This is a genomic window from Erythrobacter longus (assembly GCF_000715015.1).
Taxonomy (GTDB): Bacteria; Pseudomonadota; Alphaproteobacteria; order Sphingomonadales; family Sphingomonadaceae; genus Erythrobacter; species Erythrobacter longus.
On the sequence record NZ_JMIW01000006.1, the window covers coordinates 95,001 to 210,343 of the forward strand.

Annotated in this window: 90 protein-coding genes, 1 tRNA gene and 1 pseudogene (1 of these 92 only partly in view); 47 read left to right on the forward strand and 45 right to left on the reverse strand. The window is 57.3% G+C overall.

Translation table 11 applies throughout. From position 1 onward, the window contains the following. From EH31_RS12660 to EH31_RS12670, 3 genes are all read left to right on the forward strand, one after another. On the forward strand, positions 1-1,129 hold the 3' portion of the coding sequence (locus tag EH31_RS12660) for a lipopolysaccharide biosynthesis protein (protein WP_051699241.1). Its footprint begins 413 nt before the window's first position; 1,129 of the gene's 1,542 nt are visible here — the last part of the coding sequence; its start codon lies beyond the left edge, outside the window; its stop codon occupies positions 1,127-1,129. 83 nt (positions 1,130-1,212) lie between these two features. Beyond that, positions 1,213-2,214 carry a retroviral-like aspartic protease family protein gene (locus tag EH31_RS12665; RefSeq protein WP_034961260.1) on the forward strand — a complete coding sequence of 334 codons (1,002 nt, stop codon included), beginning with the start codon at positions 1,213-1,215 and terminating at the stop codon, positions 2,212-2,214. 67 nt (positions 2,215-2,281) lie between these two features. Next, positions 2,282-4,126, forward strand: coding sequence for an ABCB family ABC transporter ATP-binding protein/permease (locus tag EH31_RS12670; RefSeq protein WP_034960851.1), 1,845 nt, complete (start codon positions 2,282-2,284; stop codon positions 4,124-4,126). Position 4,127: 1 nt separating this feature from the next. Here EH31_RS12670 and EH31_RS12675 read toward each other — a convergent pair whose 3' ends face one another. From EH31_RS12675 to EH31_RS12695, 5 genes are all read right to left on the reverse strand, one after another. Further along, entirely contained in the window at positions 4,128-6,983 is a 2,856-nt protein-coding gene (locus tag EH31_RS12675; protein WP_034960853.1) for a M16 family metallopeptidase, read from the reverse strand. Positions 6,984-7,055: 72 nt separating this feature from the next. Further along, positions 7,056-7,448, reverse strand: coding sequence for an ACT domain-containing protein (locus EH31_RS12680; RefSeq protein ID WP_034960856.1), 393 nt, complete (start codon positions 7,446-7,448; stop codon positions 7,056-7,058). Next, on the reverse strand, positions 7,448-8,749 hold the full coding sequence (gene hslU / locus EH31_RS12685) for an ATP-dependent protease ATPase subunit HslU (RefSeq protein ID WP_034960858.1): 1,302 nt from the start codon (positions 8,747-8,749) through the stop codon (positions 7,448-7,450). Before hslU ends, EH31_RS12680 begins: the two co-directional genes overlap by 1 nt. 48 nt (positions 8,750-8,797) lie before the next feature. Next, positions 8,798-9,358 (reverse strand): ATP-dependent protease subunit HslV, encoded by a 561-nt coding sequence (hslV, locus tag EH31_RS12690; protein WP_034960861.1) that lies wholly within the window; start codon positions 9,356-9,358, stop codon positions 8,798-8,800. A 47-nt stretch (positions 9,359-9,405) separates the two neighbouring features. Continuing rightward, positions 9,406-9,855, reverse strand: a complete 450-nt coding sequence (locus EH31_RS12695) for an outer membrane protein assembly factor BamE (protein ID WP_034960864.1) — start codon at positions 9,853-9,855, stop codon at positions 9,406-9,408. A 309-nt stretch (positions 9,856-10,164) separates the two neighbouring features. On the opposite strand from EH31_RS12695, the gene EH31_RS12700 reads away from it, so the two are divergent. Next, positions 10,165-10,692 (forward strand): ubiquinol-cytochrome C chaperone family protein, encoded by a 528-nt coding sequence (locus EH31_RS12700; RefSeq protein WP_034960867.1) that lies wholly within the window; start codon positions 10,165-10,167, stop codon positions 10,690-10,692. Beyond that, entirely contained in the window at positions 10,689-11,276 is a 588-nt protein-coding gene (locus EH31_RS12705; RefSeq protein ID WP_241765922.1) for a YceD family protein, read from the forward strand. Before EH31_RS12700 ends, EH31_RS12705 begins: the two co-directional genes overlap by 4 nt. Positions 11,277-11,292: 16 nt before the next feature. On the opposite strand, the gene EH31_RS12710 is transcribed toward EH31_RS12705, so the two are convergent. The 4 genes from EH31_RS12710 to EH31_RS12725 form a co-directional block, all read right to left on the reverse strand. Beyond that, positions 11,293-11,964, reverse strand: a complete 672-nt coding sequence (locus EH31_RS12710) for an HAD family hydrolase (RefSeq protein WP_034960869.1) — start codon at positions 11,962-11,964, stop codon at positions 11,293-11,295. Then, positions 11,964-12,530, reverse strand: coding sequence for a single-stranded DNA-binding protein (ssb, locus tag EH31_RS12715; RefSeq protein ID WP_034960870.1), 567 nt, complete (start codon positions 12,528-12,530; stop codon positions 11,964-11,966). Before ssb ends, EH31_RS12710 begins: the two co-directional genes overlap by 1 nt. Before the next feature lie 145 nt (positions 12,531-12,675). Next, the gene (locus EH31_RS12720) at positions 12,676-13,365 is read right to left on the reverse strand and encodes a COQ9 family protein (RefSeq protein WP_034960872.1); all 690 of its coding nucleotides are present in this window, start codon (positions 13,363-13,365) and stop codon (positions 12,676-12,678) included. A gap of 36 nt (positions 13,366-13,401) precedes the next feature. Beyond that, a complete protein-coding gene (locus EH31_RS12725; RefSeq protein ID WP_051699242.1) occupies positions 13,402-13,998 on the reverse strand; it encodes an ankyrin repeat domain-containing protein in 597 nt (198 codons plus the stop codon). A 141-nt stretch (positions 13,999-14,139) separates the two neighbouring features. On the opposite strand from EH31_RS12725, the gene EH31_RS12730 reads away from it, so the two are divergent. The 7 genes from EH31_RS12730 (at position 14,140) to EH31_RS12760 (ending at position 18,865) form a co-directional block, all read left to right on the forward strand. Then, positions 14,140-14,763, forward strand: a complete 624-nt coding sequence (locus EH31_RS12730; RefSeq protein WP_034960874.1) for an SCO family protein — start codon at positions 14,140-14,142, stop codon at positions 14,761-14,763. Then, a complete protein-coding gene (locus EH31_RS12735) occupies positions 14,751-15,191 on the forward strand; it encodes a YcgN family cysteine cluster protein (protein WP_034961265.1) in 441 nt (146 codons plus the stop codon). The genes EH31_RS12730 and EH31_RS12735 overlap by 13 nt, the downstream gene beginning before the upstream one ends. A gap of 3 nt (positions 15,192-15,194) precedes the next feature. Continuing rightward, positions 15,195-15,932 (forward strand): M48 family metallopeptidase, encoded by a 738-nt coding sequence (locus EH31_RS12740; protein WP_034960877.1) that lies wholly within the window; start codon positions 15,195-15,197, stop codon positions 15,930-15,932. Between the two features lie 92 nt (positions 15,933-16,024). Beyond that, the gene (locus EH31_RS12745) at positions 16,025-16,645 is read left to right on the forward strand and encodes a DUF4402 domain-containing protein (protein ID WP_034960879.1); all 621 of its coding nucleotides are present in this window, start codon (positions 16,025-16,027) and stop codon (positions 16,643-16,645) included. A gap of 72 nt (positions 16,646-16,717) precedes the next feature. Further along, positions 16,718-17,239: a hypothetical protein gene (locus EH31_RS12750; RefSeq protein ID WP_034960881.1), complete on the forward strand. Its 522-nt coding sequence runs from the start codon at positions 16,718-16,720 to the stop codon at positions 17,237-17,239. A gap of 2 nt (positions 17,240-17,241) precedes the next feature. Continuing rightward, positions 17,242-18,225: a bifunctional diaminohydroxyphosphoribosylaminopyrimidine deaminase/5-amino-6-(5-phosphoribosylamino)uracil reductase RibD gene (ribD, locus tag EH31_RS12755; protein ID WP_034960882.1), complete on the forward strand. Its 984-nt coding sequence runs from the start codon at positions 17,242-17,244 to the stop codon at positions 18,223-18,225. Between the two features lie 16 nt (positions 18,226-18,241). Then, positions 18,242-18,865, forward strand: coding sequence for a riboflavin synthase (locus tag EH31_RS12760; RefSeq protein WP_034961267.1), 624 nt, complete (start codon positions 18,242-18,244; stop codon positions 18,863-18,865). A 98-nt stretch (positions 18,866-18,963) separates the two neighbouring features. Here EH31_RS12760 and EH31_RS12765 read toward each other — a convergent pair whose 3' ends face one another. The 3 genes from EH31_RS12765 to EH31_RS12775 form a co-directional block, all read right to left on the reverse strand. Continuing rightward, a complete protein-coding gene (locus EH31_RS12765; protein WP_161782149.1) occupies positions 18,964-22,098 on the reverse strand; it encodes a beta strand repeat-containing protein in 3,135 nt (1,044 codons plus the stop codon). A 212-nt stretch (positions 22,099-22,310) separates the two neighbouring features. Beyond that, positions 22,311-23,288, reverse strand: a complete 978-nt coding sequence (locus EH31_RS12770; protein WP_034961270.1) for an OmpA family protein — start codon at positions 23,286-23,288, stop codon at positions 22,311-22,313. 399 nt (positions 23,289-23,687) lie between these two features. Beyond that, a complete protein-coding gene (locus EH31_RS12775; protein ID WP_034960887.1) occupies positions 23,688-24,614 on the reverse strand; it encodes a hypothetical protein in 927 nt (308 codons plus the stop codon). 209 nt (positions 24,615-24,823) lie between these two features. Here EH31_RS12775 and EH31_RS12780 point away from each other — a divergent pair, with 209 nt between their 5' ends. Beyond that, positions 24,824-25,498 (forward strand): hypothetical protein, encoded by a 675-nt coding sequence (locus tag EH31_RS12780; protein WP_152553567.1) that lies wholly within the window; start codon positions 24,824-24,826, stop codon positions 25,496-25,498. Here the strand turns inward: EH31_RS12780 and EH31_RS12785 are convergent. Both EH31_RS12785 and EH31_RS12790 read right to left on the reverse strand, forming a co-directional pair. Continuing rightward, positions 25,467-26,654: an amino acid aminotransferase gene (locus EH31_RS12785; protein ID WP_034960891.1), complete on the reverse strand. Its 1,188-nt coding sequence runs from the start codon at positions 26,652-26,654 to the stop codon at positions 25,467-25,469. The genes EH31_RS12780 and EH31_RS12785 overlap by 32 nt on opposite strands. A 69-nt stretch (positions 26,655-26,723) precedes the next feature. Continuing rightward, positions 26,724-27,698, reverse strand: a complete 975-nt coding sequence (locus tag EH31_RS12790; RefSeq protein ID WP_241765923.1) for a DUF1134 domain-containing protein — start codon at positions 27,696-27,698, stop codon at positions 26,724-26,726. 338 nt (positions 27,699-28,036) lie between these two features. On the opposite strand from EH31_RS12790, the gene EH31_RS12795 reads away from it, so the two are divergent. The 4 genes from EH31_RS12795 (at position 28,037) to EH31_RS12810 (ending at position 33,737) form a co-directional block, all read left to right on the forward strand. Next, positions 28,037-28,127 (forward strand) — tRNA-Ser (locus tag EH31_RS12795). A gap of 149 nt (positions 28,128-28,276) precedes the next feature. Continuing rightward, positions 28,277-29,422, forward strand: a complete 1,146-nt coding sequence (locus EH31_RS12800; RefSeq protein ID WP_034960892.1) for a tyrosine-type recombinase/integrase — start codon at positions 28,277-28,279, stop codon at positions 29,420-29,422. Positions 29,423-29,668: 246 nt separating this feature from the next. After that, a complete protein-coding gene (locus tag EH31_RS12805; RefSeq protein ID WP_034960894.1) occupies positions 29,669-30,466 on the forward strand; it encodes a hypothetical protein in 798 nt (265 codons plus the stop codon). Next, entirely contained in the window at positions 30,459-33,737 is a 3,279-nt protein-coding gene (locus EH31_RS12810; RefSeq protein WP_034960896.1) for a DEAD/DEAH box helicase, read from the forward strand. The genes EH31_RS12805 and EH31_RS12810 overlap by 8 nt, the downstream gene beginning before the upstream one ends. A 121-nt stretch (positions 33,738-33,858) precedes the next feature. On the opposite strand, the gene EH31_RS12815 is transcribed toward EH31_RS12810, so the two are convergent. The 14 genes from EH31_RS12815 to EH31_RS12880 all read right to left on the reverse strand — a co-directional run bounded on the left by EH31_RS12815 (position 33,859) and on the right by EH31_RS12880 (position 62,463). Next, a complete protein-coding gene (locus EH31_RS12815) occupies positions 33,859-35,226 on the reverse strand; it encodes a hypothetical protein (RefSeq protein WP_034960898.1) in 1,368 nt (455 codons plus the stop codon). Then, positions 35,226-37,016: a hypothetical protein gene (locus EH31_RS12820; RefSeq protein WP_051699243.1), complete on the reverse strand. Its 1,791-nt coding sequence runs from the start codon at positions 37,014-37,016 to the stop codon at positions 35,226-35,228. Before EH31_RS12820 ends, EH31_RS12815 begins: the two co-directional genes overlap by 1 nt. After that, positions 37,013-38,752 (reverse strand): hypothetical protein, encoded by a 1,740-nt coding sequence (locus tag EH31_RS12825; RefSeq protein WP_034960901.1) that lies wholly within the window; start codon positions 38,750-38,752, stop codon positions 37,013-37,015. Before EH31_RS12825 ends, EH31_RS12820 begins: the two co-directional genes overlap by 4 nt. 281 nt (positions 38,753-39,033) lie before the next feature. After that, positions 39,034-41,973 (reverse strand): MobF family relaxase, encoded by a 2,940-nt coding sequence (gene mobF / locus EH31_RS12830; protein WP_034960902.1) that lies wholly within the window; start codon positions 41,971-41,973, stop codon positions 39,034-39,036. Between the two features lie 3 nt (positions 41,974-41,976). Beyond that, on the reverse strand, positions 41,977-42,282 hold the full coding sequence (locus tag EH31_RS12835) for a hypothetical protein (RefSeq protein WP_034960904.1): 306 nt from the start codon (positions 42,280-42,282) through the stop codon (positions 41,977-41,979). An 879-nt stretch (positions 42,283-43,161) separates the two neighbouring features. Further along, entirely contained in the window at positions 43,162-53,301 is a 10,140-nt protein-coding gene (locus EH31_RS12840; protein WP_034960907.1) for a tandem-95 repeat protein, read from the reverse strand. Then, positions 53,298-54,023: a hypothetical protein gene (locus EH31_RS12845; protein WP_051699244.1), complete on the reverse strand. Its 726-nt coding sequence runs from the start codon at positions 54,021-54,023 to the stop codon at positions 53,298-53,300. The genes EH31_RS12840 and EH31_RS12845 overlap by 4 nt, the downstream gene beginning before the upstream one ends. Then, on the reverse strand, positions 54,020-54,397 hold the full coding sequence (locus EH31_RS12850) for an alpha/beta hydrolase family protein (protein WP_152553568.1): 378 nt from the start codon (positions 54,395-54,397) through the stop codon (positions 54,020-54,022). The genes EH31_RS12845 and EH31_RS12850 overlap by 4 nt, the downstream gene beginning before the upstream one ends. Positions 54,398-54,555: 158 nt before the next feature. Then, positions 54,556-55,269 carry a hypothetical protein gene (locus EH31_RS12855; RefSeq protein ID WP_051699245.1) on the reverse strand — a complete coding sequence of 238 codons (714 nt, stop codon included), beginning with the start codon at positions 55,267-55,269 and terminating at the stop codon, positions 54,556-54,558. 301 nt (positions 55,270-55,570) lie between these two features. After that, complete coding sequence (locus tag EH31_RS12860) at positions 55,571-57,070, reverse strand: HlyD family type I secretion periplasmic adaptor subunit (RefSeq protein ID WP_051699246.1); 1,500 nt, start codon at positions 57,068-57,070, stop codon at positions 55,571-55,573. Beyond that, positions 57,067-59,250, reverse strand: a complete 2,184-nt coding sequence (locus EH31_RS12865; protein ID WP_081853396.1) for a type I secretion system permease/ATPase — start codon at positions 59,248-59,250, stop codon at positions 57,067-57,069. Before EH31_RS12865 ends, EH31_RS12860 begins: the two co-directional genes overlap by 4 nt. Before the next feature lie 122 nt (positions 59,251-59,372). Continuing rightward, positions 59,373-60,569: a tyrosine-type recombinase/integrase gene (locus EH31_RS12870; RefSeq protein WP_034960911.1), complete on the reverse strand. Its 1,197-nt coding sequence runs from the start codon at positions 60,567-60,569 to the stop codon at positions 59,373-59,375. After that, positions 60,566-61,738, reverse strand: a complete 1,173-nt coding sequence (locus EH31_RS12875) for a site-specific integrase (RefSeq protein WP_034960913.1) — start codon at positions 61,736-61,738, stop codon at positions 60,566-60,568. Before EH31_RS12875 ends, EH31_RS12870 begins: the two co-directional genes overlap by 4 nt. A 371-nt stretch (positions 61,739-62,109) precedes the next feature. Next, a complete protein-coding gene (locus tag EH31_RS12880) occupies positions 62,110-62,463 on the reverse strand; it encodes a single-stranded DNA-binding protein (RefSeq protein WP_034960915.1) in 354 nt (117 codons plus the stop codon). 353 nt (positions 62,464-62,816) lie between these two features. Between EH31_RS12880 and EH31_RS12885 the strand changes: the two genes are divergently transcribed. The 10 genes from EH31_RS12885 to EH31_RS12925 all read left to right on the forward strand — a co-directional run bounded on the left by EH31_RS12885 (position 62,817) and on the right by EH31_RS12925 (position 78,095). Next, positions 62,817-65,573, forward strand: coding sequence for a class I SAM-dependent DNA methyltransferase (locus tag EH31_RS12885; RefSeq protein ID WP_034960917.1), 2,757 nt, complete (start codon positions 62,817-62,819; stop codon positions 65,571-65,573). 2 nt (positions 65,574-65,575) lie between these two features. Next, on the forward strand, positions 65,576-66,877 hold the full coding sequence (locus EH31_RS12890; protein ID WP_034960919.1) for a PDDEXK-like family protein: 1,302 nt from the start codon (positions 65,576-65,578) through the stop codon (positions 66,875-66,877). A gap of 106 nt (positions 66,878-66,983) precedes the next feature. Then, positions 66,984-67,295: a type II toxin-antitoxin system RelB/DinJ family antitoxin gene (locus tag EH31_RS12895; protein WP_241765924.1), complete on the forward strand. Its 312-nt coding sequence runs from the start codon at positions 66,984-66,986 to the stop codon at positions 67,293-67,295. Continuing rightward, on the forward strand, positions 67,292-67,618 hold the full coding sequence (locus EH31_RS12900) for a type II toxin-antitoxin system YafQ family toxin (protein WP_034960921.1): 327 nt from the start codon (positions 67,292-67,294) through the stop codon (positions 67,616-67,618). The genes EH31_RS12895 and EH31_RS12900 overlap by 4 nt, the downstream gene beginning before the upstream one ends. After that, positions 67,615-69,678: a DEAD/DEAH box helicase gene (locus tag EH31_RS12905; RefSeq protein WP_034960922.1), complete on the forward strand. Its 2,064-nt coding sequence runs from the start codon at positions 67,615-67,617 to the stop codon at positions 69,676-69,678. Before EH31_RS12900 ends, EH31_RS12905 begins: the two co-directional genes overlap by 4 nt. Then, positions 69,671-70,870, forward strand: coding sequence for a GIY-YIG nuclease family protein (locus EH31_RS12910; RefSeq protein ID WP_034960924.1), 1,200 nt, complete (start codon positions 69,671-69,673; stop codon positions 70,868-70,870). Before EH31_RS12905 ends, EH31_RS12910 begins: the two co-directional genes overlap by 8 nt. A 34-nt stretch (positions 70,871-70,904) precedes the next feature. After that, positions 70,905-72,140, forward strand: coding sequence for a hypothetical protein (locus tag EH31_RS12915; protein WP_034960926.1), 1,236 nt, complete (start codon positions 70,905-70,907; stop codon positions 72,138-72,140). A 322-nt stretch (positions 72,141-72,462) separates the two neighbouring features. Next, on the forward strand, positions 72,463-72,681 hold the full coding sequence (locus tag EH31_RS18165) for a DUF6538 domain-containing protein (RefSeq protein WP_422110928.1): 219 nt from the start codon (positions 72,463-72,465) through the stop codon (positions 72,679-72,681). Between the two features lie 135 nt (positions 72,682-72,816). After that, positions 72,817-74,661, forward strand: coding sequence for a DUF885 domain-containing protein (locus tag EH31_RS12920; RefSeq protein WP_034960928.1), 1,845 nt, complete (start codon positions 72,817-72,819; stop codon positions 74,659-74,661). Between the two features lie 86 nt (positions 74,662-74,747). Beyond that, the gene (locus EH31_RS12925) at positions 74,748-78,095 is read left to right on the forward strand and encodes an amidohydrolase family protein (RefSeq protein WP_034961288.1); all 3,348 of its coding nucleotides are present in this window, start codon (positions 74,748-74,750) and stop codon (positions 78,093-78,095) included. Positions 78,096-78,443: 348 nt separating this feature from the next. Here EH31_RS12925 and EH31_RS12930 read toward each other — a convergent pair whose 3' ends face one another. Genes EH31_RS12930 through EH31_RS12940 form a run of 3 tightly spaced genes read right to left on the reverse strand, consistent with a single transcriptional unit; the run spans position 78,444 to position 83,820 of the window. Then, positions 78,444-79,667: a TolC family protein gene (locus EH31_RS12930; RefSeq protein WP_034960930.1), complete on the reverse strand. Its 1,224-nt coding sequence runs from the start codon at positions 79,665-79,667 to the stop codon at positions 78,444-78,446. 1 nt (position 79,668) lies between these two features. Beyond that, complete coding sequence (locus EH31_RS12935) at positions 79,669-82,773, reverse strand: efflux RND transporter permease subunit (RefSeq protein ID WP_034960932.1); 3,105 nt, start codon at positions 82,771-82,773, stop codon at positions 79,669-79,671. A 6-nt stretch (positions 82,774-82,779) separates the two neighbouring features. Beyond that, complete coding sequence (locus EH31_RS12940) at positions 82,780-83,820, reverse strand: efflux RND transporter periplasmic adaptor subunit (RefSeq protein ID WP_051699248.1); 1,041 nt, start codon at positions 83,818-83,820, stop codon at positions 82,780-82,782. A 156-nt stretch (positions 83,821-83,976) separates the two neighbouring features. Here EH31_RS12940 and EH31_RS12945 point away from each other — a divergent pair, with 156 nt between their 5' ends. Both EH31_RS12945 and EH31_RS12950 read left to right on the forward strand, forming a co-directional pair. Then, positions 83,977-84,633, forward strand: coding sequence for a response regulator (locus tag EH31_RS12945; protein WP_034960935.1), 657 nt, complete (start codon positions 83,977-83,979; stop codon positions 84,631-84,633). Then, positions 84,630-86,000: a sensor histidine kinase gene (locus tag EH31_RS12950; protein ID WP_051699249.1), complete on the forward strand. Its 1,371-nt coding sequence runs from the start codon at positions 84,630-84,632 to the stop codon at positions 85,998-86,000. Before EH31_RS12945 ends, EH31_RS12950 begins: the two co-directional genes overlap by 4 nt. Before the next feature lie 45 nt (positions 86,001-86,045). Here the strand turns inward: EH31_RS12950 and EH31_RS12955 are convergent, their stop codons facing one another. The 4 genes from EH31_RS12955 to EH31_RS12970 all read right to left on the reverse strand — a co-directional run bounded on the left by EH31_RS12955 (position 86,046) and on the right by EH31_RS12970 (position 89,829). Then, on the reverse strand, positions 86,046-88,166 hold the full coding sequence (locus EH31_RS12955) for a TonB-dependent receptor (RefSeq protein ID WP_034960937.1): 2,121 nt from the start codon (positions 88,164-88,166) through the stop codon (positions 86,046-86,048). A gap of 84 nt (positions 88,167-88,250) precedes the next feature. Beyond that, positions 88,251-88,751 carry a hypothetical protein gene (locus EH31_RS12960; protein WP_206742037.1) on the reverse strand — a complete coding sequence of 167 codons (501 nt, stop codon included), beginning with the start codon at positions 88,749-88,751 and terminating at the stop codon, positions 88,251-88,253. Between the two features lie 67 nt (positions 88,752-88,818). Next, a complete protein-coding gene (locus tag EH31_RS12965) occupies positions 88,819-89,157 on the reverse strand; it encodes an ArsR/SmtB family transcription factor (protein WP_034960940.1) in 339 nt (112 codons plus the stop codon). Between the two features lie 6 nt (positions 89,158-89,163). Beyond that, positions 89,164-89,829, reverse strand: coding sequence for a peroxiredoxin (locus EH31_RS12970; protein WP_034960942.1), 666 nt, complete (start codon positions 89,827-89,829; stop codon positions 89,164-89,166). 72 nt (positions 89,830-89,901) lie between these two features. Here EH31_RS12970 and EH31_RS12975 point away from each other — a divergent pair, with 72 nt between their 5' ends. The 18 genes and pseudogenes from EH31_RS12975 to EH31_RS18175 all read left to right on the forward strand — a co-directional run. Further along, entirely contained in the window at positions 89,902-90,834 is a 933-nt protein-coding gene (locus EH31_RS12975; RefSeq protein WP_034960944.1) for an MBL fold metallo-hydrolase, read from the forward strand. Then, on the forward strand, positions 90,831-91,292 hold the full coding sequence (locus tag EH31_RS12980; RefSeq protein ID WP_034960948.1) for a YeeE/YedE family protein: 462 nt from the start codon (positions 90,831-90,833) through the stop codon (positions 91,290-91,292). Before EH31_RS12975 ends, EH31_RS12980 begins: the two co-directional genes overlap by 4 nt. Next, entirely contained in the window at positions 91,289-91,708 is a 420-nt protein-coding gene (locus tag EH31_RS12985; RefSeq protein WP_034960950.1) for a DUF6691 family protein, read from the forward strand. Before EH31_RS12980 ends, EH31_RS12985 begins: the two co-directional genes overlap by 4 nt. Next, positions 91,708-92,118, forward strand: coding sequence for a TIGR01244 family sulfur transferase (locus EH31_RS18100; protein ID WP_034960952.1), 411 nt, complete (start codon positions 91,708-91,710; stop codon positions 92,116-92,118). Before EH31_RS12985 ends, EH31_RS18100 begins: the two co-directional genes overlap by 1 nt. Before the next feature lie 21 nt (positions 92,119-92,139). Then, complete coding sequence (locus EH31_RS12995) at positions 92,140-93,363, forward strand: FAD-dependent oxidoreductase (RefSeq protein WP_034960954.1); 1,224 nt, start codon at positions 92,140-92,142, stop codon at positions 93,361-93,363. A gap of 27 nt (positions 93,364-93,390) precedes the next feature. After that, positions 93,391-95,148: a SulP family inorganic anion transporter gene (locus EH31_RS13000; RefSeq protein ID WP_034960957.1), complete on the forward strand. Its 1,758-nt coding sequence runs from the start codon at positions 93,391-93,393 to the stop codon at positions 95,146-95,148. Continuing rightward, entirely contained in the window at positions 95,148-95,294 is a 147-nt protein-coding gene (locus EH31_RS18170; RefSeq protein ID WP_081853397.1) for a helix-turn-helix domain-containing protein, read from the forward strand. The genes EH31_RS13000 and EH31_RS18170 overlap by 1 nt, the downstream gene beginning before the upstream one ends. Positions 95,295-95,340: 46 nt before the next feature. Next, entirely contained in the window at positions 95,341-95,808 is a 468-nt protein-coding gene (locus EH31_RS13005) for a Dps family protein (protein WP_034960959.1), read from the forward strand. Positions 95,809-96,051: 243 nt separating this feature from the next. Further along, on the forward strand, positions 96,052-96,618 hold the full coding sequence (locus EH31_RS13010; protein WP_199797038.1) for a ferritin-like domain-containing protein: 567 nt from the start codon (positions 96,052-96,054) through the stop codon (positions 96,616-96,618). A 39-nt stretch (positions 96,619-96,657) separates the two neighbouring features. Beyond that, the gene (locus EH31_RS13015) at positions 96,658-97,287 is read left to right on the forward strand and encodes a peroxiredoxin (protein WP_034960962.1); all 630 of its coding nucleotides are present in this window, start codon (positions 96,658-96,660) and stop codon (positions 97,285-97,287) included. An 85-nt stretch (positions 97,288-97,372) separates the two neighbouring features. Beyond that, the gene (locus EH31_RS13020) at positions 97,373-98,827 is read left to right on the forward strand and encodes a cytochrome ubiquinol oxidase subunit I (RefSeq protein WP_034960964.1); all 1,455 of its coding nucleotides are present in this window, start codon (positions 97,373-97,375) and stop codon (positions 98,825-98,827) included. Next, the gene (cydB, locus tag EH31_RS13025) at positions 98,827-99,822 is read left to right on the forward strand and encodes a cytochrome d ubiquinol oxidase subunit II (RefSeq protein ID WP_034960967.1); all 996 of its coding nucleotides are present in this window, start codon (positions 98,827-98,829) and stop codon (positions 99,820-99,822) included. The genes EH31_RS13020 and cydB overlap by 1 nt, the downstream gene beginning before the upstream one ends. Then, positions 99,822-99,953 carry a DUF2474 domain-containing protein gene (locus EH31_RS13030; RefSeq protein ID WP_034961294.1) on the forward strand — a complete coding sequence of 44 codons (132 nt, stop codon included), beginning with the start codon at positions 99,822-99,824 and terminating at the stop codon, positions 99,951-99,953. The genes cydB and EH31_RS13030 overlap by 1 nt, the downstream gene beginning before the upstream one ends. Positions 99,954-99,972: 19 nt before the next feature. After that, positions 99,973-100,569, forward strand: a complete 597-nt coding sequence (locus EH31_RS13035; protein WP_081853398.1) for a c-type heme family protein — start codon at positions 99,973-99,975, stop codon at positions 100,567-100,569. A 59-nt stretch (positions 100,570-100,628) separates the two neighbouring features. Continuing rightward, a complete protein-coding gene (locus tag EH31_RS13040) occupies positions 100,629-101,981 on the forward strand; it encodes an MBL fold metallo-hydrolase (protein WP_034960969.1) in 1,353 nt (450 codons plus the stop codon). 71 nt (positions 101,982-102,052) lie between these two features. Then, entirely contained in the window at positions 102,053-102,505 is a 453-nt protein-coding gene (locus tag EH31_RS13045) for a methyltransferase family protein (protein ID WP_034960970.1), read from the forward strand. A gap of 469 nt (positions 102,506-102,974) precedes the next feature. Continuing rightward, complete coding sequence (locus tag EH31_RS13050) at positions 102,975-104,561, forward strand: amino acid permease (protein WP_034960973.1); 1,587 nt, start codon at positions 102,975-102,977, stop codon at positions 104,559-104,561. A gap of 467 nt (positions 104,562-105,028) precedes the next feature. Further along, positions 105,029-105,562 (forward strand): annotated as a pseudogene (locus EH31_RS18175) (EAL domain-containing protein); the annotation flags it as partial. 189 nt (positions 105,563-105,751) lie between these two features. On the opposite strand, the gene EH31_RS13055 reads toward EH31_RS18175, so the two are convergent. From EH31_RS13055 to ccoN, 10 genes are read right to left on the reverse strand one after another with little or no spacing between them, the layout of a single operon-like run. Continuing rightward, a complete protein-coding gene (locus EH31_RS13055) occupies positions 105,752-107,062 on the reverse strand; it encodes a radical SAM protein (RefSeq protein ID WP_034960976.1) in 1,311 nt (436 codons plus the stop codon). Between the two features lie 40 nt (positions 107,063-107,102). Beyond that, positions 107,103-107,336: a hypothetical protein gene (locus EH31_RS13060; protein WP_152553571.1), complete on the reverse strand. Its 234-nt coding sequence runs from the start codon at positions 107,334-107,336 to the stop codon at positions 107,103-107,105. Next, complete coding sequence (ccoS, locus tag EH31_RS13065) at positions 107,333-107,485, reverse strand: cbb3-type cytochrome oxidase assembly protein CcoS (RefSeq protein ID WP_034960980.1); 153 nt, start codon at positions 107,483-107,485, stop codon at positions 107,333-107,335. Before ccoS ends, EH31_RS13060 begins: the two co-directional genes overlap by 4 nt. Further along, positions 107,482-109,620 carry a heavy metal translocating P-type ATPase gene (locus EH31_RS13070; protein WP_034960982.1) on the reverse strand — a complete coding sequence of 713 codons (2,139 nt, stop codon included), beginning with the start codon at positions 109,618-109,620 and terminating at the stop codon, positions 107,482-107,484. The genes ccoS and EH31_RS13070 overlap by 4 nt, the downstream gene beginning before the upstream one ends. Beyond that, positions 109,621-110,076: a FixH family protein gene (locus EH31_RS13075; protein WP_034960984.1), complete on the reverse strand. Its 456-nt coding sequence runs from the start codon at positions 110,074-110,076 to the stop codon at positions 109,621-109,623. Then, positions 110,076-111,632 (reverse strand): cytochrome c oxidase accessory protein CcoG, encoded by a 1,557-nt coding sequence (gene ccoG, locus EH31_RS13080; RefSeq protein WP_081853400.1) that lies wholly within the window; start codon positions 111,630-111,632, stop codon positions 110,076-110,078. Before ccoG ends, EH31_RS13075 begins: the two co-directional genes overlap by 1 nt. Beyond that, entirely contained in the window at positions 111,619-112,587 is a 969-nt protein-coding gene (gene ccoP / locus EH31_RS13085; RefSeq protein ID WP_034960987.1) for a cytochrome-c oxidase, cbb3-type subunit III, read from the reverse strand. The genes ccoG and ccoP overlap by 14 nt, the downstream gene beginning before the upstream one ends. Beyond that, positions 112,580-112,741, reverse strand: coding sequence for a cbb3-type cytochrome oxidase subunit 3 (locus EH31_RS13090; protein WP_034960989.1), 162 nt, complete (start codon positions 112,739-112,741; stop codon positions 112,580-112,582). The genes ccoP and EH31_RS13090 overlap by 8 nt, the downstream gene beginning before the upstream one ends. Then, entirely contained in the window at positions 112,738-113,517 is a 780-nt protein-coding gene (ccoO, locus tag EH31_RS13095) for a cytochrome-c oxidase, cbb3-type subunit II (protein WP_051699252.1), read from the reverse strand. The genes EH31_RS13090 and ccoO overlap by 4 nt, the downstream gene beginning before the upstream one ends. A gap of 12 nt (positions 113,518-113,529) precedes the next feature. Then, complete coding sequence (gene ccoN / locus EH31_RS13100; RefSeq protein ID WP_034960991.1) at positions 113,530-115,197, reverse strand: cytochrome-c oxidase, cbb3-type subunit I; 1,668 nt, start codon at positions 115,195-115,197, stop codon at positions 113,530-113,532. Positions 115,198-115,343: the final 146 nt, after the last annotated feature.

Here is a 115,343-nt window from a genome sequence, read left to right on the forward strand (position 1 = left end):
CGACCTCTTGCAGGTTCAAGCGGCGATCTTCCTCACTATTCCTTTTATCGCCATGCCGTCCGAGTGGCTCGCGCGGAAGCTTGAATTTCGAAAGCAAGGCCAGGCCAATATGGCAAGCGCGCTTGTCGGGGCGATCACGGCCCTTGCGCTTGCGTGGGAAGGATGGGGCGTGTGGGCACTTATATATGCAGGGCTCGCCATTTTCGTGAGCCGGGCGATTGGCCTTATGATCGTTGCGCGCTTTTGGATCATGCCGGTGTTCAACCCCAAGGGAGCATGGGACCTGTTCACATACGGCGGGACGCTTACCTTGTGTCAGCTGTTCTGGATTATTCAAAGCCAATCAGACGTTGTGATTGCAGGGCGCCTTCTCGATACGCATGATCTTGGGCTTTATACCCAGGCTTTGTTCCTCGCGCTTATTGTAACGGGACGCTTTATCCCACCGATTAACGAAGTCGCACTTGCCGCCTATTCTGAGCTGCACCGGGCGGACAAACCGCTTGGCCCCTACTTCCTTAAAACGGTCCGCCTCGTGATGATGGTCTGCGCGCCTGTATATATAGGCCTCGCGCTCACCGCGCAGCACGTGATCCCGGTTTTGATGGGTGACAAATGGACCGGGCTTATCCCACTTGTTGCGGGGCTGGCGGCTGCAATGCCCGCCTTTGCGTTGCATCTTATATGTTCACCGGTGACCAATGCGATGGGCCGGCCACGCGTCTATCTGTTTACTTCAATCGCCGGCGCGGTGATCTTTCCGGCCATGTTCCTGATGCAAATCGAGAGCGGCGCGATGGGGCTTGTTCATGCGTGGTGGATTTCTGCGCCGCTGCTTTGCGCGCTCACCCTCTCTGTGACCTTGCCGCGCCTTGGGATCACGCCTTTCTCATTGGTGAAGGCCGTTTGGCCGATCGTAATTGCATGCGCCGCATTGATTGTTGCCGTGCTGGCTGTCGAAGCGGCCTTTCCGATCCAAAGCCCATTTTTTGCGCTTCTTTTAAGCGCGGGCGTTGGGGCGAGCGTTTACGGTGCGACCTTCTGGTTCGGATACCGCAAGATCGTGCGCGAGACGTGGGCCCTGCTTCGCAATCCGGATGCGCAAAAGCGGTCAGCCAGCCTCGCTTAAAACCAGACTTAAGCATGTGGGCGCATTTGGGCCTTCCTCGCTTCTCTGATACAACAGATCGCTCACATGCGAAGGATTATGAAATGAGCCTGTCTTGCGCCCTACCCGCACTTGCCGCCAGCCTTTTGGGGGCGAGCGCTTCGGCAGTAGCAGTTGAGCCGCCCGCCACCGGCCAAGGGCTTGACGAACAGGCCGTTGCCCCGGACTTCACCAATCCCGCCACAGAAATCCTTGAGCTTGATGAAGACAGAGCGCGGCGTTTTACGGTTCCCGTGATGATCGAAGGCGCAGGGCCATTCGATTTCATGATCGACACCGGCAGCCAAGCGACCGCCGTCACACACCAGATCAATCGCAGCCTTGCCCTGACACCATCAGGCACAGCGACCCTGGTCGGCATGGCCAGCCGCCGCCCGGTTGATCTTGTCGAGGTTGATACAATGAGCTTTGGTCAACACACGATTTACGATCTTGTCTCACCGGTCCTTGATGCGCGCAATGTGGGCGCGCTTGGCATCCTTGGGCTCGACAGTCTGCAGGATTTCCGGGTGCTCATCGATTTTCGCGAAGAAACGATTGCGGTGCAGGATGTCTCGACCCTCGACAATTATCGCTCAGGCTTTGAAATCATCGTGCGCGCCAATCAGCAGTACGGGCAATTGCTCATCACCGATGCGATTGTCGAAGGGGTGCGCGCGACCGTTATTATTGACACCGGGGCACAGGCGAGCATTGGCAGTCTTGCCTTGCAAGAGAGAATTCGCCGCAAACGCTCAGAGGAGGTCATCACGACCGATGTAAACGGCGTGCAACTGACCGGCGAAATGCAAATGGTGCGTTCGCTGAAAATTGGTGGTCTTGCGCTTAATAATGTCGGTTTGACCTTTGCCGATACACCCGCGTTCGAAGCGCTTGGTCTGGGCGATGAGCCGGTGCTGGCCTTGGGGATGCAGCACCTGCGCATATTTGACCGGGTGGCGATCGATTTTTCCGAAAGCCGGATCCTGTTCGATGTTCCCCGCGATGTGGCGCGCGCGATGCGCCGGGCTCGCACAAGGGGATCGGGCAGCACGCTTCGCCCCTGACCTTATAGACTAAGATAGAGGCGTTAAGCCTTGCGGTTGCGTCGCTCGCTCTCCACATGGACGGGCAATGCCGCCCGATACCGCAACTTCTGATCGACCCACAAAGCCCGTTGATGCTGAAGGTTGGATAACGCTCAAACGTTTCCTTCCCTATCTTTGGCCTGCCGATAATCCCGGTTTGCGGATGCGGATTGTCGTGTCGATGGGTCTGGTGCTGATCGCCAAAGCGGTCATTTTGTCGTTGCCGTTCGCTTACAAAGGCGCGGTCAATGCGATGGAAGCATCGGGTGCAGCACAGGAGATATCGGACGCAGCCCAAGTCGCGATGGCGCTGGTTGCTGCTTACGTTCTTGGCCGGTTCACCTCGCTCCTGTTCGATAATTTGCGCAATGTCGTGTTCGAACGCGTCGGGCAAATGGCAACGCTCAGCCTTGCCGAAGACGTCTTTCACCGCCTGCACCGTCTATCTCTGCGTTTCCACCTGTCGAGGCGGACGGGCGAGGTAACGAAGATCATCGAGCGCGGAACCAAGAGCATCGACATGATGCTCTATTTCCTCTTGTTCAATATCGCGCCCACAGCAATCGAGCTCATCGCGGTTGGCGTCATCTTCTACCTCAATTTCGGTTGGGAGCTGGTGGCAGCGACCGCTCTTACTGTCATCGCATACATCTTAACCACGCGCTGGATCACCGAATGGCGGACCAAATTGCGGCGTGAGATGAATGATCTGGACGGGCAAGCGCTGCACCGCGCGGTGGATTCGCTCCTCAACTTTGAAACCGTTAAATATTTTGGAGCCGAAACCCGCGAAGAACAGCGGTATTCAGGCGCCGCGCGCGCTTATGCCAAAGCGGCGTTGAAATCTGAAAACTCGCTTGCGCTTTTGAACGTCGTCCAATCGGGGATCACCAACGCCCTTATGGCTGGCGCGATGATGTACAGCGTTTGGGGGTGGAGCAAGGGCGAACTTACCGTGGGCGACCTTGTGTTCGTCAACACGTATCTGATGCAGCTTTTCCGCCCGCTTGATCTCTTGGGCTGGGTTTATCGCACCATCCGACAGGGGCTTGTCGATATGGCCCAGATGTTCAGCCTGATCGATACCGAGGTTGAGGTGGAGGACAAACCCGGAGCGCCCGCGCTCAAAGTGGGAGAGCCCAGCATCATCTTCGACAATGTGACGTTTGGCTATGATGATGATCGCACAATCTTGAACGGCCTCAGCTTCGAAGTGCCCGCCGGATCAACGCTTGCCGTGGTGGGGCCATCGGGCGCAGGCAAAAGCACGATTGCAAGGCTGCTTTTTCGTTTTTACGATCCGGGAAGCGGGCGCATTCTGATCGACGGGCAAGACATCGCGCAATGCCAGCAAGACAGCGTCCGCGCGAGCATCGGGATCGTGCCGCAGGACAGCGTTCTGTTCAACGACACGCTTGCCTACAATATCGCGTACGGCGCCGAAGATGCGGATGAAACAACCGTTGAACAAGCCGCGCGCGATGCGGCGCTTATGCCGCTGATCGAACGGCTGGGCGATGGTTTTGAGACGATGGTGGGTGAGCGCGGCCTTAAACTATCGGGCGGTGAGAAACAGCGCGTTGCGATTGCGCGCACCCTTGTGAAAAACCCGCCGATCCTGCTCCTTGATGAAGCGACCAGCGCGCTTGATACCCGCACAGAACAGGAAATCCTCGGCACGCTCAAACGTCTTGCGCGCGGCCGCACCACAATCGCGATTGCCCACCGCCTTTCCACGGTGGCCGATGCCGACCGCATTATTGTGCTCGATCACGGCACTTTGCGCGAAAGCGGCACCCATAGTGAGCTGTTATCGCGAGGCGGGCTTTACGCCGAGATGTGGGCGCAACAAGCCCAGGAAAACCGTGAGGTCGAAGAGATAGGCGAGTAGGCTATTCCTCGACGACTTTGCGCAAATCGGGGTTGGAGAGGTCCAGATCATCGAGCGCAATCACTTCGACATCACCGCGCATCAGTTTCAGATCTTCAAGGAACTTCGCCGCCTCGCCGACAATCACCAGCGTCGCATTATCGGGGTCAACCACGGTGCGTGCAGCGGCGTTGACTGCGTCTTTTTCAACTTCGGCCAGCCGCTGCTCCATCAAGGTTGCATCCGAAGCGGGTAAGCCGTGCAGCAAAAGGCCCGCAACAATGGCGTTAAAACCAGAGCTTGTTTCCATCACCCGGCCGTAACTTCCCTGAAGATACAACTTGCGGCGTGTCAGCAATTCTTCGTCGAAATCCTCTGCATTGAGCTTCGCAATTTCCTCCAGCATGATCGCGGCAACTTCATCGGCGGTTTCATTGCGGGTTTGCGATCTTGCCGTCAGCAGCGAACCATCCTTGCGCCCTTCGATCCGCGAATAGGCGCCGTAGGAAAGCGAGCGTTTGGTGCGAACCTCTTCGAACAATCGCCCGCTCGATCCCCCGCCAAGAACCGCATTGGCAATCTGCAAGGCATCAAAATTTGTCGCGCCGCGTGCCGGTGCACGCATTGCTACAAAAACCGCCGCCTGCCCTGCGCCGGGCATATCAACCACGATTGTGCGAGGCGGCAATGCTTCGCCAGCGGCATCATCGATAATCCGGCCAACGGCATTGGGGCTCACCCAATCACCAAACATCGCTTCGGCAGCGACGATTGCATCATCGGTTGCCATCCCTCCAGAGATCACGATTTTCATCCGGTCCGGGTGGAAGAAATGCTGGCGGTGGTCGAGCAGATCGCTGCGACTGATGTTGGCGAGGCTTGTCGGCGTCCCTTCGGGATGGTTGCCATAAGGGGCGTTGCCGTAAAGCGCACTGCGACCCGCCCTTTGCGAGACGCCGCTTGGGTCTGTCATGGTGACCCGCAAGGTTTCAATCCGGCGGGCGCGTTCACGCAGGAATTCCTCATCAGGATACAGCGCGCCCTTGATGATTTGCGCGGCCAATTCCCCGGCCTCAGCCAGATTGGCAACGGGCGCGGTCAGAGAAAAGGTCGTACCATCGCTGTCCGCTTCGCCTTCGAAACTTGCACCAAGGCTTTCGAACCGCGCGGCAATGGTCTGCGCATCGGTTTCGTAAAACCCGCTCGCTGCAAGGGATGCGGCAAGCTCAGCGATGCCTTGACGCCCCTCGGGATCGGTCTTGCTGCCGCCTGGGAACACCATGGACACGCTTGCGATCGGCACATTGCCGGTTTGGGCGGCGATCACGGGAATGTCATTGGATAGCGCCGCCTCCACCATTTGCGGCGCAGCAAGGGAGGGAACCTTTGCTGGCCCTGGTGGAAGCTCTCTTTCACCCTCAGGCTTGACCGCGCGAATGGGCGCAGAGGCGGCAGGCAAAGTGCCAAAATCGGGCATGGGAAGAGGGTTTGCATAAGCGGCGCGATCTTCGGGACCATTGCGATAGGTGACCGTGACGCGGCGTTCGGGATCAAGGTACCGCTGAGCCACGCGCAGCACATCGCTTGGCGTGACCTGATTGATAAGAACAAGGCCGCGGTCGGCGTAATCAGGGTCGCCGCTCGCCATTAAGGCTTCGCCCAGTTCAAACGCGCGGCCCCTTGCTGTTTCACGGCGGCGAAGCGATGCAGCGATAATCTCGCTCTTGGCTTCGGCGAGCTCTTGCGGGCTCACCAATTCAGAACGAAGCTTAGCAAGCTCTGCATTCAGCGCTTCACCTGCCGCTTCAATCCGATCTGGCCGCGCCAGGGCATAGATGTTCAAATGCCCCACTTCGCGAAACATGGGCGCTCTGCCGGACGCCTCAACCGCCAATCCTTTGCGCACCAGAGCGTTCGCGAGCCGGTTGTTTTCGCCCCCGCTCAAAATGGTCATCAAAACCCGGATCGCGGGCGCATCTGCATGCGTGATCGCCTGGCCTTTCCAAATGCCACCGATAACCGGCAAGGGCACATTGGGCGCGGTCGCATTGATGGTGCGCGGGCCGGTAAGCTCAGGCTCTGTTTGCGCAATCACAGTCGAGATCGGGTTCTTGCGCGCTGGGATGTCTGCAAAATATTCGTCCACCATAGCGCGCAGATTGTTGAGATCGAAATTGCCAGCCACAATCAGGGTCGCGGTATCAGGCCCGTAAAATGCCTCATAAAATGCGCGCGCGTCCTCAAAGCTTGCTGCGTCAAGATCGGCAATCGAGCCAATCCCGGCCCGCCTTTGCGGCATCACGTCATAGGCATTTTCAGGAACAACAAAGCGCTGAAGACGGCCATAAGGCGGGGCGAGCACGCGTTGGCGCAGCTCCTCTTTGACGACGCCGCGTTCGGTTTCGAAGACCTCTTCATCCACTACCAACCGGGCCATCCGCTCGCGGTGGGTCCACAACATCGTTTCAAGATATTGCGCAGGCACTTGTTCGTAATAATTGGTCCGGTCGACCCAATTGGACGCATTGCGCGTGCCCCCCACATCCGCGGTTAGCGAATAGATGAGATTGTAGGGCATGTTCTCGGTCTTGCGGCTGCTGATATGTTCAAACAGATGGGCAAAGCCAGAGCGGCCTTGCGGATCATGCTTCGACCCGATTTCATACCACAGCGAGGTTGTGACCGTGCTCGTGCTGTTATCCTGAACCGCGATAACGCGAAGGCCGTTGTCCAGCGTCCACAAGGTGTAATCAATAGGGGGAGCGACAAGATCAAAATGGGAGTGCTCCCCATCCCCTGCAGGCTCGTGTGGCTGGGCAGGAGCGCTCACCACAAGGCCAAGGGCAGCCGTGCTGGCGAGGAGAATTTTGCGGAGCATCAAGGGGAAGGCCTTTTTGAAAAACGAAAGTCTGGCTGACACTTAAAGCGCCTGCGCGGTGCAGTTTCAACCTTACCCTTGCGCTTTCTCGCTCAAACCTTTGAGAATTGCCATCGCCTCTTCGCGGCAACCCCATGGCACGAACAGGTGGTCGTGGTGGAATGCGGCGATCACATTGCAGGCGATGCCAGCCTCGGCAAGCGCGGTGGACACGGCAGCGCTTAGCCCAACCCCGTCGAGCGCAGAATGAACTTGCAAGGTAATGCGGGCAAAGCTTGCAGCCTCTTTCGCCCGGTCTGCTTTTACAACGAGCGTTGCGCCTTCCGCCTCGCGAATAACCGCAAAAGCTTGCGCCTCAGCGCCCTCACTTGTCCCCTCAACAAACTGCCAGCCGTGATCGTCCAGCATCGCCGGTTCCATGCCAGCCAACATTGCGTGAAGGTCGCTGACGGGACCCGTCGTCATTACAAAATATACTTCGACAGATCGCTGTCCCCGGCAAGCTCACCCAGCCGTTCATGCACGTAAGCAGCATCGATTTTCACCGTCTCGCCTTCGTGCTCTTCAGCCTCAAAGCTCACCTCTTCGAGCAGCTTTTCCATCACCGTTTGCAAGCGCCGCGCACCAATGTTCTCAATGCTTTCATTGACCTGCGCCGCGATGGTCGCAACCGCTTGGATCGCATCTTCGGTGATGTCGAGTTCGACCTTTTCGGTAGCGATCAGCGCGCGGTATTGCTCCACCAGATTGGCTCTGGTTTCGGAAAGAATGCGCACAAAGTCCTCTTGCGTAAGAGCGCGAAGGTTCACTCGGATCGGCAAGCGTCCTTGAAGCTCTGGCAACATATCCGACGGCTTTGCCACATGAAACGCGCCGGATGCGATGAACAGCACGTGGTCGGTTTTCATCGGGCCATATTTGGTCGCCACGGTCGTCCCTTCGATGAGCGGCAGAAGATCACGCTGCACGCCTTCACGGCTGACCGAGCCGCCGCGCACATCAGAGACGGCAATTTTGTCGATTTCATCAAGGAAAACGATGCCATTCGTCTCTGCATTGGCAAGCGCAGTGCGGCTGACGTCCTCGTCATCGAGGCGCTTGTCTGCCTCTTCATCGACAAGCTTGTCCCACGCTTCGGGCACGCGCATTTTCTGGCGCTTGGTTTTGGCCTTGCCGAATGCCTTACCCATCATATCCGACAGGTCGATCATCTGCATATTACCGCCCATATTGCCCATATCGAACGGCATTCCGCCCCCGGTATCAGCAACGTCGATCTCGACCTCAACCTCGTTCATCGCGTTTTGAACGATGCGTTCGCGGAAACTTTCGCGGGTGGCCTCTGATGCATTGTCGCCGACAAGCGCGTTGAGCAAACGCTCCATCGCGGCCTCACTCGCCGCCTCGCGCACGCTTTCGCGGCGGCGCTCTTTTTCAAGACGGATCGCTTCTTCGACAAGGTCACGCGCAATCTGTTCAACGTCGCGGCCAACATAGCCAACCTCGGTGAACTTGGTCGCTTCAACCTTTACGAAAGGTGCCTCGGCCAGTTTCGCCAAACGCCGGCTGATCTCTGTTTTACCACAGCCGGTTGGGCCAATCATCAGGATGTTCTTTGGCGTCACCTCATTTTTAAGCTCAGGGCCAAGTCGTTGGCGCCGCCAACGATTGCGCAGCGCCACGGCAACCGCGCGCTTGGCTTCTTTTTGGCCGATGATGTGTTCGTCCAATGCAGCGACGATCGCCTTTGGGGTGAGGTTGTCCATATCAGTCCTATGATTTCTATTCACGCGCGCCCGTTCGAGCGGCGCGGTTCAGACGGTTTCGACCGTCAGATTTCCATTGGTGAAGACGCAAATGTCGGCGGCCACGGCCATCGCCTTGCGCGCAATCTGTTCCGCATCGTCCTCATAATCAGCCAGCGCGCGCGCCGCAGCCAAGGCATAGTTTCCGCCCGAACCAATCGCCGCAATCCCGCCCTCGGGCTCCAGCACATCGCCATTACCGGTCAGAACCAGAAGGCTCTCGTCATCGGCAACGATCATCAATGCTTCGAGATTGCGCAAGTATTTGTCGGTGCGCCAATCCTTGGCAAGCTCGACGCTGGCGCGCAAAAGCTGACCCGAATATTGCTCGAGCTTTTTCTCAAGCCGTTCAAACAGGGTGAAGGCATCGGCAGTCGCACCGGCAAAGCCAGCAACGACTTTACCGCCCTCGCCGATCCGGCGCACTTTGCGCGCATTGGGCTTCATCACGGTGTTGCCCATGGAAACCTGACCATCGCCAGCGATGACGACTTTGTCGCCGCGTTTGACGCCGATGATGGTGGTGCCGTGCCACTGGATCAGGCCGTGGCTTGCCGCTTTATCGTTCATAGCCCACGATATGGGGATGCGGGATAAACCGTCAAGATTGGCAGGCCTTAAGGGCCACCTGCACCCGGAACACCAGCACCGCCAACCTGTCCGATATTGCCGAACAGATCTTCGAGGAAGCCGCGCTCCCGGCCAAGGGTTGGTGTCTTGTTGCCGTCCGGTTGAAGGAAGACAACTTCGTCGATGCCCTTGGTTTCAACAGAGGCCACATTGCCCGCATCATCGAACCGCACAGTCAAAACCGCGTGTTCTTGAATGCGTGGGCGCACAAAGGGACGCCGGCCAGTGACGCTGGAGATATAGTACCAGGTCTTCTCGCCATATTGGCTTTCATAAGTGGGACGGCCAAGCGCCCCTTCGACCGAGCGGCGGTTGTCGATGCCGGGCTGAACCGTGCTCACCAACACAGGGTCGTTCACAAACCCGCGCGATTCGCGGATGGAAGAACACCCCGCCAAAGCCAGCACAGCCATGCTGACCACGGCCACTTTGGTCATTTTGAAGCTTGGAAATACTGTTCCTCGCATAACGCTCGTTAAATCCCGTCTTGTCCTGCCACTTGCCGCTTTGGGTAAGGGGCCTATATCACCCTGAAGAAGCCTTAAGCCGAACGCCTTAAGCGGTGTATCGGGCGCTGGCAATGTGCGTTCACGCAAAAGTGCTGGAGTTTGCGCGGTGAATTGCGGCTGAATATGCCAGCGCGGCGTAGCTTATATGTTGTCAGGAACCGCATTCTTGCGCCGACCGTTTACAGCGTCATATGAAAACACAAAGCGCGTTTGCCGATGCGCTTTTGAAAGGAAGCCATGTCATTTCTCTCCCGCCTTTTGGGCACTGGCTCTGACCCGCGCGAAGCTGTGCGCCCTTTGTGGCACCGGGTGGTGGAGCTTGCCCGCAAACCGGAATTTTACACCGACTACATGGTCGCAGACACGGTCGCTGGCCGGTTTGATATGATCACGGCGATCCTGTGCGCGGTAATGGTCCGCGTCGAGGCCAGCGAAATGCGAGCGGAAAGCGCGCTTTTGGCAGAGCTTTTCGTTGAGGACATGGACGGGCAACTGCGCCAATTTGGCGTCAACGACGTGGTCATCGGCAAGCGGGTTGGCAAATTGATGAGCGTGCTGGGCGGAAGGCTTGGCGCCTATCGCAGCGCATTCGTCAACAAGGACCACGCCAAATTGACCGATGCAATTTCCCGCAACGTCACCTTTAGCGAGGGCGCGAACGAAGCCGAATGCAGCGCGAAAATCGCCACCGAGCTTCTGGCTCTGTCACAGCGCCTTGCCGAATTTGACGACAAGCAGATCCTTGAGGCAAACCAGATCGCATGAAGCCAGATCGCATGAAGCCAGATAGCGTGAAGCCGGATAGCCTGAAAACCCCGCCCACCAGCGAATTGGAAAGGCTTGTAAGGGTCAAAGGCCTGCCAGCCGAACCGATCGTGATCGAAGCGGATGCTGGCGAGCGTGCGGCATTGGCAAAACGTTTCAGCCTTGCCGGGATCGACCATCTTCACGCCCAGATCGATGTCGAACAGCGCGGATCAGCCATCCGGGCGACCGGTTCGCTAAAAGCGGCCATCCGTCAACTTTGCGCAATTTCGGGCGAGGATTTCCCCGCCCATGTCGATGAGGCATTGGACCTGCGCTTTGTCGAAGAGGGCACTCTTGATCCGGCTTTCGACGAAGACGGCGAGATCGAAGTCGAGCTTGATGCCGAGGATTGCGACGAGATCGAATATTCGGGCGATGCCTTTGATCTGGGCGAAGCGGTCGCGCAAACCCTCGGCCTTGCGATTGACCCCTACGCCGAGGGGCCAAACGCCGACGAAGCGCGCAAGAAAGCTGGGATCGCTAAAGAAGGCGAGGCTGAAGGCCCGCTCGCCGATATGCTGCGGGGGCTGGCGAAGGATTAGGGCAATGCCGCAACTACTAAAACCAGGCTGCGATTTCGGCGTGGCTTGTCACGACCAATTCAGCGCCATTTGCACTTAACCTGCCTGCCAAGCCTGCATCTGCATGCCCACCACCGGTAAATCCAATTGCGAACATACCAGCAGCGCTCGCGGCTCTGATCCCGTTGATACTGTCCTCAATCACAGCGCAGTTCTGCGGCTCTATTCCAAGCTGCTTGGCCGCATGCAGGAAGAGTTCTGGCGAAGGCTTGCCGTTCGTGACGTGGTCCGCCGAGTAGAGATGCGGTTCGAACAGGTCGACCAAACCTGCGATAGCCAGTTTGGCTTTCAGCCTTGCAAATGGAGCAGAGGAAGCAACCGCAACCTCACCGTCAAATGCGCGAATAAGGTCCGCCACGCCGTCAATTGGCTTTAGCTCTGCCTCCATTCGAGGCCATACACGCGCCGTAAGACGCTCGCCAAAATCGTCTGGAAAATGGCCTGCGTATTGCGCGGCATAGTCGGCCCGCAATGCAGCATAAAAGTCGGAATTTGAAAGGCCAACAAAGCGCGACACATAGGTCGCATAGTCATACGTCAGCCCAATTTCCGCAAGTAGCTCACGCTCAGCCGCTATGTGGATGACTTCTGAATCGACCAGAACCCCATCGCTGTCAAAGATCAGAGCCGCACAGTCAGTAAGCTGCATCAAAACGGAATGTCGTCGTCCAGATCATCGTATCCGCCCGAAGCGCCGCCTGAGCCACCAGCAGCGCCGCCGCCTGATCCGCCGCCGGAGCCGCCGCCAGAACCACCGCCGCCTTGGTTCCAGCCGCCGCCGCCTTGACCGCCGCCACCACCGCCTCCAGCACCGCCGCCGTAGCCGCCTCCTTGGCCGCCACCGCCCATTCCGCCGCCGCCGCTAGCGCCGTCGAGCATGGTTAGCGTGCCGCCGAGGCCTTGGATCACGACTTCGGTGGAATAGCGGTCCTGACCGTTTTGGTCCTGCCATTTGCGGGTTTGAAGCTTGCCTTCGACAAAGACCTTCGAGCCTTTCTTAAGGTACCGCTCAACCACATTGACGAGGCCTTCGGAAAAAATCGCGACGGTGTGCCATTCGGTCTTTTCGCGGCGTTCGCCAGTGCTTTTGTCTTTCCAGTTTTCAGATGTCGCAATTCGCAAGTTTGCAACGCGTCCGCCGTTCTGGAACGAGCGGATTTCCGGGTCAGCCCCCAGATTGCCGATCAGCATTACTTTATTAAGCGAGCCCGCCATTTGCGCATTCCTTCCTGTGAAAACTTGGCCCAAAACTGGGCACGGCCTGTAAAGACCGCGAATCTCTTAAGTCTTCATAGGACACAGCGCGAACAGTGGCGAGGCTGCGCGCCACGTTTTCCCAGCCTAGAATTTCAACCGCTAATTAGCGGCTGGGATATCGCAACCGTCCCAGGAAGCGGGTGAGGCTGGGAAGTTCGCGGTCATTGTTCAAAAACTGCGCTTTTGCTTTTTCAAACTTCATCACGCCATCAATCCGGCGGCCCAGAAATTCGTGGGTCTTGGTTTTGCCTTCGCTGTCATCATTGACGAAGACGGCAAGCGTTGCCGAGTAAATCCCGGCGAGGATCGCGCGCTTGGTATAATGGTTGTAATCGGTCGCAGTGTCACCGGCGAGCCGCCACATGATGTCGGCTGAACGCCAGCCCAATTGCAAAGAGCGCGGCGCATTGTGCGGCATTGCCATGACCGAAAGCGCGCGGCGCACGGCCTCATCCACATGCTCCACCGCCTCAAGACGAAACGCGACCAGAGTGCGGATGCGTTCGCGGATTTTAAGCTCAGCCAGCCGGTCTTGCGGCCATGCCTCTTCCATTGCCTGATCGACATGGGTGACCCATGCCTCAATCATATCCATCGATTGCGACATGCCGCTGGGAAAGGCCAGCTTTGCCACATCCACATCCGCGCCTGCCATTTCAGCAGCTGCCACAAGGGCGGTTTCATTCCACCCATCAAACACGGCCGACGCCGCGATCTCCGGAGCAAGCGCCACGCGCAGCTCATCGAGGGTCATGTCGGCAAAATCAGGGGTGGCAGTATCGAGAGAGGTCATGGGAGGATGATCCTAGAAAGACGGCCGAAAAAAGGCCTAGAAAGAGGGGCCGTATTCCTTTGACTTGGCCTTGCCTTCGCGATTTTTGTCCGCTTCTTCAAATTCGCGTGCCAGAAGCGTGTTGGCCGTCAAACGCTCCATATGGTCGCGCGCGGAACGCCCGGTGTTGTCGTTGACGTCAGGATCGGCACCATCTTCCAAAAGCTGGCGCACGAGCGCGACATTGCGCTGATGCACGGCTGTCATCAGCGGCGTTTCGCCCTGGCTGTCAGCGATATCGACCTGCGCGCCGCCTTTGATCAGTTCTTCGACCCCTTCGACATAGTTGAGCCTGACTGCGATCTGGAGCGGGGTGACGCCTTTGTTATCGCGCACATTGGGGTTGCAGCCTTTGCCGATCAGAAAGCGAATCCAAAGGGTATCGCGGCGCTGCGTCACGATATGGAGGCCATTTTCACCGGTCGTGATATCGCGGGCATTCACGATCTGCGTGCCAGGCTCGCTTAACATCTCGGTTGCAACATCCCCGTCGCGGTCCTTGACCGCTTTCAGGAATTTGTACCCGTCCGACTGACCTTGCGCCAAGGCGGGCTGAAGCGCGCTCACAGCCAGAAGGCTGGCCAGCAACACCATAGCAATCCGCAATTTTGAACCTATTTTGCGCAAAACAAAGAAACCCACGCTTTGACCTTTCGTTTTTCCTGTCAGATAAACGGTTGATGGGAGATAGGAAGTACGTTTCTCCCCATGTCACGGATGAGCAATTAGCAGACCATGAACATTCACGCCAATCCCCCCCGTTCTTTTCAAAAACGCGCCCTTCTCGCTCTTGCAGTAGGCGCAGCGCTTGGCGTTTCTGCCTGCAGTAACGCGGTCGATCACGGGGAGCCACCTTTGACCGGCGCAGACATCGGCGGTGATTTTGAGCTTATCAATAAAGACGGCGAAACCGTCCGGTGGAGCGATTTCGACGGCAAATACCGCATCGTCTATTTCGGTTTTGCCTATTGCCCCGACATTTGCCCGACAGATATGCAGCGCACCGCCCAGGCGCTTTCCACCTTCGCAAGCCAAGCGCCTGAACTTGCCGCGAAAATCCAGCCGATTTTCATCACTATCGACCCGGAGCGCGATACGCCCGAAGTCGTTGGCGAGTTTGCGAGCGCTTTTTCCGATGACCTGATGGGGCTTACCGGAACGCCGGAACAGATCGCGGATGCTGCGTCCAAATTTCGGGTCTTTTATGCGCGCGGCGAAGAAAGCGAGGGCGGCGGCTATTTGATGGACCATTCGCGTATCGTCTATCTGTTTGGCCCTTCAGGAGAGCCGCTTGCCACCCTGCCTGCCGACCAGGGAGCCGATGCCGTGGCTCAGGAATTGGCCAAATGGGTGAACTAAGAGACGCCTTTTGGGAGTTGCCTTTGGCGGACCTAACCCGCGCAGAATGGGAAGCGCTGTGTGATGGATGCGGGCGGTGCTGCCTCCACAAGATCGAGGACGCGGACACAGGCGCGATTGAAGACACCAATGTGGCTTGCAAATTGCTTGATTGTTCAACCGCCCAATGCAGCGATTATCGCAACCGCAAGGCGTTTGTGCCCGATTGCCTGCGCCTGACCTTGTCGATTGTTGAAGATGTGCCCTGGCTCCCCTCAACATGTGCATATCGGTTGCGGGCCGAGGGACAGCCTTTGCGCGAATGGCACTATCTGTTGTCGGGTGATCGCGATGATGTGGTGCGGGCCGGTGTCTCGGTCGCTGGCCGCGTCATCAGCGAAACGCAAGCAGGTCCATTGGAGCACCACATTGTCGAGTGGGACGGGTAAGCCATGATCGACTGGCTCAAACGTTCTCATTTAGAGCCCGAGATCGATTTGGGCGGGGTGAGCGTGCCAATCGCGCTTAAACGCCACGCATCGGCCAAGCGGATGACCATGCGCCTTGCCCCTGACGGAAGCGAGGTGCGCATCACCTTGCCGCGCTGGGCGCGCTCTGCCGAAGCGATCGCCTTTGCCCATGCGCGCGCCGATTGGCTGGCGCAGCAGCATGGCAAAATTCCGCGGCGAAAAGCCCCGGTTCCGGGAAGCAGTGTGCAGTACCGTGGGCGCGGTGTTGAAATTGCATGGGACAGCTCTTTGCCAAGGAAGCCTGCGATTTCAGGCGATGCCCTGACCATTGGCGGCCCGAAAGAGGGGCTTGAGACCCGGCTTCAGCGCTGGCTTGAAAAGCAGGCCTTGGCGTTATTCGAAGCGGATATTGCCGACTACACCGCTGCTGCGTCGTTGGACCCGGTGCCGGTCGGATTGTCGCGTGCACAGCGCAGATGGGGCAGTTGTTCGGAAGGCGGGGCGAGTGGGACCAAGCGTATTCGCCTCAACTGGCGTCTTATCCAAGCTCCCGATCACGTGCGCCGTTCGGTCGCCGCGCATGAAGTTGCGCACCTTGTCCACTTTGACCATTCCCCGGCGTTTCACGCGCTTTTGGGGCGGATTTATGAAGCGGATATTGCGCTCGCCGATCAATGGCTCAAAAGTCACGGCCGCAGCCTTTACGCCCAATTTGGCTAAAGCCCGTCCTGCACACAGTTGATGAAAAGTAACCCGCACCATCAGGATGTCGACTTAGGCATTCGTTAACCCTGAAATATTAGAATGTGGTCATGTTTCAGGTGATCGCCTCTTGGTCCTTGCGATTGGGCACCATCGTTGGTGCAGCTATGCTTGCGGTTGCTGGTGTACCTGCGCCATCCTTGGTGTCGGCTGCGTTTGCGCAAGGAAACTGCCCCAATTGTGACCTGCCTCCTGGTTGCCGCGGCAACGGAAACAACAAGGACAAGGGCAATAACGGGAACGGCAATGGCAATGGCCGGCCCAATTGCCAGCGCCTTAACATCACTATCGAAAGCGACATCGATTTTGGCCGCGTCGTTCTTTTGGGAGATGGCGAGAGCCGGGTGATCTTGGACCTTGCAACGGGCGAGAAAACCCTGATCGGCGATGTCGATGATCTGGGCGGGATGCCTTTTACCGGGCGAGCCACGATCACAGGGGCCCCGTTTGAACAAGTGATGATCAGCCTGCCCAGCGAGGTCAGCATGCGCGACAATCAGGGCGGCAATGCAATCATCCGCGACTTTGTAAGCGATGTGGAAAGCTTCGCTGTTCTCGATAGCTTTGGGCAATTGGAATTCAGGTTCTCTGGCACGCTTGTCCTTGGCGCTGACCAACAGGCAGCGGGCATTTTGCGCGGGCGCGTTCCCATCAGCGTCGAGTATCCATAAGCGCCTTTCAGACGCCGCGCCCACAAACCCCACTGGCATTGGCCCGCGACAGAGCCTATATCCATCGGCGTCATGCCTAGCCGTCTTGCCAATTCCCGCTTTAATCCGGCCCCCGGAGTAGCCGACTTCTGGAACGAATTCCGGAAGCCCAACCCCCTTCGCATTCCGTTTCTGCTGGCATCAATGGCGCCGTTTGGGCTCATCTTCTGGTGGTTGTCGGGTGAAACGCTCTACAAAACTCCAGAACGCCCTTCGATCACCTATATCACCACCTTTGACCCCAATCGTTCAGACGAAGAGATCATCGCCTCGAACATTGCAAACCAGGAGGTGAAGGACCTTCGCGAGGCGAGGCAAGAAGCCCTGGCTGAGCGAAAGCGTGAGCTTTACAAGGCTTTGGGTGCTGCGGCCGGTATGGATGTCGAGGAAATCGATCGCCGCGCCCGCGAGGAACGGGCCGCCGAAGAAGCAGCACGCGAAGCAGAGCTTGAGGCAATGTTTGAGCGCGATGGCGAAGATGCAAGTCCGGACGCAGCGGGCGGTGATGGCGCTCAACCCGGTCCTCAATCCAGCACTGAAAGCCCCGCGCCATAGCCATGAGCGCGATCAGCGACGTTGAATGGATGGCAGCAACCGCGCGCCTGGCCGCACGCGCTTACCCTATGTGCCGCCCCAATCCGGGAGTTGCAGCGTTACTCGTCAAAGACGACCGCGTGATCGCTCGCGGGGTAACTCAGGCGGGCGGGAGGCCCCATGCCGAGGCGGAGGCGCTTGCCAGTGTGGGCGGTCTTGGCGAAGGCGGCGCAAAAGGGGCAACGCTTTATGTGACGCTTGAACCATGCGCGCATCAATCCACACGCGGCCCTTCTTGCACCGATTTAGTGATTGCCGCCGCGCCAAAACGCTTGGTGATCGGACAGACGGACCCGGACAAACGTACCAATGGTGAGGGCATAAAGCGCATAAAAGCCGCCGGTATAGCGGTCAGCGTTCTTGACGATGACGCTTCTCGTGTGGCGCTTAAAGGCTTTCTTGCGCGTGAGACTTTGGGCCGCCCTTATGTGACGCTAAAGCTGGCGACCAGTCTGGATGGGTGTATCGCCCTTGCTGATGGGTCGAGCCAGTGGATCACCGGCGACATGGCGCGCGCGCACGTTCATGCCCACAGGGCGCGGTGCGATGCGATCCTTGTGGGCGGGGCGACATGGCGCGATGATAAGCCGCGGCTTGACGTGCGTCTGCCCGGCCTTGAGGAACGCTCGCCCGCCCGCATTCTACTGACCCGCGGCATTGCGCCTGACGGAGTGCGGGTCATCAACAAGCCCCAGCAGATCACCGCGCTAGAAGACGCGCAAACCCTGTACATCGAAGGCGGCGCGCTGGCCGCTGCAAGCTTCCTTGAGCTGGACCTCGTGGATGAACTCCACCTCTACCGCGCACCCATCATCATTGGGGCGGGGAAAGCGGCGCTTGGCGATATTGGGCTGGGCAACCTCGCCGATGCGCATGGCCGATGGAACCTTGCCGAAATGCAGCCGCTTGGCAGCGACACCTTCACCTCTTATGTGCGGGTGCGATAAAGAGGACACAAAGCCCATGTTTACCGGAATAGTCACCGCCATTGGCACCGTTGCCAAGGCCGAGCAGCGCGGCGATCTGCGCCTTCGCATCACCGCACCCTTTGATCCGGCCCGCATAGACATTGGTGCATCCATCGCGTGTTCTGGCGTATGCCTGACTGTGGTCGCACGCGGCGGCAAAGCAGGGGATGCGTGGTTCGATGTCGATGTCTCTGGCGAAACCGTCAGCCGTACGCATTCGGGAATGTGGGAAGAAGGCGCGAAGCTTAATCTGGAGCCTTCCTTGCGCCTTGGCGATGAGCTTGGCGGGCATATCGTCACTGGCCATGTCGATTGCGTTGGCGAGGTTGTCTCTGGCGAAGTTATCGGGGACAGCTGGAAGCTGATGATCCGCGCACCCCAAGAGATGGCGCCCTATATCGCGGGCAAAGGCTCAATCACGGTCAACGGCGTTTCGCTGACGGTCAACGAAGTCCACGATCAACCCGATGGCGCCTGTGATTTCATGCTCAATATCATCCCCCACACCGCCGAGGTGACAACCTTGGGAGCCCTCACTGCGGGCGATACTGTCAATCTCGAGATCGACGTGCTGGCCCGCTATTTGAAGCGCATGCAAGGGCTCGCTGCGCAGGGTTAGGCGACTTGGGGCTAAGTTCACTCAGCAATCCAAATGCAAAAAGGGGCGGGAAAGCGAATGCTTCCCCGCCCCCTTTTTATGGGTCTTTGCTGCCAGAGTTACTGGGTAACTGTGGTCGAGTTGCCCGTACCGTTCTGGTTGACCGAAGAGAAGTTCCCGTCGGAGCCTTGCGTCACGGTGGCGGTGTTGGTCACACCGGCTTGGGTAATCAGGCTGGTGTTGAGATCGCCCGACTGGAACAATTCAGCGAACTGATCTGTGCCTGACTGGGTAAGCTCGGAAATGCCATCATCACCCGTCTGGTTGATGTCGCCTTCGTTGCTGACCCCGCCAGCAAGCTGGTTCACCATCGACATGTTGCCATCGCCAATCTGGTCGATGAAGACGATGTCATCGGTGCCCGACTGGGTCGTGGTCAAGGTGTTGCCGTTACCGATTTGCGCTGACTGCGCCCGGGTCGTGAAGAAACCGGTGACGGTTCCATTCTGCACGACCGTAGCGGAGTTGCCGTCGCCGTTCTGGTTCGGGTCAGCAAATGCGATGCCACCCGGAGGAGCGATGAGCGCCTGAGTGACATTGGCTGTGTTGTTGTTACCGGTCTGACCGAAGCTGGAGTCTGAATCCTGCCCGGTCTGACTAATCGTCGCGCTGTTGTCATCACCATCTTGGAAGAAGCGCCCAATGTTGGTCGTCCCCGATTGCGCCACGGTACCAGTGTTGCCGGAACCATTCTGACTGATCTCGGCGATCTGACCTGAAGAAAGGCCAGTGCCGCTCAGCACATTGAAAAAGACGCCAATGCCGCCAGACTGAGTGATGTTGGCGGTGTTGCCATCGCCTTGCTGGTCGATCAACGCGCCATTGTTGAGATCAACTCCGCCGGTTGGGCCAGTGGTGAGTTGAACAATCGATGCGCTGTGGTTGGCACCCGCCTGATCGACAAGCGCCAGAACATCATCGCCCGCCTGGTTCACATTCGAACTGCTGGTGTCGGACTGCTGGCTCACATCAGCCGAAGCGTTGGAACCGCCCTGCGAGACGATCGATGAGTTGCCATCGCCCTGCTGGTCGACCGTAGCCAAACCGGTGAGGCCGTTCTGAGTCACAAAGCTTGAGTTGCCGATACCAGCGGTCAGGACGCTTGCGGTGTTATCCGCGTTGTTCTGAACCACGGACGAGCTGTTGCCATCACCCACTTGCGTGACTTCAGCATTCTGACCGGTGCCGGTTTGCGCAACGAGGCTGGTGTCGGTTGTGCCAGAGAGATCGAAGTCGATGCCTTCCTGGCTCACAATTGCAAGGTTACCGCTGCCGTCTTGGGTGACCGTTGAGGTCGCGCCTTCACCAATCTGATCGACGTCCGCAATCACGCCAGTGCCAGTTTGCGTTGCGAAAGAGGTGTTATCATCCCCGCTTTGCAGAATGTTGGCGTTGTTGCTGTTGTTGAACTGAATAGCTTCAGACGTGTTGCCATTGCCCGATTGATCGATGGTCGCAAAGTTGAAGCCGGTTGCATCACCTTGCTGATTGACGATGGAGCTGTTGCCGTCGCCGGTTTGATTGACGATGATATCGCCCTCAAATCCAGCCTGGATCGCGTTTGAGAAGTTCTCGTCACCGGTCTGGTCAAGATCGACATTTCCATCAAGGCCGCTCTGCGTGATGAACGAGGTGTTTTCAGCGCCGCGCTGGAACACGTCAGCAAAGTTGCTGTCGCCGCTTTGCGTGACTTCGCTGACCCCGGTTTCACCGGCCTGATCGACGTTGGCTTGCTCATCAATCCCGCTTTGCGCGACAATCGATGTGTCGAAGTCGCCCGTTTGAGAAACGACGGCATCGCTCAGGGAATTGGCCTGTGTCACGGTTGATGAGTTGCCATCGCCTTCCTGGTTCACAGTTGCCGTCACATCGGTGCCGCTTTGTGTGATGCCCGACGAGTTACCAACGCCGCCTTGGACCACAGACGCGGTACTGACCGAACCGCTTTGTGCAACGAACGAGCTCTGGTTGTCGCCAACCTGGCTGACCGTTGCGGTATCGCCTGTGCCAGATTGCAGCACGGTGCTGCTGTTCGCGAGCAGGCTGCCATCAAGATCGAAGCCTTCCTGCGTCACGGTTGCATTGTTGCCAGAGCCGGACTGTTCAACATTAGAGCTGTCGAACTCACCGTTCTGGATCACAGACGCTGTGTCGTTGCTGCCTGATTGGAGGCCGGTGGACGAGCTGTCGAAACCGTTTTGGACGACCGTAAAGGTGCCGTCTTCACCAGGCTGGTTGATAGAGGCAAAGTTGTCGTCACCGAACTGGTCGATGTCGGCAATATTGTCCTCATTGCCACCACCGGAAACACCAGTGCCCTGGTTTACAACCCGCGCTTCGTTGCGGTCACCTTCCTGAAGGATGTCGGCAAGGTTGCGTTCGTTGATCTGACGAACGACTGCGGTGTTGTCATCGCCGTTTTGTGTGACGAACGTGACGTTGTCATCGTCAAGCGGGCCGGAGAGATCAAAGCCCTGCTGCACATCAGAGGAGTTGCGATCACCGGTTTGCAGGATGGTCGCTTCCTGATTGTCGGAAATGTTACCTTGAAGAACGGTCGACGTATTTTCGGCGCCGCTTTGCGTCACGAATACGTCGCTGTTGGAAGCCCTCTGCGTAATGGTCGATGTGTTGTCCGCATTGGTTTGAAGAACCACTGCGTTCTGATTGTTGTCATCTTGCTGCGAAATCGTGCTCGTCAGACGCTCACCCAACTGATCGACATCAACTGTGCCGTCCTCATCCGACTGAGAGACGTTCGAAATGTTGTCATCGCCATCCTGAATGACGTCGGCAAAATTATCTGTGTCCGACTGATTGATCGTCGATGAGTTGCCAGCGCCGCCCTGGACCAGCAGCGCTTCCATATCGACACCGCTCTGGATGACCGAAGAGGTCTGATCATCGCCCACTTGCGTGGACTGAACATCCTGGTTCAATCCGGCTTGCGTGACCGTGCTGGTGTTCGTGACACCGCTAAGATTATCGTCAAAACCTTCCTGGTTGATCGTGACATTGCTGTCGCTGGCGCTTTGATCAACGGTCGATACGTTGCCGCCATCAGGGCCGCCTTGCGTTACATCGACTGTGCTGTTGTTGCCGGTTTGCGTAACCGTGCTCTGGCTCTGCCCAAAGGCAGGCGCAGCAGCCGACAATGCGATAATGCTCACACCGAGCAGTGCTGTTTTCTTCATCAAAATTTCCCCCAGTACACCCGCGCTCGACGAGCGCTTTGTTTGCCGCGCCCAAAGACGCATTGCTTAACAATAGCTAAACGCATGTAAAATCCTACGCAAGTGTACTTAGTCACTATTCGAGAGAATGTCGTTTCTGTCCCAAAATGAAAAAAGGGCAGCCCGCATTCAAGCAGACCACCCTTCCCTCAGAAATTACACGACTTTTTGGGTTAGCGCGCAGCCGTTCGGTCGGGTTCGTCCTCGTATCCATCGACACTTTTCGAAACCAGCACGTTCACCGCGACACGGCGATTTTGTGCTTTTCCTTGCGCTGTTGAGTTATCTGCAACCGGATTCGACTCGGACATGCCCGTCGGCGTCAGCATCCGATAAGGTGCCCAGCCGCACTGCTGTTGGAGGAAGTTCACAACGCTACCGGCGCGCTTTTCTGAAAGGCGCTGGTTCAAGTCCTGACTCCCGGTGGAATCGGTGTAACCCACGACCAACAGAAGCGCATTGTCGATTGCATTGGCCTCAGCCGCGGCATTGCAAAGCTCAGCCCGCGCATCAGGTGAAAGGCTCGCACGGCCCGTGTCGAAATAGACATTGGTGGTCGATTTGACGTTATATTGATCAATATCGCCAAAACGGCCACGCAGCTGTTCTGCGGCCTGAGCGTTGGCTTCGATCTGTGCTTCGTTGCGAACGAAGCGGCCATTGGTGCCTTGCGCAATCATCAACGCGGTTTCGTAGTCACTGCCCGAGAAACGGATGCGTTCAGCGGCAAGACCGCCCGTCCATTCTCGAGTAGCAACCTTCACAGGAAGACCATCAAGCAGCGCATCTGATGCAAGGTCTTTGCTGCCAAGGCCAAGAAAACCGCCACGAGCCAGGATCCGCGTTTCAGGTGTAATCGCCACCACGATGGCAGAACCATCAGGTTGGGTCACTTCCACCCGGTCACCGCGGCGGCCAGAGATAAAGCCTTCGACCTCTGGACCAATGGCAAGCTCGTCTAACGAACCTGGCATTGGCGCAGTTACAGTTGTCAGCACTTCAGCCGGGCCGTTGGTCACAGGGACAGGCTGCACATCTTGCGCAGACGCAGCGCTAGCCATAATGGCGCCGGTTAGTGGCAGGGCAAAAGCAGCGGCCATCAACGCAGCCTTGGGACTGGTCCTGATTGAATTTCTTGGGGTCAATTTCATCACGTGTGCTCCTTCAAGCATGGTTGCCAGCCAAAATACCGATGTCACAGCGAGCGGCAAACCTTACGCTACCCCTCTTGCCTGTTTCATCATTGCGCGGCTGACATGCCTTCCCCCCATTCAAAAAACGGTTAATTCACAATGCTACTTGCACTGCTGACGCACGTTGTAAACGCGCGAAGGCCCCGAATTGGTGGCCCAAACCTTGCAGACAGATGAACAAAGAACGCCGAAACGTCCAATGGGCGGTTGTCCAGTGTCAGCCTTGCGGTGAGCGGATAACCAACGTTGAACAGTGTGCCTCTGGTTCCAGCCTCACTGGACAGAATCGCAAAATGGGGTGCGCAGCTTTCGCCGTGCACCCCATGCGCTCCTATCTTCGTTGAGGAAACGAACCGATTAGATCTGCGTAATCTCGTTGATCATGCCGCTGCCTTCTTGATCGATGGTCAGCTCGAAACCGTCGCCAATCTGGTTGATGACCGCGCGGTTGCCTGAACCCGATGTGGCCGCGTTCTGGTTGATGGTCAGCGTGTTGTTGTTACCCGTCTGCACACCTTCGGCATAATTGCCATCGCCGCCAAGGCCGGTGGCATTGTTGAACCCTTGATCGATGAACAAGGAATTGTTGTTGCCCGTCTGGGTCGCGACCGCTTCATTGCCGGTTCCGTTCTGGCCAATGGCGATCAAATTGCCTGATCCCACCTGTGAGGCGGTTGCGACATTTGTCCCTGAACCCGCCAGGTCGCCTTGCACGATGAACACGATGTTGTTTGAATCTTCCTGATCGACGGTCACTTCGTTGTTGTCGTTGACCTGGAAGATATCGACATCATTGCTGCCGCCGATTGTATCGAAGTTCTGGCGGATGGTCGCAGTGTTGTTGTCACCGTCCATGCGGATCAAGGTGTTGTTGCCAACCCCGTCTGCGCCTGAACCATTGGCGAAACCCTGATTGATGGAAAGGATGTTGCCGCCGCCATCTTGCGTGACCAGAGCGATGTTGGACGTGCTGTTTTGTGTCACATTGACGATATTGTCTGAACCCGTCTGGCGGATTTCGGTTGAGTTATCGCCGATCCCGCCGATTTCGCCCTGACTGACGACCGTATTGTTATTGCCGCCGGGCACAGTCTGGCGAACCTGCGCATTCTGGCGATTGCCTCCTTGCGTGATCGTGATCGAATTGAGGACGTCTTCCACCTGTAGGATGGACACGGTGTGATCAAGCCCGGTCTGATTGATCGTGACATCAGCCTGAGCAAAGGCGGCAGAAGACGTCAGAAGCGCGGCTGCCGAAGCAGAGGCGAGAATAAAGCGGCGCACAGAAGAAACCCTTTTTGTTGAGAAATTGCGTTTCTCCTAAGTCGACCAAAAGGGTTACCAGCTGCCGCCCTGTGCCCCTTGGGACTAAACCCTAGGAAAAGTGCCGAGGGCTGCTAACCATGATTTGGGGGAGGGCAGGCTCGCGCATTCCTGAAAGAGTTCCCACACCCTTTCCTACAGGGTGCGTTTTGTGGCTTGCTGCATCGGCTATGACCCAATGCCCCTCGACCAAACGCCGCGTCCCAAAGTCACGCCGCAAGCCGTGCTCTACCCGTTCGCGTCCGCAAAGCTTCACGCCGGTGAAACTGCGCACGCGCAAGGATGGATGGAGCCTCACGGTGCAATGCGCCTTTCTGGCCCAGCTTTATGTCACCGGCTCGGTCGCAGCAGCGGCAAAGGCCGTCGGGCGCAGCCGGGCGAGCGCATACAAGCTGCGCCAAAGGCCGGGGGCGACAAGCTTTGCCAAAAACTGGGATGCGATATTGGCAGGGCCACAACAAGGGCCACAAGAAGGGCCACTACATCTGCAACAGGGCCAAACCATGGGCCAAGGGCTCAAAAAACGCAGGCGAGTGGTCGATTGGCGAAAGTTGACACAAGAAGAGCTGTTTTGGCGCGTTGAACAAGGTCAGTTGCGCCCGGTGATCTTTCGCGGAAAAATGCGTTCTATTGCGCAAAAACCCGACAATAGCGCGCTTTTGCGGCTGTTATCACGGCTGGACCGGGGGCACAAAAGCCAGCCCTCCAAAGCGGACGACGAAGGGGGTATCAAACTTTTAGAAGAGCCCACTTGGGTGTGCCAAACCAAGAGGAAATCGCAACTATTGCGGCAAAAGCGCAAGGAGCAACCGATCAGCCCGTCACTTCCCCGATCGCACCGATGAATTTGTCGATATTGTCCATCGTCAAACCTGCAATGTTGATGCGGCCAGAGCCTGCCATGTAAATGCCGTGCTCTTCGCGCAGTTGGACGACTTGCTCCTTGCTGACGGGCAAAGTCGAGAACAGACCGTTCTGGATTGCAAGCGGGGACAGATCAACACCGCCCGTTTGGCCCGCCTCACCAAGCCGTTCACGCACTTGCCGCATCCGGGCACGCATTTGGGCAAGCTCATCCAGCCATTCCTGGGTGAGCTCAGGATCGCGCAGGATAACCCGCACGGCCGCCGCGCCATGGTCAGGCGGCATGGACCAGCTTGCGCGGGCCAAGGCGTTGGCGTTGGAAAAGGCTTTACCAAGGGTCGCAGCGCCCTCAGCCCCGGCCTGTGACAGGATGTAGAACGCGCCCACACGGTCGCGGTACATCCCAAAGTTCTTGTCGCAGGAATAACAGATGAAGGCCTCAGGCACCTTGGCAAGAACGCTGCGCATGCCGCTCGCATCCTCTTCCATGCCAAAACCCAGACCCTGGTAAGCGGTGTCGATAATCGGGAATGTGCCAGAGGCCGCAAACGCATCGCCAATCGCGTCCCAATCGTCAGAGGAATAATCAATGCCAGTGGGGTTATGACAGCAACCATGGACCAAGACGGCCTCACCCGGCCCTGCCCCGTTTATCGCGGCAAGCACTGCCTCAACATTGGCTGTGCCGTCGGGATTGGCGTGATCAAACGCCTGCCAATCAAGGGCCACATCGCGAATGATCTGCGCATGGTTGGGCCAGCTTGGCGTGCCCATATGCAGCTTTGTGATGCCCATCTGCTTGGCAAGAGCAATCGCAAGGCGGACCGCACCCGTGCCGCCGGGCGTCTGCATCCCTTCAAGCCGTCCGCCCATCGTTGCATCCGACCCAAAGATGTAGGGCATCAACGCATGGACAAAACCCATATCGCCTTCAGGCCCGAGATACGATTTGCTGTCCTGATTTTCGACCAGCCAACGCTCCGCGCCCTTAATCGCGCCAAAGACAGGCGTATCGCCCTGCCCTGTGCGATAGACGCCGACACCAAGGTCGATTTTGTCAGCCCGCGTGTCGGCTGCGTAGAGTTTGATCAGCGCCAGCAGCGCGTCGGGGGCCTGTTCTTCGAGTCTGTCGAGCATGGCCAAGCGTCATACGCACCAAGCGCGCCACTGCAACCACCTTTGCATGTTCAACCTCAAAAGAGTGGCTTAGAACGGCAACCAGCGCTGTTTTTTGGAAAAGCGCATATAGCCAGCATTAACGCCCAATCTCAGCCCTGCGCCCATGCGGATGGGGATCAGAACCACATCGCCGCGGCGCATATAAGAGGCGTGCAGGCCGCCCACCAGATAGGCCTGCCCTTCACCAGCGGGATAGCGGCGGAAGATATCTTCGCTATCGAACAGGTTGTAGACAAGCACAAAGGTGTTGCCCGCATTCGCGCCTGCATCAAACCCAAGCGATGGGCCGGTCCAATAGACTTGGCGCTCGCCTTCGATCTTGTGATGCAACGTCCCCGAACCATAACGCGCGCCAAAGATGAAAGCGCCGCCGGCCTCGCGCCCGACGATGTAGCCATTGGGCTCACCCTGCTTGCGCAAAAGATCTTCGATAAGTCCAGCAAGGCCTTTGGCACCTTTGCCAAATATGCCTTCGGCTGCGCCAATCAGGTCATCTTCAGCGTAGGTGTCCGCCCCAGCAGCCGCATCAACCACGGCGGGTCGTTGAGCAGGACTGGCCCACTCTGGCACTGGCTGCGCGTCTTGTTCGGCTGCAGCATCGGAGACAATATCAGGCCCCCAGCTTTCCATTTGCGCCGAATTGTCCCAGTCCCTGCCGGAATTCATGTCCCTAGCGGAATTCATGTCGCCGTCGATGCTACCATCGGTAAAGCCCGGCTCAACCGCGGACGCGCCGTCACGATCGAGCGCAGGGGCAGTGCGGTATGCCGACGCATCAATGTCTCCGTCAATTGCACCTGCTGCGGCGCCAACGTCTGCGGCCTCGCGTTCAGCCGTTTCAAAGGCGGCATTGGGGTCAAATGTCTCCATTTCCTGAGCATGAGCAGGAAGGGACACTCCTACGAGCACAGCGGCGCAGGCTCCGACTATGACAGACGCGAAAAGGCCGCCTTTTGTCGCGGAGTTTCGTTTCGTGGCTTTGCGAAGAATGTATCCAAGCATGTTAAAAACCTTATGTCTGACGCGCGCTCTCGACCTTTTGTGTTGAGCCTTGGACTCCGGGCTCGATACGCTGGCCATGTACCCCCACGCATTAACAGAGTCGCATTAGGTCGCGGCAGCAAATGCTCCTCGGCCAAGCGAATCGAAAACGCGATCAACCGAAGATGAAGGAGGCACCTTAAACTCACGCTGAATGCGCGGAAGGTTGGTCGCCTGGGGCGATTACCGACTGAAGTAGGCCAGCAAACTGGCAAATCATGCACATTGGCCCCTTGCCGGGTGTGAAACCCTTGACTATACGCCGCCGCTCACAGCCAAACGCAAGCACATGCGTCAGCGGAGACGTGGGTGAGTGGCTGAAACCAGTTCCCTGCTAAGGAACCATACCTACTACGGGTATCGAGGGTTCGAATCCCTCCGTCTCCGCCACCTCGCTTTTCCCAGACAATCCCTTATAGTCCTCAAAACCGCAGAAATGCGGCGTTTTTTCGCTTTTCGTCGTCCGTATTGTTCTCTATATGTTCCTATGCATCCGGCGACGAGTGTGGGTCTGAGTGTGGGTCTGGAAGGAGCGAGCGATGGGGAAATTAACGGCGATGGGGGTCAAGAACCTGACTGAACCAGGCCGCTATTCCGACGGAGAAGGTCTGATCCTCAAACTTGCCGCAAAAGGCAAAGGTAGTTGGATTGTCCGGATTCAGGCCAATGGAAAGCGCCGAGACATCGGTTTGGGCACCCTCGCTGACTTGCCACTTGGAGAAGCTCGAGAGGCCGCGAGGGCGCTTCGCAAGGAAATGAAGGCGGGCATCGACGTTCTGGCAGAGCGTGAAAAAGAAGCGTTGGTCATCCCTTCGTTTCGCGATGCCGCCAAGCTTGTCCATGAGGAGCACAAGGCAGCCTGGAAGAACGGAAAGCATCAAGCGCAGTGGATCAACACGCTCGAAACCTACGCTTTTCCGACTTTAGGCGACAAACTCGTTTCGGAGATAGAGGGACCTGCAATCCGCGATGCGCTTTCTCCGATCTGGCTGACAAAGCCAGAAACCGCGCGGCGGGTACGGCAACGGATCGGATCGGTGCTGGATTGGGCCTGCGCAAAGGGTTTTCGTGAGACTGAAGCCCCGATTCGCTCTGTTATTCGTGGCCTTCCGCGCCAGCCCAAGAAGCAAGGCCATTTCGCCGCGATGCCCTACCCTGACCTCCCCGCATTCGTGACATGGTTGCGTGGGCGCTCCTCGGTCGGCCGTCTCGCATTGGAATTCCTGATCTTGACTGCCTCTCGCTCCGGCGAAGTTCGCGGCGCGCGCTGGAACGAGATAGACGTCAAGAAGAAGCTTTGGACGATTCCCGCTGAACGCATGAAGGCAGGAACCCTCCACGTTGTCCCGCTGTCGGAAGCGGCGTTGGATGTTCTCAAGCGAGCGAAAGCGTTCCGTTCGCCCGTCAGCGATCTTGTCTTCCCAGGACAGAACCCGCGTCGCCAATTGTCAGATATGACCCTGCTCAAGATCCTGCGCGACAAGGGAGACGATTACACTGTTCATGGCTTCCGCTCGTCGTTTCGCGACTGGGTAGCCGAAAAGACTAGCTATCCGGGTGAGGTGGCAGAAGCCGCGTTGGCTCATACAATCGCGAACAAGGTCGAAGCAGCCTATCGGCGCACCGACTACCTCGACAAACGCAAACCGCTGATGACTGACTGGGCTAAGTTCGCAGCGCGCTGAAGGCACGAATGCCGATGGCATGTTTGCGCCCCAATCTAAGTCATAGCCAACCGCGTTAGGCCTAGCCGGAAGCTGCCGCTTGGTGCACCGTGGGAGCGCCACGCAACGCCCCTAAAGAATGGGCTGGGCTTCTCAATTGGCCTAGTGTCACGGACGCCGCCCGGCAAATGTCGAGATTGGAGTTTTTGCAAATAAAATCGTAGTTTGATTAACGAAAGTACTAGTATATTCTGAACCAAAGGAAATATGACGTTAGTTCTTAAACAAATAGACCATGAAAATCTGTGCCACGGCTGGGAATGGGAAGTCGAGGACATCGACATTTTGGCTGAACGCGTGGCACGAGTGGCGTTGGGGCAGTATCGGCATATTGCGCAAGTCCTCGAAGGCCTAACGGGCACAGCTCCGGTGGGTTCCGCTCAGCACGCGGCAGACGCGCTTAAAAAGCTTAAGGTCGCAAAAAATGGTGATCCTTGGCATCGAGATGGCTGGTTGTTCCAGATGATATCTTGGATTGCTGCCAATCAGGAAAAACAGGGAGCAGTGCTAGCACCGCCTCACATCTTCCATGCGCACAAGGGCTTTGACGGCGTGCAGCTAGAAATTTCGGGTGACGGCAAGTCAGTCAACGCAGTCGTCATTTTCGAGGACAAGGCGACCGAGAATGCACGCAGGACAATTAAGCGGGATGTATGGCCCGATATCGCGGATCTCGAGGCTGGTGGTCGGATCGCTGAGCTTACTCACGAAGCGTCCGCAATTCTCGAACGGCAACAACATCAATATCCAGACTTGGATATCGACGACGCGATCGATCGCATCTTGTGGCAGGAGGCGCGCCGCTATCGCGTGAGCATCAGTATCGACGATAAGCACAAACCCGGCGATCAGCGCAAAAAGCTCTTCAAGCATTACGACGCGTCGGCAGCCGGCGATGTTATCCGTCGCCGTGCCGAAACCATGCACTTTGACGATCTTCGAGAGTGGATGGCCAACTTTTCTCATTTGGTTGCGGAAAAAATCAAGGCGATTGCGAATGTTTGATCCAATAACATCCGCGTTGATCGCCGCTTCGCCGCCGCTAGAAGGACTCGACCTGGAAGCGCTTCCAAAACGCCTTACCGAGGCATTCGCCGACATCGTCGCCGCAAGAATTAGGCTTCGCGGCGAAGAGACTGAGCAAGCTTCCGAAACGCTTAAAGAAACATTGCTTGAGGTCCGCCGGCTGGCCGCCGCGCATGAGGCATTTGTGGCACTCTTGCCCGAGCGTGACAATCGCGCCGCTGCCGCATTCGTGGCTGCTTCCGCCCATCAGGTCTGTCTTATAGGCTCCGTGGCCGATGGGGACGAGCCTTCATATTTAGATGGCGCGAGCGTCGCTCCTGAAATCTGTGCAGCACTTCTGTTCATGGTCGCGGAAGCCCATGCTGATGCCGCCGAATGCGCGAAACGCATTTCAATAAATCTCGAAGACGGGACGGCGGTGGAACGGGCGCTCCTAACTTCAATCAAATTGCTCGCCACTGGACGCCTTCGAGACGTCGGGCTGCAGGATATGCCGGACATCGACACTGACCAGTCAACGCCGGAACAGGCTATCGACGCCCTATATCTGGAGCTGCTCAAGGGGGTCAAAAAGCTAGCGATACGACTGCTGTCGCGGGTAGACTTGGACCCGGCCGCAGGAGGCATCGAACCCGCCTCTAGCTATTTCATGCGGGTTAAAGAGCTAAGCGTCGGTCAGCTTGAGGATGTGTTCGAAACCGGCGATCATATCTTTAATCTATTCCCCGGCCCGCTGCATTTGGCCAACCTCCTTATCGCGGTGGAGCGCGACCTCATCGAGTCCGCTCTGACCCGCCTGCCAGGTCCGCAAGGCGTCGACGACGATGCCTGGTGGCAAATCATTCGACGAATGGCCCGCAAGCGCCCCTTCTTGTGGCGAAATCACCGCGATGCGATCGCCAGCAACTATCTCGAGAAGGGGACATCCTCCGCGATCAGTTTCCCGACTGGTGGCGGTAAATCTACTCTCGCCGAGCTAAAGATAGCAGCATCACTCATTCGGGGCGAAAAGGTGGTCTTTCTGGTGCCCACCCACGCACTCGTCGATCAGACGACGCGCGCGCTCAAAGATTCCTTCAATACCTTCGAAATCGTCGGTGACGTCGAGGACGAAGTGACGTTCTCTGACATCGTTGTTCTGCCCGAGGTTATCGTCACCACACCAGAGCGTTGCTTGATGCTCCTGACAACGCAGCCAGAAGCATTTGCGGACCTCGGCCTCATTGTTTTTGACGAATGCCATTTGCTTCATCCTCGAGATTCTGATCGCAGCCGCCGCAGCATCGATTCAATGCTCGCGATCTTAAACCTCTCTGTAGCTGCGCCAGAGGCAGATTTGCTCATGCTTTCGGCAATGATGAAGAATGCCGATGAAATCGCGCAATGGCTGGAGGAATTGACGGGCCGAGCCTGCCTCTCCCTTAGCCTAGCATGGAAGCCAACAAGGCAAGTTCGAGGTAGCGTCGTTTATCCTGCCGATACCGTTAAAGAGCTTACAACCAACCTTCGGCAGGCGAGGAAAGATTTTCCAACCCACAGGAATCCACCTGCTGCGATCAAACGCGAATTGGTTGCTCAGCCATTCGGTTTTTTCAGTCTTTTGCAAACTTGGGCCAGCAAGGATCGGAGCGATTACACACTACAACCTCTTCTCGATGAGGCGCACCATCTTTCCACTGGCAGATCAAAAGGTGGCGCCTGGTATCTCACGCCAAACGGCAACCACACGAGCGCGCTGATCGCCGCAGCTTCAGCGTCAAGCGGTCTCAAGACGCTCGTGTTCGTTCAGTCCACCGTTTTGTCAGAAGCATCGGTGAGGGAATTCCCGAGTTTGCTGAAGTCGCCTAGGGTCAAGCTCACCGACGAAGAGCTTAGGTGGCATCGCGTGGCCGCTGAAGAAATGGGTGGCGCTGATCACTGCTATTTGCAGCCTACAGCTGATGGGCAGGTCGTCGGCGGCGCAGCCAGCCACCATGGGCTGCTTCTCCGCGAAGAACGACTGCTACACGAATCCCTTTTCAAGCGGAAGGACGGCATTGACGTTCTTTTTGCCACCTCGACACTGGCTCAAGGTATGAACTTGCCGAGCGAGGTTGTGATTATATCGGGTGATAGTCGCTTCGATCCGGAAGTCGACAAGATGGCCCAACTCGAAGCCCACGAGTTGCTGAACGCTGCAGGACGTGCGGGGCGGGCAGGCGAAAACTCGCAAGGATTCGTGCTTGTTGTACCAAGCCGTGTCGTTGAGTTCGATAACAAGTCGAACCTTATCAACTCACACTGGCTTACCTTGCAATCGATTTTTGCTCAGAGCGATCAATGCCTCGTGATTGACGATCCAACGACCATCCTGCTCGATAAGATCCACGCAGGCGCATTCGAACAAGGGATGCCGGCATACTTCTTAAGCCGCCTGCCAGCTTCGGACGAGAATGCAAGCGATGCGCCGATCAGAGATATCATATCTCGGTCGTTTGCCGCCTACCGAGCGCGACAAAGAGGAGATGCCGATTGGGTCGAAAGCCGTATCGCTTCCGCGTTCGCTGCGCGAAAAAGTGCAGAACCAAAAGACGATGCCAAATGGCTCAACCGCGTGTCTGGGTTGACTGGCGTATCGGTTGATATTCTCCACGAACTGTCAAACTTGTACGAAGACACAAAAACTCGCGAGAGTACAGAGGCTGCTCGCGACGCGCTGCTCGAATGGTTCGAGTCCAATCCGGACAGCTTTCTTAAGTTAGTACGTCCGGAAAATATCCAAGGCTTGTTTGGTGGCGAGTATGGCAAATTGACGTCTGAACGCGACAGGGGCGCGTTCGCCCTTCCAGTTGTTTCTGCAATGCTCAGGCTTTGGATGAAGGGCTCTCCGCTGAACGTGATTGAGGCATGTCACCCGAAGGAAGACAAAGCAAAATGCAAGCATGCACGCCACTTCGCGCTTCGTATCGTCCCTGACCTCGCCTTTGTAGCGGGTTTGCCCGCGCGTTTGCTTGCAGCACAGGATGAGGAAGACGAGGCGATACCCTTGGTTATTGCAACGCTCGGGAGCTGCGTTCGCGAGGGTTGTGACAGTCCGGAAAACCTTGCCACCCGCCTGTCGATAGGCCGCTCCATTTCTCGCGTTGCCGCGCGAACAAAGTATACGGAATTGCTACCGTATTTCCAGGATGGAAAGCCAAATGAGCCATTCGAAGATACTATGGATCGATATCGAAAGGCTTCTGCCTTGAGCCAATTTAGTGAATTATAAAAAATTCGCTCCGAGGCTCGGCGCTTTCCTTAATGCGCACCGCATTACCGTTGCCGTAAACCATGCCAACAGAAGCATGCGCCCTGTACGAACAGTTCGGTGAATCGAGATCAATGAGGCGCTAGGCCCAAGCGTAGGTCAGATCCTTCTTCCAACGGAGATTCATGATTCCGAATTTGACGGCATAGGATGCTCCAAGGGTGCACGCATGGAGATGAAAAATTCGCGCATTTGAGACCAGTTTGATCATCCGCGGCTCTGCATCCCCGAACTCTTCAACGATGAAGATGTGCGAGGTATCGTTTGCTTGGTCCTGACCGATCACTTCGGTGACCGCGAGAACGTAGCGCTTCGGCACGATCGTGCATTTGCCCAGATCCTGAGCACCCTCAATCACCTTCACGATCGCGTCTTGATAAAGTTTGTTTGCGTAGTCCTTTACTGATGCAAAGTGGCTCGGGGCATCGGACTCCTCGATTGCCTCGATCCATCCATCGAAAGTTGTCCGCACAGCTAAGAATGGTTTGAGGCTGTGCCCTTGCGAAACCGCATGTTCGCGTTCCTGAAGCCAATCTTCATAGGTCTCACCGAGGTCTGGATCACAAGGCATGTATTCTCGAAATCTGGCCCATTCACGCCGATTGAGTTCAGGGAAAATGAGACCTACCGTCGGGCTGGTATCGATGCCTGTGCTGTTCAGCCTAGGGCGACCGCCGATATAGAAATCAGAAGAGGAACCTAGCGGTGGAGCGGGTTTCACGAATGTCTGCCCGTCGACATCGAACTCGCTGTCTAGGACCGGGCCCTTGGTCATTTGAGCGGCATTCGGGCTCGTGATTATCTCGGTCATTGCGCGCTCCGCATACTCATTGAACGCCGCTCGTAGCGCTGGAAACTCAGCAAATTCTTTGTCGAGTGAGACTGCAACGTACTCAATCGGCCAGATAGCGAGGGAATCAAAGCCATCGCTATGCAAGTAGGCGCCAGCCACGACGACGCCATCAATATCGCCGATGTAAGTGCGCGCGCGGCGACCCGCGAGAGCGACAATCTCGTCGTGATCCAAAGCGGTGTTCATGCTGTTAATCAGCAGAAGCACGGACCGCGTAGTTTCAGGGCATTCCAAGCGCGTTTGCTTCATTTGCCCCTTCGCTTTCCTGACAGCGCTCTTGATGGGGCTTTCCATCGCATTGTCGTATGCTCGCTGCGCTGACGCATCGAGCCGATCGCGATCGAGGACGTGAACCGGTCGTTCCGGATCTAGCTCGGTAAAAAGCGCGGCCAACTTGGCTTGACGGGGTGCTTTGTCCAAGCCCTCATCTTCCATGATCTTCAATTCGATCACGGTTTCACCAAGGATGTAGTCGGCATTCGTTTTTTTCTTTTGCGCCTGATCCGGATGTGCGCGCCGACCTCCAGCATTGTCAATTATCTCATCGACAATCTGCTCTGTGAGCGGCCTGAGGTATGTCGTGGCGGGACCGAGCATCACTTGCCGTCGTCGCCGTTGTAACCATCATCGGCGTCAGGCTTCCCAGTGCCCACCGCCAGAAGTAGTTCTCGCCACAACTGGGGCGGGATAGGCAAGCGTTGGCTGCGACATGCCATTGGGACGAGCACCCAATGACCAAGGCGGACTGCAGAAAGATCATCGAAATGCGTGTTACTTCTGGCTTCCTCGAGTACGTAGTATAGCGTGTCAGATGTGCCAGTCGTCACTGGAATGCCGGTAAGCGCCGCGCCGTGGTTGTGACGCCCCAGATAGAGATTTGCTTCGCTATCTTCGCTCGGCAGCCAAGTTTGGAATGTGCAGTGCTCAAGCGCCTCCGATTTGAATTTGGCAATCTCGTCAAGAAGCTCTCGCTTGCCGCGCGCTGCAGCCCACAGCGCCAGCATCGGAAAGAGAATGCTCCCTTCAGTATTGGCCTTGCGGTATTCCTCGCTAGGCTCCGAAGGGTGCTCGACCAAATCCCAATACGAGTGGCTTGTAATCGGATAACGACCGTGGACGTTAAACGCGAAGATCGAGCGCTTTGCCAATTCTTCTGCCCATTCGTCGATCGCGCCATGCGCATTTGGTCTGGAAGCCAGCAATGTAAATGCGAGCGCAATATCTATAGCCTGCCAATCGGCGACAGGTGATAGCAACGCTCGATTGTTGCTCACGATCTGCATCATATGGTGACAGAGCCGATCGATCAGCTTGATCTTGTCCAAATTGGCTTCCTGAAGCACCTCCGGCAAAGAAGTCAGATAATCGTCATCGAGCAGAACCGGGCCGGTGGCAGGTGAAAGTTCCCAGACGATCCACAGGCCTCGCATCGCCAAGCGTCCGATCAAATCGAAAAGCTTCAAATTGACGTCGACTGAAGCGGGAGAACTGACCGCCGAGGAAAGCGCGTGACGGACCCCCGCATGGGGAAGGATTTTAGCTTCGAATAACTCATCCCAAATCGAGAAATGAAGGTTGGCCAGTTCATTGATTACCGCCCCCGCATTGGCGGCGGTCTTGCCGCCACGCGCGACGTCTTTCTTAAGCAGCTCCCAAGCTTCAAGAAGAGACCGCTCACTCGCGAGAAACGGTGCTTCGACATTGTCAGCCTCTCGCGCCCAGACGAACATGATCCAGACGCAGATGTTGATTAATCTGGCCTGCGACAATCTGTCGGCCGCAGTCTTGCCAGGGGCCCCAACGACGGCTCGAAGTAGACGGCCAAAGTGCTCAAGGGACACATCAGGCTGTTCGACCATTGCGACGCTTTTGCGCAGGTGTCCGCGCATCGCGCCTAGAAAAAGGTCTTCACGCAAAATGCCTTGGAGCACCACTTCCGCAAGACGGTCGCCGTTCCATTCTTCGAATGTGATCCGGTCACTGGAATTACGGGTCATGTAGCCGGTCACCTCGGCGCGGACCTCCTCTTTGATTGCGCCGCCGAAGGTAAGACAGATGGCTACCGGTAGGTCTGAATATTCAGGCGGAATGCGACTGCACACATAGTGATCGAGTATCTCGTCGAGTGAGGGCCTCAAACTCTGCGGCGAGGCTGTATTCCATTCGGTCCTGTCGAGATCACCTGACTTGACCGAGAAAAGATGCACCCGGCGAACGCCGTCTTGGCCTTCTCCAACGGCAGCCACATCGACCCCATACTGACGCGTTCCACGCCCTGGTCGTGAGTATACAGTGAAACCTAGCTCGGTAAGGAGGTCAGGAAGAACCGCGTCGAGCTCGCCACGCTCGCGCAACGATGCGAGATATTCACGGATGACGAGCTTCATAACGTCACCGAGCGCATCGCACGGAAGACCCGCAAGGTGTAGTCGAGATCGAAAGGTTCCAAAATATCGAGCCGCGGCGTCTCGAAGCTGTGATGGAAGCTATGTAGCGGCATTTCATTGCGCTGCTCTTCTCCATCCATGCCGACGAATTTGCTGATGGAACGTGTTCCGTAGAGAAGCACGGAGCGGCTAACTATCGACAACAGGACGGACTTCTTTTCGGCCTCTTTGTGCGATTGGCGCATCGATTCATGTTGCCGATGACCCTCGATCATGCGTTCGCGCTCGGAAGGAATGAGCTCCTCTATCTCGCCGGCTGCTCGAAGCCCCTCAATGTACTCATCTAACCGGGCCAGAAGGTCGATGATCGCCGGCTGGACAGGATCGACTTCATCCTTGGCGCCCTCCTTCAGCCAATCGGCCAATTCTCCTGAAAAGTTTATGAGAAGCGGGTCGAAAAGGATATCTTGCATTGCCTCTGCCGCCTTGTCACCAACTCCGTGCATCAAGCTGAGAACCAGTGATGCAGCCGTGATAGGATGGAGAAATAGATACCCGATTGCTCGATGGGCCAGCAAAAGGAGCTCGTCATCCGGCCTAGCGAGCGTCGCTTCTGCCGCTGTCAGGATCAATGGCGATTTGCCATAGTGTCCTGCTGTTAGAGACATTGTGGCTTGACCAAGGTTCGGATCCAATGACCCAAGCCAATCAAGAATTACGTTGGCTAGTTGCTCGGAATCTAGCTTCCGCAAGGATGAAGCGAACCCATCGAAGGCCTCAAGTGAAGCGAGCTCACGGTGCTTGGCGATCATTTTTGTAACGAGCGTCATTGCTTCGTCGAGACGGCCATGATCAACCAGTTTGCGCGCAGCGCTGCCAATATTGCTGATCGTTGCGCTGTTCTTCAATTCGACCTTTTGGAGAATGGTTGTGGCGTTTGCGACAAGCGAAGGAAGCAATTCTTCCCCGTGGAACATGAGCTCTAGCGAAAGCTGGTGTAGCGCGTGCTCCGAAGCGTTTGGTTCGGAGCTCTTCAGAACCTGGCAAGCCCAGTCTTCCATGTGTGGGTGGGCGCGCGCTATTTCGCACGCTGCGGTCATGACGTGGCCCAGAGTTTTGTCGTCAGACGCAATAGCTGCGGCCATAAGTGCCTTGCCAGCCTCCTCCAAAGATTTAGCCGATGCCAGTTCCATCGTGCCAATGGCCTTTGCAGCCGCCGAACGGGTCGCCGGCTGAACGTCGGCTAGATGAGCGAGCGCGCGAGCCAAGGCCTCACCGGGATCGGACTTGGCGAGCGCCTGCAGTGCCAGATAGATATATGCTGAGTCTTCAGGATCGTCGGTATCGATTGCGGCAAGCACGGCCTTGGCCCGCTCGCCCTGCTCAGCCCACTCCCGGAATGCGCCATTCGGCATCCCTGCTGCACCATCGTTGCCTGCACGCGCTACCAATGCCTTCACGGCGTTAAGCATATCAGAGACTTCAGCATTCAGTGCCGGAATCAAATCGCAGTAGACCATCATGACCGTGAAGAAGTCATGTTGATTGATCGTGGCAGTCACGATGGATCGCGCGGCCACAAGGACATCGATCATGCCATCATTATGAAGCCTGCACACCTTCGCACGAAATTTGGTGCCGACATCTGCGGAACGCCGCTTTCTCACCCGTTCAACAAATAGTTCTGGAAGCGTGCCAGATTTGTAACTTGAAGTTATTTCGTCTTTTAGCGCCAAGTTACCCTCACAATTACAATCTAAGCGTCCTTCATCGAAGTCCTTGAAACAGGCTGTATATCGGCCCTCGCTGGTCAACTAGCCTAAGATGCGTAACGGATTGACAAAGAACCCAGAATCGCTCCCGAGCTGGGACTAGAGCCGAACCCCGTTGTTCCACCCAATTTAGAAGCTGACAACTGTTCCACTCAGCAAAACCTTGAGCGGTGGTGATGACAGCTTCTCTAAAATTTCGCATTGATAGCCGTTCGTCCACACTAGGCCCACTTCATCCCCTTTCGCTACAAGCCAATCTCGAACGGCTTTATCCGCTCTTTGGTCAGCTCTGGTGCCTTTTCTCTTTCAACCGGTAGTTCGTGATTGGTTGCTTGGATCTGACTAGCGCGCTGTCCCTTGGCTGCCGCTAGGCCAAGTCGCTCGGTGATTTCAGTGGCTGATGTCTTCTCGCCCAGATTGGTAGCAATCCCTCGCCCAACCTTGTCCCGGTTGTCGACGATCAGCGTGAGCTCGTCCCGCAATCGCGTGATCGTAACGAGGAAATTGCGCTGCGAGAGCAGTCGCCGCTCGCGGCTGTCGAGCACGGCGATCCCCTTATCTGCCGTGAGGCCCTGCGCCATATGGGCGTTGAGCGCATAGGCGAGGTCGATCCGCTTCAGCATCGGGTCGTTCGGCTTCAGTCTATGCTCCATGCCGCTGGAGCTCATGACCGTAACCCCATCCTGATCGATCGCGGTGACTGTTGCCCGGTCTGCATTTATCATTCCACGTCTATGGTCGCTCGCCGTCCAACGGATGGCGCTCCCGGTATAGAGATCGAGATCCTTCTTCTCGAACAGCTGCAATGTTTGGTCGCTACCCTTCGCCGACAACCTTGCTGGCACGAAGCGGCGCAAATGCCCTCGCTCATCGCGAAGCGTAACAACACCCTTCTCGGTATCGATAGCGGCGACCTCATGGCTTCCGCGTCCGAGCCCATGGCGCGATTGGCGGCTTGCCACTTCAAGCACCATGCCCGGCGCGTAATTGCGCGCGTAGCGCAATTCCTCGCGTGTCGCATTCACACGGGTCAGAACCGCAAGCCTTGCGCTCGCTGGTCCGATTTCGTCGTTGGCGGCAAGCCCTGTCTGGACTGCGGCATTTATCTCAGAGCGCAAACGACGACCTGCCGCAAAGATCGATGTGCGTTCGCGCTCAACAGGCGGAAGGGACAGCCAGCGTTCTGCCGCAACGATTGCACTGTCTTCCTGGACCTCGACGATATGATCCTTGAGATGTTCGAGTGCATCGCTGGTTTTGCCCGACTGGGCCGCCTGCTGCGCCCTCTTCAATGTATCTGAGCGCGCACGAAGATTGTGGTCCATGCGCGCCGTTTCGGTCCCTGCGCGCTGCGCCAAAGCAAAGGGCTTGCCCGCTTCGACAGCACCTAATTGCTTTTCATCACCCATCAGCACAAGGCGATCCACCTTGAGCAGATTGGCAAGCCGGATCAGCCGGTCCTGGTCGCGGGTAGAAACCATAGAGGCTTCATCGAGAACCAGGAAAGCGTCGCGATAGTCGTCGCGCGCAGCGGCGATCTCGGCTTTGCCTGCCGAGCCATCGAGCAGCTTACGATTCTGCCCGAGAAAGCGATGCAGGGTCATCGACGGGATGCCGGTATCCTTCTCCAGCATGCGCACCAGCGTGTTCTGAACACCCAAGCCGATGACTCGCTTGCCGTGCTCTTCCAGTAGCTGATTGAGGGGCCGCAACACGCTCGACTTACCCGCCCCCGCGACACCCTGGACGGCTACGACGCGATTGGTCGAAGAAAGGATCAACCGTCCAGCTGCTTCCTGCCCTGCGTTTAGCTTCATCCCGTAGTTTAGAGCCGCCGATGCTTGCAGATATGGTCCCGCCGTGTCTGCTTCGAGGATTGGACTAACTGCGCCATTTCCCTTTTGGATCTCGGCCAGCATGCGGGTCTCCAGCGTCAAGGCATCTGATGTGGTCAACCACCCTTTTTGCGCGCCTCGCCCGCGCAACAGCGCTCCCTGATAAGCAAGTTGCCCAATGCGCTTCTCGACGGACTTCATCGTGGTCGGCAAACCGAAATCGAGCGATGCCTTGGCAAGATCTGTGGCGGTAAACGCCGCCTCTCGTTCGGACAAATGCCGCACCGCCGATGCGACCGCATGAGCTGTCGCAATCTCTTCGCGGCCCTTCATATAAAGCCGCTTGGGAATGAGCGGATCGCCCTCCATGATACCCATTCGCTCCGCGACGCTGGCGATCATTGCCTTGCCCCGTTCAAGTAGAGTGGGGCGATCATTTGCCCGCTTCGTTGCCGCTACAGTCAGCTCGTGCGAACGCAGCTTGGCGTCGCGCACCATGCCTTCAAGGTCGAGCCCGTGGTCCCAGGCCTTTCCTTCCCATTGGCTCATCAAGGCATCGCGATCGACATCGCTTTGCTTGGCCTGCCGGGTTGCCAGCGTTGCCACTACACCCGCCTCAAGCCCGCCGCCGCGTCGGGCTTCTAGCACCTCCTGCCGCCGCGTCGAGAAGGCCATCACCGCATCCCGGTCGATGCCCTTGGCCTCGAAATTGCCGTGCTTCCCGAATTCACCAATGCGGTAGCCAAGTTTCTCAGCCTCGATCCGGAAGCGCGCCATCGTCATGGCATTAAGCAAGGTATTATGCTGCCACAGCTTGTCGTTGCGCAGCGCCCTCCACTTATCGTCCTTGTCCTGCGTCATGTTGGCGACGACCGCGTGGAAGTGGAGGTTCGGCTCCTGGTTGCGGTTGGTATCGTGCTGGAACAGGGCAACGGTCAGGTTATCGCTCGCATTGAGCCGTTCTTTGCCGCCCTTCTCGGTGCGGTATTGCGCCGCATTTTTCTCCGCCCATTGGAGGGTTTCAACCACCGCTGAACGATACGCGTCGATGATCCGTTGATCCTTGCCGACGAGCGCCAGAAGCGACCAGCTCTTTGGCAACGAAAAGGTCAGATCTGTCCCGGCGCGGTGATACTGGCCCTGATGCCCGATACGTTCGCCATTGGGCAATTCTCCGCGCAAGATTGCCTCAAACGCTTTGGCATCGACCGTACCCGAAAGACCCAGCCGCTCGGCACCTTTGCCGACCCAGATCCCGGATCGATCGGCGTCCGCCTTGGTGTAGTAATTGTCATTGGCGAAGTAGTTCGCAGCACCGCCAGCCGAGCGCACATTGGCAACCGAAAGCATCGCTCAGCGCCCCTCGCGCTTCGCGGCTTTGCGCTCGCGATATTCACGAATGCGTCGTTGGTAAGCGACCAGAACCCGGTCCCGCAGCTCCTTATCCTTGTGGGTTCGGAGCCAGCCGTCGAGGGCGATCTTGGTGAAGAGCAGATCGGCCAGAACCTGATCGCGGAACGCCTCGTCCTGGGGCTGCTCCAGAGCCTCGATGACGGTGAGTTTCAGCCACTGGCTGACACTCATATGCGCTGCATCAGCAGCGGCTTTAACAAGCGCATGAAGGTCTTCGTCGACATAGCATTGAAGGGCAAATCGCACGGCGTCACCTGACGTTTGGCCGCCCCTCTTCGGCCCAATGCCCCCTCTCGACTGACATCAGTCTACGGCAGCGGCCACCCTGTAGGAAAACGCTATTTTTCGATTTCAAATTAATATCTTAGCGGCGGATAACTCAGATGTGAGTTGCGGATCGAGAAGTGACATCAGATGACATTACTTGGCGACCAATGCCGAAATATCGGTGAAACCCGCAGAAATCCTCGCATCCCAAACACCGGATCTCCGGGTACGGTGTGCTGGGTCAATCCCATTCTGAATTGCGTCCTATTGACCAGTTGCTCTTGCGCTCGCATCGACGGAGAAAGTGCTTTTATTTCAGCATGGAAGCGTAGCGCAGCGCCGAAGTTAGTGGGCAAATTTGCTGCTAAGCGATGGTCTATAAGTCCCGCGTTCTTCCTCAAATGTTCCGCAATAGGGACCAAATAGCCAACATGAGTATGGGACTAGGAAGAAGGCGGATTTGCCGCCTCCCGGCCCCGTGACCAAGAATTTATGTGGGTCAAACTTATCCTTTTGCGGGTGCCTCCGTTTTATAAAGATGCGGTCTGCTGGGCCTTCAAATCGCTCGGAAGCCATCGAAGCAACGTTATCTGCGGGCGTCTAGCTTTCATCTTAGCATTGAGGCTTATCGTGCACTCAATCTGTAAGCTACTGCAGCTCCATCCATGTCCTGATGCAACTGCTTCCTCGCAATATGTTCTGATTTGTTGCACGGTAAATGGGTCGCGATACCGCGTCCTCTTTCGAACATCTCCATGACAGTTTCAGTGTCGCAAAGGAGCGAAGCTGCGGGGCGATAGCGGCCCCGCAGCTTGGTCTCTTAATTCACAAATCTTGATCCTCTTTCGAAGGACCAACTTAAGCGTAGAAGTGCAAGTAGTCCGGCGCATCAGACCGCAAACGATCGGTTTCAACTGAGCCATTCACACCAAAGGCGTTCATCTCCTGACGGATCATCATCAGCTTGCGAGAGAGTTCAGCTTGGTCATTCGCTGGCGCAATTGATGCGATCACATCATCATTGGCTGCGGGGGCATTCGCATCCCGAATAATTGAGAGGCGATCTGCCGCAAACCTCTCAAGATACTGCTCACCCGCTGGCCGTGTCTGAAGGCCCGAAGTGCTGGCCACAGTTTGTAGTAAGGCACGCTGATGAGGAGCGTCTTGTGCAGTCTGCGTATTTGAAGTTTGGACAAAGTCAGAGACCTCAATTCGACCTGCGATGTCGATTTCCCTTTGCGGCTCAGCGAACCGACTGAACAAGTCCGAACCACTGCCGAACTGGTCTGTTCGCAATTGCTCGAACAGTTCTTCGAGACTAGGGAATTCACGCGGCAATTGCGGTGCACCCGCATTGCTAAAGAACAAGTCCGACCCGAAAATGGAACCTGGATTGAAAGCTGATTGCGCAATTGGTGCTGTTGCTGGCCGGTAGGCGAGCGACACGTCCGCTGCGGTGCTAGTGGTGCCATTGCTTCTCATAAAGCTAGCGGTTGCTGTCACGGCGTTGCGGTCGAGCTTAACGCGATCATCAAGACCCGTCGCAGCCAAGGAGATGGAGACAATGCCAGCCTCTTCGAGCGTGATCAACTCGCCTGCATCGGTGCGGCCATTGCCATTGCGGTCTTGCCAAACATGAAGCTCGCCAAAGCGGGCATCGCTGCTATCCACCACGCCGTCGCCATTGCTGTCCATAGTGGCAAGGCCTTGTAGCCCAGTGCGGGCTTGGTCATCTTCAGAAGCGAGACTCAGTTCCGAGGCCTCAGTGATAAGCCCATCATTGTTACGGTCGATCACAAGGAAGCCATCATCGCCTGACAGCCAACCCGTTTGGTCGCTGCGTCCATCGCCAGCATAATCAAAGCGAGCGTTCGAACGCTTCATGCGAACCATCTCAACACCATCGCCATCTAGGTCGAGGACTACAGGGGCAAAGCGGCCATAATCGCCGTTTCTGGTTGAGATGATGGTGTTAGCACCAAGCTGGCCTGCGAGACTGTTGACGTTAGAGCGACGACGCTTGCGATCCACGGCAGCCACGCCGCCAGAGATATGGATACGGTATTTCTTGGCCTTGCGATCAAAGTCATACGAAGTTGTATCAAGCTCTGGCAGATTGGTGGCTGCTGAGAAGAAGGTCAAAGCGGCATCTGCAAAATCGCGGGTAACACCGTTTGCAAGGGTGTAGTTGCCGGTGTTGGCAATCGCGACCTCGCCAAACTGCGTCATCGCTTCAACCGGCGTGCCATCAAGATTGACGGACGCAATGCCAACCTCGGCCAAAGTGGCTGTCTCGCCTTCATCAACGGCACCATCGCCATCAGCATCGTTCCAGACACCTAAGTCGTCGAAGCGCTCGTCCTCGCTGTTGAGAACACCATCGCCATTGCTGTCGAACGCCCTTAGCCCTTCAAGGTCAGAGGCCGCGTCCTCAACATCATCGATAAAGCTGATTTCTTGAACGCCGGAGACCGTTCCATTGCCATCGCGGTCGAGGAATAGGAACGCATCATTCGCACCGATCCAGCTTGTGTTGTCAGCAAGGCCATCGCCATCCAAATCAAACAGCGCATCGCTCTCATCAGCACTCACAGTCTGAACGCCGTCGCCAGCCAAATCGAGGATAATGGGCGAGGCGATATTGAGTGTCACCCCATCCTTAAACTCAAGCTGTTCGATTGAAATCAGCGTATTAACGCCGTCATCTCCATCGACCGCTGTGTCGAGATCAACAGTCTGTGTGACATTGAAGAAACCACCTGATGTGAAGATCTGATAATCATCGCGGTCACCCAGCAAATGGGCCGTATCAAAACCAAAGCCGCCAAAGAGCGTATCGTCGCCTTGTCCCCCGTAGAGATCGTCATCGCCCCACAGGCCAACGATACGGTCATTGCCATCGCCGCCCGCAAGCTCGTCGCTGGCAAAACCGCCGAAGATGCGATCATTGCCGCCCGCACCAAAGATCCGGTTGCGGCCAAAGAGCGAGCCGAACAGACGGTTGTTGTTATCATTGCCCTGACGGAAACCGTCGAAGGCGTCGGATGGATCGATATTGATGGTCACGGTCGCGGTCGAGGTGAACTCTCCATCGGTCACCGTGTAGGTGAAACTCGCCTCGCCGACAAAGACCGCATCGGGGATGTAGATGATGTTACCATCGCTATCCACGCTGACTTCGCCAATGGTTGCATCTTGGACGCTGACCAGAGTGAGAGCATCGCCTTCTGCATCCACATCGTTCTCGAACAGCGTGTTCGGATCGATGGCAAGCTCGCGGTTGGCTGTGGTGACGAACACGCCGTCATCTTCTGTCACGGGAGCGGTATTGCCGCCGAGCACGGTGAGTACAAAACTGTTGCTGACGCTTACCTGACCATCCGAGGCGGTGACGGTGATCTCAAAGTCACCAACTTCTGTTGGAACGCTGTTCGAGGCGAGAATGCCGCCAGTAAAGGTCAGCCAGCTTGGGAGGGCGGCGCCATCCGATAGGCTTGCGCTAAAAGTCAGTGCATCGCCATCGACATCGGCAAACACGCCGTTTGCAAAATCAATGGAAAGCGCATCGGCAACGTTCGCTTCCACATCAGCGGTGGCTTGGACGAGGGTAGGTGCATCATTCACTGGATCGATGGTCAGGGTGAACGTGTCAGACACTGTGAGCTCTCCGTCCGTGGCAGTCACGGTCAGATCAAAGGCTCCATTGAAGTCCTGTGGCGGTGTGCCAGTAAAGGTCGTCCCATCGAAGTTTAGCCATGTCGGCAATGCCGTGCCGTCCGAAAGCGTGGCGCTCAGTGTCAAACCATCGCCATCCACATCAGCAAACGCACCCGCTGGAAGCTCTATCGAAAGCGATGCATCCTCATCCGAAGACACATCGGCAAGAGCTTGCACCAGAACTGGCGCGTCGTTCACAGTATCAATCGTGAGCGCGAAGGCAGCATCCGCTGTCAGCTCACCGTCGCTTGCGGTCACCAGCAAGTTCAATGCGCCGTTAAAGTCCTGAGGCGGCGTGCCTGCGAAGGTCGCCCCATCAAAGCTGAGCCAATCCGGAAGCGCGCTGCCGTCTGAAAGCGCCGCAGTGATCGTCAGCGCTGGGCCATCAACGTCGGCGAAGGTACCGTCTGGCACGTCAAAGCTCATAGCCGTGTCTTCTGCGAAGGACACATCGGGCAGAGCCTGCACCAAGGTCGGCGCATCGTTCACCGGATCAATCGTCAGTGTGAATGTATCGCTCGCCGAAAGCTCTCCATCACTCGCTGTGACAGTCAGAGCCAGTGAGCCGTTGAAGTCCTGAGGCGGCGTGCCGGCAAAACTTGTTCCATCAAAGGAAAGCCAAGCCGGAAGCGCGCTGCCATCTTCCAATGTAGCACTAAGCATGAGTGCATCGCCATCTACATCGACAAAACTGCCATCGGGGATGCCAAAGGAGAACGCTGTATCTTCTGGCGAGCTGATATCCGGCAGCACCTGAAGCAACATCGGCGCGTCATTGATCGGATCAATCGTAAGCGTGAACGTATCAGACGCGCTAAACTCGCCATCGCTCGCGGTAACTGTGATCTCAAGCAAGCCATTAAAATGCTGCGGCGGAGTACCCGTTAGGTCTACGCCATCAAATGCCATCCACTCAGGCAGCGAAGAGCCATCTCCAAGGCTGGCTGTCAGTGACAACATGCCGTCATCAACATCCGAGAACGCCGCTGGATCGATTGCAAAGCTAAAGCTTGCTTCTTCCGGGCTCGACTGATCGGCCAGTTCATTCACGAGCACAGGTGCATCGTTTATCGAGGTAGCAAACAGGCTGACCTGTCCGGTTGATTCCAGTCCTTGATCGTCCGCCACGACATATTCAAAGCGGATCAGACCGAACGCATTGGCAGGTGGTGTCAGCGTGATGCTGCCGTCAGATTCGATAACCGCGCTTGCACCTTCTGTGAGAGCCGCCACCGAAGTAATCGAGACTGCTCCACCCTCGGGGTCAATATCGTTCGAAAGGAAGTCCGCAGGTGCTAGGTTGATCGCGACGTCTTCATCGGTGTCGAAAGAGTCGCTACCCGTGCGTACCGCGTCATTGATCGGCGTGACTTCTATGGAGACTGTTCCTACTACAGGATCGGTATCGCCATCGGTAACAAGATACTCAAAGCTCGCTGTGCCAAAGAAATCCGTGTTGGGCGTAAATGTGACCACTCCATCGATGAGCGAAACCACTCCGCCAACCGGGTTTTGCACGGCCACAACGTTGAGTGCAGTGCTGTCAACATCAGTGTCGTTGCCGACCAGCTCAGCAGCGGTGATCTGAAGTGCGGTATCTTCCTCGGTCACAAAGCTGTCCGCAACCGCCTCAGGAGCATCGGCTACGGGGTCAATGGTAAGCGTAAAGCTGTCCGCCACCTCAAGCGAACCATCACTCGCCGTGACCGTCAGATCCAGTGCTCCATTGAAGTCCGGCGGCGGGGTGCCTGTGAAGCTGATACCGTCAAAGCTCAGCCAATCGGGGAGAGGCGAGCCGTCCGACAAGGCAGCAGTCAGTGACAGTGCATCCCCGTCAGGATCAACAAAGGCATCGGAGGGCACTTCAAATTCAATCGAAGCGTCCTCGGCAAACGCGACATCGGCTAAACCTTGATCAAGCCGCGGTGCATCATTGTCGGTGCCAACCGCAATTTCCAGCGTTCGGCTTGCCGACCCAGTGGTGCTCGTTGCAGTGATCACCAGCGAAACAGTGCCATCGAAATCGCTTGGCGAGGTTCCCGTAATCTGACCATTATCGAGCGACACCCACGCGGGAGGCACCGATCCATCGGCCTGTGTCAAAGTGAATTGGAACGCTTCCCCATTGGGGTCAACAAACCAGGTGCTATCAAGCGTCACATTAAAGCCATCGCCTTGGGTCAGCTCAATCTGCTCAAACCCGAGTGCTGCCTCTGGTGGCGTGAGAGAGAATAGCTCAACGCCAGCATCTGAATCGAATTCGATTTCGCCAATCCGGACAAGCAGGTCTGCATCTCCTGCGTCGGGCAAGAGACTCTGCACCTCGAACCAGCCATTGCCAAGAGCCGTAATCTCAAAATCGCTGCGGGCTCCAGAATAGGAGACTACATCGGTCTGGCCGGATTCAGCGCTCCAACCAGGGGCTGAAACAAACTGGCCAACATCCTCACGCAAAGCCTCCCCTTCGCCCACAATAAGATCACCATCCGACTGGGCAAAGATAGTGTCGAAACCAAGCCCGCCAAAGATGTTGTCACTGCCATCTTCGCCATGGATTTCATCATTGCCAGAACCACCATAGAGATCATCATCTCCAAGGCCGCCAAAAATCACATCGTTGCCATCTTCTCCGAAGATGCGATCATTTCCATCTGCCCCGGGTTCGGGGGGAGGCGGAGGATCACCGATACCAATACCGATGCCTGTAAGGGGTGTTAGTGGAGTTCCACCACCGCCACCGGGGGGCAAAGGCGAGCCACCACCACCGCTGGAACCGGTCAGGAAGTCATCTCCAGCACCGCCGAAGAGTTCGTCCTCCCCTTCGCCGCCCGAAATAGCGTTGTTTAGGGCGTTGCCTCTGATGATGATGCCTTCGTCAGAGGCATTGGCATCGAGAGCCTCGTCCCCAAGCACGACCTCTTCGATATTGGCATCAGCGGTGTAGCTGAGTGTATTCGAAACAACGGTGTCAAAGCCTTCACCCGCCGCTTCGACAACCACATCGCCAGAGCTATCGATAACATACGTGTCATCTCCGAGCCCACCGATCAGCTCATCGTCACCCGTGCCGCCATCAAGCCGGTCATTGTCTGCCCCGCCGAAGAGTAAGTCAGCCCCATCATTGCCTTGCAAGACGTCTGCGCCTTCGCCGCCCTCAAGCGTGTCGTCGCCGTCCCGTCCAAGGAGGATATCATCGCCGCCAAGGCCACTAAGCGTATTGTTCTCATCATTACCCGCAATACGGTTATCGCCTGCATTACCGGTGCCGGAGATCGCAGAACCGGTGAGAGTGAGTTCTTCGATGCTATCAGACAAGGTGTAGTCGATTGCGGCCTCAACTCGGTCGATGCCTGCATCCGCTGCTTCGGTGATTGTGTCGCCAGCGGAATCTACGACATAGGTGTCATCGCCGAGCCCGCCTTCAAGCGAATCGGCATCGGCTCCACCATCGAGCAGGTCTTTGCCGTCACCACCCCGAAGAGTGTCTTGGCCTTCATTGCCGAACAGCTCATCATCACCGCCTGAACCGTCGATAATGTCATCACCAGCACCACCTGTGAGGATGTCATCTCCCGCAAGCCCATCGATGGTGTCGTTTCCTTCAAGGCCGCCAATGCGATCGCGAATATCAGTTCCTACGAGAGCATCATCTTCCTCGGTTCCTGCAATCGGTGCAGAGAACTGGCGCGCCTCGACTGCGTCAAGGAAACCTTGAACGGTGTAAATTGTGTCGGTCTCAAAGACCTGAATCTCGTCAAAGTCTGTGAGTGTGGTTGTTCCCAGAACACCCCAGCGATCAGAGATGGTGATATTGCTCGCATCACCCGTCACTACGAGTGTGTCGAGCGTCCACTCAACGATCAGCCGGTCATGTCCTGCACCGCCAGTGTAACTAGCAAGGCCGCGCTCAAGCCGCACTTCCTGATCACCAACCGTGGCATTTTGCGGCGAAGCCGTAATCTCGGGTGTTGAGAGGGTTTGAGCAGCTAGCGGGGCGGGGCCTCCGTTCTCTGTCGGAGAGCCTTCACCCGCTGGGCCTTGGCTCGGATCAGGGGCCGGACCACCATCTCCGGCCTCACCCATTTCTGGAGCGGGAGGCTCCGGGGAGGGTGGCGCTGCGGGCGCGGAAAGGGGACCGTCAACCCGCTCAAGCAAGTCAAATCCGCCATTTCCGCCATCTGCAAAAAGTGCCGAAAATCCACCAATGACGCTGATGTCACCGGTTCCCCCACCAGTAAACGCAAAAACGTCTTCGATAAAGATAGAGCCGCCATCAACAAACTCGATGAGGATGTTGCCTCTTATGGCGAAGGTGGGTGTGATTTCTCCATTGTCTTGAACTTCCTGTTCAGACTTCACGCCAAAACGGAAAGTCACTTCATCGCGATTGTAATCTGAGAAGTCGAACGAAAAGCTGCTTTGATAAACCGAGTAATCGGGAAATGGCTCGTTGGGTCCGGCAAAACCAAACGTCCCTTCATTCCGCATCCGAACGCGGTCCGCCCCGTCACCGCGTTGATAGTGGTAAGCGACCCTGCCATTGAAATCGAGATCAATAGTATCGTTGCCTTCGCCCACATCGAGTAGGTAGCTAGGGCCGACGCCTCCACGAGTTGCAGACATTCCTCCAATAGAGATCACAATCGCATCGTCGCCAAAGCCGCCGATTGCAGAACCAATGGCATCAAATGTGGTATCAGCGCCAACTGTGTTAATCCGAAGATCAGGGAGCGACATCTCCTGCGCCACCGAAACAGACGAGCGCTGATCGATAATGACATCGTTACCATGCCCGGCGATAAACCGGTTTGTGCCATTTCCACCAATCAGCACAGAGTCCGGCAAAGTCTCTGCAATGCTGATTGTGTCATTGCCATCACCGCCAGAAATGATCTTTTCTTCATCGCTGAAATCAGAAATTGTATCGTCGAAGTCTGAGCCAAAGATAGTGGTGTTGAAGTTGACAAAACGGATTAGGCCGCCGGTCTCCTCGTCACGCACTTGGCTTCCACCGGCCGTATTCAGATTGATCGCCAGTCCGCCGCGAGCATTTTGTCCGAAGAACGACTGCCGTGACGGTAGCGCATCAGGCGAGCTGCGTGCAAAGATTTCTATATCAGTATCGGCAGCGATATTTCCGGTCAGTCTGAACTGAGCGTCGCGCGAATCTACAATCACACGCTCAACGCTCGTAAGCATATCTTGGAGCGCCAGAGCGGAAACTCTAAGATCACCCTGTGCCGCGTTACCATTGTAGGACACGTTTACTGTCAGAGAATTCTGATAAACGGCGGTGTCTCTTCCATCTCCTCCATCAATCTGATTTGTGCCTCGGCCAGCGTAGAAGAAGTCATTGCCTGTACCACCCTCCAGGATGTCATTTCCTGACCCGGTGAAAAAGGCATCGGCGCCATCAGAACCAGAAAGCCGGTTGGTACCGTTGCCTGATATGATTAAAACAGGATTCTCATCATCGAAGAAGTTGGTAATGCCACCCTCGGTATTGCGGTTGTTTTCTAAATTGCTGTCAAAAATAATAAGTTGGGAACTGTTGTCATCTTCACCATTAGCTAAGAAGGTTCCGGAAAGCGTCGATCCTGCTGTGATCACAGCCCTCTCAATTCCAGAGCGCCAGAACGCCGACTGGCCGAGCAAGAAAGCGCGCTGCTGATCGTCTGTTACTATTTTTGACAGCTGAGCATCGATCAACTGATCCACAAATTCCTCGCGATTGCTCGGTGTATGCGGTTCGCGAAACGCCTCCGGGTTCTGCGCTCCGCCAACATATTGTGACCACGTCGCATCAGACAGGTCGACAAACAGACTCTGCCCCGATGATCCAACTGTCAGAATGCCATTAACGGCTTCCGAATTCGTGGCAGACACAATCCTGCGGCTTGCAAGAAGGCCAGCAAATTCCGCAACGGAACCGCCCAACAGCTCAAGCGTGTCATCAGAAAATACATTGCTGAAGCGTTCGACAAAGTTACCCAGATCATCTGCGTCGTTGTAGAGTGCACGGATACCCGTATCACCGAAGACACGGGTTCCCTCGTTGATCGCGGAATATGCGATCATTGAGCTCATTTGAGCGCCTGGTTTGGCCCCGCCAGTGCCTTCTTCGCCAGCGCTCAGGCCCAGAGCGTCTGCGATTTCGTCGTCTGACGCGCTTGGTAAAATGTATTGGATCGAAGTTTCCCAATTATTGGTGCTTGATCCACTTTCTCCGTTCGCGCCGCCCCATTGTTCTTGGCCGAATAGGGTGATTGACAAAAGCGACATGCTATGGAGATCAATAGGGTTGAGCGAGCTATCAAGGTCACGGTTGTCAACTTCTACGACCCCAGCGCGGTCGCCTGTTAGAGTATCGGATAGCCCCTCAAAGAATTGATCAAAGGTTAGACCGAGTAAACCTGATGAAGCTTCGTCAGAGACGGCGGAAATGACCGGAGCAAGTGCGGCTGCGATGACCGGAGATAACATCTGAAGATTAGAGATTGGTGCTGCGATCTCGCCCTCAAGATAATACCCGTTCACCACTGAAAAGTCGGGGCTTAACAGGGCAACATTCTCAAAATAGGTGTTGAAAAACTGTAAGAAAGGCACCCCTTCCGAGTCTGTAGTCGCCGCAGTCAAGAGTGTTGTTGGAATTACACTGTCCAGATCAGTGAAGTAAACAAGGAGGTCGAGGAGGCTGGCATTTTGAAGTCCCAGGTCAGCAAGTGTTTTTGCATAAGCCTCGTTGGCGACCTGGGTATTTGTTGCCGAGCCGTACGGGATAGGGTCAAACACAACCGTGCTCAAACCACCTCGTGACCCAGCATAACCCGCCAAGCCTCCGCCCAGCGAGTGTCCGGTCAGGGTGATGTTTGATGACCCGTTGAGTGTATCGACGCCCTTGAAGCCCGTTCCGGTAACATCGACCAAGAAATCATACGCGTGATCGATCTGGACGGGATATTCGAGGCCAGTAAAAAGGCTCCAGCCCCCAAGGAAATCGGCGACGATGGCGTTGTACTCTTCTGCTGTGGGATTGAACGGGTCGTTGGGGAAATTCGTGCCCCGATAGGAGATGACCGTCTCGCCGTTCCAATCATACGCGATGGCGTAAAAGCCTGCGTCTTCCGCAGTATCTCCAATCTCGATTTCGCTGTCTGTCTTAATCGTAGCGTTACCGATCTTCGTTACGTTTGCTTCAAAATCCAAACCATTGAGGCCTGATCCATATCCTCGGTTATAAGCGTCAAGGGCTAAGAGCGAAAGAAAGACATCTGAGTTCATTTTTTGGCTCCTTTGCGGAATGCTGTTTCACTTAGAGTAGCGTGGAGCGGTAAGGCGATCCCGCTTGGAGGACGTTCCGACATTGGTATTTTCCCGATTGCACCTTCCGTCTCGGCCAACCACCCCAACCGCTCTTCAATCCCTGTCGTCACCGGATCGTCGGTCAGCTCAGCGGTTATGCGCTTCAGCTCCACACCCTCGCCAAAGCTTGCGGCCAGATCATCGGGATCGACCCGCGCAACGCTGGTCGGATCGGCCTCATCGCCGAAGGTCACCAGCATCGGATAGGCCGGGCGCTCACCGATATGCCCGACCGGAGGCCAGGTGCGCGGCAACTCCTGCTTGCCCTCCAATAGCAGCACATCATCGAAAGGATTGTCGTCTTGTGCATCGGGCGCGAGCAAAGGTACGACCGCTGCAGCCCATTGCCCACTCTGACCATTGCCCAACAATGCATAAAGCGTCTGTCCACCCGGCAGGTCAACCGCCACAGCCTCGCCGCGTATTCGCGTTCGTAAGATTGAAGCCGATGGATTGATTACGGGGTCTGCCACAGCCCTTTGAACTTCAATGACGCTCGATCCTGTACGCAACCCCTCAGGCGTGTCGACCTCAACGGTCAGACGATAGCGATAGTCTGGGGCCGCATCCTCTGCTGTGCAGCCAGTGGAAGCAAGCAAAGCACTAAGCAATGCACCCACAAGAAAACCACTCAGTTTCATGCTGCCTGCTCCATCGCTTCATTGTCATTGGAAGCAGCCAACACCCCGCCAAGCGAGTGTCCGGTGAGGGTGATGCGATCATCGCCGAAATCGGGCGGGGTGATGAAATCCGCTTCGCCGCGAAATGTGTTGCCGGTGACATCTTCGTAGAAAGCCCGCGCAAGATCAGCCTGGCTGTGGCGATCAAAGCCCAGGAAGAAGTTCCACCCACCCCACAGGTCTCTGGCAAAATCGAAGACGCCTTCTGTGGTGATGTTGGCAAAGTCAGGAAAATTCGTCCCACGATAGGAAATGATGGTCTCGCCCTGCCATTCATAAGCGATGGCGTAAAAGCCGGCTGCCTCGTCGATACGACCATCAGGTGCTTCTCCCAATCGCGAAGAATCCCCTGAAATCGCGGCAGTTCCGATTCGGACCTCATCGATAGGGTTTCCATCCAAGTCGAATCTGGGCACTTCGAGGCCACTCAAATTTTCACCATACCCCCGATTATAGGAATCAAGGGCTAACAACGACAAAAAGACCTCACGATTCACTGTGCAACTCCTTTAGAGAAGGCTGAACGCCCCAATCGGACAACATGTTCGACCCCGTCGACTTGCGTCCGAAGTCCGTAAAATCCTCTTTCCAATGGCTTTGGTAGCCGCTCTTCAATCCCGGTCGTCATCGGATCATCGGTCAGCTCAACAGTGATCCGCTTAAGGCTCACCCCTCCACCAAAACTCGCGGCAAGGTCATCAGGATCAACCCTCGCCACACTGGTGGGGTCATCCATGTCACCAAAGGTCACCAACATCGGATAGGCAGAGCGTTCTTCCAGAAACGCGACGGGCGGCCACATACGCGGCAGTTCCCGTTCGCCGGTGACCTCCAAAACATCATCGAGTTGATCGACAAACTCTTTTTCTGTGCTTGGCGGCTTGAGATAGATGTAGACATAGCTCGCCCAATCGACGTTGCTCTCGGAGCGCAGCAAGGCAAACAGGGTCTGCTCTCCGGGCAGATCAACCGCAACTGCCTCTCCACGTACTTTGCGAGACACACCCAAACTGCCCGGCGAGGAACCCGGCCGCATCACCGTCTGTTGCACTTCGATAACGCTGGAGCCGGACTTGAGCCCCTCAGGCGTGTCGACCTCAACCGTCAGGCGATAACGGTAGTCCGGAGCAGCATCCTCGGCAGAGCAGCCGGTCGAAACGAGCAAAGTGCTGAGCACAACGCTCAATAGAAAACCGCGCAGTTTCATTCAGTGACCCCTACATTTTCAAACAGTCCGGCATCCTGCGAGCAACCATTCGGCATCAACATTGCATGCGCAGGCAGCATTTGGTCAGCTGCAAGATCCACCAATTTCGTCAAACTGCGACCCATCACCCCCATTAGCGGCGCAGCATTCTACTGCACTTTAACCCCAGCCAAGTGACTTTCAAGAAAACCACTTTCAGTACCAGCGAAACTCCAAAATCGCCGAAGTCAAGAAATCGTAACAAATAGCTTTCTGAATTCATTGTCAATTGTACAAAGTGAATTTCACGGTTTATATTTGGTTATCTCTCGCGCCCTGCTTCATTGACTGCTTGCGAGATGGGTGAAAGCAAGTATTGGATGATGCGGCGCCGACCGGTTTTGATCTCGGCTTGCACGCTCATTCCGGGCTGCACACGGTCGCACAGGGTGTGGCGCTCTGGGTCATCAGCCTCGCACGACAGCTCAATTTTGGCAGCATAAACGAGGCCCGGCTTGATCGGCCGCCCGTTCTCATCACGCACGCTTCCAGCGGGTTGCTGGGACTGGTCGATGGCATCGCGGCTGATGTTGGTAACGGTGCCTTCGATAAGGCCGTAATCGGTGAAGTTGAACGCTTCGAGCTTCACTGCCACGCGCTGTCCCACCTTGATAAAACCGATGTCTTTGTTTTGCACAAAGGCTTCAACCGTGACCCCGCCATTGCAACTGGCCGCATCGCTGGCATCGCCTGAGATGCAGGGTACGATGACCATAAGCGGCTCGGCAGGCTGGACCACGCCGCCAACCGTGCTGACCGCAAGCTGTTGGACCACGCCATCAACGGGGCTGCGAAGCTCTTGGAAACGGCGCATGCGTTCAGCCTTGCGCAGTTCCTCATTGGCCATCGTAGCGCGGTCATTGGCCTCAGCAAGGTCATTGACTGCAGTCCGGCCAAAGCCAGCCTTCAGGCTCTGTAACTCGGCGCTGAGCCGCCTGATCGCTGCTTCGGCCCGTTGCTTATTGGCCTGCTGCACTTCGATATCGCGCAAGTGTTCAGCGCGAAGTTGCTCGTATTCGAGGAGCTGAAGTTTTGAGAAATACCCGCGTTCGGCAAGCTCTGCACGCGCACCCAATTGCTGGTCGATAAAGGGGAGAGCTTCTTCAAGCTTGGCAATCTCTGCGTTCGAGGCTGCAAGTTCCGCCTGACTTTCTGCACGCTGTTGCGTAAGCGCCCCCTTTTGCGCGTCATATTGCGCAGTCGCATTGGCGACGAAGGCTTCTTCTGTGCGGATGATATCGGGCGGCGTGCCTTCGGGTGGCACAAAGCGCGCACGGCGTCCTTGAAGATGGGCGAGCAGGGCGTCATTGCGCGCCTGAATAATCCGAGCCGAAAGCAGCGTTTGGGTGCTCTGTGCCTCATCCGCATTGGCTAGCGTTGGGTCGAGCTCGATCAGTATCTCGCCCGCCTTCACAAACTGCCCGTTCTTCACATGAATTTGCCGCACAGAGCCGATTTCGATGGGCTGGACAACTTTGACGTTATCGCCCGGAACTGTCTTGCCCGCCGCAGTGGCGACAACATCGATCTTGCCAAAAACCGCCCAGATCAGCGCGAGCACGAACAGGGTGCAGATAATGAGCAAGAGCCAACGCATGCCGGGGCTTGCGGGCTTCTCCATGATCTCAAGCGCGGCGGGTAGGAACTCGTGTTCTTCCTTGGGCTTGAAGGCTTTATCCGCCTCGTTCTGCCCACGCCACGCCTCGCCAAACACGGCAAGGTGCTTGGCTATGGTAGGGAAACGGTCCGAGAGAAAGCTCATGGCATACCCGCCATTCCGGTTTGCTTCGCGTGCAATTGCGCATAGCGGCCACCGGCTTTCAGGAGCTCTTCGTGGGAGCCCATCTCTGTGATCTCGCCTGCCTCGACCGTAATAATGCGGTGGCATGGGCGCACGGCAGAGAGCCGGTGGGCGATGATCATCACCGTTCGACCCTCTGCGATGCGAGCCAAGTTGTTCTGGATGATCTCTTCGCTCTCGGCATCAAGCGCGCTTGTGGCTTCATCGAGGATCAAAATGCTGGGATCGGTGATCAACGCACGCGCGATGGCAAGGCGCTGGCGCTGACCGCCCGATAGGTTCGAGCCGCGCTCTTCGATCACCGTGTCATAGCCATGCGAAAGTGTGAGGATAAACTCATGCGCGCCTGCAAGCTCAGCCGCCGCAATCACGCGCTCCATATCCACGGTGGGGTTTGCGAGGGCGATATTTTCGCGAACTGTCCGATTGAAGAGAATGTTCTCCTGCAACACCACGCCCACTTGGCGGCGCAGCCATGCGGGATCGACGAGCGCCAAATCCGTGCCATCAACCAGAACGCGGCCTTGTTCGGGCACATAGAGTCGCTGTACGAGTTTGGTGAGGGTCGATTTGCCCGAACCCGACGGGCCTACGATCCCGAGCATCTCTCCCGCCGAAATCTCAAGGCTCACCCCGCGAAGGGCCTCGGGCGCATCAGCACGATAACGGAAGCGGACTTTATCGAATTCGACTTGCCCCTTAATCGGCGGCAGGCTTGCGCGGTTGGGATTGTGTTCAGGCTCCGCGGGCGCATTGAGGATATCGCCCAAGCGGTCCACCGAAATGCGCACTTGCTGGAAATCCTGCCACAGCTGCGACAACCGCAAGATCGGCTGAGCCACGCGGCCTGAGAGCATGTTGAACGCGACCAAAGCACCGACGGTCAAAGACCCCGCAATCACCGCTTGCGCGCCAAAGAAAAGAATTGCCACTGTGGTGAGCTTACTCACCAATTGGATCAAATGGCTGCCCCAATTGGAGAGAACCGTCACATCCCAACCGGTTTTGATGTAGCCTGCAAACTGCTTTTCCCAACGATCGCGCATGCGCGGCTCAACGGCCATGGACTTGAGCGTTCCGATGCCGGTGACGGTCTCCACAAGAAACGCCTGGTTCTCCGCACCGCGCTTGAACTTCTCATCGAGCCGAGCGCGAAGTGGCGGAGTTATGAACACAGAGATCGTAATGTAGATCGGGATCGTCAGCGCCACGATCAGAGTGAGCATCGGCGAATAAAGATACATAACGATAAAGAAGACGATAGTGAAAAACAGGTCGATCACCACCGTCACCGCATTGGAGGTGAGGAAGTTTCTAATGTTCTCAAGCTCACGCACCCGCGCCACGCTATCGCCCACACGGCGGGCTTCAAAATAGGAAAGCGGCAACGCAACGAGATGCTTAAAGAGCGAGGCGGAAAGCTCGGCATCGACGCGGTTCGATGTGTGGGCAAAAAGCCAGTTGCGAAGCGCTGAGAGCATCGTCTCAAACACCAGTACAGTCGCAAGGCCAATCGCGAGCACCTCAAGTGTGGTCATCGATTGGTGCACAAGGACCTTGTCGATCACAAGCTGGAAGAAAATCGGCGAAGCCAGCCCCACCAATTGGAGGAAGAAACTGCCGACAAGCACATCGCGCAAAGCGCGGCGGTACTTAACGAGCGCTGGGATAAACCAGCTGATATCGAACGCACGCTTTTCGCCCGCGATCTTCTCGCGGCTTGTCATCAGCAAGAGGTCAACCTTGCCGCCATTCAGCTCAAATTGCTCCAAGACCTGCTCTTCGGACCAAACTTCAGGCCGCTCGCTATCCGGCCGCAGAACCATATAGCGCACACCCGCATCGCCGCTTGTGTCGATCTTGAGGAGGACCGCACAGCCGCCATCGTTCAGCCGCACCAGAGCAGGCAGGGGCTGCTTGGAAAGGTCGGACAGAGCCGCAGTCTTACGCCGCGCAATGAGATCCAATTTCTTGGCAATGCGCACCAGATCATCGAAGGTGTAGGGCCTGTCACCTTGCCCGCGATCATGGTGGATTTGCGCAGGGTCGGCTGCTTGTCCAAGAAACTGAGCAAGTAAAACGAAGCTAGACAGAGCCGCATCGGCGGGAGCCGCCAAAGGATTTTCTATTGATGATGCCATGAATTGCACTCGACCCTGTGCAATCACTTAGTGCAATGAAGAGAAGAAGCAACTCTTGAAGAACTGCGTTGTGCAAAAATATCAATGACAAATGAAAGCTCAGGCTCCGTGTTTTGGCGAGATTAACCCTCTAGCAATCGCTCGACCTGTTCACCGATTTGCTGGGCCGCCTCCAATAGGTGCTCGTCATCAAGATGCGCATAGCGCGCCGTTGTTTGCACGTTCGCGTGGCCTAAAAGCCGCCCGATCATCGGTAGGGTTTCTTTGTTCATCGCCGCGTGGCTTGCGAATGTGTGGCGCAAATCGTGGAGGCGCACATCTGTAAGACCTGTTTTCTCGCGAACCGCATTCCAATAGCTGGTTACATCGCGCATGGGCCTGCCGAGACGATAGTTCCAAAACAGCTGAGGTTTCTTGTTGCGCGGCACAGCTGCAATCACAGCCCTTGCCGCCGACCCGAGCCAGACTGTTCGAGGGCCTGTCTTGCTATCACGAAGAAGCAGGCGATTACCTTTGACATCACGCCATTCAAGGGTGAGCACCTCATTCTTGCGGCACCCCGTCAGCAGCAACAGGGTTAGCGCAGCTCCAGCACATTGGGTTGTTTGGTCATCAGACTTGCGTAGCTCGTCTAGAGCATCGCCCAACCTCGCAAGCTCATCGCCGGTTAAGAACCTTTCGCATTGGCGCTTTCGATTTGGCTTGATCGCGCGGCACGGATTGGTGTTTTCAAGCCTGTAGCCCCATTCTTCCGCCTTGTTGAGCATGTGCTTGAGTATCTCGAGCGTCCGATTGGCTGCGCCTGGGCCTGTCCTATTGTTGAGGTCCGCAAACCAGCTCGTGACATCACCTTCGTTCAACTCGTCAATATAGGTGCCGCTAAACGCCTGATCGAGATAGCGGCGGCGGTAGCCGCTGTGTGTTTCCAGTGTGGATGCCTTCCATTGCGGGGCCCATCGCTCCCAGTATTCGTTTAAGAAGTCGGAGAAGCTTGGTGCGGAGCGAATACGCTGGCGTTCGCTCGCTGGATTGCGGCCGACCTGTGCGTAGGCGATCACGCGGCGGGCAACCATCTGCGCCTGATAACGGGTAAGAACTGACGCTGGACCGAGCGTGACAGTGCGCATACGGCCAGCCATGCGCGTTTGGACGATGTAGACATTGCGACCGCTGGGATAATGGCGGATGCCAAAGCCATGCTCGACGCCAAGCCAGGTTGTCGTACGAGCCTTGCCTTTGGGAATGAGTTTGAAGTTAACACTTGCGCCAACCTCGGCAAGAGCCTCTTCAACGACCTTTCTTAGGCTTGCGGCAGTCACGGCGTAAGACCAATCGCTTGAGCCAAAGAACCTGATACGCGTTCTGCGGCGTCCCCGATTACATCATCTGACAAATGCGCATATTTCGCCGTTGTCTCGGGGAGTTTATGGCCCAGTAACGCCCCGATCGTCGCGAGGGGCACATTGTCCATAATTGCGGTCGAAGCAAAGCTATGGCGCAGATCATGGATACGCACATCGGGCAGGGCGCATTGTTTCCGGAATGAATGCCACCACGTGTCGAAATTGAGGGGCCGTTTGCCCCTCAGGTTGGGAAAGACCAGATTGCTTTGATCACTGCGCTCAATCCTTGCGAGAACGACCTGCGCTTGTGTGCTTAGCCAAATCACTTTGGGACCCGTCTTGCTGTCAGGAAGAACCAGTCTCGGCGGCCTAACCCACTCCCACCTGAGGTTTACAATCTCGCCCACGCGCGCGCCTGTGAAGAGAAGCAGACGGGCGATGGCGACATGCTTAGGCTTATCCGCTTCAGCTTCGCGTAATGCCAAGCCTATCCGGCGATACTCGGCGGGTGTAAGATAACGTTCTTGAGGCGCGTGTTTATAGCGCGATATGCCTTTGCAAGGATTAGAGCCTTGTCGCCGCATCTTGAGCGCTTCGGCATATTTGAAGAGAGCTGAGAGCACCGGTACCGCACGGTTGAATTTCATCTCGTTCTCGCCAGCACACTCGTCGCGCCAGCGGTGGATGTCAGCAGGCATGACATCAGCGACCCGCACATCGCCAAAGGTCGGCGCTATCATAACGCGCCATGCAGACAGGTTGCGCTTGGTCGTCGAGGGCTTCCAAGCCCGCGAGAGATCATCCCAATAGGCTTCGACAAAGTCGTTCATGGTGGGTGTCGCTTTGATCACCGTGCGCTTGGGCAATCCATCGAGAGCTGCCTCTGCCAGTATTCGGCGCGCCTGCGCTCTTGCCAGTCCTGCATCCAACTCGTCAGATCGCCCAAGGGTAATCCGGCGATGTTTGCCGCGATGGCGCAAACGCACAAACCAGAAGTAATTGCCGCTCGGCCTTACCCTCAAGCCAAAACCAGCAAGCTCAGCGTCCCAGATGCAATATTCGCTCTTTCCCAGCGGAAGATTGCGCCGGGCAAGATTGCCATCGAGCAGTGCCCGGCGTGCTTTGGATCGACCCTTGGGGACCATATAGCAGGCGTTATTATCAGAACTGCTCGAAAAAGTCTCGAAACTCCCGTCATTTGCTGGGACCAGCGAGCATTCACCAGCGCCCCGTCTCCCGAGAACCTGAAGCGTATCGCGAACTGATTTTATTGCGCTTTTTCCCAAAACACAGCAGTCTTACTGCGTACGGTGTGCCCTCCAATTTCCCATATTCCCCCACGTGACCAGTCATTTCGCCAGTTCGTTCTGAAGCGGTTTTCCAACCACTTCCAAAAGGATCACCGCGCCCGCGCGGCGAAAGAGCGAACGGAAGTGAGGCCAAGCCCAAGCACGGCAAAAGGCCTCGCTGGATATTGCCAGCGAGGCCCTTTGGGAGCGTCAGATTACGGTTGCGATCAGGCGGCCTTTGCCGCCCCTCCTTCCTTCGCCCTCGCAAGGAAATCGACCTGTTCTGCGATGATCTCGCAGCCGTAGCGGGTCTGCCCCTCGGCGTCGGTCCAGCTGCTGTAGTGAATGCGGCCCGTCACCATGATCATGGCACCCTTTGTGACGTGCTCGGCGACGCTTTTCCCGATGCCGTTGAAACAGGTGATCCGGTGCCATTCGGTCTCGGTATGGCGGTTGCCTTCGCTGTCCTTGAAGCTGCGCGTGGTAGCGAGAGATAGGGTGGTTATCGTGGCGCTGCCGGAAGTTTCGCGGACTTCGGGAGTGTTGCCGACAAAGCCGACCAGTGTGACGGTGTTCTTCATTGTTCGTGTCCTTTCGAGGCATTCGATCCGTCCAAGGGGCCATCCCTTTGACTGAGCCCCGATGAGGCCGGGCACGGGCAGGACTGCACCGAGCGTATGCGAGGGGAACCCCGCCGATCGGAGTGGTGCGGGCAGCCGCGCGAAGCGTGGCAAAACGGTCCGAATGGGCGCGGGTTGCAGCGCCTGTCCGCGTTCGGTCAGGGGCGTGATCAGGTCATGAAAAGGGGATGGTTCTTGAAGGACGGAAGAACTCTGGAAACCGAACACGAGACACCGCAATCAGCGTCGGTTTCCCTCCGGCAAATCCCTGTCCTGTCTTGTGAATCAGCCGCCTCTCGGCCAAGTATCGCGCCATGAATGCAGTAGAAATCGAAGAAGCAATTTCAGAACTGGCCGCCCAGCCATTTGACCGGGCGGAGTTTCCATTCGCGTTTCTCGAAGCGTTCGGGCGCAAGGCGAACACGCTGAAGCAATTGCGGGCCGGGACAACCAATGCCTCGGACCTTCCCGGCGGCGTCCTCCAGCGCAACAATATCCACATCGCCACGTGCGATCCGGGCACGGTCGACGAGACGCTGAAGGCCCTGCGTGAAAGCCCCAAGACGGGCGCGGCGAAGGCCAAATTCATCCTCGCAACGGACGGCGTCGACTTGCAGGCGGAGGATCTGCTCAACGGCGAATCCGTCGCCTGCACTTACAGCGATTTCCCGAACCACTTCGGCGCGTTCCTGCCGCTCGCGGGCATCACAACCGTCAAGCAAATCCGCGAGAACAGCTTCGACATCCGCGCCACCAGCAAGCTCAACAAGCTCTATGTCGAGCTGCTGAAAGAGAACCCGGACTGGGCCACGGCGGAGCGCCGGCCAGACATGAACCACTTCATGGCGCGGTTGATCTTCTGCTTCTTCGCGGAGGATACCGACATTTTCAATGGCGAGGGCCTGTTCACTTCCACGGTCGAGCGGTTCAGCGACCGGGAAAGCTCCAACACGCACGAAATCATCTCCAACATCTTCCGCGCGATGGACACGCCCACGCGGCACGAAGGCAAGCTGGACGATCGCTACCGCAAGGCGGCGAATATCCCGCCCCACGCCGACGCATTTCCCTATGTGAACGGTGCGCTGTTTTCCGGCAGTGTGGAGGTGCCACGGTTCAGCCGTATGGCGCGCAGTTACCTGCTGCATATCGGCGGGCTGAACTGGAAACAGATCAACCCCGATATCTTCGGTAGCATGATCCAGGCGGTCGCCGATGACGAGGAGCGAGGCGCGCTCGGCATGCACTATACCAGCGTGCCGAACATCCTGAAGGTGCTGAACCCGCTGTTTCTGGATGACCTTCGCCAACAGCTGGAGGAAGCGGGCGACAATACCCGCAAGCTGCTCAATTTGCGCAATCGAATGGCGAAGATCAGGGTATTCGATCCGGCCTGTGGATCGGGCAATTTCCTCGTCATCGCGTACAAGCAGATGCGCGCGATCGAGGCCAAGATCAACGAGCGTCGCGGTGAGATCGAACGCGACAGCGACATCCCGCTCACCAATTTTCGCGGGATCGAACTGCGCGATTTCCCGGCAGAGATTGCACGCCTCGCGCTGATTATCGCCGAGTTCCAATGTGACGTGCTGTATCGCGGCCAGAAGGAGGCACTCGCTGACTTCCTGCCGCTCGATAGCCAGAACTGGGTTAAGTGCGGCAACGCGCTTCGCATGGACTGGCTCAGCGTGTGCGAACCACACGGTATAGGCGGAGGGAGGATATTTGCCGACGACCTCTACGGGGCTCCCTTGGACCGAAGCTCAATGGCTTTCGAAAATGAGGGTGCCGAAACTTATGTGTGCGGGAACCCTCCCTACTTGGGAGGAAAGGGACAGACTACAGACCAAAAAAGTGAACTCGCCCAAGCCTTTGGGACGAAGCAAAAAATCGGAGAGCTCGACTACGTCTCAGGTTGGCTAATTAAGGGGGCAAAGTACGCGGCAGAGACCGCAGCAGGTGTTGCGTTTGTGGTCACAAATTCAGTCAACCAAGGAGCCCAGGTTCATCAGCTTTGGCCGCACATATATAGTTTGAACGTCGAAATTTTCTTTGCCCATAGGGACTTTAAATGGAGCAATAATGCGACACGGAATGCTGCGGTAATTTGCTCGATTATTGGACTCAGGCGGCGACTAGGTGGCAAGAAAACTTTGTATTCTGATGACCTCGCCCGTGAGGTCGAAGTTATTGGACCATATCTGATTCCGGGAAGCGAGGACATCGTGACCCAAGTGCTCTCTCCCATCTCGGAGATCGCACCAATCATCACTGGGAACAGCCCTTATGACGGCGGAAATTTTGTTCTCTCTAGTGAAGAACGAAACGCGCTAATCGCAAGAGAACCAAACGCTGCCCGTTATGTGAAACGGCTATACGGGTCGCGTGATTTTTTGAACGGAGAGCAGCGCTTTTGTGTCTGGATTGACGACCATGAGTTGGAATTTGCAAAACGGATTCCGGAGCTCAACGACAGGATCGCAAAGGTGAAGCTTTCGAGAGAAAGCGGTGGAGACGTAGCTAGAGGTTTGGCAGCTCGACCACATCAATTCAGGTACACCCATCGAGCTAGCCGCTATGCAGTGATCGCTCCGCGAGTTTCATCAGAGAGACGCGACTATATCCCTTTTGGCCTTTTGGACCATCTCAGTATTGTAAGCGATTCCGCTCAGGCCATCTACGATCCAGATCTTTGGAATTTGTCTATTATCTTAAGCTTGATGCATATGACTTGGGTTCGAGTTGTTGCTGGAAGACTCAAGACTGACATCCGGTACTCATCGGCGTTGTGCTACAACGCATTCCCTGTCCCCAAGCTCACCGAGCAAAACAAAGCCGACTTGACCCGCTGCGCCGAGGACATCCTCCTCGCGCGCGAGGCGCATTTCCCCAAGACCATCGCCAAGCTCTACGATCCAGAGAAGATGCCGGAAAACCTCCGCTATGCCCACGATCGCAACGACGAAGTCCTGGAACGCATCTACATCGGCCGCCGTTTCAAAAACGACACCGAACGCCTCGAAAAGCTATTCGAACTCTACACCAAAATGACCAGCGCAAAGGCGGCGTGACGATGGTTGATGGAACCAATTCCGCGCCCACGACAGAGGAACTCGAAAGTCTGTTCGTCAACAACGAACTGATGTCGAGGATTGAAGCCCATCTCAATCGTTTCAATCCCATCCGGGTCATGAAGATGGAGCGGATGGAAATCCGTCACTCGGCAATCCTGAGTTGGCTTCTCGACCCCGCTGAAAGTCACGGTCTCGACGACAAGTTCCTGAAGGCGTTTCTCGCCGAGGCGCTGCGAGGAAAGAGTTTGGTCGGGTCTCCAACTGCTTTGGACATTGCGCGCGCTGATTTGCGCGACGCCATCGTTCGCCGGGAATGGCAGAATATCGACATTTTCATTCACAGCGAAAGAAATGGCTGGGCGTTCGTCGTTGAAAACAAATACGACAGCAAACAGCACGAGGGCCAGCTGACGAAATACCTTGAGAAGGTTCCTGCTGGCTTAGGCAAACAGCCGGACGAGGTCACCGTTCGTGGTATTTTCCTCACCCTCCACGACGAGGAGCCTGAGGATGATCGGTATGCTCCAATCGACTACGAGGCGATTTGCCGTTTCCTGCCAAGATTCCTGAACCAGGAGGCGCACCTCCTGACGGCTGAAGTGAGAACCTTTCTTCAGCATTACATCGAGATCATCGCAGAGGAGGTCGGCATGAGCGCCGAGAGCAGCGAAATGGAAAAGCTGGCAAGGCAGCTCTACCGCGAGAACAAGAAGGTCTTGGACTTCATCATGGATCACGGTTCAGGGTCCGATTTCGCCATAGCTGCGGAAGACTTGTTCGGAGATGATCGCGATTATCTCGATGAGGTAAAGATCGAGGATCAGATCGTTCGTTTCAATCACATCGATCACAAGATGGTCAGCTTCCTGCCCGAAAGCTGGTACATTGCTTTGGGCAAAGACAAGTATGACTGGAAAGGTTGCGAAAAATGGTGGGCCGGATACCCGCTCATCGTCTGGATGCAGCTTTGGCCCGACGCAGATGGCACATCCGGTCAGCTCGCCCTTTATGGTGAAGTCGGCCCCCTCAGTGAGTACGAGTTTCGGAGGGACCTGATCCACGCCATCCAGAAAGCTGCGGCAAAGTTGCCCAGGAACCGGATCATGTTCCAGCGCGCAGCCGCGGACGAGGGCAAGCAATATTCGAAGTTCTTGAAAGAGAATTTTCTTAAAATCAAAGACGTACAGGATGCCGAAGAAATCGCGGCGGGAATGAAGAAGCTGCTTAAGAAGTTTCAACCTGAATTGGACGCGGTTGGTAGCGTGCTCCCGAAGTTCGTGAAATACGGTTACGAGGAGTAAAGTTCTCGACCTATGCAGGCTGCCGTGGCGTGCTCGCTATGCCACCTCTAGCTTGACTTTCAGCACGCCAACGCGCAGATATCTCATTTGAGATACAGGAGGTGTTATGAACGCTCATAGCTCAATGATTCACGTCCGGATGGACAATGATCTGAAAGACCGCGCGACCGAGGCGCTGGCGGCGATGGGTCTGTCGACCGCCGATGCCGTGCGCCTGCTGTTTCATCGCATCGCCACCGATCAGGCGTTCCCGCTAGAGCTCAAGGTTCCCAATGCGGAAACTCGCGCGGCGATGGAAGAGGCTGACGAGTTCTTCAAGAATGGCGGCACGCCGGGCTTCGACAATGCTGACGAAATGTTCGCCGAGCTCGATAAAGAGAGTAAGGCACTGCGCGAGGCCGGAAAACAGAAGTCTTGAAAAAAGCGGCTGCGAGCAAGCGCACCGCGCTTCCCCGGACGATTGGCTATGCGAAGTCCTTCCTGAAGGACTTCGAGCGGCTGTCGCGTTCGGGCCGATACGATATGAAAAAGCTCAAGCAAGTCATGCTGCTGCTCATCGCCAATGACGCGCCGCTTGGTCCCGAATGGAAGGACCACGCGCTCAAGGGAGAATGGCAGGGTCACCGCGAATGCCATGTCGGTGGCGATTTTCTGCTGATCTACCGCGTGGAAGACATTCCGGCACCCAGCGGCGGAATATTCTTCACCCGCGCCGGAACACACAGCGAGCTTTTCAAATGAGCGCCAAGGATCAGATCATTCCCGCCGTATCGTTCACGACTGCCCAGACCGGCGCGTCGGCCAAGTCGGACGAGCTGGGCATGCGCCCGATGCAGGCACAAGCCTATGAAAAGCGCGGCGAGCAATATCTGCTGATCAAATCGCCACCTGCCTCGGGCAAATCGCGCGCGCTCATGTTCATCGCGCTCGACAAGCTGGCGAACCAGAATGTCCGCCAAGTCATCATCTGCGTGCCCGAACGCTCTATCGGCGCAAGCTTTAACAGCGAACCACTGAGCAAGTACGGTTTCTTCACCGACTGGAACGTCGCCCCGCAATGGAACCTGTGCAACACGCCGGGAGCTGATGACCCCAAGGTCGCGAAGTCGAAGGTGAAGGCCGTCGGCGAATTCCTAGCCAGCGACGAAAAGGTGCTCGTCTGCACGCATGCGACATTCCGCTTCGCATTCGACGAGCTTGGGCCGGAAGCGTTCGATAACCGTCTGGTCGCAATCGACGAATTCCACCACGTCTCAGCAGATGCGGGCAACCGTCTCGGCGCGCAGCTCGCGCAGTTGATCGGGCGCGACAAGGCGCATGTCGTGGCAATGACGGGCAGCTATTTCCGTGGCGATGCCATTCCCGTCCTTGCGCCGGAAGACGAAGCCAAGTTCGAGACGGTTACCTACACCTACTACCAGCAGCTCAATGGCTACGAGTATCTGAAGACCCTCGATATCGGCTACAGCTTCTACACCGGGCCTTACACCGAGAAGATTTCGGCGCTGCTCGATCCGACAGTGAAGACCATCGTCCACATCCCATCGGTCAATTCGCGCGAGAGCCTGAAAGACAAGCATCGCGAGGCCGAGGACATCATGAACCACCTTGGTGATTGGCAGGGCATCGATCCCGAGACAGGGTTCCACCTTATCAAGACGGCTGCCGGAAACGTTATCAAGGTGGCCGACCTCGTCGACGACGATTCCGCCAAGCGCGACCGCGTCGCCGCAGCCCTGAAATCACCCGATGCGCGATCGAATCGCGACTTTGTCGACATCATCATCGCGCTGGGGATGGCGAAGGAAGGCTTCGACTGGATCTGGTGCGAACACGCGTTGACGGTCGGCTATCGCTCCAGCCTAACTGAAATCATCCAGATCATTGGCCGGGCAACCCGTGATGCGCCGGGTAAGACCCGCGCTCGCTTTACCAATCTGATCGCCGAACCAGCGGCGGACAGCCCGCTCGTAGTCGACGCGATCAACGATTACCTCAAGGCGATTGCGGCGAGCTTGCTCATGGAGCAAGTGCTCGCGCCCCGCTTCGACTTCACGCCAAAGGACGCAGGGCCGAAACCGGACTTCGACTACGGGCCGGGTGGATACAAGGAAGGCGAGACCAATTTTGGCGTGAACGATCACGGCCAAATGCATTTCGAGATCAAGGGTCTCAAACTGCCCAAAAGCGTCGAGGCAACGCGTATTTGCCGCGAGGATCTTAACGAGGTCATTGCGACCTTTGTGCAGGACAAGGCAGTCGTCGAACGGGGCGTGTTCGACCCCGACGTGGTTCCAGAAGAGCTAACCCAGCTCAAAATGGGCAAGATCATTCGGGAAAAGTACCCCGAGCTGAGCGAACACGATCAGGAAGCCGTCCGCCAACAGGCGGTTGCTGCGATGACGCTGACCCAGCAAGCCAAGGCCGCGCTGGCAAGCGATGGTGATGGCGAGATCAAAGCAAATACCGCCTTCATCGAAGGTGTGCGTAGGTTCGCGCTAAGCGTGACGGAGCTCGACATCGATCTCATCGACCGGGTCAATCCGTTCGAGGCAACGATTGCGGTCTTGGCCAAGTCTATGGATGCAAAGACCCTGTTGCAGGTTCAGGCGGTCATCAACGCAAAGAAGGACAAGCTGACCTACGAAGATGCGCGCGCACTTGCCGAGCGAGCGCTGGAATTCAAGCGGGAGCGCGGACGGCTGCCATCGCTGACTTCTCAAGATGCGTGGGAACGCAAGATGGCCGAGGGCATCGCTTTCCTCCAACGCCACGCCACCAAAGAGGCCAGCAATGGCTGAATTGAGTGACCTCGAACTGCTGGCCGAGCTTGGTGTCGAAACAGCACCCGAGCCGGTTCGAAAGCTGACCCCCCTTCAAGAACGCATTATAGCGGGATTCGAGGATATACAGCGTTTCGTCAAAGAGCATGGACGCCTCCCCAGGCATGGGGAGGATCATGACATTTTTGAGCGACTCTATGCTGTCCGTCTTGAGAGGCTTCGCGCTCTTCCCGAAGCGCAAGAACTCTTGGCGAGCATGGACCCGGACGGCATTCTGGATGCAGTCGAGCCGCTAGGGAAACCATCGGACGAACTAGACGACACTGCACTTCTGGCAGAACTTGGCATCCAACCGGGCTCGGAAGATGACATTACAAAGCTGCGGCATGTGAGTTCTCGGGCCGAGAAGAGAGCGGCTGAAGAGATCGCCAACCGTGAGAGGTGCGAGGATTTCGACGAGTTCAAGCCGCTGTTCGAGGCGGTGCAGGTCGATCTGAAGGCCGGTAGCAGACAGGCCAAGGCGCTCGGCAATTCCGAGGTCACACTGGCCGAAATCCAGCCGGGGAATTTCTTCATCGTCGGCGGGCAACTCGCATACATCGCCGCCTCGACCGACGCCTTCACGACTCAGTATGAGCGGGCTGATCGCCGTGTCCGAGTCATATACGACAACGCAACCGAGGCGACGGTCCTTTCACGCTCATTCCAGAAGTCGCTCTATCGGGACGAGTCCGCTAGGCGCGTGAGCGAGCAAAGCGCAGGACCGCTTTTTGGAGAAACCGCTGAGCCCGACGATCTGGAGAGCGGCACGATCTATGTACTCCGCAGCAAATCGTCACATCCCTACGTCGACGAGCATCGCGAGCTGATCCATAAGATTGGCGTTACGGGGCAGCCGGTCCTCAGCCGGATTGCCAACGCGCGTAACGATCCGACTTTCCTGCTCGCGGATGTCGAAGTCGTGGCTGAGTACAAGCTCTTCAACATCAATCGAACCAAGCTCGAACGGCTGATCCATCGTGCGCTCGGGCCTGCCCGCCTTGATCTTTCTGCAGGCGATCGATTTGGCAAAACTGTCCAGCCGCGCGAGTGGTTCCTTGTCCCGCTTTCGATCATCAACGAATTGGTGTCGCGGATCAGTGACGGTACTGTCACGCAGCACGTTTACGATCCCGCACGGGCGGAGTTCGTTGCCCAAGATAACGCCTAACAAACGGTTGGACGCAATCAGGCGAAGTTAGCTCATGGCACGTCAGTTCACCCGCTCCGAGTTCTATGAGCTCGTCTGGTCCAAGCCGATGACGCACTTGGCCAAGGAATTTGGTCTTTCTGACGTGGCCTTGCACAAAATCTGTCGCAAACACGATGTGCCCAACCCTCCGCTGGGATGGTGGGCAAAACATGCAGCGGGCCAGAAGGTCAAACGAACACCGCTACCCAAGCTGAGGTCGGGCATTTCCGATACGATCAACATCGCTGGCGGAGAGCTACGCAACGAGCCCGGTTCCGTCGCGCAAATGCGCGAAGAGGCCCGCGTCCGGGCCTCGGCATTCGATCCCAAAAAGGTCGATCAGGAACATTCCATCGTAATGCGATCGATGGCCAAGTTGCGCAAGGCAAAGCCCGACGAACAGGGAATGGTGAGGCTCGCTCAGTCCGGCTTGATCGACGTGGAGATCGCGCCGGATTCAATCGATCGGATCGAGATATCGCTCAACCGAATAGTCACGGCCGCACAGGTCCAAGGCTTTGAACTCAGCGGCAAGGCTGAACGCGCCGCATTCACGGACGGAAGCGTGATTGTCCCCTTCAATCTAAAGGAAGCAGTTAAGCGGTCGCAGCACGAGCCCACGCCCGAGGAATTGGCGAAGGAAGAGAAGGAACGAAAACGGCGAGAGCGGCGCTGGGCGCGGAACGATTGGGATTACGTCCCGAGCTTTTCCTCATTTAGCCATTGGCCAGAACGGGATTATGCACCGACCGGCAAGGTATCGTTCGAGTTCGACCTCTATCTCCGATACTCGTCACCTCTCCGCCGCTCCTTCAAGGATGCCAAGATCCAGCGCCTGGAAAACATGGCGAACGATATCGCAGTGGGTCTTGCCGTACTGGCTTCTGCGAAGCGCGAGGATGACAGGCGAGCCGAGGAAGACCGCATCCGTGCGGAAGAAGAAGCGCGTCGGCGCAACGAGGCTAGACGGCTAGCCTATATCGAAGACCGGCGCCTCAAGGTGCTCGATCTCGTGTTCGAGCGGGTCGAGAAACGCGACCGCCTGCGCCGCCTAGCCACACAACTAACTGAGGAACTCAAAGCCACGTCCTCGCCGCGTTCCGCCGAGTTTCTTGACTGGCTCAATGCAATTGTCGAGCGAGCCGAGCGCGCTTCAAGTGTCGAAGGATTCGAGGTGTTGTTCGAGGCTCAACACGTGTTTGGACCAGACGATGATAAGGGCTTTTACCCTTCGCGCTATAGCTGGTAACCAACATCAAGCCACATGTGACGCAGCTGATAGCCAACCCCCACGATCTCAGGATGTCCGCTTGCATCCACTCAAAAGTGTGGGTCTGAGTGTGGGTCTGGTGAACTCTGAAATCTCCATATCGATCTGATATCAAATCGTTATTTCAGATATAGGTCGGACTCCGTCTCCGCCACCTCCTGTTTAAGCCCGCGGAAACCCTGAAGCCCTTGTATTCAAAGGACTCCCCCCCGAAATGTAACAAGTTCTGCTTCAGGTTGGTAGTTTCGAAGGTCACTTGAGGAAGGTTCGCGGATCATATTACCACTCCATTCGGGATGGAGTGTTCTATCTTCGCCGTGCAGTCCCGTCAGATGCACAGCCATTTTTCGGCAAAGGTGAGGTCGTAACCTCACCGAAAACGCGCGATCTGGAAGAAGCGCGCCACCTGCTAAACACGGAATTGAGGAACTTCGAGGCCAAACTGGCGGGCTGCCGAGAGAATGTCGCTCCGGCGGAAAGGGGCAGAGGGGTGGCTACACCCCGACCATGGCGAACATAGGAATGGTGGTGCGACGCTGGCTCGTTGATCGCGACGAACGGATGGATGCGGGAGGATCTACCGATCAGCTTGAAAATGTCGATGAGACCGGGCGCTGTTTGACTTGATCAGCTTCGGACGCCAAACCCTAACCCGATGATCAGAACTCAATTTAATTTAACCCGCCGCCAAGTCCTTGCCGGGCTTAGCGCTACCACCGCGCTCAGTCTCACCGGATGCAAGATGGTGGGCGATGATGGCCCTGTCACATCATTGAGCCCTGACGATTGGCTCGAACAAGTCGGCTACAACCTGCTTCGTCATGAACCCGAACGCGCAACTAGCCTCGGTGTTGATGTCGGTCAATTCGCTGACCTGCGCGGCAAGCTCGAAGATCAGTCCCAGGCGGGGCAGGATGCTCTTGCGGCGACCTTGCGGCGCGATCTGGAGATGACGAAATCCTATCCGCGAGATGATTTAAGCCCAGAGCAGCTCACCAGCTTTGAGGCGGTGGAAAGCGGCTATCAAGTCGCGCTGGACGGGCTTGCGCTGCCTTATGGCGACATCCCTGTCGGGAGCTGGCGCACTGCACCTTATGTGGTGATCCAGAACGTGGGGTCTTATCTCGACTTGCCGCGCTTTATGGATTCCAGCCACCCGATTGCTGACGAGGATGACGCGGACTTCTACCTAGAGCGCATGAAGCAGATGCCCGCCGTTTTTGATGGCGAGTTGGAGCGGATGACAGCGGCAGCCGATATGGGTGTGGTCCCGCCCGGCTTCCTCATCGACAAAGCGATCGCCCAGATGGAGAGCACGATTGCCACCGCCGAGCGGGCCGAATTGTTTACCTCTTCGCTGTCTGAGCGGTCCGCCGAGGCGGAGCTTAAGAACCCTCCAGTCGAAGAGGCCGCCAAGGTCGAAAGCGAGCAAGTCGTCGCAGCGCTCAAGCGCCAGCTTGAAGAGCTGAAACGGCAACGCGCCCTTGCGACTAAAGACCCCGGAATGCGCGAGCGTCCGCAAGGGGAAGAATGGTACGATTGGGCCCTGCGCTCCAGCACCACCACCAATATGACCGCCGATGAGATTCACAATCAGGGCCTTGAAGAGCTCGAAGAACTGCATGGTCAGATGGACCCGATCCTGCGCGAAATCGGGTTCACCAAGGGGACGGTTGGTGAACGCATGCAAGGGCTCAGCCAGGACCCGCGCTACAAATTTGCCGAGGGCGATCCCGGACGCGCGGAGATCATGGCCTTCATCAAGGACCGCATTGAATGGATCAAAGGCGAGATGCCGCGCGCGTTCAATACGCTGGTTGATCCTAACTTAGAGGTGCGTCGCTTGCCGCTCTCCGAAGAACCCGGCGCGCCGGGCGCCTATGGCGGGGCTGGCAGCAAGGATGGCACTATTCCCGGGCGCATGTGGATCAACCTTCGCACCACCGATCTGCATCGCAAATATGATCTTGCCGACCTCACCTATCACGAGACCATTCCGGGCCATGTCTGGGAAGGCGAATATTCCAATCGCCTTCCTCTGATCCGCTTGATCCTTGCTTTTAATCCGTTTTCGGAAGGCTGGGCGCTTTATGCCGAGCAATTGGCGGATGAGCTGGGCGCATATGATGATTTCAAGGTCGGGCGGCTGGGCTATTTGCAAAGCCTTGCCTTCCGAGCATGCCGGATGGTGGTCGATACGGGCTTGCATTCCAAGGGCTGGAGCAGGGAGCGCGCGGTCAATTTCTTTGTCGAGCGCAATGGCTCCAAAGAGCAGGAAGTCGCAAGCGAGGTCGACCGCTATTGCAGCTGGCCGGGGCAGGCGACTGGCTACAAATTGGGCCATAGCCGGATTGCCGATTTGCGGGCCAAGGCGCAAAGCGAGCTTGGTGAGACTTACGATTTGAAGGCCTTCAACGATGCCGTAATATTGGGCGGAAATGTGCCGATGGATGTGCTGGCCAAGAACGTGTCGCGCTACATCGACGCGGCAAAAGGCTGAATATAGGCCACGCACAAGCGGGCCTCGTGACATTAGGAAAGAGCCGGACTACCAGTCATCAGGGTCTGCCAGTGGAGTTATTGTATATGCGCCGTTTTACCGTTCGCCGTTTTGTTACCGCAATGCTTTCAGGGACCGTTCTGGCGAGCGCCAGCGTCGCATATGCGGACGATCACGAGGGTGAAGATGATACCAAATGGGATATTCAGGCTCCCCCCGGCGCGACTATCCGCGAAGTCCCCATCCAGACCGATGAGGGTACTTGGATGGACGTCGATGTGTCGCCTGACGGGCGAACCATCGCGTTCACTATGCTGGGCGATATCTACACCGTTCCGATCACGGGCGGCGCGGCGAGGCGGATTGCTGACGGTCTGGCGTGGGAGGTGCACCCGCGCTTTTCACCGGACGGCTCGCTGATCGCCTTCACGTCGGATCGCGGCGGCGGCGACAATATCTGGATCATGAACGCGGATGGTTCGGACAAGCGGCAACTGACCAAGGAAGACTTCCGCCTCTTGAACCAGCCCACATGGTCACCCGATGGGCGTTTTATTGCGGCCAAGAAGCATTTCACCACCCAGCGTTCGCTCGGCACAGGCGAGATCTGGATGTACCATGTCTCTGGCGGCGGCGGCGTTCAAGTGGTGGAACGGCGCAATGAAGAGCTGCAAAAGGAACTGGGCGAACCGATCTTCGCGCCCGATGGCAAGGCGATTTACTACACCCGCAACACAACCGGCGGAAACACATTTATCTATGCGCAGGATTCGATTGCAGGCATTTTTGCGATTGAAAAACACGATCTGGAAAGCGGCGAAGTCTCAACCGTTGTTGATGGTTATGGTGGCGCAGTGCGTCCGGCACCTTCGCCAGACGGCAAGGAAATCGCTTTTGTCCGGCGCGATAAAGACACTTCGCAGCTGTGGGTGAAAGATATCGCAAGCGGGCGCGAGCGGATGATCTACGATGCGCTTGACCTCGATGTGCAGGAGACCTGGGCAGTCACCGGCGTCTATCCCAATATGGATTGGACGCCGGACGGCGGCTCAATCGTCTTTTGGGCAGGAGGCAAGCTTAACCGCGTGGACCGCGACGGGGCGAACCATGCGGTGATCCCCTTTAGCGTGAATGACACGCGCGGCATTGCCGATGCGCCGCATCCGGTGATCGAAGTTGCGCCTGATCGTTTCACCACCAGAATGGCCAAATTCGGAACGCTCTCGCCCGATGGCAGCCGGGTTGTGTTTGAAACGCTCGGCAAATTGCACACGAAATCCGCGCGCGGCCGCGATGGTGCCCGCCCGATGACTGGCGATACCAGCGACGCTGTTGAGGCATATCCCGCCTTTAGCCGTGACGGTTCTAAGCTTGCCTTTGTGCGCTGGACCGATGAAGGGCTAGGCGAGATTGTCGTGGCCAATGCCAATGGAGCGAACGCGCGCGTTGTATCGCCTATGCCGGGCCATTATGCCAATCTCGCATGGTCGCCCGATGGCCGGACAATCGCTTACGAAAAACGCCGCGGCGGCTATCTCACAGCGCCCGAGCAGTCGGAAAATCCGGGCATCTATTTGCAACCGGCGGCTGGCGGCGAGCCTATGTTTGTGACACGCACCGGCTCCACCCCGCAATTTGGCGCATCAAATGATCGGCTTTTCATGGTCGGACGCGAAGGGGACAAGCTTGCCTTGATGTCTTCTGATCTGGACGGCGAGAAGGTGCGCACTCACGCGACCGGAAGCCTGGTCAATGATTTCCGCATTGCGCCCGACGGCGCGACAATCGCCTTCCGGCAGAATTACGAAGTGTTCGCAATGCCGGTGATCCCCGGCGGCAAGCCGGTCGATGTGAACGAGACCAAGGGACCAGTGCCGATCACCATGGTTTCCAAGGGCGGCGCAGACTTCATGGGCTGGGCGCGCGGGGGCGAAACCTTGTTCTGGTCGATTGGCCCTGAATTAAAGCAAGCGCAGGTCAGCGATTTCTTCGCCTCAAAGCCCAAGGGCGAGGATGATGATGAAGATGGCTATGAAACGCCGGACAGCGCGATCTCAATGGCGGTCACGGTCAGCAAGCCTGTGCCTTCGGGCACCGTTGCCATCACCGGCGCAAAGATCCTCACCATGGCCGCTGGCCTCGGCAACGAAGATGCGGGCGTCATTGAAAACGGCGTAATCATCATTGAAGGCGACCGGATCGCGGCCATTGGTGCGGCAGGCGAAGTTGACGTGCCAGCAGGTGCCACAATCGTCGATGCTAGCGGCAAGGTGGTCATGCCTGGATTTGTCGACGCGCACCACCACGGGCCGCATGGCACGGACGAGCTCATCCCGCAGCAGAACTGGAGCTTGGTTCAGGATCTGGCGATGGGCACCACGACCACGCATAACCCGTCGAGCGATGCGAGCCTGATCTTCGCCTCGGCTGAGCGGCAGATGGCTGGCAAGCTTCTTGCACCGCGCATCTTCTCAACCGGGGAAATCGTCTACGGGGCGAAGGCTCCTTCTGTCTATGCGCGGATCGACACATACGAAGAAGCGCTCGACCATGTGCGCCGGATCAAGGCCCAAGGTGGCATCTCAATCAAGAACTACAACCAGCCGCGCCGCGAACAGCGCCAGATGGTCGCGCGTGCGTCGGCTGAGGAAAACATGCTGGTGGTGGCCGAAGGCGGCTCGCTTTTCGGGATGGATATGACCCTCATCGCAGATGGCAACTCGACCATGGAGCACAACGTGCCCGGCGATGTCTTCTACGAAGATGTGCTGCAATTCTTTGGTCAATCGAACACCAATTACACGCCCACTCTGGCGGTCACCTATGGCGGCCTTGCGGGCGATCCCTATTGGCGTCAGGCCATGGATGTGTTCGATCACCCGCTGATGATCCACTCCCCGCCAAAGGTGCTTTTGGCAAACAACGCGCGGCGCACCAAGGCACCCGATTGGGCATTTGTCGATGACAACGCAGCACGCGAGGCCAAGAAGCTCTCCGACCGCGGGATCAAGGTTTCAATCGGCGCGCATGGTCAGCAGCCGGGTCTTGGCGCACATTGGGAAATCTGGAGCTTTGCCAGAGGAGGCTTTAGCCCGGTCGAAGCGCTTAAAACTGCGACGATATACCCTGCGCAATCGCTGGGCATGGAAAAGGACGTGGGCAGTCTTGAGGTCGGCAAGCTCGCTGACCTCTTGGTCCTTACCGCTGATCCCACCGTCAATGTGCGCGACAGCGACAAGATCGAAAGCGTGATGATCGGTGGGCGGATGTATGACGCCAAAACGATGCAGGAAGTCGTCACAGGTGACGGTGGACGACGCGCCTATTGGTGGGAAGCTGGCATGGGCGGCAATGCAGGCGGTTCCGAGCGCGCGACCCACCAAGGTGGTGGCCACAATCACGGCGACGGCGATGGAGACAGTCACTCATACTAGGACCAATTCCGAAGGCTAAGCTGTTCGGCAGCAAATGGGTCGTGAGCGAAGTGGCTGCTTTTCGGTGATGGAAAGCTGACCCGCAAAAAAAACGGCCAAAAAATTGAAGTGATCGCCGGGTAACATCTTGATCGATTGCTCAAGTTCAGCGGTGCCTTCGATTACGCCGCCCTCTTAGCGCGGTCCTGCCACGGGCCACTGTGTTGTCGTGGATGACTGCGCCTGAGTGGCCACCTTCCAATACGTGGCTGCGATCTGCCAGCAATTCCTGCCAATATCGAACGAGGCTTTAGGTCATGTCCCGCGAAGCCTCGTTCTGGACTTCAAAAGCGAACGAGCAGCCTCGTTTCAATCCATGAGCCACAATGCATGGCTGTCGATACGCAGCTTGGTGATAGCGCGCATCGCTTCGCAGCGTGCCTCGGCTTCCATCCGGAACGCATCGTGGACCATTCTTTCACCCAGTAGCAAATCTGTCAGGTCGATTTCGCCGAGTTCGTAACCTCGTCGCAGTTTGAACAGCGCGGCAGTCTGCGCATCAACCGCTTCGCGTGAGCGTTGCCATGCCGCAATCCGGTACCGCGCATCCAACAGGTCCGCGTCGGCGGTTTCTTCAACATTGAATCGCGCCAGACTTTCCTCGGCTCGTGCGGCCGATGCGTTAGCTGTTGCCTCTCCTGCGAGTGCCCGGCGATGGCCTCCACCTAGAGGGATGGAGAAGATAAGACCCGCACCCGTTTCCGCTCCACCAAATTCGGAGAAGAGTCTCACGCCGACAGAAGGATCGGCCAGTCGGTCCCTGCCCATGCGATCGGCGACAGATGCCATGCGCCTTGTCTCGGCCTGGGCCGCCCCAATCTCATGGCTGTTTGCCACGACCTGGTCCCGCAGTTGGGACAGGCGCGCATCGGCAATTTCGGGCCGTGGTAAATCCGGCGCCTCGATTGGCAGCGGAAGGCGCGGGAAATGCACCTCAAGACGAGCGCGTGCCATGGCAGCGCTACCCTCGGAGTGATCCAGTGCCAATTGAGCCTCTGCGAGCGCGGCGCGTGCCTGATCGACATCGAGCTGCGCTGCATCGCGCAATTCCATTCGGCGGGTAATGGCTACAAGCGATTGTTCGTAATTGATCACCGCGGCTTGATCGACCTTCGCCAGCGCGGTTGCCGAAAGCCAGTCGAACCAGTGAGTGGCAAGCAGCAGCGCTGCCTGGTGGCGAGCATCTTCCGCAAGGTTGCTGGCGGCCACAATGCCATATTCGCCGATCTCGCGATCAAGCCTTGCCTTTCCCGGCAATCTGATCGCACGGGTCAGCTGGGCATCGTATTCATCAAACTCGCCGCCCAGATCGACTCTGCGGCGCGTGTAGCTGCCCGACAGGGTGAATTCGTGCGGCCCCCTGCGCAGACCTTGAGCGCGCGCGCGGGCCGCTTCGACCCGGGCGCGAGCGGCTACAACAGCTGGATGCTCGTCGAGCACTTCCTGGACGGCCGCTTCGTCGGGCAGACCGGGTTCTGCGACGAGGGGGGAAGCCAGGAGGAGCGCAGCCATGAAGATTGCGGTCAAACGCATGTTAGTCCTCCCCTGCGGACAACGCGTCGGCCGCTTCGCGTTCAGAAGCGCTTTCCCCGAACCGCTCATAGAGAATGGGCAACAGAATAAGCGTCAGCAGGGTCGCTGTGACGAGACCGCCGATCACGACGATAGCGAGAGGTTTCTGGATTTCCGATCCTGGTCCTGTCGCGAACAACAGCGGCACGAGACCGAAGGCGGCTATGCTGGCGGTCATCAGAACCGGCCGCAACCGTCTTTCCGCTCCGCGCCGAACCGCTTCGGAAAGCGGCATGCCTTCGTCGCGCAGCTGACGAAAGTATGTGACCATTACCAGGCCATTGAGCACTGCAATGCCGAGCAAGGCGATAAAGCCGACCGATGCAGGAACCGACAGATACTCGCCAGAGATTGCCAATGCGATCATCCCACCAACGGCTGCAAAAGGAATATTGGTGAGGATCAGCAGCGATGCCCGCATCGATTTGAGCGTGAAGAAAAGGATGGCAAAGATCAGCAATATCGAAATTGGCAACACCACCATTAGCCGTGACGAAGCTCTTTGCTGGTTCTCGAACTGACCGCCCCATTCGATCCGATAGCCTTGCGGCAAAGTGACGTTTGCGGCGATATCGGCCCTTGCATCCTCGACATACCCGACCAGATCGCGACCCGAAACAAACGCTTGGACCATGGCGAAACGCGAACCGTTTTCATGCTCGAGTTTGACCGGTCCGTAGACCTGGCTGACATGCGCAACATCGCTTGCTCGGACAAGCTGGCCGGAGGGGGCCCGGTAGACAAGATCGGCGAAAGCTTGTGGAGTGAGGTTTCGCGCGCCTTCGCCTTTCATCACGATCGGAACACGGCGCACTCCATCGGCGACTATGCCGGCGTGAACCCCTTCAACCTGCGCCCGCATCATGTCCTGCAAGTCAGATACGGGCATTCCGACACGGCCAGCAGCAACGCGGTCGATATCGACCAAAAGATAGTCGACCTGGTCGTTCGCGACGGTCATCGCTTCACTTGTACCCTCGATGGTTTCCAGCCGGGCCTGTATCTCGCCTGCGACGCGCGAAAGCTCGTCAAGGTCGGGGCCAAAGAGCTTGATCGCCAAGTCGCCGCGCGCACCGGTAAGCATTTCTGACGTGCGCATATCTATCGGCTGGGTGAATGTCGGCTCGATGCCCGGGAACTGCTCCATCACTGTGCGCAGTTCGTCGAGTAGCCAGTCCTTGTCCTGTACGCGCCATTCCTCGAGCGGCTTGAGCTTGAGGAAGCTGTCGGTTTCGTTCGGACTCATCGGATCGAGGCCGAGTTCGTCGGACCCAACACGCGCGATCACGGCCTCTACTTCCGGCACCTGTTCCAGAATTGCGCGCTGTACCTTCATATCGCCCTCGACACTGTGGTCGAGCGAGATCGAGGGAAGCTTGCTGAGCTGCACGATAATCGAACCTTCGTCCATCACCGGGAGGAATGTCTTGCCGGTGATGGCGTATGCACCCGCCGCCAGCGCCAGCCCGACCCCTGCAACGCCAAATACACGCTTCTTGTGCGCGAAACTTGCTCCCAGCGCCGCAGCATAGCGCGGCGCGATCTTGCGCATCAGCCAGGGCTCGTGCTGGCCCTGTTTGACTTTGAGCATGTAGAAGGCGAGCACCGGGATAAGCGTCAGCGACAGGACCAGCGCGGAGCCAAGCGCAAGCACGATGGTCAGCGCGACCGGCGCGAACAACTTGCCTTCCAGCCCTTCCAGCGTCAGCAGCGGCAGGAAAACCAGCGCGATGATTGCCAGGCCTGAGGCGACTGGCTTGGCAACTTCGACAGAGGCGACGAAGACATTGTGGATCTTGGTGCTCGTTGCGTGCTTGGGATCTGACAGTCTTTCGACAACGTTCTCGACCACAACCACCGCCCCATCGACAAGAATACCGACGGCAATGGCAAGTCCGCCAAGGCTCATGAGATTGGCGCTAAGGCCAATCGACCCCATGAAAATGAAGGCAAGCAGGACCGCCATTGGCAAGGCCATTGCAACGATCACCGAAGCCCGAAGATCGCCAAGAAACAGCAGTAAAAGGATTACGACCAGAACGGTCGCTTCGAGCAGGGCGGTCTCGACGGTCCCAACCGCGCGCTCGATAAGGTTGGAGCGGTCGTAGAAGACGTCGACGTTCATGCCCTCTGGCAGGCTCGGCTGGATTTCCTCGAGCCGTTGCTTGATGCCATCAACGACTTGACTGGCATCCGCTCCTCGCAATCCAATAACAAGGCCTTGAACCGCTTCGGCTTCGCCGTTCTTCGACACTGCGCCATAACGGGTGAGGCTGCCCGTGCGAACGGTGGCAACATCCCCGACACGCATCACCATGCCGTTGTCGGATTTCACGACGACAGCTGCTAAGTCATCGAGCGTGCGGATGGCCCCTGTCGAGCGTACGATCAGTGATTCCTCGCCGCTAGTCAGCCTACCAGCGCCATCATTGCGATTACTCAGCTCAATGGCCTCGGCGAGGTCGGCTGTAGAAAGACCCGATGCCGCCAGGGCCGCGCTATCGGGGGCGACTTCAAAGGTTTCGACATAGCCGCCCAACGCATTGACGTCCGCAACACCAGGCACGGTTCGCAGGGCCGGACGGATCGTCCAGTCAAGCACCCTCCGCTTCTCTGACAGGCTTTGCGGACCTTCGAGCGTGAACATGAACATTTCCGAAAGCGGTGTTGAGATCGGGGCCAGCCCGCCTTCGACCGTGGTGGGCAGGTCGCCCATCACCGCACTAAGGCGCTCAGCGACCTGTTGCCGTGCCCAATAAATATCGGTGCTGTCTTCGAAATCGATGGTGATGTCGGCGATGGCATATTTGGCCACCGAACGCAGGACGGTCTGCTCGGGGATCCCGAGCATTTCCATTTCGATCGGAGTTACAACGCGGCTTTCGACCTCTTCAGGCGTCATGCCCGGAGCCTTGAGGATGATCTTCACCTGTGTCGTGCTGATGTCAGGGAAAGCATCGATGGGTAGCCTTGCAAAAGACCACGCTCCAATGCCTGCGAGTATGAGCGCCAGGCCTATCACCCCCAAGCGAAAGTCGAGCGCCCTTTTTACCAGATTGCGCAGCATGGTGGCCTACTCCGCATTCATGGCTTTGAGTTCCGCAATGCTACTTGCAGCGACAACTTCGCCCGCCTTCAGCCCCTCGGATATCACAGCCTCAGCGCCCGACGTGGCGACGACGGTGACGCTGCGCGGCTTGTAGGCTTTGCCGTCGCGAACGAAGACATGGTCTTCCCCGGCAATCTTGGTCAATGCGCTGGACGGGACAACGACACCATCCTCCGGCGCGCTGACCTTGATCGTTACGCGAACATTGCGACCGGCAACAATGCCCGGCGCACTGCCTATGCTGGCTCTGGCCAGCACCGAGCGAGTGGCCGGATCGATCGAGGGCGACACCGCGAGGATCTGGCCACCGACGGCGATCGGCTCATCACTCCCTGTTGGCACCATGATCTCGACCTGCATGCCGGGCCGAACCCGCTTCGCCTGGCGCTCGGGCAACTGCAGCTCGACCTGATAAGCACCCTCGGCCTCGATTACAAAGGGGGCTTCCATCCCGTCCACTTGGCCGCCTGTAACCACACCCACATGTGCGACACGGCCCGAGATCGGCGTGGTCAGCGTCATGGTACCATCCGGACCGGCCCCGGCGAGCGACACTAGCCGACGCTGCTCAGCGAGGCTGGCGCGGGCCTGCGCCAGCTCGGCATTTGCTTCATCGGCACGGGCCGCCGCGATGATCCCCTCAGCTGCCAACTGCGTCAGGCGCTTTGCTCTGGCTTCGGCGAGCCCGACCGCGGACTGCGCCCTTGCAAGCTCGCCGCGAATCTGGACGGGCTCGGCGGCTCGAACCAGCGCCAGCCGCTGGCCACGGCGCACCGCCTGCCCTTCGATCACGTAAACTCGCACAGCGGCACCGGGGAACTGCGCTGTCACAGCGACGCGCGCTTCTGGCGGCAAAGTAATAGTCCCGGGCACGCTCGCGATCGGTGCCTCGTCAGCTTCCCTCGCGCTAGCGGTTTCGATTTCCAGGCCCGCAAGTGGGTCAGCCGCAGCTGCCTGGGCAGCATTCTCTTCAGCTGAATCTGAACACGCGGAAAGCCCCGCCATACCAGCACAAAGTATTAGAAGGAGGACAGATCGGAAATCCATATCCCTACATTGAAGCAAAAAGCTGACAGGAACTTGTCAGTTTGGCAACTTGTTGTCAGTTTCAGGAACCATATGGATGACTGTTCGCCACCGCGCGAATGAAAGGTTTGATCGATGCGCCTGCTTCTCGTTGAAGATGATGTCGAACTCGGTCGGCGACTGAGCGATCGTCTTCGCAGCGTTGATTTCGCGGTCGAACTTGCGCGAAGCCGCAGCGAGGCAGAGGACTGGCCGGATGTCGACCAGATGGCCGCAGTCATCCTCGATCTGGGGCTCCCGGATGGCGACGGGATCGAATTGCTCAGACACTGGCGCGATCTGCGTTTCGACACGCCGATCGTGATCCTTACGGCAAGAGGCAGCTGGCAGGACAAGGTTGAAGGCCTCAATGCAGGAGCAGATGATTTCGTCGTAAAGCCGGTTCGGTTCGAAGAATTGCTCGCGCGGCTCAATGCATTGTTCCGGCGCCAGCAAGGAACGCGCAGCAATCTAATAGAGGTGGGCGACCTTGCCCTCGATCCCCTGACTCGCGCAGTCGAGCAGCGGGGACAAGCGCTGTCGCTTAGCAAACAGGAATTTAAGCTGTTGCACCTGTTCATGCGCCGCGCAGGCCAAGTGATGTCGCAAGCCACCATTCTCGACGATCTCTACGAGCTTGGAAGCGACCGTGAGCCGAACACGATTGAAGTCCTGGTCGGCCGACTTCGTCGCAAGATCGGGCGCGACCGCATCGCCACGCTCAGGGGCATGGGCTACAGGTTCGAGAAATGACGAAGCGTCTCGTCCCCGGCAGCCTCCGCCTGCGCTTCTTGCTGGCCATCACAATCTGGGTGGCGCTGGGGATTGGCGCGATCTGGTTTTCGGCTGTCGGGATTTTCAGCGCCCATGTCGAGCAGTCCTACCACGAAGAACTAGAAGTCCATGTGCGCGAACTTGCAAGGCTCGCAGAGCTGAATGAGGCAGGCGAGATCCGGTTGAGCCGCCCGTTATCCGATCCGCGCTATGACGTGCCGTTCTCCGGTTTCTACTGGCAGATCAGCGCGGATGGTCTGGAACCCCTGCGATCCCGCTCGATGACCAGAGGCTCGCTCGATGAGCGGATCGCGCACTCACCAGAGATACTTCATACGCTCGACAATGGTCCGACCGGTCCAGCCATCACCTACGGCCTTGTCGAGGAAAGCCCATCGGGACAAGTGATCCATTATGTCATAGCGACCGATCAGAGCGAGCTAGACCGGCTCATCGACGGCTTTACGAGGGACCTCACATTGTGGCTTGCAGTGCTTGGTAGTCTTTTGCTTGCAACCGGTCTTGCGATCATCGGGTTCGGCCTGCACCCCCTCGATCGGCTCTCACGCGCAATTGCCCGCTTAAGGCAAGGTAAGGCCGAAAAACTCGAAGGCGATTACCCAGCCGAGATCGCACCGCTCGTTCGCGATCTAAATGCCTACATCCACCAGAACGCCGATATGATCGCCCGAGCGCGAGTCCAGGCAGGCAATCTCGCCCATTCGCTGCGCACACCGCTCGCCATCATCACCGACGAAGCCGAGCGCCTTGCTAACAATCCGGAGTGTTCGCAAGCGGCTGAGGTCCTGCTGGAACAAGGCAAGGCGATGGAACAACAGATTGCCTATCAGCTTGCCAGGGCGCGATCATCCTCGGGGCAGCCCTACGCTGCGCGTCCCACCCGGACACCCGATGTTGCCGTGCCGATCGTGCGAGCCATGGAGAGACTCCACCCGACCAAGCGCTTCACCGTGAACGCAACCGGCTGCCACCGGCGGATCATTCCGGTGGACTCAGTCGATTACGCAGAATTGCTCTCCATCCTTTTGGACAATGCCGGCAAGTGGGCGCATCATGAAGTCCAGCTGCATTTCGAATGCGAGGCGAGCGGGCCCTTCATCGCGAGAATTTGCGACGATGGGCCCGGCATCGATACCGAGAAGATCGGTGAAGCGTTTCTCCTCGGATCGCGCCTGGATACCAGCAAACCGGGCGCTGGGCTCGGCCTCGCAATTGCGCGCGACATCGCGGAAGCAATCGGAGTAGAGTTGCGCCTCGAAAACGCAGCCACCGGCCTGATCGCTACGGTCGTGTATAGCCCCTCGGACTGCTCCGGGAGCAGCTGATCAGCCGGAGCAGCTACTCACGCTGCTCCGGCCCCCACTCGTGTCTTAGAACCGGGCTGTCACGCGCACCCAGCCGCCTCTGCCTGCGCCTGGCAGGCGCTCGCCAACCGGCACATCCGACGCTCCAACGCGGCTGCGACCGGCAAGATGAGGCTGGTATCCGGTATCGAACAGGTTCTCGACCCCCGCCTCCACCGCAAGGCCATCGGTGAGCGCATATCGCCCAAACAGCCCGACGACTGCGTACCCATCGCTTGGCTCTTCATCATTCGCGAGAGACACGCGATCCTGATCGGCTGCGGCGACGAGCTCTGCTCCGAATGAAAAGCGATCGCCGAGCCAAGCCGCCGACAACCGCAGATTTGCAGGAGCGATCCGATAAAGGTTATCATCGATGTCCCGCCGTTTCCCGCGCACATAACTGGCCGTGCCGGATATCTCCAAGCGCTCTATCGGGCGAACGTTGAAGTCGAGATCTGCGCCGTAAAGCTCGGCATCGACATTGCCGAAGCGTAACGGCGTAGCATCGCCATTCATGGCCGCAATCATTTCGACCGGACTGTCGACGACGCCGATCGTGGCATCGAAAGGCACGCCTTGGATAAAGTCGTCGACCCTGCGATAGAACAGCGTTGGCCGTAGCGAAAACACGTCGTTTTCGAGATCAAATCCCACCTCTGCGATCCACGCAGTTTCGGGGACAAGATCGAGATTTCCGACATAGATGTTGCCATCGGCAAGCCCGAAACTCGCCTCGGTCGGGAGCCAACCGAACCGTTCGAGCAGGCTAGGCACACGCTCCTTGCGGGCTAGTGTCAGGCGCGGCGTTATGTTCCCTAGCGGCAGCCAGGCGCGGAGCACGGTGTCCACGGTTGTCTCCGAGCGGTCGCGATCTGCCGCGCTGAATGCCGCTGCAAGCCCGCGTGGCCCCATCGGCACCGCCGCTCCCAGTTGCGGGGTTCCCGCCGACTGAATCGTGCGATCGAGGCGCGCTCCGAGCTCGAACTCGAGCGCTCCAAGCGAACCGCGCCACTGGGCAAAGGCCCCAACCCGCTCGGATTGCACGTTCGGCTGAGAATCGATGAAAAAAGCTGCATTCGTAGGATTGGTGATCTGCACAAATTTATCGGTCAGCTCCGCATCCGCGCCCATTTCGAAATAGGCCCCGCTGGTCCCGAAACGCAGGGAACCTTCGAGAGTGCTGGTATCCGCATCGGCAAAGGTTGCCCTTGCCTGCATGGGCGCTGCCGCAGGCCGGCGGGTCGTTTGATTGTCCATCAAGTGACGCACCGCGACATGGCCCGCTTTCACGTTAAGAAAGACATCCGATGCGATCTCCCCGCGAAAGCCGCCCTGAATGAAGTCGGTGTCGAAATAGACGATGTCGAGCGCGAAGGGAGGGTTGCCGGTCGGGTCGGTTTCGCTGCGGCGGTATTCGACGAACAGTTCGCCTGGCCCCGCGTGAAAACCGGCATGGGCCCCGTACAGATTGCGCTCAAACGACGTGCCAGCGGCTGTGCCGCCCGGAAAGTCGTAGTCTTCGCCCTCCTCGCGGCTGGCGATCACGCCGAAGCGCACCGTTTCGTTGGCAATCCCTGCAAGGCCGCCCACCGCATAGCTGTCATCGACGCTGCGATACTGGCTGGTGAAGCGGACCTGCGGCGTGAGGCTTGCGCTATCGGTGAACTGTGTCTCGACCAGTTGCGCATTGACTGCGCCAGCAAGCGACGGGCCTTGCGACACGGGCGCCACACCGCGCGCAATGTCGATGCGTTCGACAAGGATCGAGGGCGCGTAGTGTAGCGGCGGGTCCATCGCATTGGGTCCGCCAGAGGCAAACCGCTGGCCATTGACGCGGCCCAGCACACGTTGACCGGCGAGCCCACGATAGGAAAGCTGGCCGGAGAGCGCGCCATTGCCAACAAGTGCGCCGCCCGGCGTGCGCGCAGCGATAGCGACGGCGTCCGCTGGAAGCGCGATCTGTTCAGGGGGCGCGATACCGTCGCGCGATATGGTTTCGGAGCGAGACGCGGTAACGACAATCGTGTCGGTCAACACCGCTTCGGTTTCGGCCTTGGCCGGAGGATGGTCTGCGAGGGCGGGCTGCGCCATGCAGAGCGGGCAGGACGCCAGAAGGGCGGCCCTGCGAAGAGCTTTGGAAGTCATAAAGTTCTCGTGATTTTTCTATTTGCACGCAGCCGCAGGCGTCAGGGCTTGAACCCTCACGCCTTGGCCGATTTGTAACGGGGATCAGCCGCGCTGCGGTGGCCCGCGCAAAGGTGGCCGCAAGCGGCGTTGCGGCGAAACCACGAGAGGTGCAAGAGCCGGCGAAAATGCCAAAGCGGATTCAAGCGTGATGGCAACGGACGTGGGCGGTTCGGGCAATTCACCGGAAAAGGCGAGCGCCGAAAACGCACAATCGACATTGCCACGGCTCGCCCCCAGCTCATCACTATGCTCATCACTGTGCTCATCACTGTGCTCATCGGTATGCGCATCACCATGCGCGCCCGTAACGTGATGCCCCATCGCTGCATGGTCGTGGACCTGCCCGGAAGCGGTGTGCCCCTGACCCACAGCAAGGGAGCGGGCGAGCGAGTTCGTCTCCGGGCAGAGCGTAACGCTAAGACCATGCTCCGAAGGCAACACCATGAAGCCCGCCGGAATGAACGCATTCATCCCCAACGCCATCAAGAGAAGCGTCAGAAGCAGCTGACCCTTACGGGCGGAAAGGCGGGACAAGCGAGTCATGCGTAGCGAAAGGTAAGAGCCATCCAGCAATGAGAAAACCGAGAGGAACCCCCTATGATGAATACACTCAGGAAAGTCGCGCAAAATTGGCAACACCGGGCGCAGGGGTGCGCACTGGTGCAACTTTGGGAGACACACCTGCATCAAATCCGCCAATCAGCGCGCCCAACTCGCGCAAGCGATCTTGGTTGAGGGTATAGAAAACCAGCTTTGCATCCTTGCGCGTCTCCACCAGCTCCGCCTTGCGCAGAACGCCAAGCTGCTGCGAAAGCGCTGGCTGCCCTATACCGGAAGCTTGTTCGATCTCGCCCACATTCATCTCGCCGCCCCTCAACAGCTGGACGATCTGGAACCGCAGCGGATGCGCGATGGCTTTCAATTCTTCGATTGGCGCTTTGTCGGTCATTTGCCTTTACCCGTGCCCTTTACCTGTGGACCTGCCGGTTTCACGCAGGAACCATGCGGTTTCATCTCCAGCCGTGAACACCTCATCGAGGTCCTGTGTGGGCGGCTTGAGCAACGGCTCTCCCGGCTGCCAGTTGGCAGGCGCGAGCGCTTCATTCGCGTCAATCGCCTGAAGCGCATCGAGCATACGCAGCATTTCGGGGATCGAGCGCCCCATATTCGCAGGATAACAGGTCATCGCGCGGATCACGCCCGCCGGATCGATGAAGAATGTGGTGCGCACCGTCGCGCTGTCATTGTCCTTGGGCGCGACCATTCCGTAGGCGCGGCCAATGACCAGTGTCGGGTCCTCGACAATGGGAAAGCGCACCTCGACATCGAAGCGGTCGCGGATCGCGCGCAGCCATGCGAAATGCGAAAACAGGCTGTCCACCGAAAGCGCCATCAGATTGCAGTCGCGCTTTTCAAACTCGTCCGCCTGACGCGCCAGTTCGACAAATTCGGTCGTGCACACCGGTGTGAAATCCGCCGGGTGCGAAAAAAGGATGAGCCAGCGATCCCTGAGCGCTGACAGCTTGACCGGGCCAATCGTGCTGCGCGCCTCGAAATCGGGCGCTGTATCGCCGATGCGAAGGGCGCGCGCACTCTCGGCTGGGGTTTCGTTTGTGTCCATGACGATCCTCTTAGCACTTGACTCCGATAAAGCAATACATATACATACTTTATGTAATCAAAGGAGTTTAGGATGTCTACGCCAGATACAGTTCTCCAGGCAGCAACCGATCAGATCGCTCGTGCGTCCGAGCAAAAAGGGCTACGCCCCTCAATCGCAGGCTTTTTCGACGAAGCGACATATACTGTAAGTTATGTCGTTCATGACCCTGAGACCTGCGAAGCGGCCATTATCGATTCGGTCCTCGACTACGAAGCGGCCGCTGGGCGCACCTCATATGGCTCGGCGGATCGCATTATCGAATATGTCACTTCGAATAATCTGAAAGTGATCTGGCTGATCGAAACGCACGCCCACGCCGATCACATTTCAGCCGCGCCCTATCTGCAGCAAAAGCTGGGCGGGAAACTCGCCATCGGCAAGGAGATCATCCGCGTGCAGGACGTGTTCGGCAAGCTTTTCAACGCTGGCACCGATTTTGAACGCGACGGTTCGCAATTCGACCACCTTTTCACCGATGGCGAGACGTTCAAGCTGGGCAAGATCGAAGGTATTGCACTGCACGTGCCCGGCCACACGCCTGCGGATATGGCGTTCATCATCGGCGATGCGGCCTTTGTCGGCGACACGATCTTCATGCCCGATTTCGGCACTGCGCGTGCGGATTTTCCCGGAGGCGATGCGCGCCAGTTGTTCCAGTCGATCCGGCGCCTGCTTTCCCTGCCCGATGATACGCGCCTGTTCCTGTGCCACGATTACAAGGCACCGGGCCGCGATGAATATGCGTGGGAGTCGACCGTCGGCCAGCAACGGCGCGAGAATGTCCATGTTAAGGATGGTGTGAGCGAAGACGATTTCGTCGAAATGCGCACCTCGCGCGATGCGACGCTGGCAATGCCCAATCTCATCATGCCATCGGTGCAGGTGAACATTCGCGGCGGCCGCTTGCCCGAGCCTGAAGAAAACGGTGTCAGCTACATCAAGATACCGGTGAACGCGGTATGACGGAGCCGTTTGTCCTGACCAGCTTTCCGGACGCAGCGCCGATGGCAGGGCTTGCTGGCGGTGTTCTTATCGGGCTTGCCGCTGCGCTGATGCTGCTTGGCATCGGGCGGATTGCGGGCATTTCGGGCATCACCGCACGCGCAGCAGGCATTTCCGATAGCGGCCTGCCGCGTGTCTCGGCCTGGGCTTTTGTGATTGGGCTTCCGCTGGGCGCGCTTGTCGTGATGCTTGCGAAGGGCGGCCTTCCTGCAAATTTTGCATCGCCGCTTTATCTGGTGGTCGCTGGTCTGATCGTGGGCGTTGGCACGCGCCTTGGCAGCGGCTGCACCAGCGGGCACGGCGTTTGCGGGATGAGCCGTTTCTCGCAGCGTTCCATCGTCGCAACAATCACCTTCATGGTCACAGGCTTTGCCACGGTTGCCGCAATGAATGCGCTTGGGCTGGAGGTGCTGCCATGATGCGCCGTGTCCTTATTCCTGCCCTTTCAGGCTCTATCTTCGGCGCGGGCCTTGCCCTTGGCGGGATGACCGATCCGGCACGGGTTCGCGGTTTTCTCGACCTGTTTGGCGACTGGGACCCCACGCTTGCCTTCGTCATGGGCGGGGCGGTTCTGGTGATGGTCATAGCCTGGCAAATTCAACCCAAATTGATCCAGCCCGTTTTTGGCGGTGATTTCGCCCTGCCCGGCACGCAAGACCTGACGTCGCGATTGATCGGCGGTTCGGCATTGTTCGGGATTGGCTGGGGCATTGCCGGTCTTTGCCCCGGCCCCGGTATTGCGGCGCTTGTGATTGAACCTGTGTCCGCTGCGATCTTCATTGTCGCCATGCTCGCCGGAATGCTCCTCGTTCGCCTGTTTGAAGGAAATGCGTGATGGACATTCGCCAAGTGACCCCCAAATTTTCAGTCGCACCGCAGTTCCAGCCGGCGGACCTTACGGCCCTCGCCGGACAAGGCTTTGTCGCAGTTGTATGCAACAGGCCCGACGGTGAGGAAGACAGCCAACCGGGCGCAGGCGAAATGCGCGAAGCTGCTGAGGCGAATGGCATTGCCTTTCACCACATCCCCGTATCGGGCGGGCAATTTCCCGATGCCGCAGTTGCCGCTTTTCGCGCGGTTCGGCGCGGCACGGATGGTCCGGTGCTTGCCTACTGCCGCACGGGCACGCGCTCAATAACTCTCGATACGCTTGCCAATCCTGACGACATTCCCCCCGCCGAGCGCCTCAAGCGCGCGAGCGATGCGGGATACGACCTCACAAATCTGAGCGATCGGCTCACCTGAAAAGCTTTTCGGAGAACAATCATGTCTGCATCACATACGGTGGTGATCGTTGGTGGCGGATCCGCCGGTATCGCGACCGCAGCCTCACTTCTCAAACGTCGCCCACGTCTCGACATTGCCGTTGTCGACCCGGCCGAAACGCACGCCTATCAGCCAGGATGGACCATGGTCGGCGGCGGCGTCTTCGACGCGAAGAAAACACTTCGCAGCGAAGCCAGCGTGATCCCAAAGGGCGTGGAATGGATCAAACAGGCTGCAACCGGCTTTGTGCCTGACAACAACGAAGTCATTTTAGCGGATGGTTCAAGAGTTCGTTACGAAGCGTTGGTCGTCGCGCCTGGTATTCGCCTCGCATGGGATAAGATTGAAGGACTGGAAGAAACGCTCGGAAAGAACGGAGTGACCTCCAATTATCGCTACGATCTAGCGCCCTACACGTGGGAATTAGTCCAGCGACTAAAGTCGGGCCGCGCCATATTCTCTCAACCAGTCATGCCGATCAAATGCGCCGGCGCACCGCAAAAATCGATGTATTTGTCCTGCGATCATTGGATGCGCAATGGCGTCCTCGGCGACATCGAGGTCGAATTCCGCAACGCCGGGGGCGTCCTGTTTGGAGTGCAAGACTACCTTCCGGCGCTTATGGAATATGTCGAAAAATATGACATCGCATTAAAGCTCAACAGCAACCTTGTTTCGGTGGACGGTGCGGGGCAGACGGCTACGTTCGAGACCGAAGATGGCGAAGTGACGCGGGAATTCGATATGCTGCATGTCGTCCCGCCGCAGGTTGCCCCCCAGTTCCTGGCGGATAGCCCGCTGGCAGCCGACAGTGGGTTCACCGAAGTCGATCAACACACCCTTCAGCACGTTCGATATCCTAATGTCTTCGGGCTTGGCGACGCGGGCAATATGCCCAACGCAAAGACGATGGCGGCCGCGCGCAAGCAGGCTCCGGTCGTCGCCGTCAACGCGCTTCGCCAGCTCGATGGGAAGAGACCAACTGCGGGCTATGACGGCTATGGCTCGTGCCCCCTTACGGTAGAGCGCGGCAAGATTGTCCTCGCCGAATTTGGCTATGGCGGTAAGCTTATGCCGAGCTTTCCCGAGTGGATCATCGACGGGACGAAACCGGCGCGCCTTTCGTGGATGCTCAAAGCAGATGCGCTGCCGTGGATTTACTGGAACGGGATGCTCAAGGGCCGCGAATGGCTGGCGGGGCCAGGCGGATTGATCGCGCAGTAAAGCGCCGGGACGAAGGGCCTTTTGACCATGCTTTCGCGCTATCTTCCGATCCTTGAATGGGGTCGGACATACAACCGGAAGATATTGACCGATGACCTGATGGCGGCGGTGATCGTCACCATCATGCTCATCCCGCAAAGCCTCGCCTATGCGCTGCTTGCAGGATTGCCTCCGGTTGTGGGCCTTTATGCCTCGATCCTGCCGCTTGTGCTTTATGCCATTTTCGGGACCAGCCGCACCCTGGCAGTGGGGCCGGTGGCGGTAGTGTCCTTGATGACCGCCTCCGCAGCGGGAGCGGTGGCGGCGCAAGGGACGGCTGAATATCTCGAAGCGGCGATTACGCTTGCGATGTTGTCGGGCGTGATGCTCGCCATTCTTGGGCTTTTGCGCGCAGGGTTCCTTGCCAACCTTCTCTCCCACCCGGTAATCAGCGGTTTCATCACCGCATCGGGCATCCTCATCGCAACCAGCCAGTTGAAGCATATCCTCGGCATTAAGGCTGGCGGCGACAACTGGCCCGAAATGCTCGGCTCGCTCGCCGCCGCGATTGGCGAGACGAATGTCTGGACGCTGGCGGTTGGTATTCCTGCAACGCTGTTCCTGTTCTGGGTGCGCAAAGGGGCAAAGCCTGCGCTTCAACGCATCGGCCTTCCCGCCCGCGCGGCTGATATGACCGCAAAAGCGGGGCCAGTGGTGGCCGTAGCGCTTACCATCCTTGCCGTGATCGCATTCGATCTTGGCGACAGGGGCGTCAATCTGGTCGGCGCGATCCCGCAAGGCCTGCCGCCCTTTGCCTTGCCCAGCACCGATTTGTCGCTGATCGAGAAATTGTGGGTTCCTGCCCTGCTCATCTCCATCATCGGCTTCGTCGAAAGCGTTTCGGTCGCGCAGACCCTCGCTGCCAAGCGGCGTCAGCGGATTGCCCCCGATCAGGAATTGATCGGCCTTGGCGCTGCCAATATCGCGAGCGCGTTTTCGGGCGGCTACCCGGTGACAGGCGGTTTTGCCCGTTCGGCGGTGAATTTTGATGCTGGCGCGCAGACCCCGGCCGCGGGTGCCTATACCGCCGTGGGTATTGCGCTTGCGACCCTGTTCCTGACCCCGCTTTTGTTCAGCCTGCCCATCGCAACGCTGGCTGCGACGATTATCGTTGCCGTGCTGAGCCTTGTTGACCTCAAAACGCCGGGACGGTTGTGGAATTATTCGAAGGCCGATTTTGCAGCACATATCGCCACAATCGCGATCACCCTGCTCGCAGGGGTCGAGATGGGCGTGATCACAGGGGTTGGCGTGGGCCTGCTCCTTTACCTGTGGCGCGCCAGCCGCCCGCACGCCGCCATCGTGGGCCGCGTTCCGGAGACGGAGCATTTCCGCAATGTCGACCGCCACAACGTCTTCACCGTGCCGCACATCCTTTCGATCCGCATCGACGAGGCGCTGACCTATCTCAACGCCCGCTGGCTTGAAGAATATGTGCTCGAACAGGTCGCGGACCGTCCGGCTGTGCGCCACGTGATCCTGATGTGCAGCGCGGTCAATGAAATCGACGCATCCGGTCTGGAAAGCCTTGAGGCGATCAATCACCGGCTTGGCGATGGGGCAATCGGCCTGCATCTTTCCGAGGTGAAGGGTCCGGTGATGGACCGCCTCAAACGCTCCCACTTCATCGAAGATCTGAACGGGGAGGTTTTCCTCTCGCAGTCCAAAGCTTTCGATAAGCTTGTAAGCGACGATGGCGCGCCGCCAGAACCCGTCGATCACTATGAAGCGCGCGGGCTTATCTGATGCCAGCGATTGCTGACAGGGACGCAAAATGCCGCCGCATCCTCACCCTGATCGACAGCGGACAAGGCGTGTGTGAAAGTTGCCGCGAGGTCGGCATATCAGAAAAGACCTTTTACCGCTGGCGCAAGGACCAGTGTGCAGAGTAGCTTCCTGCTACCAAGACGGCACACGTATCGAAGGAAGGATTTGGCTATGGAAATCAACATCGGAATTGATGACGCTGGACGCGAGAAATCATCGACGGCGCTCAAGAAGCTGCTCGCAGACACCTATACGCTCTATCTCAAGACCCACGGCTATCACTGGAATGTCGAGGGGCCGCATTTCCAGCAATTGCACCTGCAATTCATGGAGCAATACACCGAAATGTGGACCGCGGTTGACGAACTGGCAGAGCGCATCCGCGCGCTTGGCCATTATGCGCCCTCTTCCTATTCGGAAATGAGCGGGCTTTCCTCGATCAAGGAAGAAACCGGCAATCCTGACTGGCATGCAATGGTGACCAACCTTGCCAAGGGCCACGAACAGGTCGCCAACACCGCGCGGGAGGTTTTGCGGGTTGCCGAAGAGATCGGGGATGAGGCGACACTGGACGTGGTCGCGCCAAGGCTCACCTTGCACGAGAAGACCGCATGGATGCTGCGCGCAACTGCGAACTAGACTGAAAGACACCATCGATAGGCGCGGCGCAAGGCTTGCCCGAGGCAGCCCTGCGTCGCGCCCTTGTCATCTCAATTACATATTTATATATATCGAAGCCTGGAAACAGGCAAAATGTCGCCTTTTTCGCTCCATATTCAGCCCATACGCCCAAATCGATAACTTCGATTACATTAAGTAATAAATTGTAATTGCAGTCTCTAGCCACCACTGCTAGGCCATCTTTCACGAAAGGTGGTCGCAATGGCTGGCCAAAAAACTCTTCTCGCACTGGGTGCGCTTCTGCTTGGCAGTGGATGCGCCAGCACGGTTGCGGCGGACCCATCAACCGCAGATGGCGAAGCCTTGCTGATGGCGCTGGACGATGAATATCGCGCAGAGGCAACTTATGCCGCAATCCTCGACGCCTTTGGCGAGGTGCGCCCGTTCGTGAACATCATCGAGGCCGAGCGGCGTCATGCGGATTGCGCCAAGGCTGAATTGGACCGCCTCGGCATCACTTACGAAAGCACCAACCCCTATTTGGGTTCAATTGCTGCCCCCGCCACATTGCTGGAGGCCTGCGAACAGGGCGTGACCGCTGAAATTGAAAATATCGAGCTCTACGACCGGATTATTCCGGCAGTTGAGGACGAACAGGTCCGCGAAATCCTGGGCCGGTTGCAATGGGCCTCGCGCGAGCGCCACCTCCCCGCGTTTGAGCGATGCGTCGCACGCGGCGGCGTAATGGGGCGTGGCAAAGGTCATGGCCAAGGACGCGGCAAGGGTCGCGGACAGGGACAGGGAGAGGGGCACGGGCCCCGCAACTGATCCCTTGCATCATCACATCTTGAAAAAAGGAATTTCCCCATGTCTCTTCACATCGGCGACACCGCCCCCAATTTTACAATTGCCACCACCAAAGGTGAGATCAATCTCCACGATTGGTCCGGCGACAATTGGGTTTTCTTCTTCAGCCACCCGGCAGATTTCACCCCTGTCTGCACCACCGAAATGGGTATGACAGCCAAGCTCGCCGCCGAGTTTGAAGCGCGCGGCGTGAAGCCGCTTGGCCTTTCAACCGATACGGTTGAAGAGCACCTGGAGTGGGTTAAGGATGTCGACGAAACCCAAGGCGTCACCCTTGATTTTCCCATTGTCGCAGATCCCGATCTTGAGATCGCGAAACTCTACGACATGATCCACCCGGATCAGAGCGAAACGGCAGCGGTGCGTTCTGTCTTTATCATTGATCCATCGAACAAAATCCGCCTCGTGATGACCTATCCGATGAGCGTGGGGCGCAATTTTGACGAGATCCTGCGGGTGATCGACAGCCTGCAAATCAGTGATCGCGCTGGCGTTGCAACGCCGGCAAACTGGCTGCCGGGCGATGACGTTATCATCCCGCCATCGCTCAGCGACGAAAAAGCGCGCGAGAAGTTCCCGCAAGGTTTCAAGACCATCAAACCTTACCTACGCACCACTCAGGTAGCCTGAGGGTGCAGGATGCGCCCGCCCACCCCCCGGCGCGGGCGCATCCACTCTGAACATCTGAACGCCAAATCTTCGATAAGGCACGAACATGCTTGAACATTTCGACGCACTGCTGCTTGCGCGCATCCAGTTCGCCTTCACAGTAAGCTTTCACTTCTTCTTTCCCGCCTTTTCGATCGGGCTGGCGAGCTATCTCGCCGTTCTTGAAGGGCTGTGGCTGAAGACCGGCAAGCAAGTCTATCTCGACCTGTTCAAATACTGGCTCAAGATATTCGCCATCGCCTTTGCCATGGGCGTCGTCTCTGGCATCGTGATGAGCTATCAGTTCGGCACCAACTGGTCGGTGTTTTCCGATGTGGCAGGGCCGGTGATCGGGCCGCTCATGGCTTACGAAGTGCTGACAGCTTTCTTCCTTGAGGCAGGCTTTCTTGGCGTCATGCTGTTCGGCATGAACAAGGTGGGCAGGAAACTGCACTATACCGCAACGCTGATGGTTGCGTTTGGCACGTTTGTCTCGGCCTTCTGGATCCTGTCTGTGAACAGCTGGATGCAAACGCCGGTGGGTCACATCATCGGCGAAAATGGCCAATTCCTTCCTGGCGGAAGCTGGTGGGACATCGTCTTCAACCCAAGCTTCCCCTATCGCCTCGTGCACACGGTGATGGCGGCCTATCTCACCACGGCCTTCGTGGTCGGGGGCGTGGGCGCATGGCACCTTTTGAAAGAGCGTAAAGACGGCTCTGCCAACCCGCACGCGCGCAAGATGTTCTCGATGGCGATGTGGATGGCGGCTATCGTTACCCCTGTACAAATCTTCGCAGGCGACCTTCACGGCCTCAACACTCTTGAGCATCAACCCGCCAAGGTGATGGCGATGGAAGGGCATTTTGACAGCCATCCCGAAGGCGCGCCCCTGATCCTTTTCGGTATCCCCGACAGCGAGGAAAAGACCGTCAAATATGCCATCGAAATTCCCAAGGCATCCTCGCTTATTCTCAAGCATGACCTGAACGCGCCGATGGACGGGCTCGATACGATCCCGGATGATGAAGAGCCGCCTGTGGGCATGGTTTTCTGGTCATTCCGCATCATGGTCGGGATCGGCTTTGCGATGTTGGGTATTGGCCTTTGGAGCCTTTATGGCCGCGCGCGAAAGAGGCTTTACGATATGCCGTGGCTTCATCGTGCCGCCGTCCTCATGGCGCCCAGCGGCTTTGCAGCCGTGCTGGCAGGATGGATCACCACAGAAGTGGGACGACAGCCTTACGTGATCTATGGCCTCTTGCGCACAGCCGATGCGGCAAGCCCGCTTGATGCGCCTGCGGTCGCCGCTTCGCTGCTTGCCTTCATCATCGTTTATTTCACCGTCTTCGGGATCGGCGTGTGGTACATCCTGCGCCTCATGAGCAAGACCCCGCATTCTGGCGAACCCGATGCGATGGAGGGCGATTCCGGCCCTATCCGTTCGGCAGGGATTACGCCTGGACCAACGCAAAATCCGGGGCATGACGAACCCCTTCCCGCGAACAAGGAGGACGTGTGATGGACCTGACAGTCATCTGGGCATTTATCATCGCCTTCGCCGTCTTCGCCTATGTCGTTATGGACGGGTTTGATCTTGGCATCGGCATCCTGTTCCCAACCGTGCGCGTAGGTCAGGGCCGCGACCGGGCGATGAATTCGATCGCGCCTGTCTGGGACGGGAACGAGACGTGGCTGGTGCTTGGCGGAGGCGGGCTGTTTGCCGCTTTCCCGCTTGCCTATGCGGTGATCTTGCCTGCCACCTATCCGCTTATCATCGCCATGCTTTTGGGTCTGGTGTTTCGCGGTGTGGCGTTCGAATACCGCTGGCGCGATCCCGGTCACCGCGCATTCTGGGACGCGGCCTTCTTTGGCGGTTCGCTTGTCGCGGCAATGGCGCAGGGAATGACGCTGGGCGCGCTTTTGCAGGGGATCGAAGTGGTCGATCGCAGCTATGCGGGCAGCTGGTTCGACTGGCTCACGCCCTACACCCTGCTTTGCGGGCTTGGCGTTGTCGCTGGCTATGCGCTTTTGGGCAGCACATGGCTGATCTGGAAGCTGGATGGCGGCGCACAGAAACACGCCCGTTACCTCGCGCTTCGCGCAGCGATTGCGACCATCGTGCTGATGGGCGCGGTCAGCCTCTATAACATCTTCCTCAACGCCGAATATGCCGACCGCTGGCTCACCGCGCCCGAAATCTATTTCGCAGCGCCCGTGCCGATCCTCACCGGTCTTATTGCCCTCTCGATGATCCATGCGATCCGTAAGGAGCGCAACAGCAAACCCTTCTGGCTGGCGATTGCGCTGTTCTTTGCCGGCACGGTGGGCCTTGGCGTCACCATGTGGCCCTATGTCGTGCCCCCCGGCGTCACGATCTGGGATGCAGCCGCTCCCGAAAGCAGCCAGATTTTCATGCTGGTGGGTGTTGCGATCACCATGCCGCTCATCATCGGCTACACCGCCTGGGCCTATTGGGTGTTCAGGGGCAAGGTGGATGACGAGGGGTATCATTGATGCCGCGCCCGGACACTAAACCCCAGTCACCCCTTTGGAAGCGCCTCGCGTGGATGGCCGCAATATGGTTGGCAAGTGTAACGGTGCTGGGCGTGGTGGCGATGATTATCCGCTTCTGGCTCAAGGTTTGACGGCAAAGGAGATCCGCCCATGCAGTTCAATCAATGCAAGCACGCCCTTGCTCTTATAGCAGCGAGCAGCGCACTTGGTCTGGGCGGGTGTTCACAAGACACCTCCACCGAGGAGAGCGACACAGAACAGGCCGCTTTCCTGAACCAGTCGCAAAAGGTCACTGCGCAGTTTCAATCCGAACTCCAGACGACGCTTTCGACAGCGATTGGCGAAGCGGGAGCGGTGGGAGCAATCGGCGTGTGCCAATCGGCGGCGCCTGCCATTGCGCAGCGGCTGTCTGAAGAAAGCGGTCTTGCCGTCAGCCGCATCGCGCGCCGCAATCGCAATGCAAACGGCGGCCTCCCGCTTGGGCTGGAGCCGCTTTATGCAAAACTTGAAGCAGCGCCGCTGGACAATGGCGCCCCGCGCAATGTTCACGGAACGGTGGATGGCGCAATGGTCTATCTGCAAGCGATCCCGATGAAGGAGCAGCCGTGTTCTGCCTGTCATGGGACCAACATCGATCCAGTGATCATCAATGCCATTGCCAAAGCCTATCCCGGCGACCTTGCCACCGGATTTGAGCCGGGCGAACTTCGCGGCGCTTTTCTTGTGAGCAAGCAGGAAGCGCCCTGAACGCGCCTTCGCCCACGGGTGTTCAACGATAAAGACAATTTGAGAAAGAGGAATTTGCCATGCTGCTCGAAAAGATCAAAACGCCCGGCCTCTCGCACCTGTCCTACCTTATCGGTTCCGGCGGCAAGGCGGCGGTGATTGATCCGCGCCGCGATTGCGAAATCTATCTTGAAAAAGCGCGCGCCGAGGGGCTGGAGATTACCCATATCTTCGAAACGCACCGCAATGAGGACCTTATCACCGGCTCCCCCGTTCTCGCTGAGATGACAGGGGCAAAGGTGCTGCATGGCCCCAACGCTGCGGGCGAAATTGCTTTTGCGCAAACAGCGCGCGAGGGCGATACATTTGAAATCGGTCAACTCACCATCGAGGTGCTGGAGACACCGGGACACACCGACGATCACCTCGCCTTTGTCATCCATGACCGCGAATATGCCGATGGTCCGGTGGGTGTGTTCACGGGCGATGCGCTGTTCGTGGGCGATGTCGGGCGCACCGACTTTTACCCCGACCGCAAGCGCGAGGTCGCAGGGCTGCTTTACGATTCGCTGCAAAAGCTGCTCGCGCTCGGCGATCAGGCCATCCTCTACCCCGCGCACGGGGCAGGCTCTGTCTGCGGCTCGGGCATGGCGGAGCGTGAATTTTCGACCATCGGCCACGAACGCCGCAACAACCCGCGCTTGCAGATTGGCGAGCGCAAGGCGTTTGTCGAAGCGAAAATCGCGGAGAATCACTACCAGCCGCCCTATTTCCGCCTGATGGAACGCCTGAATATCGAAGGGGCACAAGCGGCCCCTCGCGTTGTCCGGCCCAAACGGCTGACCTTGCCGGAAATGCGCAGAGCAACAGCCGACCACGTCATCGACCTTCGCGAACCGCTTGCCTATGCGGGCGCTCATTTTCCGGGTTCGATGTGCCTGCCCGTCGGCATGATTTCCGCCTTCGCCGGATGGTTCATCCGCGAGGGCGAGACGATCCTTCTGGTGGGATCGGACGAGGAACAGCTTTCCAGCGCCATGTCGCACCTCACCCGCATCGGGCTCGACAATGTTATCGGCGGTTACAATGGCGTTGTGCCGGCGGCGGGCAATGGCGTTGCCATGAACACGATCCCCATGGTCGATACCGATACGGTCAAATCGCGGCTTGAGGGCTCTGACGCGGGTTGGACCCTGCTCGATGTGCGCGACGCGGACGAGCGCGAAGCCGCTGCGATCGACGGTTCCATGCACATCTATGTTGGCGAACTCAACGAACGGTGGAGCGAGCTCGACAAGGACAAATCATACACCCTCATGTGCGCAAGCGGTATGCGCGCCACCGTCGCAGCAGGCTGGCTTGCAAGTCGGGGATTTGGCAATATTGATGTCTATCTTGGATCAATGGGCGCATGGAAGGCAGCGAATGGCTGATGCGATTGGCGCGCTGATTCAATTGATGGGTAAAAGTTCCGGGACGAAAGGTTCTCAGGAGAGGATATAGGATGAAACTGCTGATCCCCCCTCCCATTGTGACAGCAATCTGCGGGCTCGCCATGTTGGGCATTGCGCAATTTTTTCCGCAGACACAGCTCACCTTTCCCTTTCAGGCACTTGTTGCCGTCGCCTTTATCGTGGCCGGTCTTGCCATCGCCCTTGTTTCAGTCGGTGCCTTTCGAAAAGCGAAGACGACCGTCACGCCCCTTGCTCCTGAAAAAGCTTCGAGCCTCGTTGTGACAGGCCTTTACCGCTACACTCGAAATCCGATGTATCTGGGGATGCTCTTGATACTTTGCGGTGTTGCGGTCTGGTTGGGTTCCCTTGCGAACGTGATCGTCCTTATCGCATTCGTGGCCTATATAACCGCGTTTCAGATCGTGCCGGAAGAGGCGCGATTGTCGCAAGTCTTCGGCACGGGCTATGAAAGCTACAAGGCGCGGGTCCGGCGCTGGCTGTAGATGGAAAGCTGACCACACTTGCGAGCTTGCGATCAAGTGGCGGTTCAGGAACGGATTTTGTTTCCCAGTTCAATTCCCAGAATCTGACGCTCTTCATGCGGCCCAGTTTCAGTCGAACCATCAAAGGCCGATATCGAACGGCTTTGACCCGCCCCTTGGTTCGCTCAGGTGCCTTCTCGGGTTCAGCCTGTCGATCAGCGTTAGTCGCTTGGATTTGACCCACCCTGACGCCCTTGGAGCGGGAAGCGGACGCCCCGCTTTGGCGAATAAAGAGGGCAAAAGCAGACCTTATTGGGATGTCTTACCAAGCTATTGCAGCCGTTATTACGACACTAACGGGGAAAGCGTAGGCAGCTCAAAAATTTCGTCGAGACGAAAATCGTTGCCAGAACAAGCGATCACTCTAAAATAGTGGCAGACCAGCTGGTGGAGCGAGAAGTCTCGCGGCAGGCTTGGTGGAATTCCAAACATGATTTTTGACCGGATCAAACCACTGTCTGCCATTCTGGCTGCAGCGGAGAAAAAGAGTCTTCACCGATCCTTAGGTGCGTTCCAGCTGATGCTGTTCGGGATTGGCTGCATTATTGGAACCGGCATATTCGTGCTGACTTCAGCCGGGGCGCAAAAAGCTGGCCCAGGTTTGATGCTGGCTTTCGTTATCGCCGGTGCTGTCTGCGTCGTGGCAGCTTTATGTTACGCGGAAATTGCATCGATGATCCCGGTAGCTGGTTCGGCGTATACCTACACCTATGCCACTATGGGGGAATTTCTCGCATGGACGGTGGGTTGGGCCCTGGTGCTCGAATATGCCATCGCCGCCTCTGCCGTTTCGGTCGGCTGGTCTGGTTATTTTACTGGGACGATCTTGCAAGATACATTTGGGATTGTGATGCCTGCGTGGTTAAGCGCTGGACCGCTGGCCTTAGGCGGAGCGCCGGGTGGGCTAATCAATCTTCCGGCCATGATAATCGCGCTATTGGTCACTTGGTTGCTCATGATTGGCACCAGCGAGAGCGCCAAAGTCAATGCAGTACTGGTCTTAATCAAAGTAACCGCATTGACCGCTTTCATAGCAATCACGCTGACGAGCAGCGAATTTGACACCGCCCGGTTCAACCCCTTTCTGCCAGCCGGATTCTTCGGTGGCTGGGGGTCGGGCGTGGGCGCAGTCGGCGCGGCAGCTACTATCTTCTTCGCCTATGTCGGTTTCGATGCCGTCTCAACTGCCGCAGAAGAGACAAAGAACCCGCAGCGAAACGTGCCGATAGGGCTGATCGGGTCGCTGATGTTTTGCACCCTATTTTATATCCTTGTCGCAGCAGGAGCAATCGGCACAATCGGTGGCCAGCCGATCATGGGCCCGGGCGGTGTGCCGTTTCCTGCCGGATCAGAGGAACTCGCCCGGCAGTGCGCGATGCCGCAATTTGCCGATGCGTTGGTCTGTTCGAACGAGGCGCTTGCCCATGTCCTTCGCGAAATCGGTTTCGGTGCAGTAGGCAACATGCTGGGTTATGCCGCCATTCTGGCCCTCCCTTCAGTCATCCTGGTGCTGCTATACGCGCAAACACGCGTGTTTTTTGTCATGAGCCGTGACGGCTTGATCCCTGACGGATTGTCTAAGGTTCACCCCAGATGGAAAACGCCATATGTGGTAACGGCAATTACTGGCCTGGTGGTAGCGATTGGTGCGGCGTTTTTCCCGGTAGGGCAACTGGCTGATATCGCTAATGCCGGAACCCTCTATGCCTTTGGGATGGTGGCCGTGGCAGTCATGGTCTTGCGCAAAACCGACGGCGCTCGTGTGCGTGCCTTCCGCGTGCCAGGCCTCGCCATCATCGGCCCTCTGACAGTGCTTGGCTGCCTGTTCCTTTTCGTCAATCTGCCGGCCGGCGCGATGCTGATGCTACCAATCTGGACTGGCATAGGCTGCGTAATATATTTGTTCTACAGCCGCAGCCGCAGCCATATGGCACTCGGCAACGTAGAAGTGCATGAACCGGAACTGGCGGAGATCGGACCCGACATCCCCGGACTTTCCAATAAAGGTAATGATTGAAGAGCTATCGGTCTGTCTAGGCTTCTTTAGGTGCTTGTTAGGCTTAGAGAGGAGGATCTGGAATGTGTTTGTGGAAGGTGGAGCAGTCATGCGCCAAACCCGCGCAATCGTGCGAATTGATCCAACTCGCGCAACACTTTTGCCAGCCTTGAGCCCCACATTCCGCTGATGCTAACGGCCCAGTCCTTGTCTAGCAGCTCAGCTGTCTGATCGTATCATAAATCAACAAGGGGCCACGTTAGCCAAGGTGTCATGCGCGGCTTGTCCTTAAACTCTTTTTGATCTCAAGAACCGAAATGCACGGTTTTCGGCTTCTTCAGATCAAAGAGAAACATAGTGCGAGCTTTTGCCTGCCTAACTGAAGACCACAATATCCTCCTCGTTTTGTTGGCATGGCCGCATTCGTCGTAACTCCGATCATTGGTGTGAGCGTCAGCAGTGATAGTGATGCGTTCGTTTCACTAGCAATGTCGGTAGCTGGGACAGCATTTCTTATCGTCGGCGTGGGCATCTCGACCCACATTGTTGAACGTAAAACAAAGCTGGAATCGCAAGCCAGGTTGCAACACGTCGCTCTCCACGATGCCTTGACCAAAGGCGGCAATCGCAGGGGTTTTTCTGAGGCTCTGAACCGAGAATGCAAAAAGCTTGAGCGTTATAGTCGACCTTTCGCTTTGTTCGTAGTTGACCTCGACCGCTTCAAACCGATCAATGACGCTTCAGGTCATCCAGTAGGCGATGCCTGCTCCGGACGTGTAACCGGTGCAGAGGCCTTGGTACGATGGACCTGCGACGAGCGCGGCGAAGTCTCACCGGCCGAGTTCATACCTATCGCAGAAGATCTCGGACTGATTGCACAGATTGGCACTCGCGTACTCAAACAGGCTTGTCGTGATGCGACACAGTGGCGACACAGTAGCCCCGCGAAACCACTGTCTCTGTCAACATTTCACCCGCCCAGTTGCTGGACCCTCGTTTCCCGCAGACTGTCTCGCAGGCTGCTGTACACAAGCAAGGCCTCATCGTACTCGCTTTGCTTATCTGCCATCAGCCCGAATGAGATTGCCAATCACGGCGCGGATAAAAACGCGGCGATGAACATGGCATGGGCAGGGCGATCTGCGCCAACCGGAGACGAATTCGCTTTAGACTGCCAAGACTGCCGCTTTTTCCACTACCCAGCGTTATCATTAAATAGCGGAGCTGAAGCGTTTTTGGGTTGTCTGCCGGTAGCTGTCAAACATCGCAGCGATTACTCTGGCATAAGGCAAACCGTCCGGTGTGATTGTCAGCGAAGTAGCGTCGAGAGAGGCAAGGCCGCGCTCTAGGAATGGCACAAGCTTCGCGCGCACCTGAGACAAAAGGCAAGGCGACAGCTCTACGGCCCCACGGCACAACAAGGCCTCTATCACCCCTGCCCGCAACCTGTCAGATGCATCGCGGTTAATGCCAATGCTTGCTGTAAGCTTGCCACCTGATGCGATCATTCGGTAGCGGCCATTGTTCTTCTCGTTCTGGGCGATAAGCTCGGGAAAGCCACTGATCGCGCTTGAACCAAGACCGATGAGGACGTCGCTTTGATCATCGGCAAAGCCCTGAAAATTGCGCCGCAGTGTGCCATTTTTTGCAGCCATTGCCATCGGGTCATGCGGCAGGGCAAAATGATCAAAGCCAACCGCACTGTATCCTTCGTTGGTCAGGAAATCATACGCGTGGCCTGCCATTGCAAATCGCGTCTCGCGATCGGGAAGCGCGCTTACATCGATCATCTTTTGGCGTGGGACCATGTGCGGCACATGAGCATAGCCAAAGACCGCAATCCGGTCGGCTCCAAGAAGGCTGGTGTATTCAAGGCTATCGGCGAGATCTTCCTGCGTTTGGAAGGGCAGGCCATACATCAAGTCGAAATTCATCGAGGTGACGCCCGCTGAGCGAAGCCAATCAATGCTGCGACAAATGAGGCCATCGTCCTGTTCACGCCCGATTGCCTTTTGGCACTTGGCCGAAAATGTCTGCACTCCCATGCTGGCGCGCGTGATACCCGCTTCTGCAATGACCTCACCCCAGACACTGCTCATTGAACGCGGGTCGAGCTCAATCGACCATTCGGTATCCACCAGCCAGAAATGCCGGTTCAGCGCATCGACAAGGTCGATAAACTCGCGCGGTTCAATCGCATTGGGGCTTCCCCCGCCAAAGGCGATGCGGCGTACCCGCGTTTCGCGCGGCAAGAGCGCGGCCACGGTTTCAATCTCAGTGCGCAAAGCAGCAAGGTAGCTTTCAACCCTCTGCCGCCTGTTTGCAGCGCCCGTATTGCACCCGCAATAATGGCAAATTTTCTCACAAAACGGGATGTGCAGGTAAAGCGAGATGTCGCCTTTCACCTGTTCAATCTGTTCGTAGAGAGCGTTTGCAGGAATGCTGCCAAAATCGGCGGCTGTCGGATAGCTCGTATAACGCGGCACAGCCGTTTCGAGCAGGTCAGGATGATAAGGCCACATAAATGGCCATAAAGAGGATACGAGCGTTCGGGTCTTTGCTCTAAATCAAATTGGGTTTTGAAAACCGTTTGTTTTTCTCACGGCAATTGACCGCATGGCACGCCATGGACTGGCAATCGCGCGGGGTTTTGTCGTCATCATCGCCAAGGGGGATCGTAATCTCCCCGCCATTGCAAAGAGACATGGTCAGGCTGCGCCCAGGCTCGCCTTTGTTCGGAGACAAAGGCCCAATCGCCATTGAGACAACCGCCAAAACGCTGAATATTCGGATCATGCGTCCTCTTCTTCATCGTCGATCAGGATGCGGTGCGCGGCGCCGTCCATGTCATCATACTGGCCGCTGCGCATCGACCACAGGAACGCGGCAAGGCCGGCAAGCCCCATGAACAAGGCAATGGGGATGAGGAATGCAAGTCCGGTCATTGATGTGGTTCCTTAGCGCTTCGGGCAAGCCGTAGCGAATTGGCGACCACGACAAGGCTGCTCAACGACATTGCAATCGCAGCAATCAGCGGCGTGACATAGCCAAACAGCGCAAGCGGGATCGCCAGCACATTGTAGACTATGGCAAAGCCGAAGTTTTGGCGAACGACCGCCATCGTGCGGCGCGCAACGCGGACAGCAAGGGCGACAGGCATCAGTTTCTCACCCACAAACACCGCATCAGCGGCCTGTTGGCTCGCGTCACTGGCTGTACCCGGCGCAATCGAAGCATGGGCCGCGGCAAGCGCTGGCCCATCGTTAAGACCATCGCCGATCATAAGCGGCTTGTGACCATCAGCGCGCAGCTTTTCAAGGATCGCGAGCTTTCCCTGCGGGCTGACTTCGGCGTTTGCCGGGATGCGCAATTGGCGGGAAACGGCTTCGACAGAACGCACACCATCACCGGAGATAATGCTCGATTTGATCCCGAAGCTTTGCAGCCCATCGATGGTTTCGTGCACATCAGCGCGCAGCAAATCGTTGAAGGTGATGGTGGCAATTTCATCGCCAATCCGCAAACGCGTGGCCAGAATGCCGGGGTCGTCATCAGGCCGCTCAAGCGCTACAGATTTGCCATTCCATAGGCCAAACACACCCCTCCCACCTTGTTCCGTAGCGTTCTCTAACCTTGCCGGCTCAACCCCGTCGAAACGCAGAGCCTTGGCAAGGCCTTGGCTCAGCGGGTGGCGGCTCACTTGTGCAAGGGCCAAGGCGACGCTGCGCTGCGTGTCATCCAAATCGGATACATTCGCACGCGGTTCGCCCAAGGTGAGCGTGCCGGTTTTGTCGAACATGGCGACATCCACCTCGGCCAAGCGCTCCAACGCGCTGCCGTCTTTCACCAGAAGCCCGCGTTTGAGAAGCGCGCCGGAGGCCACAACCTGCGCCGTTGGCACGGCCAATCCCATGGCGCACGGGCAGGTGATGATAAGCACCGCAATCGCAATCACGAGGGATTGATACCAACCAGCGCCTGCGATCATCCAACCCGCAAACGCCAAGAGTGCAAGAGTATGGACGACGGGCGCGTAAGCGCGGGAGGCGCGATCTGCGATACGGACGTAATGGCTGCGCGATTGGCCCGCCTCATCCATCAGCCGCGAGATTTCAGCAAGCGCTGTATCGTCAGCAGTGCGGGTGAGGCGCATCCGGAACGGATCACCCAGATTGATCGCACCTGCGTGGACGATTGACCCTTCGGTGATTGCCTCTGGGGTGCTTTCGCCCGTCAGCATGGCATTGTCGATGGTGCTGATCCCGCTTTCCACCTCGCCATCGGCGGCCAAAGTCTCCCCAGCGGCCACCTGCACAAGCATTCCGGGCTCTAGCGCATTGGCCGCCACGCGGCGTGTGCTGCCTTGGGGATCGATGACGCTTGCCGATTTACCCATCCGCCCCAACAGCGCGCCGATGCCTGCCCGCGTGCGGGTGCGCATTTCAGCATCAAGCGCGCGTCCCGCAAGCAGGAAGAACAGCAGCATCACTGCGCTTTCAAAATAGGCATGCGCGCCGCCGGTCACAGTTTCATAGACGCTAAGCGCGGTGGCGAGGAGCACGCCGATAGAGATCGGCACGTCCATATTGGTGCGCCTGTATTTGAGCGCCATCCATGCACTGGCAAAAAACGGGCGGCCAGAATAAGCGATCACCGGAAGAGCGATCAGCGCGGACAGCCAGTGGAACAGCTCGCGCGTTGCGCCTTCGGCCCCTGACCAGATGCTGACCGACAAGAGCATGACATTCATCATGCCAAAACCTGCAACGCCTAGCGCGCGCATCAATTGCTTGCGTTCTGCCGTCTCTAGCCCAAGCGGATTGTCGCTGACTGCCTGCGCTTCGAAGCCAAGTTCTTGGAGCGCTTTGGCGAGCGCCTCTTCATCGACGCTTGCATCGTGTTCGACGGCGACGCGCTTGGCCGAGAAATTGACCCGCGCGGCGATTACTCCGTCCACTTTGGGAAGCTCGCGCTCTATCTTTGCTATGCACCCTGCACAGCGCATCCCCGGCACGGTAAAACGTGTGCCGCGAGGCGCATCGTTTTCAGGAACGGCAAGAGAAGGCGCAGGTGCGTTCACTTAAAGCTCGTTTTCCTTGGCCCATTTTTGGGCGCCACTTTCAATAAAAAGCCGGGCTGTCCAACGCCCATCTGAAACCGGCTTGGTAGAGCGGAAGGTGCCGTCACCCTGCGATGTGAAGCCGAGATTTGCATATTCATGTTCGCCAATGGGGCGGCGCAATTCTGCCGTTACCTGCGCCCCTTCAGGCACGCCATTTGTGGTCACCACCACGAAGCCGGCCTCATCGCGCATCATCTCGGCTTCCCAGCCAAGCGCCTTGGAGGCCTCGGCCTGCGCAAGCCAGTCGTTATACTTTTGGCTTGCGACATAGGAGTTTTCGACCACCACGCCGTGAAATCCACCAGTGGCAAAGCTAGCCATGGTGAAATTCACAGCAGCAACGATGCCAAAGCCCACTACCAAGACGGCTGTCATGTGGCGTCCGGTAAAGCCTTTTCGGGTTTTGCTAGCCACTATAAATCTCCGGGAAGTGTGAATTTGGTGTCGGCGCTGTCCTTTTCGCCCTGGGAATCGAGCGCGGTCACTTCGAAAGCAAACTCGCCTGCCTCAGTCCCGTTGGGGATGACAACATAAGCGCGCACAATGCGGGTTTCGTCGGCGTTGACCGGGATCGTTTGGCTCTCGGCAGCTCCTTCGCGGCCGATTTGGTCGGTCCACATGACGCTTCCCTCTGGCAATCCGACAAGCGTCACCCGCATATCGCGCGGTCGTGCTTCCATATTGCGCAGGCGCAAAGTGAAGGAGTTGCGGACCGAACCATCCTTCATCAACATGAAGGGCGGATTGCGATCAGGCGAAACAGTGATGTCGGTGTGCGAGCGCGTGCCAAGCGCAAACAGCAAGCCTGCACCAATCGCAGCCCAGACGCCGAAATAGATAAATATGCGAGGTCGCAGCAGCGCTTTCCAAGCAGGCGTTGCTGGCGCGCCGGCAGCTTCTGCTTCGCATTGGTCAAGCGTTGCATAGTCGATGAGCCCGCGTGGGCGTCCGATGTCTTTCATCACCTTGTCGCACGCATCAATGCAGAGCCCGCAGGTGATGCAGCCGATTTGCTGTCCTTCGCGAATATCAATGCCTGTGGGGCACACTGCAACGCATTGGAGGCAATCTACACAATCGCCATAGGCATCCGGGTTCTTGGCCGCTTTCTTGACGCTGCCTCGCTTTTCCCCGCGCCAATCCTTGTACGTGACGATCAGCGATTTTTCGTCGAGCATTGCGCCTTGAATGCGCGGCCATGGGCACATGTAAATGCACACCTGCTCGCGCATAAATCCGCCAAGCCAGAAGGTGGTGAAAGTGAGGATGGCAACGGTCGCATAGGCCACCATCGCTGCCTCACCGCGCCAAAATTCGTAAGTGAGGGTTGGCGCGTCGGCAAAATACATGATCCACGCGCCCCCCGTCCAAAAACTGATCAGGAGATAGACGCCCCACTTGCCAAGCCGCCGCGCGGTTTTGGAAGCGCCCCACGGGGCCTTATCCAGCTTGATCCGGGCGTTGCGATCACCATCAAAAAAGCGGTCGACATGCTGGAACACATCGGTCCAAACCGTTTGCGGGCAAGCATAGCCGCACCATGCTCTGCCAACAGCAGTCGTCACCAGGAAAAGGCCAATCCCCGCCATGATGAGAAGGCCTGCCACAAAGTAAAATTCGTGGGGCCAGATCTCGATATCGAACATGTAAAACCGGCGGTTCGCAAGGTCGATCAGCACCGCTTGATCGGGCGCATAAGGCCCCCGGTCCCAGCGTATCCATGGCGTTGCGTAATAGATCGTAAGCGTAACCAGCATCACCAACCATTTGAAGCGGCGAAACGGCCCATCAATGCGCTTGTTGTGCACTGCCTTTCGCTCTTGATAGAGCTTTATTGGCGGCGGCGGCCCGGGCGAAGTGCGACGGGAGGCAGCGATGGCATCGGTTTCCACCGATCCCAAAGCGGCGCCCCAATCGCGCTTGGCATCAGCGCCCTTTTCGGGCGTGTCGAGGCTATCAACCTCGCTCATCGTCGCCACTCGTCTGCGTCGTGGCCACTTCATCTGCCGTTTCGGTTTCATCTTCGGCAGGCAGTTCAGGTGCCTCGGCTTCACCACCGCCACGTGAATGGACGTAAGCTGCCAGCATACGGATTGTCACCGGATCAAGCTTGTCGCTCCACCCTGGCATGACGCCATGGCGCGGCGCGCGAATTTGCTGAGCGATGCTCGCTTTGTCCTTGCCGTAAAGCCAGATGGCATCGTTAAGCGCTGGCGCACCTTGAGCGCGGTCCCCTGCGCCATCCACGCCGTGGCAGGCCGAACAATTAGTCTCGAACAAGGCCGCGCCCGAGGCACTTCCTGGACCTTCGCCGCTAAGTGATAGAACGTGAGCGACCAACGCATCAATTTCGCTCTTCTGAAAGATTTCACCGAAGGCTGGCATGTAAGTCAGGCGGGTTTCGCCTGACCCTTCCCAGCGCACGCCGTGGGTCAAGGTGTATTCGATATCCGATAGCGTGCCACCCCAAAGCCAATCATCGTCATTGAGGTTGGGATACCCGTACTCCTCATATCCAGCAGCGCCCGCCCCGTGGCATTGGACACAGTGCTGTTTGAAAGCGGCTTCACCTCCTACGATGGCTTGATTGAGGAGTTCAGGATCATTCGCAAGAGCATCCAGATCAGTTGCACCGATCCGTTCAAAAATCGCTGTTCGCGCTTGCTGTGCATCGGCCAACTCAGTTTGCAAGTCACCACGGCTGGACCAGCCGAACACACCTTCGGTTGCCTGCGAAACCATCGGCCAAGCAGGGTACAAGATCACATAGACAAGCGCCCAAGCAATAGTTGCGTAAAAGGTCCACAGCCACCAGCGCGGCAAAGGTGTGTTCAGCTCTTCAATGCCATCCCATTCGTGGCCAACCAATTCGGTGCCAGTGGGTTCATCAATGCGCTTATTCGCGTTATTTGCATTCTCAGGCATTATCGTCCTCCTGAAAAATTGAGTGTTTGGCCCGCTCCACGCCTTCGCGTGAGCGGGGGAGGAAGTGCCAACCGCAAAGCAGCAGATACAGACCAAAGATCACGACCAGCCCGTAGCTATCGGCAAAATGGCGCAGCGTTTCGTAAAAGCTCATCGGCCGCGCTCCTCTGCGAGTTCAGATTGTGCAGCAGCACTGTTCACATCGACCAGCGTGCCAAGCATCTGAAGGTAGGCAACCAGCGCATCCATCTCGGTAATCCGCGAAGGATCACCGTCGTAGTCGCGGATTTTGACCTTGGGATAGCGTTCCTCAAGATCGCCAGCGTCAGCATCCGGATTAGCCTGCGCCTCCAAGTCAGCCTCAGCCATTTCCACATCGGTTTCGCTGTAAGGCACGCCAACGCGCTGTAGCGCGGTCAGCTTGCCCGAGATCGTCGCGCTGTCGAGCGTGGTTTCAGCCAGAAAGCTGTAGCTTGGCATGATGCTTTGCGGGACCAGACTGCGCGGGTCCTTCAAATGCTGCACATGCCAGTCATCGGTATAACGACCGCCCACGCGAGCCAAGTCCGGCCCGGTGCGTTTCGACCCCCATTGGAAGGGGTGATCGAACATACTCTCAGCTGCCAGAGAATAGTGACCATAACGCTCCACTTCATCACGGAACGGGCGGATCATCTGGCTGTGACAGGTGTAGCAGCCTTCGCGGATGTAGATATCGCGCCCAGCTTGTTCGAGCGGGGTATAAGGTCGCATCCCTTCAACCTGCTCGATCGTGTTGTCGATCCAGAACAGTGGCGCGATTTCGACAATCCCGCCAATGGCGACAGTAGCCAAAGTGGCCGCTGCAAGCAGGGTGACGTTCTTCTCGATCTTCTTGTGGCCTTCAAAAACGCCCTGAGAAGAAGGAGTGTTGGGTGAGTTGGTGCTCATCGTATGGGCTCCTTATTCCGCAGGTTGAGCTTGAGGATTGGCGGGAAGCGGGCGGTCCGCCTCTTCGTCATATTCCATATCCGCCATCGGCGCTTCGTCGCGCTGATATCCGGCGATGGTCATCCAGATGTTGTAGGTCATGATGATCGCGCCGGAGAGGTACAAAAGACCCCCAAAGGCACGCATGAGATACATTGGATGAAGGGCGGCAACGGTGTCGATGAAGCTGTTCACCAGATAACCATCAGAGCCATATTCGCGCCACATGAGCCCTTGCGTTATTCCGGCTACCCACATGCTGGCGGCGTAAAAAACGATGCCAAGCGTCGCGAGCCAGAAGTGCCAGTTGATCATGCGAAGGGAGTAGAGCCGATCTTTCTTCCAAAGTTTGGGCACAAGGAAATAGACACACGCAAAGGTGATCATGCCGTTCCAACCAAGCGCGCCAGAGTGCACATGGCCAATTGTCCAATCGGTGTAGTGCGAGAGGCTGTTCACCGCCTTGATCGACAGCATCGGGCCTTCGAAGGTACTCATCCCGTAGAAAGCGAGCGCCATGACCATCATGCGGATGATCGGATCGGTGCGAACCTTGTCCCATGCGCCGTTCAGCGTCATCAGACCGTTGATCATCCCGCCCCAGCTGGGCATCCACAGCATGATCGAAAACACCATTCCCAGCGTCTGAGCCCAGTCAGGCAAAGCGGTGTAGTGAAGGTGGTGCGGACCTGCCCAGATATAGAGGAAGATCAATGACCAGAAGTGGATGATCGACAGCCGGTAGGAATACACCGGGCGGTTCGCCTGTTTGGGGACGAAGTAATACATCATCGCAAGGAAGCCTGCCGTGAGGAAGAACCCGACCGCATTGTGTCCATACCACCACTGCGTCAGAGCATCCTGGACACCGGCAAAGGCTGAATAGCTGCGCGAACCAAGCAAGCTCACCGGCATGGCAAGGTTGTTCACCACATGCAGCATCGCCACAGTGATAATGAAAGCAAGGTAGAACCAGTTAGCCACATAAATGTGCGGCTCGCGGCGCTTCAGGATCGTTGCAACGAACACCGCAAGATACGCCAGCCAAACGACGGTCAACCACAGGTCAACATACCATTCAGGCTCTGCGTATTCTCTCGACTGGGTAACACCTAGCAGATAGCCGGTCGCCGCCAGAACGATGAAAAGCTGGTATCCCCAGAACACAAACCGCGCCGTGCCAGGCAATGCCAGCGTCGTGCGGCAGGTGCGTTGGACGACGTAGAAGCTCGTCGCGATCAAAGCATTGCCGCCAAAGGCAAAGATGACCGCGCTGGTGTGAAGGGGGCGGACCCGGCCAAAGGTGAACCAAGGCTCTAGGTTCAAAATCGGAAACGCCAATTGCAGAGCGATGAAGAGCCCGGCAAGCAATCCTGCAAGCCCCCAGAACATCGTCGCAATCACACCCCAGCGCACAACATCATCATCGTAACGCTCGGGCCCAGGAGGCATTTTGAATATGCTTTGTGCTTTCGCAAGCGGATCGAAGGTTGTCATCGTAGCCACAATCAGCAGCACAGCGACGCCCGCAATAAGGCCCATATGGACCGCAAATCCGCTATCCTGCGCGCCCGCAATTCCAACAATGGCCAGCATAAGCACAATCGCCCATAACCCGACCCTACCAAGAGTTGATTCCATGATATTGATCCCTTTCGACCTCGCACCGATTAACGCTGTGAGGCAGTCCCGTATTTGATCCGCATCAAACTGGCGCAGGAAACTCGCCAGTTTTCATCCCATATTCGCTTCCCAAAAGTGTCTAGGCTTTTGGGAAGCAGATCCAA

Coding starts and splice junctions, on each gene's coding strand:
- EH31_RS12750 (WP_034960881.1), top strand. CDS start 16,718: ATGCCTAGCCGTCTTGCCAATTCCCGCTTTAATCCGGCCCCCGGAGTA.
- EH31_RS12785 (WP_034960891.1), bottom strand. CDS start 26,654: ATGCTCGACAGACTCGAAGAACAGGCCCCCGACGCGCTGCTGGCGCTG.
- EH31_RS12720 (WP_034960872.1), bottom strand. CDS start 13,365: ATGACCTCTCTCGATACTGCCACCCCTGATTTTGCCGACATGACCCTC.
- EH31_RS12735 (WP_034961265.1), top strand. CDS start 14,751: ATGGGTGAACTAAGAGACGCCTTTTGGGAGTTGCCTTTGGCGGACCTA.
- EH31_RS12670 (WP_034960851.1), top strand. CDS start 2,282: ATGCCGCCCGATACCGCAACTTCTGATCGACCCACAAAGCCCGTTGAT.
- EH31_RS12930 (WP_034960930.1), bottom strand. CDS start 79,667: ATGCGTTTGACCGCAATCTTCATGGCTGCGCTCCTCCTGGCTTCCCCC.
- EH31_RS13050 (WP_034960973.1), top strand. CDS start 102,975: ATGATTTTTGACCGGATCAAACCACTGTCTGCCATTCTGGCTGCAGCG.
- EH31_RS13045 (WP_034960970.1), top strand. CDS start 102,053: ATGAAACTGCTGATCCCCCCTCCCATTGTGACAGCAATCTGCGGGCTC.
- EH31_RS12995 (WP_034960954.1), top strand. CDS start 92,140: ATGTCTGCATCACATACGGTGGTGATCGTTGGTGGCGGATCCGCCGGT.
- EH31_RS13015 (WP_034960962.1), top strand. CDS start 96,658: ATGTCTCTTCACATCGGCGACACCGCCCCCAATTTTACAATTGCCACC.
- cydB (WP_034960967.1), top strand. CDS start 98,827: ATGGACCTGACAGTCATCTGGGCATTTATCATCGCCTTCGCCGTCTTC.
- EH31_RS13055 (WP_034960976.1), bottom strand. CDS start 107,062: ATGTGGCCTTATCATCCTGACCTGCTCGAAACGGCTGTGCCGCGTTAT.
- EH31_RS12780 (WP_152553567.1), top strand. CDS start 24,824: ATGACCCAATGCCCCTCGACCAAACGCCGCGTCCCAAAGTCACGCCGC.
- EH31_RS18100 (WP_034960952.1), top strand. CDS start 91,708: ATGGACATTCGCCAAGTGACCCCCAAATTTTCAGTCGCACCGCAGTTC.
- EH31_RS12840 (WP_034960907.1), bottom strand. CDS start 53,301: ATGAACTCAGATGTCTTTCTTTCGCTCTTAGCCCTTGACGCTTATAAC.
- EH31_RS13090 (WP_034960989.1), bottom strand. CDS start 112,741: ATGAGCTTTTACGAAACGCTGCGCCATTTTGCCGATAGCTACGGGCTG.
- ccoP (WP_034960987.1), bottom strand. CDS start 112,587: ATGCCTGAGAATGCAAATAACGCGAATAAGCGCATTGATGAACCCACT.
- EH31_RS12955 (WP_034960937.1), bottom strand. CDS start 88,166: ATGACTTCCAAAGCTCTTCGCAGGGCCGCCCTTCTGGCGTCCTGCCCG.
- EH31_RS12970 (WP_034960942.1), bottom strand. CDS start 89,829: ATGGACACAAACGAAACCCCAGCCGAGAGTGCGCGCGCCCTTCGCATC.
- mobF (WP_034960902.1), bottom strand. CDS start 41,973: ATGCTTTCGGTTGCCAATGTGCGCTCGGCTGGCGGTGCTGCGAACTAC.
- EH31_RS13030 (WP_034961294.1), top strand. CDS start 99,822: ATGCCGCGCCCGGACACTAAACCCCAGTCACCCCTTTGGAAGCGCCTC.
- EH31_RS13010 (WP_199797038.1), top strand. CDS start 96,052: ATGGCTGGCCAAAAAACTCTTCTCGCACTGGGTGCGCTTCTGCTTGGC.
- EH31_RS12895 (WP_241765924.1), top strand. CDS start 66,984: ATGAACGCTCATAGCTCAATGATTCACGTCCGGATGGACAATGATCTG.
- EH31_RS13000 (WP_034960957.1), top strand. CDS start 93,391: ATGCTTTCGCGCTATCTTCCGATCCTTGAATGGGGTCGGACATACAAC.
- EH31_RS12730 (WP_034960874.1), top strand. CDS start 14,140: ATGAACATTCACGCCAATCCCCCCCGTTCTTTTCAAAAACGCGCCCTT.
- EH31_RS12925 (WP_034961288.1), top strand. CDS start 74,748: ATGCGCCGTTTTACCGTTCGCCGTTTTGTTACCGCAATGCTTTCAGGG.
- EH31_RS12675 (WP_034960853.1), bottom strand. CDS start 6,983: ATGCTCCGCAAAATTCTCCTCGCCAGCACGGCTGCCCTTGGCCTTGTG.
- EH31_RS12915 (WP_034960926.1), top strand. CDS start 70,905: ATGGCACGTCAGTTCACCCGCTCCGAGTTCTATGAGCTCGTCTGGTCC.
- EH31_RS12880 (WP_034960915.1), bottom strand. CDS start 62,463: ATGAAGAACACCGTCACACTGGTCGGCTTTGTCGGCAACACTCCCGAA.
- EH31_RS12985 (WP_034960950.1), top strand. CDS start 91,289: ATGATGCGCCGTGTCCTTATTCCTGCCCTTTCAGGCTCTATCTTCGGC.
- EH31_RS12950 (WP_051699249.1), top strand. CDS start 84,630: ATGACGAAGCGTCTCGTCCCCGGCAGCCTCCGCCTGCGCTTCTTGCTG.
- EH31_RS12960 (WP_206742037.1), bottom strand. CDS start 88,751: ATGACTCGCTTGTCCCGCCTTTCCGCCCGTAAGGGTCAGCTGCTTCTG.
- EH31_RS12910 (WP_034960924.1), top strand. CDS start 69,671: ATGGCTGAATTGAGTGACCTCGAACTGCTGGCCGAGCTTGGTGTCGAA.
- EH31_RS12855 (WP_051699245.1), bottom strand. CDS start 55,269: ATGAAACTGCGCGGTTTTCTATTGAGCGTTGTGCTCAGCACTTTGCTC.
- EH31_RS12920 (WP_034960928.1), top strand. CDS start 72,817: ATGATCAGAACTCAATTTAATTTAACCCGCCGCCAAGTCCTTGCCGGG.
- EH31_RS12700 (WP_034960867.1), top strand. CDS start 10,165: ATGTCATTTCTCTCCCGCCTTTTGGGCACTGGCTCTGACCCGCGCGAA.
- EH31_RS12760 (WP_034961267.1), top strand. CDS start 18,242: ATGTTTACCGGAATAGTCACCGCCATTGGCACCGTTGCCAAGGCCGAG.
- EH31_RS12790 (WP_241765923.1), bottom strand. CDS start 27,698: ATGCTTGGATACATTCTTCGCAAAGCCACGAAACGAAACTCCGCGACA.
- EH31_RS13005 (WP_034960959.1), top strand. CDS start 95,341: ATGGAAATCAACATCGGAATTGATGACGCTGGACGCGAGAAATCATCG.
- EH31_RS12940 (WP_051699248.1), bottom strand. CDS start 83,820: ATGGCGGGGCTTTCCGCGTGTTCAGATTCAGCTGAAGAGAATGCTGCC.
- EH31_RS12875 (WP_034960913.1), bottom strand. CDS start 61,738: ATGGTCCCCAAGGGTCGATCCAAAGCACGCCGGGCACTGCTCGATGGC.
- EH31_RS12770 (WP_034961270.1), bottom strand. CDS start 23,288: ATGAAATTGACCCCAAGAAATTCAATCAGGACCAGTCCCAAGGCTGCG.
- EH31_RS12725 (WP_051699242.1), bottom strand. CDS start 13,998: ATGGTGTTGCTGGCCAGCCTTCTGGCTGTGAGCGCGCTTCAGCCCGCC.
- ccoG (WP_081853400.1), bottom strand. CDS start 111,632: ATGAGCGAGGTTGATAGCCTCGACACGCCCGAAAAGGGCGCTGATGCC.
- EH31_RS12710 (WP_034960869.1), bottom strand. CDS start 11,964: ATGCAGCTTACTGACTGTGCGGCTCTGATCTTTGACAGCGATGGGGTT.
- EH31_RS12860 (WP_051699246.1), bottom strand. CDS start 57,070: ATGAGCTTTCTCTCGGACCGTTTCCCTACCATAGCCAAGCACCTTGCC.
- EH31_RS12705 (WP_241765922.1), top strand. CDS start 10,689: ATGAAGCCAGATCGCATGAAGCCAGATAGCGTGAAGCCGGATAGCCTG.
- ccoN (WP_034960991.1), bottom strand. CDS start 115,197: ATGGAATCAACTCTTGGTAGGGTCGGGTTATGGGCGATTGTGCTTATG.
- EH31_RS12845 (WP_051699244.1), bottom strand. CDS start 54,023: ATGAAACTGAGTGGTTTTCTTGTGGGTGCATTGCTTAGTGCTTTGCTT.
- EH31_RS13060 (WP_152553571.1), bottom strand. CDS start 107,336: ATGATCCGAATATTCAGCGTTTTGGCGGTTGTCTCAATGGCGATTGGG.
- EH31_RS18170 (WP_081853397.1), top strand. CDS start 95,148: ATGCCAGCGATTGCTGACAGGGACGCAAAATGCCGCCGCATCCTCACC.
- EH31_RS12945 (WP_034960935.1), top strand. CDS start 83,977: ATGCGCCTGCTTCTCGTTGAAGATGATGTCGAACTCGGTCGGCGACTG.
- EH31_RS12980 (WP_034960948.1), top strand. CDS start 90,831: ATGACGGAGCCGTTTGTCCTGACCAGCTTTCCGGACGCAGCGCCGATG.
- EH31_RS13035 (WP_081853398.1), top strand. CDS start 99,973: ATGCAGTTCAATCAATGCAAGCACGCCCTTGCTCTTATAGCAGCGAGC.
- EH31_RS12680 (WP_034960856.1), bottom strand. CDS start 7,448: ATGACGACGGGTCCCGTCAGCGACCTTCACGCAATGTTGGCTGGCATG.
- EH31_RS12865 (WP_081853396.1), bottom strand. CDS start 59,250: ATGGCATCATCAATAGAAAATCCTTTGGCGGCTCCCGCCGATGCGGCT.
- ribD (WP_034960882.1), top strand. CDS start 17,242: ATGAGCGCGATCAGCGACGTTGAATGGATGGCAGCAACCGCGCGCCTG.
- EH31_RS12810 (WP_034960896.1), top strand. CDS start 30,459: ATGTTTGATCCAATAACATCCGCGTTGATCGCCGCTTCGCCGCCGCTA.
- EH31_RS12745 (WP_034960879.1), top strand. CDS start 16,025: ATGTTTCAGGTGATCGCCTCTTGGTCCTTGCGATTGGGCACCATCGTT.
- hslV (WP_034960861.1), bottom strand. CDS start 9,358: ATGAACGATAAAGCGGCAAGCCACGGCCTGATCCAGTGGCACGGCACC.
- EH31_RS12890 (WP_034960919.1), top strand. CDS start 65,576: ATGGTTGATGGAACCAATTCCGCGCCCACGACAGAGGAACTCGAAAGT.
- EH31_RS12665 (WP_034961260.1), top strand. CDS start 1,213: ATGAGCCTGTCTTGCGCCCTACCCGCACTTGCCGCCAGCCTTTTGGGG.
- EH31_RS12905 (WP_034960922.1), top strand. CDS start 67,615: ATGAGCGCCAAGGATCAGATCATTCCCGCCGTATCGTTCACGACTGCC.
- EH31_RS12965 (WP_034960940.1), bottom strand. CDS start 89,157: ATGACCGACAAAGCGCCAATCGAAGAATTGAAAGCCATCGCGCATCCG.
- EH31_RS13040 (WP_034960969.1), top strand. CDS start 100,629: ATGCTGCTCGAAAAGATCAAAACGCCCGGCCTCTCGCACCTGTCCTAC.
- EH31_RS12800 (WP_034960892.1), top strand. CDS start 28,277: ATGGGGAAATTAACGGCGATGGGGGTCAAGAACCTGACTGAACCAGGC.
- hslU (WP_034960858.1), bottom strand. CDS start 8,749: ATGGACAACCTCACCCCAAAGGCGATCGTCGCTGCATTGGACGAACAC.
- ccoS (WP_034960980.1), bottom strand. CDS start 107,485: ATGACCGGACTTGCATTCCTCATCCCCATTGCCTTGTTCATGGGGCTT.
- ccoO (WP_051699252.1), bottom strand. CDS start 113,517: ATGAGCACCAACTCACCCAACACTCCTTCTTCTCAGGGCGTTTTTGAA.
- EH31_RS12805 (WP_034960894.1), top strand. CDS start 29,669: ATGACGTTAGTTCTTAAACAAATAGACCATGAAAATCTGTGCCACGGC.
- EH31_RS12695 (WP_034960864.1), bottom strand. CDS start 9,855: ATGACCAAAGTGGCCGTGGTCAGCATGGCTGTGCTGGCTTTGGCGGGG.
- EH31_RS12935 (WP_034960932.1), bottom strand. CDS start 82,773: ATGCTGCGCAATCTGGTAAAAAGGGCGCTCGACTTTCGCTTGGGGGTG.
- EH31_RS12975 (WP_034960944.1), top strand. CDS start 89,902: ATGTCTACGCCAGATACAGTTCTCCAGGCAGCAACCGATCAGATCGCT.
- EH31_RS12765 (WP_161782149.1), bottom strand. CDS start 22,098: ATGAAGAAAACAGCACTGCTCGGTGTGAGCATTATCGCATTGTCGGCT.
- EH31_RS12815 (WP_034960898.1), bottom strand. CDS start 35,226: ATGCTCGGTCCCGCCACGACATACCTCAGGCCGCTCACAGAGCAGATT.
- EH31_RS12885 (WP_034960917.1), top strand. CDS start 62,817: ATGAATGCAGTAGAAATCGAAGAAGCAATTTCAGAACTGGCCGCCCAG.
- EH31_RS12740 (WP_034960877.1), top strand. CDS start 15,195: ATGATCGACTGGCTCAAACGTTCTCATTTAGAGCCCGAGATCGATTTG.
- ssb (WP_034960870.1), bottom strand. CDS start 12,530: ATGGCGGGCTCGCTTAATAAAGTAATGCTGATCGGCAATCTGGGGGCT.
- EH31_RS13020 (WP_034960964.1), top strand. CDS start 97,373: ATGCTTGAACATTTCGACGCACTGCTGCTTGCGCGCATCCAGTTCGCC.
- EH31_RS12820 (WP_051699243.1), bottom strand. CDS start 37,016: ATGAAGCTCGTCATCCGTGAATATCTCGCATCGTTGCGCGAGCGTGGC.